Genomic DNA, 112,847 nt, shown 5'->3' with positions numbered 1-112,847 from the left:
TACCGATTGAGCCTTTTACACGTGTAATTTCTACTTCAAGACGTAATTGATCTCCAGGCTTCACTTGTTTTTTAAAACGACATTGATCTATGCCTGCTAGCAATCCCAGTCTTCCCTCATTGCCTTCCTTCGTTAGCATGATGACCGCGCTAACTTGCGCTAATGCTTCCACTATCAGAACACCTGGCATCACAGGATATTGGGGAAAATGACCGTTAAAAAACTCCTCATTGATCGTCACATTTTTAAGACCTACTGCACGTTTTCCTTCCTCCAATTCTTCAATACGATCCACCAAAAGGAATGGATAACGATGTGGTAAAATTTCTTGTATTTGTTGACTAGTTAACATGCGGATACCTCCATTTTTTTAATGATCTCATTCTATCATTAAATACTATTAGTTGGTACTAAAAAATACCCTGAACTATAAAGCGAATCATCCATTCAAGTCGCATATACTATCCGCTTATTATTTTCTGAATATTTTTTCATTCCTTTTTCAATATTTCTTTATCGACAGCTCTATAGTAGCTAGAATATAATATGTCATGCATTCACCCTAGAATGATTAGTTTATTAGAATAGGATGGTAAGCATGTTATCTTTTATCGCAATAGTTCTTTTATTATTTTTAATTCCAGGACCTGCAGTCATTATCACCATTACACAAACGTTAAAAAGTGGTAAAAAGAATGGCATTTATACAGCTTTAGGTATCGGTCTCGGCGACTTAGTCCATACTCTGGCAGCTGTTTTAGGTCTATCTGCTATTTTAATGAAATCTGCCACAGCCTTTGAAGTAGTGAAATATATAGGTGTAGCTTATCTTGTATATTTAGGAATACAAATGCTCGTAACAAAGCCGAAGAAAATTGAACAGCCTACTGTGGAACAAAGCCCAGCAAGTACTTCATTCCGCCAAGGCTTTTTAGCCGAAATATTAAATCCAAAGACGGCATTATTTTTCCTTGCCTTTTTACCTCAATTTATCCAGCATAATGAGACATCTGTTACAGTTCAACTGCTGACACTTGGCATTACATTTGTTGTCATGAGTGCGTTGTATACTATTTTACTAGCTGTTGTAACAAGCTTTATCGGAGAAAAAATGTTTACGAAAACAAGTGGAAGCTCCCGTTGGCTTGAGAAAACGGTTGGCTTTGTCTATATCGGTCTAGGTGTCAGATTAGCCCTACAAACACAAAGCAAATAAATGACGAGAAGAACCCAAATCGGAGTTCTTCTTTTTTTTGGAGGAAAATTGGTGGCAATAGCTAATACATACTAAAAGGAGGTTTTACAATGAATCAGCGACAAGAAAATTTATTTCAACAACTACAGCATTATCGAAGCGAGTTACTACAAATACTAGATCAACTAACAGACGAAACGGCCAATATCATTCCGACTGACTTCCATAATAATATCCGCTGGAATATGGGCCATTTATATCTCGATCAATATTTATGGATAGAGGCTCTAACAAAAGACAAACATAAGGAACTAGACCATTTCACCAACTGGTTTGGATTCGGTACCTCACCTGATCATTTTGATGAAAAAACCCCATCTTTTGAAGCATTAAAAATGTTATTGGCCCAGCAGCCCGAACAGCTAAAGGAACAATATGGTCATCGATTAATGGAAGTATTCCCTCCCATTGAGATGGGCATGCAAACTATAGAACAAGTACTACTGCGAACTATTTTCCATGAGGGCATGCATGTGCAGGCAATCTTAACGATTCATCGGATTCTTAACGAGTCTTAGTCAGAAGCTCTTCAAATTGATCATGAATAAAGCCAATCTTCTACCCATCTTTCATAAAGAAACCATAGGATTTTTATGTAAAATATAACAAGCTTATAGATCAAAATAATCTATAAGCTGTGATGTCTTTTACTGTTTCGGTGTATTCGCTGTTAAAGGATTTGCATTAGCTACTAATTGAACAGGTGTTGTCGTTTGTTGGTAGCTATCCTTCTGTCCTTGGTTTGATTTCCCGTAGCCTTTCATCGCAGCAAACAATGCTGCACCAACTATGCCCCATGTTAAATATTTCACAAAAAAACCTCCTTTCACTCTTAGTATTCGATTTCAAAATCGGTTTATACACTGTAAAAAATTAATAAATAGTAAACTATTATAATCACATTAGAATTTTATGGTAAAATAAGGTCGTGAAAATAAAGGAGGGCAACTACCATGAAAAAAATCTTCACAGGCCTATTATTAACAGCTGTATTATGGACAGCTTCCCCTGCTGACGCAGCAACACTACAACTAAAGATTGACGAGGTTGTCGTGAAAACTGATACAGCACCTGAGGTCAAAAACAATCGAACAATGGTACCTTTGCGTGTAATTAGTGAAAATTTAGGTGCGCAAGTACAATGGAAGGATTCACAAATTATCCTTTCAACGAACCAATCAACCGTTATTTTAACTTTAAACAGTCAGACCGTTATTAAAAACGGTCAAGCGGAACAATTGGATACAACACCATATCTTAAAAATAATCGTACCTTCGTTCCAATCCGTTTTATTGCTGAAACATTCGGCAGTCAAGTCGATTACAAACAAAGTACTGTTAATATTGCGACAAAGCCACTATTCATTAACAATCAAAAAATAAAGGCTCTTCACTATGAATATCACATGACGATGGGTGGAGTTATTCAAGAAGTTAAGGGACATAGCTATCACAACGCTATGTACAAAATTTTTCAGCAAAAAGGAGATAAAGTAGAAGCGCCTAAAGACTATTCTTGGCAATTAAATCTGGACATACCTGGTTCCTATTATAAGCTTGGACAATATGATTTCTTAAACGCTGACAATAAAAGTGTTCAGCAGTTGGATACGTATTCCTTAAACCAAGCATTCCCTGATGAACTATTAAAAGGTTATCCTACGCTTCTTCTCCATGATGTTCATAATGATAGCTGGTATATATTCTCAGATAATAAAATGCAGTCTATTCAACAGCTTATGAATGCCGCAACTAACAACGGATTTAATAAAATTATTAGCAATACCGTTCTTTAAAAAATAACAGTAAACTAAACATATTCTGTATGAAAATGTGCAAAATATTCATATCAACGATTTATGGATGGAGGTTTGCCTCATGCAGAAGTTACTGTCATGTAGTTTGGTATTATTATTACTATTGGCTTTAGCAGCCTGTTCATCGGAAGAAGCGCCGCCAAGCGAAGAAGCTGAAGCTAAAGAACAAACCGTAAATGCACAACCAAAAGAAACCCTAGATTTTTTAGAGAATAACCGAGGTTTAGCCATACATGAATGAATAAATAGAAAAAGCGTGTTTTGAATAGACTCAAAACACGCATTCATCATGAATTATTTTTGGATAATCTGTATAAGGTTGCCACAAGTATCATCCAAGACAGCTATAGTGACGGCCCCCATTTTTGTTGGCGTCATCGTAAATTCTACGCCCTTTTCTAATAATTGCTTGTACTCCTCATGAATATTTGCAACACCAAACATTGTTGCTGGAATACCTTCAGCGAATATTCTCTTTTGATAATCCTTTGCGGCAGGGTGCTCATCCGGCTCTAGTAAAAGCTCAGTTCCACCTTGCTCATCTGGCGATACAAGCGTCAGCCATCTATGCTTTCCTAATGGTTCATCTTCTTTTTTAACAAATCCTAGCTTTTCTGTATAAAATGACAATGCCTTTGCTTGGTCTGTTACAAATATACTGTTCACGATAATGTTCATTTGAATAGCCTCCTCTGTTAGTTGCACAAAATGCTTCACGCCCTATTGTATGATGTTCAAAAAATTACTCTACCCACCCCTTCAATAAATCTTTAAGTGGTTCATTGTTAAACATAACAACTCGATATTTCCCCTTCCGCTTAGATGTGACAAGCCCTGCCCCTTCCAAAACAGCAAGATGTTTAGCAATTGCTTGTCTCGTTATGGAAAGCTCGTACTTCATAAGTAGACGAACCGTTAACTCATATAAGGTCATCTCATTTTGTTCACATAGCTCGTCTATTATAAGCCTCCGAGTCGAGTCTGCAAGTGCTTTAAATATAGCGTCTTTATCCCATTTCATAAATTGATTATAGGCAACTTTTTGGTTGCATGTCAAGTATAAGCAACCTAGTAGTTGCCTATAAGTAAAAACAAAGCAATTTTAAATATATATATTTCTGTAAATATATAATAATAAAAAACACAGCAAGCTTGAGTAGGACACTCACACTTGCTGTGTTTTTATAAGGGTAACACCGTGGAATATTTGATTTCTCGTAAGGATAAATTTGTTTGAATTCTAGAGATACCTAACCTATTTAATTTCCGAATAAATTGATTCAATTCTTGACGATCTCGGATAACGATTTTTAATAAATAATCATAGGCACCTGTTAAACAGTGACATTCCAATATTTCTGTCATCGTTTGTAGGCTTGTTTCCAATTCCTCTATTTCCTTTGCTTGATGGATATCCGTACTCATAAAAACATAGCACAGTAAATCAAATCCTAGTTTTTCCTGATTTAAAATAGCGACTTGCTGATCGATATAGCCTTCGTTTTCCATTCGTTTGACTCTAGTATGAGTCGCTGGTGGCGATAAGCTGACACGTCTCGCCAATTCGGCATTACTAATATGAACCTCTCGCTGTAAAATATCTAAAATTTGAAGATCCGTTCTGTCTAGTTCTTTATTCTTGCTATCCTCCATTGATGTCTCCCCTTTTGATTATTTCCCATGATGTATCCACAGAGCTTCTTTTCCGAACAATATTCCAAAAAAACTCCATATACTTAATTTTATTTCAAATTTAATCAATTTCACAAAATATTATACAGCGAAATCACTGTTAATGCTATGATTCTTAATATACATAAAGTTAAGAGGGGTGTTACGAGCTTTGGTTAAATTGTATATGGGTCTAATGCTTGTCACAAGTTTACTGTGGGGAGGGAATTTTGTAGTTGCCAAGACGCTTGTTGCCCATGCTTCTCCTATGACATTGACAACAGTCAGATGGTTAATTGCCGTCATTGTCCTTGTCCCATTGGTTTGGTGGAAAGAAAAAAAATTAGTTCCCCCCAAACAAGCGATTGTCCCGCTACTTTTAATGGGTGTTACAGGGGTTGCTCTCTTTAATATTTTTCAGTTTCTAGCATTAGAGCTTACGACTTCTACTAATGCAGGGCTTATTTCTACCATGAATACAATATCCATTGCCCTTTTTTCGTTTGTCTTGCTGAAAGAAAAAATAACGAAATGGCAGTTATCGGCAATGGTTTTATCATTGTTTGGGGTAGTTCTCGTTCTTTCAAAAGGAGATTGGCAGCTATTGCTGGATTTTCAATTGAATACAGGCGATTTATGGATGCTGGCAGCTGTGTGCGTTTGGGGTCTATATTCCATATGTAGTAAATGGGCTATGCAAACAGCCTCCCCCTTAATGGCTACTTTGTATGCCGGGGTATTCGGTGTGCTACTGCTCCTACCATTTACGAGTGCAGACTTTACCTTTACGAATGTCAATACATCTTTCATTCTTTCCATGCTATATACCGGCATTATTTCCACCGTTGTTTGTATGGTATTTTGGAATATAGGTGTACAGAAGTTAGGCGCGACCACATCGGGTATTTTTTTAAACTTCAATCCCATTTTCACTGCACTTCTCGCCTATTTATTTATTGGAGAAAATATGTCCTGGCTCCAGGGAATTGGTGGGCTTATCGTCATTATGGGATGCTATCTGTTCACCCATTTTAAAACAAAAGCTCCGCAGGCTATACTATAAAGAAAAGATGCATGGCACACAGACGTGTCATGCATCTTGTTTTACGGGCTTCTTCACAAGAACTACAAAAGAAACAGATGTTCCTTCATGTAGCTTACTCGTAATAGTCAATCCTTGCCTATAATGCTGTTGAAGGCGAAGATGGGTATTCATTAAACCAATGCTTTTGGACGGCTGTTGCGTTGTTTGAAGTAACTGGGACAAACGAAGTTCATCCATGCCAACACCATTGTCCGAAACTGTAATTTCAAGTTGTGATTCACTTTCAAAAATTCGAATATGGATCGTTCCCCCTTCTGTCCGTTTTAAAATACCATGCTGTAGAGCATTTTCAACTAAGGGCTGGATAGTTAATGAGGGGATGAGCACATCGGTAGATGCCTCTAAATCCCATTTAACGTGAATACGATCGCCGAAGCGCTCCTGCTGAATATAAAGATAAGCTTGAATTAATGTAAGTTCATTTTCTAACGGCACAAGTGCTTCAACATTTTGAAAATTATAGGATTCTCTTAAAAAATCGCTGAGTGCCTCTACTAATCTACTTGTTCGTTCACTATCCATTTCACTCAACGTTAAAATGGCATTTAACGTGTTAAAAAGAAAATGAGGCTCAATTTGTGCCTGCAGCCAGGCAGCTTCCATACGATGACGTTCTTGAATGGATCGCTTCACCTTTATTAATGCCGCTACTCGTGAACGTAGCTCTAGTGCATCGACAGGCTTGGTCACATAATCATTCGCACCTGCTAAAAAGCCTTTTTCAAGATCCTGGGGTTGACTACGCGCTGTCAGCAATAATATAGGTAAATCGGTGATGGAGAATTGCTTCCGAATGAGGCGCACTAATTCATACCCTGACATTTTCGGCATCATCACATCTGAAATAACTAAATCCCATTCGTGTGATTGAATACTTACTAGCGCATCTAAGCCACTTGTCACCGTAACAATGTCATATTGTTCATTTGCTAAAATTGTCTCAACTACTCGCAAATTAATAGGCTCATCATCCACTACTAAAATACGTGGATGATTCCACTCCGCACTTTGATCATCCTCCAAGGCTGCTTGTAAACTTGCTGTGCGCTCTGAACTCTTGCTAACGCTCTGTCGTACCTTTTCAAGTGGCACTTGGACATTCGATTCATCTGCTAGGGGCAATGTAAAGGTAAAGGTGGAGCCTTGTCCTACAACGGATTGCACTTCCAATGTTCCTCCATGGAATTCAATGAGCCGCTTACAGATGTTAAGCCCTAGCCCAAACCCTCCCTCTACCATAGTTTTACTGATCGTTCCTTGCTCATATGGTTCAAATATTCGACGCATGGTTTCATCGTCCACACCGATACCTGTATCTGTAATGACGATATTCGCCATCCCATTACGCGTATAACTCGAAATCGTAATCGACCCTTCATTCGTAAATTTCACAGCATTATGCACTAAATTAAAGACTATTTGGATCACACGATTTTCATCAGCTTGCACTCTTTGAAAATCTTCTGGTATTTTCAGGACGAACTGAACAGGCTTTCCCTCAATCATAAAGCGCAGCATATCAAATACACCTACAGCAATAGAATGGATGGATACCATACTTAGTTGTAATTGTTGTGTATCGTCTTTCAAGCGCATGACATCCAGCAAATCATTTAACAACAAAGACATTCGATTCCCTACGGACAGAACAGTTTCTAAATCATTCACACTTTTTGTAGTTAACGTCTTAGCTTCACGATCAAGTACTGCTTTAGACATATTGATAATGCTATGAAGTGGATTACGTAATTCATGAGAGGTAGTTGCCAAAAATTCATCCTTGATTTTATCAATCTCTTGCAGTTTATGAGCAAGCTCCTTCGTATCGGCATGTACCTTTGCATAATCTTTAAACCACAATGTCGCTAAACAGGCAATTGTCACAATCAAATCAAAAGGATAAGAAATGATTTTTATGCCTGTAATCAGCAGTATGACATCCCAAATGATACTATTCACAAAGGCCACTAATCCTAATAAAATAAAAACATTCCTGCGAATATCCTTTATTGATTTTCCAATCATTAAGATTAAAGTAATAACGATCGGAGCTCCTAAAATAACCATATAAAATGCTTGCATGGAAACAAGATAACGTATAGGTAATGTGAAGGCTAATAGGATCGCTACCATGCTGAAAAAAGTGTATACATGTTTATAGAGCTGTAAATGTCGCGGTAGCCAGTGTTCTATACATTGCAGTAATGAATAGCCAATGCCCACCATAGAAAGATGGACTAATATAAAACCCCAATCATAATTTATGGGAAACCAAAATGAAAGAAGTTTATCATCACTTCCTAATAAATAATAAAACATAATACTTACGGTTAAGATCGAAAAGAATAGTAAGCGTTTATCTTTATTTCCAACTAAATAGAGAATAACAGAGTAGATGGCATGCAAGACTAAAACAACTGCCACTAATAGCTGCATTGTGACGGACAATTGTGTCTCCCGATTGATTACATCTTCTTGTCCAAATTTGATAGAACGGACAATTCCCCCATTACGAGGATCTTGAAAGTTGGCTACTTGAATAATCAGTTCGATTTCACTTTCACCATTTGTCTCGAATGAGGCTGTAAACGGTACATTTTTAGCCACCGTTTGCGCTCGATTTTCACCTAGCTCCCCTGATTTCGCAATGAAGCGATCGTTCACATATATTTCTGCGGCACTACGAATACTTGGCACTCTTATACTAAAGGTTTTTGTCTCATCTGGATTAACCAGTATTTTTAGTTGATAAGAGCCATATCCAAATGGGCTTTGCTCCCCTTCCTGAAAAACTTTGTCCCAGCCATCCGGGACTTGTATGTATGTCTGGTTGGAAGAATGATTATCCATCAACCATTGCGATGGATAGAAGGACCATTCGCCATCAAGAGTTAATGCACTTTGTTGAAAATCAAAATTACGGACATCCATCTGCCCTTTCATTGCATATGGTTGATCGGGCTGCGTAAATGATTGAAGCCATAAAATACGAGAACCTGTTAAAAAGACTATAAAGAATATAATGATGACAGCAATTTTTCTATGTTTCATAGTGAATGATCATAACACCTCCTCAATCTAAAAGTAATCCCATAACCTCCTATTCTACCAAGTCTACTTATACAGAATCTGAACAATCTATTTTTCCCCCAAAAAAACAAGACAGTCTAGTGACTATCTTGATTTCCCTTACCTATTATCATTTCTGCGGTGGAATGATGCCTGTAACAAGTAAGATAAAGAATACCAAACCTATTAGTACGAATATAAGTGATGCTATAAAAACAGGACCTGCTTTAAACTGAAATCGGTCTCGCTCCTGGATAATGCCTGTTACGGCTCCAGATTGAGCTGCAAAAAATCTTGACATAGCACCACCACTACTTGTAAAGTAGAGCGTTCCTAATGTAAAGGCAGCCCCTGTGAAAAACATGACTTCTATAAACCTTACAGAAAATACGGAGGCAATCCAATAAGTTAGGGAAAATTCTACAATAAATGCAATAACCATCATTATATAATGTTTTCGGTTCATTCTAAAAACCCCCTTCTTTCTTTATGTACGCATCCATTTGGTAAAAGTTTTATTTTTATAAAAATACTGTATACTTCCATCTCTAACGTGGAACTTCCATTTACATTCAAAGATGATAAGCAAGATTAGGGCGATGAGTGTTATGAGCATCCATATAAAATGCCTTCCTCATCAAGTGGCTTGCCAAACGTGCATGAAGAGGACATGCCTAAAGATGCGTTACATCAACAAGTGTTTGATTATTATGTACCCTCATTAGAAATTACATTATTTAGTAATTGGCGAACTTTGCTTTTCCCAATCAGTGGGTCCCTCATTAGGTTCTATATACTTCCGCCAATACTCCCCGCTTTGCTTATCAAATATAATGATATTACTATCGTTTGGCGAGATTAACTCATACCTGAATTGTTCTTTCTTCGTTTTATCGACTTGTTCGGATGTGAAAGACTGCGATATAAACCATGCACCTAAAAGCAAACAGAATCCTAAAAAAATAATAGAAACAGACAATAAATTTTTATTCATTTGTTCCCCCCATAAGCAATATACACATTTCATTATTTAACAAATTATAACATTAAAGACAATGAAAAGAGTATATACTTTAAAAGACTAAGGAATAAAAGATATATACATTTATGTTCGAGCTCTGATAGGCTCAATGTATATATTCGAAAATGTTATTGTATTGCACAATCTACTATTTCCTTATAAAGAATGTTCCAATTGTGATAATAAGAGGCCATATCATTGGGATTAACAAACATCCGTTGAGCAGATTCATATTTGCCTTCCACATACCCCTCCTCCTGCGCTTCCCGTTTAAAGCAATCTTCTGGGCTTTCTCCAGGTTCAATATGTCCTCCTGGAAAATCCCATCCTCTATGATTGACATCTACCAATAATAATGGATCCTCTTGAAAACAAAAGCCATGTACACTTGTTATTAAATGATCAGGGGGCAGTAAGTTATTTTTTTCCCAAGTTAATTTAACGTTTGATTCTCCCCAATTTACATATGTAGTAGTCAATTTTTCCTCCGAAAATAATCATCTCTCTTACTTATATTTATTTAATAGTTCTTCTGGAATATGACAATAATCATTTGGACATTTTGCTAACCTATCTTGATGTTCTTCTGCACTTCTCACATAATTCGTAAGAGGTAATACTTCAACAACGATCAAATCGTAATCATTTCTTTCCCCAAGAAACGCCTTCGCCTCTAGTAAGTGTTCCGGATTTTCACTATAAACTCCCGTTCTGTATTTCTCGCCAACATCCTGTCCTTGTTTATTCAAACTGTAAGGATCAATAATTTCAAAAAAATACCCCATTAACTCCTGGATGGTTACAACGGAAGGATCAAATCCTGTTTTTACGCATTCGGCATACCCATCATAATCCCCCTCAAGGGTATAACTTGTTCCATTGGCTCTTCCTGCCTCTGTAAACTTAACGCCAGGTAAGTTTTTTATAAAAGCTTGTACTCCCCATAAGCAACCACCTGCAAAATATACTACTTCCATCCTTATTCACCTCTTTGTTTAATGAAACAAATCATACGAACTATCTAATTCCTACGTATATTTTTGTAAGAAATTTCTAAATGTTTATTCCATACTATCATGAAAATCGATGAAATTACAGGCAATCTCTTCTCTAAACACAAAAAGACCAGGATGCTCACCTTACTGGGAGTCCTGGTCTTTTTGTGAAAAGTGAAACTTACTAGTTTGCTTTAGTTTTTGTATCCTACTATTACAGTAGTCGTGTTCACGCTAGAAAAGTTACAGCTAATGTTAAAAATTTTTTATACCTTTTGGATAACCACCTAAACGATTCCTTCAAGGCAAGCGATAAGAATAAATCACAAGACATAGTCAAAAGCATCCAGCATACTTTTAGAATAAGTAGATTCCTACATGCTGCTTGTACATACTCCTCCCCATACATGTATATTTCATAATCCTTTGAATTGCCTATGCAATATGTATAATACCGCTCCATACACCGATACGATTTATCCAGAAAAACAGGGTAAACCTAGGTTCACAAAAACAGGCACTAAAACCCTCCATTTGTCTTGCGTTATATTGTTTGGCCAATGTCATACAGGTAAACGCCACTAATTTTTGGATTGACTTATGAAGTCGCTAATGCTAAATTTACTAAAGCAGTAATTTAGTAAATTACTAAATTCAAATGATAAGGAGTTTTTTTACATGAACATCCCAACACATTTAAAACATAAACCCGTAATTGTTGCCGAAAACTATGCCAATATTGATGGGCGTACAGCTTATCAAACTGATGCTCAAGGGCTTTCTCTCGGTTTAGCACAGTGGAATGACAGAGGAAAGGTGGATATTTCAGCGAAAGTTTGGCGCCATACTGGTGGTAAATGGTCTCGTCAATCAGAAGAACTTCCCCTGCATCGTGTGCTGGACCTTGCTATTTTAGTATGTGAGGCACAACTTCATTTTAAAGATGCCTATCGCTTCGAACATTTATATGATGAAGAAAACCCTGTGATTAAGCGTGTAGGCTTACAGGGAGATGCCATGACTGTGGAAGTTTGCACAGAAAATGAGCAAATCAATGAAGATATTCAACTTTTTCAGCAAGCGTTAAATAATGATGGTGAGCTAATCGGTGAACGACTGCGCACATTGTCACGAATCTTAAAAGAAATGGGTTATTAAAACTCAAGAGGAACCTATTGATGAATGCACAAATGTTACAAGATGATCAACAACTTAAGAAAGCCTTTTTTAATTTTTTAATTCCTGTTATGTTGGCGAATGTCCTGCAATCCGTTGGCCAGGTTTTTGCCATGTTTTTAGTGGGGCGTAATTTAGGTGTCGATGCACTAGCAGCGATTTCAGCCTTTTTCCCATTTTTCTTCTTTTTAATGGCATTTGCCATTGGCATTGGATCAGGTAGCTCCATTTTAGTCGGGCAAACTTTCGGGGCTGGTAATCATGCTAAGATGAAGGAAGTTGTTGGAGTAACGCTCGCCTTCACAACGATTTTATCCATTGTTGTGGCAATCTTTGGCGGCTTTTTTATTGAGTGGATTTTACGTTTTATGCAAACACCAGCTAATATATTAGACATGAGTATTAGCTATGCGCAAATTTTATTCTTCACGTTACCAATTATGTTCTGGTATATGGTGTATACAACCTTTATGCGTGGAGTTGGCGATTCCAAAACACCATTTCTATTTTTAGTTATTAGTGTTGTGTTAAATATCGCCTTCCTTCCCCCATTACTGTTCGGTTGGTTTGGCTTGCCTGCATTTGGCTTAAATGGTGCCGCTTATGCATCCGTTTTATCAAACCTAGTAACAATGATCTTGTTACTGGCATATTTGCATAAAACAAAGCATTTACTGCGTTTAGACAAATCTATTTTACAGCATTTTAAATTGAAGAAAGATATTTTAGCTTCATTGTTAAAGCTAGCGATTCCTTCTAGTATTAGTATGGTCGCTATCTCTGTCGCAGAAATTGCTGTCATTGGCTTTGTCAACGTCTATGGCTCCAATGCGACGGCGGCTTACGGCGTTGTTAATCAGGTCGCTAGCTATGCACAGGTACCTGCGATGAGTATTGCCATTGCTACATCTGTATTTGTCGCACAGGCATTAGGTGCAAATTCTACAGAAATGATTAAAAAAATTCGCCAAATGGGTGTCCGTATCAATTATCTTTTAGGAGGCGCCATTATACTGATCATGTATCTATTTGCTGAGCCAATTTTGGCCTTCTTTATCGATTCACATGATACTGTGCTCATTGCCAAAAATTATTTATATATCGCCTTTTGGAGTTATTTAATTTTTGGGCATACACAAACGGTTTCAGCTACGATGCGTGCAACAGGTGTCGTTTTATGGCCGACAATTTTCTTAGTCATTACGATTTGGGTAGTTGAGGTACCATTAGCGTTCCTACTATCTCACCACACTTCACTAGACTTAAATGGTGTATGGTTAGCCTACCCAATTACCTTCTGTGTACATTTCATTATGCAGTATGCTTACTTCAAGCTAGGCTGGCAAAAACGAACATTAAAAGCTATGCTTAACGATTAAAGAACTGAGGATATGCAAATAACGCATGTCCTTTTTTCGATAAACACAAAATGACCAGGTGCTCGATCGTGAGCCCTGGTCATTTTGTGAAAAGTGAATTTTACTACTTTGCTTCAGTTTTTTTGTATTCTACTAATGGATTAGTCGTATTCCGCTAAAAAAAGTTACATATAAAATAATAAATTTTTTCATTTTCTTCAATTCATTTTCCCTTTGGCTTATAAACAATCAAAACGTATTAAAATACCCTACATTTTTTTATAAAAACACCAGCTTTTGTCCAAGCTACTATTATAAAATAGCTACTTGAGAGTGGAGAAACGATGAAAACAACCTTCAAATTTATAGTAATGATTTTTCTAACAACCCTGCTCGCAGGTTGCTGGGATATTACAGAGCCACAAAGAATGTACTATATCAATGCAGTCGGTGTTGATTACGTTGATGATGAATATGAGGTCTATTTACAAATTATCAATTTTGCTGATGTCGCAAAATCGGTTCAACCTAGTTCAAATGCTGAGCCTGCTGAAATCGGTCGTGCTAAAGGAAGAACCGTAGAAGAGGCTATCTACAAATTGTATCGATCATCTGACCAGCAAATTTTTTGGGGGCATATGAGATATATCATTTTCTCGGAGAGTGCCATGGAAAATGAGCGATTTATCCCCGTTATTGATACGTTTATTCGTTTTCGAGATACAAGGTATCAAATTTGGATGTATTGTACAAAGGATCCAGTGCACGATGTCCTCCTTGTCTCACCAATATTAAAAAATTCACTGTCTTCCTCAAAGCTAAGTAACCCGATTAACCCAACAGAACAGGAAACGTTTGTTGAACCAAAAAATTTACGAGAAATCGTTATTGGATTAAATGAGCCTAACCACGAAGTGACAGTACCTTATGTATCCATTAGGAAAGATTGGCAAACGGACGAGGAAAATGTAGAGGAAACCTATTTTTCAGGTGTCGGCATTTTATCGAAAGACGGCTTAAAAGGATTTGTGAAGGATAATGCTGCCCGAGGTAATCAATGGATGCATAATTACACAAACCGAGGAGAAATCACCTTTAAATTGAGAACAGATGGTAAAGAAGAGTTAACCGTCAGTATTGACAAATTACAAGTCAAAAAAATACCTGTAGTGAACAAAGAGGAAGTTTATTTTGATGTCGAATTAAAACTTCGTGCAACCGTCAATGGCTTTAAAGGAAAAGTTAGCGAAAAAGAACTGAAGAAGCAGATTATTAAGGAAGTGAAAAAGGAAATCCGCGAGACCTATAATGAGGGATTAAAATTAGATGTAGATATTTTTCGATTATCAGAGGTACTTTATCGCGACAAAGTCAAAGTATGGAAAAAGTTGGAGAAAGATGGAAAAATCCCTTTACAAGAGAATACTATTCGCAAAATTTCTATTGATGTTTCGCAAATAAACCCAGGGCGCAAAACGTTTTCTGAAATCATTAAAATTAAAAAAACTGGTTCTTCTGAATAAAAAAACGCTTGGGAGCCAAGCGTTTTTTCTTATAACCGGAATTTTTCTTGGACCATTTTTGCAACATCTTCCGCACTTAAATTTGTGCTCTCTATCTTTATATAATTGGGAAATTGGATTTCGCCATCGACTGAATTCAATCTGTAATTTTCTACAGAGGTTAATAAGTCCTGTTCAGACCAAGTAAGATCCCTTTTTGAAGGTTTATGCTCAAGTCTATTAGATCCTTTATTACGCTGAAGTCTCTCCTCTAAAACAGCCTCAAGTTCTACATAGTACACCATGCCACCTTTGGATTCAAAAAGCTCAGTAACTTGCTTCACATAGTCCCAATCCTCTTGACAATCAAACGCCCAAACATAGGTGAAAATCAATCCATATAAATGACTAGCTGAAACTTCTTCGAATATCTCCTGTCGAAACAAATTGACTAGCCTTTTCCCCTCTTTCGTACCATAGTCAAAAAAATGACTAACCAAATCAATCGTCATATGATTATGAAATAGCTTTAAGCCCGTTATTTTAGCTAATTCCTGCCCGACTGTCATTTTTCCAACAGCTTGAGGACCAAATATAAGAACAAATTTCATTCGTTACCTCCTAGGAAATGCTCCGTCATTTTGAGTATAAAATCATGTTTACAGCTAACAATAGTTGTAAATCATTCTAATCGAGGTGAAAAGTATGGAACATTTCCCACTCATACATACGAACTTTTGGGATGCCGTCATTGCCGTTCCAGTGGTGATGATTCTAACACAGATGATGAAGAGGCTTTGTCATATTAAATCTTTTTGGGTACCCTCCATCGCTTTAGTTATCGGCTTACTCATTTCCATCTTCATCAGCCATCGCCACAATTTGTTAGCGGGTCTATTTATGGGCTGGTTTTATGGCTATGCGGCCATTGGTAGTTATGCTGCGTTGAAAACCTCTTATATTACTTATAAGCAAAAAAAATTAAAAAAACAAAATCGATTTTCCTCTTAATTTTTGTATAAAATACGCACAGTTCAAGTCTCTTAAATTGAAATTAACGCCTCTTCTATTCCTTTCATAATATCAATGGCTCCATTTGATTTATTGGAACAAATCACAACCTTGAAAGAGGATTCTGGATAATATGCTGAGTGGAAGCAGACCCCAGGATCGTACCCCATAACATGATATTTCAGAATAGATGGTTTGCTATTTTTCTTAATCCATACACCATGTCCATAGCCATTATTTCCACTCGTTTCTACATGTACTGTTAGAAGTTGCTGCGTTAAATCTTCATTTAAAAGTTCAAAATTCATCAGGGCACGCCAAAACTTCGCCATATCACCTACTGTGACAAATGCTCCCCCATCAGAACCCCCCTTTACGGGTAATGAGTAAATATTTGTTTTCCATGTACCATCTGGATTGTCGATGTAACCTAAGGCTGTGTTTGACGGCAGAGCATCCAACGAGAAATAGCCTGATTCCGTCATTTTCACTCGATCAAAAATATATTGTTGAATGTAATCTGAAAAAACCAATCCAGATGTTTGCTCGACAATTAATCCTAATAAAATATAGCCAGCATTGTTGTAATGAAATCTATCGCCTACTTTATATTTCATAGGGCGATTTTGAAATAACGGTAAAAAATCACTCAATGTTCGAAGATGATACATTGGATTTTCCACCCATAACTCTTCAAAATCTTCCATTTCTTCCTCATCAAAATAATCTGGTATTCCAGAAGTATGCGTCAATAAATGATGAATCGTTATATCCTGATCAAAATGGTCAAAATGATGGTTAAGATATTCATGTAATCTCGTATCAAACGAAAGTTTCCCTTGTTCTATTAGCTGACAAATAGCTATTGCCGTAAAAATTTTACAACCAGAAGCAATTCCAAATCGAGTTTTTGCCTGGTTTTTGATTTGCTCAGAACGATTAGCATACCCAAAGCTTTGATTGACTAAGACACCCTTCTCTCGATTCTCCACAAGCACGGTCCCTGAAAAATCAACCTTCTGTTGAATGTCCATTATGATGTTATGTAATTTTGTATCCATACAGACTCCCCTGATTTTATTAAATTTTCTAAATAATTACTCTTTCTATTTTAACAATATAGATTGAATGTGTCATGTGAATTTTTTCCAAAATCGAAAGTACTGCCATACAATGGGTACTTCGAGCAATTGTAGCCTTTTTCTTTTTACTCTTTGATTATTTTACAACTAAGACTATTGAACTTTGCCTTAGTCATCTCTTGGTAATATTATTGCCTATCCCCCTTATTTAAAAGAGGAAATCCTATCTGAAAACTTACGTAAAGCTTGATATTTCGGCTGGCTTTTTTATTAACCGAATGAAGGGAAAAATAGAAGAGGTTCAAAATGTTGCGCTTGCTTTATGGGAACCAGACGAATCAATCTCTAGTTTTTTGCATACACAACTCCAAACAACTACGCGTACAGATTTGAACCTAAAATCTCAGCCCTTTTTTCTACCAATTATTCTTATTAAAGAAGGAAAGATTGATTATCATGGGCTACAAAACCTAAACATACGAAAGACTGGTTACATGAACAACTAACGACAACTCATAAAGTAAATATAAAAAATATACTCGTAGCAACCATCGATCAACATGACAATTTGCAGATTTTCCTATATTAAATGAGTCTCATTAAACGACACTAAATAGTGGTCAAAATGATAGTTGCAGAAACGCCATTAGAAAAAGCTCCACCAGTTGTAGTCACTTGCACAGAAAGAAGTGTACAACTATTAATTGAATAGTTCGCATTTGCCTTGGCACAACTATTTGGAGTAGTTATTGAACTTGGTCCTGTCACTGTCGCAATAATCCCCGTTGCAGTTGGGGCAGTGAAACCACCATTCGTGCTTGTAAATACTTGTGCTGAAGCGGTTTGTCCTGCACTAAGTGAATGATCCCGTATATTCAACGTTAAGCTTTGAATAATAGCATTTTCCGGAATTACGATTGAACTTCTCACAAAAGAAGCTGATGAATTGCCTGTTCCTAGAAAATCATTATTACCAACTGATTGATCTGTAGATAAGTATACTTCCATGAGACCCGGACCACTTGGACCCGTAGAGCCAGTAGTGCCCGTTATACCAATAACACCCGTAGTCCCCCTTGCTCCAGTTGCCCCCGTAACGCCTGTGATTCCAGCAATTCCTGTGGCTCCTTGCAGACCTGTCGCTCCCGTGGTTCCTGTTGTACCTTGTAGACCCGTGGCTCCGGTATTTCCTACTAGTCCTTGGAGACCCGTGGCTCCCGTGATTCCTGTTACCCCAGTATTCCCTGTCACTCCTGTGAATCCAGTTGTACCTTGTTGCCCTGTGGCTCCGGTATTTCCTACTGTCCCTTGGAGACCCGTCGCTCCGGTGTTTCCTGTTACTCCAGTATTCCCTGTCACTCCTGTGAATCCAGTTGTACCTTGTTGCCCTGTGGCCCCAGTATTTCCTACTAGTCCTTGAAGTCCCGTGGCTCCGGTGATTCCTGTTACCCCAGTATTCCCTGTCACTCCTGTGAATCCGGTTGTACCTTGTTGCCCTGTGGCTCCGGTATTTCCTATTGTCCCTTGGAGACCCATCGGTCCGGTGATTCCTGTTACTCCAGTATTCCCTGTCACTCCTGTGAATCCAGTTGTACCTTGTTGCCCTGTGGCCCCAGTATTTCCAACTAGTCCTTGAAGTCCCGTGGCTCCGGTATTCCCAACTAGTCCTTGAAGTCCTGTCGCCCCTTTATTTCCTACTAGCCCTTGAGGTCCTGTCACTCCCTGAATGCCTATGGCTCCAGTTTGACCTGTTATCCCTTGAGATCCTGTCGCTCCAGTTGATCCCGTTATCCCTTGTGGTCCCATTGCTCCTGTTATTCCTATTTCTCCTTGGGGTCCTGTTACTCCTGTTATTCCTATTTCTCCTTGGGGTCCTGTCGCTCCTGTTATTCCTTTTTCTCCTTGAGGTCCTGTCGCTCCTGTTATTCCTATTTCTCCTTGGGGTCCCATTGCTCCTGTTATTCCTTTTTCTCCTTGGGGCCCTATTACTCCTGTTATTCCTTTTTCTCCTTGAGGTCCTGTCGCTCCTGTTATTCCTTTTTCTCCTTGAGGTCCTGTCGCTCCTGTTACTCCTGCTAGTCCTTGAGCTCCTGTAGTTCCTGTAGTTCCTGTAGTTCCTGTAGTTCCTGTAGTTCCAGTTCTTCCTGTTGCTCCCTGAGATCCCGTCGCACCGATTAATCCTGCTAGTCCTTGCAGTCCTCTCTCACCAGTTGCTCCTACCAGCCCTTGAGGTCCCATTGCTCCGGTTATTCCTGCCACTCCTTGTGGTCCTGTATCTCCAGTTGCTCCTGCTAGTCCTTGGGCACCTGTCACTCCAGTTGCCCCCGTTATGCCCTGGGGTCCCATTGCCCCTGGCGAACCCTGTGCACCTTGCGGACCTGTTGTACCTGTCGCACCCGTGACACCTGTTGCTCCTGTTACACCTATCGGATCTTGGATGCCAGAAAAATCATATGGATAGCCATTACAACCAAATTCATTACACTTATACTTCATGGGATAGTTACATTTGGAATCACATTTGAAATTATCAAAATTACGGCTGTAACTAAACCTCAAACATTTCACCTCCCATTCTTTTGCATCATATTCGAAAATTTACTATAGGGATAATTAATGCACCTAGTTTATTGACTAATTAGTTAATTAATATACAAATGCTTTTGAATTTGGCCATAACCTAAAAAAACATTGGGCTCTATTGAGAACTCAATGTCTGATTATATTTCAATGTATGTTCGCAAGAAATGGTCCGAGTTTACGCCGGATATACCATTCGATTACGATTAAATTCGGTACCCAACATAACCAAGCAATAACAGCATAATAATACTGAAAATTTTCATCCCCGTATAGGATGGTAAACAGAGGTAACCAGATACGTAAGGTCACTGCCGCAAACGTTAAAGCATAATTTCTTAGCATCCATTTTTGATGAGCTTGAATGTTTCGATGTTTGATTTTTATGAGCGCTTGCAACATTGTCAATAACCAACCTATCGATAATAAACCAAAGCCCAATTGCGAGACCCATCCCCCTGTGGCGTTGAATGCTAAATAAAGACCTGCACTACCGCCGAACAAAATACTGGCACAATATAGTTTCCCCAATATTCGATGACGTTTTACATTGTTCTCTCTTAATTTTGAGGACAAGGTAAAAGGACCAATTATTAACGCTAACACTCCGAAAATAATATGAATATACAGCACGATGAACCACAATGAGTGTAAAGTAGCATTTAGCATAAGCTTTAACTGAACAAAACCTGCTTGCTGTGCATCCAACACAATATATTGAACGATAGAATAGCCCGCTATTAAAAATGCCAAGACACTCATGATCAACCACAATTTCTTCTTAATAGATGCAGCTCCTTTCTTCCCTAATATAGATTATTTATTATTATGTACTAGTTGAAAGCGGTACGCTGCAATGGAGGGCCGGTTAAAAGGCATGCAAATCGCTCCACACCTAGGTATTTTTCTCCTAAACTCGTAATGTGAAATCCTATATTTTTATAAAAAATCACAGCATCTCTATCCGTTTCAGCATAAATGGAAGAAAATGAATGATGATGGTTAATAAATTGTACCATCTCACCCCCAATGCCTTTCCCACGATGCGCTGGTGATACAGCAATATGTTTAATGACACACTGATGTGCATCAACTAATTCAATACCTAGACAGCCAACAAGTTCTTGATCCATGTAATAGCCATATAATTTTCTTGCTGGGGCATGTATATACAAATCATATTCCTGATCCACTTTTGTTTTTGATGTGGCATAGGATAATAAAACTTTCACTGTAGGCTGAATAGGAATAGATTGAATAATTTCCATAGAACTCTTCCTTTCGATTATGGTTATACAGATAGGCCTTGGTTTCATTGTTAAATTACTGACTGGATTTTATTTCTTCAAAACTTTTTTCCACAATACTAAAACGAACATCATTAGAATTAAAATAGTCATTCCAATAAAAATCATTGAAAGTGGATCAACAAGTATAAAATAGCTGTCTCTTATCTGATAGTTGCTACTCATGGAATACCTCTTATTCATAAAGTTAGAAGTTCGTATTTTTGTTTAATCTAAAACCTTCTCAAAACTTAAGATAACTTTATCTTCGTAAATTCTCTCATCAAATTGTATAAAACTAAGCGACGACCAGAAGTTTACTGCATTTTTATTGGTAGAATGAACAGCAATATGAATACATTTTACTTGTTGGCTTCTCATCCGTTCCTCATACAACATGTAAATTTTTTTGGCATATCCTAAACCTTGATATTTTTTGTGTACCGCCAACAAACTTATCCAAGGTTTTTGATGACGAGGGCTTGACATTCCATAATCCAAAATAGCTATAAAGTCATCCCCTTTTTTCACCAAATATCTTTCAATCTGTAATTCTTCTGTTTCTTCATGTATATCTAAAATATCCTCATTCCCAAGAACTTTTTTATCATAGGCAATTAAATTATATTCCTGATTCGAATTCATAATGTCCTTTTCGGTTTCCACAAATTTCATATCATTTTTAAGAAAGGTAAACATTTTTTATTTCTCCTTTTCTTTTGTTAATTTCATAGTACCTCAAATCGGATTTCAATGGCGTTTAATTATGGATTAGAAGTAGACCATTATTATATCGAGGACTCTTTTTTAGCTTACATTAGACGAATACCCCACTCCCTTCAATGACAAATTACATACTATAAATTGAAGAAAGGAGAGGTTTTCATGGGATATTACGGAAACGTAGGAAACGCAGGATATTATGGTAATGTAGGTAATTACGGTTGTTGTTACAGCGGTTATGGGAATGAATATAGCATGGGCTACTGCATGGACCACGGCAAAGGTAATAGTTCAACATTTGTCTTAATCGTTATTCTATTCATTCTACTCATTATCGTTGGCGCAACATTCATGCAAAAAGAAGATTGTTAATTAGTTAGTTGTAAAACAAATAACTATAACTCTTTCTGTCAATAATCCAAGGGTCACACTCAGCTGTGGCCCTTGGTTTTTTAGAAAGAAAAAGAAAAGCAACCGACTAGTATTTAGCAATTAGTCTTGAATAGCTGCCTCTAACGCTACAACCATCATGTCGTTGAATTACTTGTACTTTTTTTAAAGGACAAGATACCTTCATTAATGTTGATTTAATAACATTCTATACTATTCAAAATGCATCTAAAATTGTTTACTTTTTTATTGTGTTAACTAAATATAAGATGTTGGTCGCTTTTTGGTCGCCAAAAGTCGCCTTATTTTTGTTAAAAAACTTAAAGACCATCACGGAGTGGTCTTTGTTGTAATAATTTTTATTTTCCGTTATATTTTAAATCGACATTTCTATTGTGGAATTTCATAATAGTAAAGACTATTATCATCTGTTCGTCCTTTAATAATTGTGCCTGAACTATTATTAATTAAATTTGATACCCAATATCGATATTTTTCACCCTTTTTAAAAATATTTTCAGGCGTCGGGATCAGAAGTTACAACTTACATCTGGTGAAGCTTGGAAACCGATGAAGGATAATGAGGACAACTCGAAAAATCTACTATTCACAAAAACAAACGTCTTTCCCTTACATCCAGATATCAAGAACAACGTGGGCATGTTATCACTCAAGAATCGATTAATATTTATAGCCATTTAACTATGAAAGATAAAGAAAAAGCAACCGACTACTCAACTCCATTTTACAAAAAATGGTCGGTTTTGGTCGATTGCTTTTATTAATGGTATTTAACACACGTTGAAAACGCTGTTATATCAATTAGTCTTGAATAGCTGCCTCTAACGCTACAACCATCATGTCGTTGAAAGTCGTTTGACGTTCTTCTGAAGTTGTTACTTCGCCAGTTAAAATGTGGTCACTTACTGTTAGAACAGAAAGTGCTTTACGCCCGAATTTAGCTGCTAATGTGTACAGAGCTGCTGATTCCATTTCTACGGCTAGTACACCGTATTGTGCTAATTTTTCATTTTGATGCTCATCTGAGTAGAATAAATCTGCTGTGAAGATATTCCCCACTTGTAAGTTAAGTCCAGCATCTTTTCCTGCGTTATACGCTTTTAATAATAGGTCAAAGTCTGCGATTGGTGCGAAGTCGATAGCACCGCCCCAAATGATTTGGTTCATACGTGTATCAGATGTTGCTGCTTGCGCTAAAATCACGTCACGCACTTTCACATCTTTTTGAATTGCACCACAAGTACCTACACGGATTAATTTTTGAACATCATATTCTTGCATTAATTCTGTCGCATAGATTGAAATAGATGGCACACCCATACCAGTTCCTTGTACTGAAATACGTTTGCCTTTATACGTACCTGTATAACCAAACATATTACGTACCTCATTGTAGCAAGTTACATCTTCTAAAAATGTTTCCGCGATGTATTTTGCACGAAGTGGATCTCCTGGAAGTAAAATTGTGTCAGCGATTTCACCTTTTTTTGCATTAATATGAACACTCATACTGCAATCCCTCTTTTCTGTCAGTTATCACTATAAATAATACTGTGTTTCTGTCATTTACGCAATGCTAGACGTCTAGCAACTTAAAAATTATTTATAGTTTTCGTACAATTTATGCCTGTCCCTCATATAACTCCCACAAATGATCAAAAGCTTCAATCGTTAAATTTTCTGTAGCATAAGATTCAATGTAGTTGGATAACTCATTAAAGTCTGCACTTTGCTTTGGAAAATTATGCTCATGAAACATTTCCTCTGCAAACCGTACCTTGGCATCTGACCAGTCGCCGCCTCGAAATGTAAGGACATATAAATAAAAACTTTTTTTCATCACACAATTTCCCCTTTTTTGCATTTACTTTTCGATAGTGTAGCAGAAAAAAAGGTATTCGTCATAATTCCCACTACTAAGATATATTTCCTATTCTCGATTTTAGAACTATTTTCTTGGTCATCCTGACTTTTGTCACAGTTATATCTATCAGAAAAATTTTAATTTTTAGAAAAAATAATAGAAAAATCTAGTAAAATAAGATAAAATTGAAATCGATTACTAAAAAATAGGAAGGTGATGCGATGAAAAAGACTAAAAAAACTCATGATGCAGCAAAAAAACGCCCGACTCTCTTCACTTTTAGCTTTTTTAAAGGAAAGAAAGCTTCAATACAAGAGGAAACCGGGATCAATCCCCCTCCTATGAAAGAAAAACGACAACGTTTTTACCATTTAATTCGGGGCAAAGTGCTTATTATGTTCGCACTTCTTATTGTAATTAACGGTGTTATGGGTATATTGTCTTATGTCAATATACAGAAGCTTCAGCAGGAGATGGAAGATTTCACTAAGAAAAATGTCCTAGAGCAATTAACAGTTAACCAACTTGCGTATGAGATAGCAAGGTTAACGAATTTGGAACAAAGTTACTTAATAACAGGGAATGGCATTTATTCTACCTCCTATCATTTAAAAATTGATACCATTAATAAAAAATTAGCAGTATTAAATGAACAATTTCAGGATCGGCAAGTTGAGCTTGGTCATATGCAGGCCATCGACCAATATTATAAAAATTACCTGGATTATTCAAAAAAAGTAATGACTATGCGTGATGAACTTGGTCTCGAACAGGCTCGTAAGCTCATGATGGGGGCTACTGGAGAAACAATGAAAACGCATATTGATAATAATATTGAATCCATAAATATGGTGATGGATGAGTCGAATAAAGCAAAGTTAGACAAGCTTAATCAGCAAGTCAATCTTTCAATCACTACATTTTTTATTGTATCCATTATCGGCTTTTTAGCGATCGTCATTTTTGGTTTCATGCTCTTTAAATCTTTGAAGCGTAATACACAAGCGATTAATGATTCCATCCTTGATATTGCTCAGGCAGGCGGCGATTTAACAAGACGTGTGAAAGTGCGAAATCGCGATGAATTTTCCACTATTGCCGCTTCTACAAATACATTGATTGAGTCGATTTCCAATTTAATTCGACGTGTAAGCGAACTGGCTGATCATGTATCAAGTAGTAGTCAGGAGCTCATGTCGTTAGCAGATGAAAATGCTCGTACCATTCAAGATATTGCGGATGCAACAGCCGATATTGCAAGCGATAGTGATAATACCATTTCTAGTATGAATAGTGCGCAACAAAAAATGAGCGACCTAGAGCACTCTATGCATCAATTAAATGAACAAGCGAGTGCCGTACATCGTGCCTCTATAGCCATGCAGCAAGCAGCCGATGAAGGAAGCCTTTCTGTGGAGCAATCTTCGCTGGTTATGCAATCAATCGAAGAAACAATGGCTTCCACAACATCAACGGTCGAGGCGTTAGGTCGAAAATCTGCCGACATTACATCGATCATTGGTACCATTACAGCTATTTCCGAGCAAACAAATCTATTAGCTTTAAATGCAGCAATTGAAGCAGCTCGAGCTGGCGAGCATGGTCGGGGCTTTGCCGTGGTAGCGGATGAAGTTCGTAAACTAGCAGAACAATCCCAAAGTGCCGCCAAGGAAGTAACTGCGATAGTGACATCTATTCAGAATGAAGTCACATCGATCATTGCCCAAAACCATGAAGGGGTCACTACTGTCATTCGTGGCGTTGAAGTGACCAATGAAACTAATCAATCCTTGGCCAACATTTTATCGCATACAGAAGAAACTACAACGATTATAGCAGCCATGGTGGATAAAATTGCATCGACACTGGACTTTAGCAACGCAGTAGCAAGCGACTTCATTCACGTCAATGCCTATGCCGAGCAGTCCGCAGCTAACACTGTAACATCCGCCGCCGCTGCCACCCAGGGCTCCGCTTCCATGCAGGAAATCAACGCGGCTGCCACAGAGCTTGCCCAACAAGCAGACAGCCTCCGTAATCTAGTAGGCGCATTTAAAGTTTAAGTTTTATTGCGAATTTCTGAGGAGGATCCTTTCGTTGGAGGATCCCTCTTTTTTTGGCTGGAGGGGGTTCAATTGGGGAGATATGGATTAGCCATAGTCAGGTCGGCTATCCGTCTCTTTGAATTGTCTCCTGCTATGTAGTGTTTTATCCATTCCTCTGAGCGGGCTATCCACCACTTTTCACTTTCTATCCGTCACTTTGAGAGTTTTATCCGTCACTTTGCTATTTTGCACCTTTATATTGGAGAATCCTCTCACTTGATGCGACTTCCCTTCGATTTTAGCATTCTATCCATCGCTCTGAGCGGGCTATCCACCAATTTTCACTTTCTATCCGTCACTTTGAGAGCTTTATCCGTCACTTTGCTATTTTGCACCTTTATATTGGGGAATCCCCTCACTTAATGCGGCTTTCCTTCAACTTTAGAGTCCTATCCATCGCTCTTAGCGGGCTATCCTTCACTTTTCGATGGCTATCCACCACTTTGAGAGTTCTATCCGTCTCTTTTCACTTTCTATCCGTCACTTTGCTATTGCTTGCCATTCATCTGAACTCTCCCTCCCTCTACACCCACCAAAACAAAAAAATCCTAGCAAGATCGCTCTTGCTAGGATTTTTTATTTGAATAATGATAGGAATTGGCCGTAGCCTTCTTTTTCTAGATCTTCTTTTGCTATGAAGCGAAGGGATGCTGAGTTAATGCAGTAGCGTAGGCCTCCTAGTTCGCTTGGGCCGTCTGGGAAGACATGTCCTAAATGGGAGTCTGCTTCTTTACTGCGTACTTCTACTCGGCGCATACCGTGGGTTGTGTCGAAGTGCTCGGTTACTTCTTCTTTTTGGATGGGCTTCGTAAATGCTGGCCATCCACAGCCTGAGTTGTATTTGTCCAATGAGCTGAATAGTGGTTTTCCAGAGACGATATCTACATAGATGCCCTCTTCAAAATGCTCATCGAACTCATTGCGAAACGGTGGTTCTGTGCCATTTTCCTGTGTCACGTAATATTGCATGTCTGTAAGTTCTTTTAAACGTTGTTCTTTATTCATGTTTATTCCCCCAGTGATGCTCTTGATACGCTCGGCGACCGCTTCCAACCGAATAGCGTTCGTAGTGCATTGGATTTTTCTTATAATAATATTGGTGATAGTCCTCAGCCGGGTAAAATGTGCTAGCAGGTAAGATTTTCACCATGATCGGTTTATCAAACTTTCCAGAAGCTTCTAGATCAGCCTTTGAACGCTCTGCTAGTTGACGTTGTTCTTCATTATGATAGTAAATGGCTGTTGTGTAGGATTCGCCGCGATCATAAAACTGTCCACCTGCATCTGTCGGGTCTATTAAGGTCCAATAGATAGACAGTAGTTGCTCATAGCTATAAAGATCATCATCGTATACGATTTGCACGGCTTCGGCATGTCCAGTAGTTTCTGAGCACACTTGCTCATAGGTTGGATTGACAACATGTCCACCTGTATAGCCAGATAGCACCGATTCAATGCCAGGTGTTTCGTCAAATGGCTTGACCATACACCAAAAACAGCCTCCTGCAAATGTTGCATATTGCTTTGCCATTCATTTCACTCCTTATTCACCAGGAACAATAATTTCTAATAAAATTTTGTCATTTGGTAAGTCCAATTCTTTAGCACGGACGCGTGATCCGGATGCTATGTTAATGCGAGATAAATCAATATAGATTTCTGCTTTATTTGGGTTCACGGTAATCCATGAAGGGAATTCCACCGAATCCCGCATAATTTTCATCGTCGTCTCCGGCGGAATATTTAATAGCCCGACATTCATCCCCGTTTGCTTTAAAATAATATTGCCCTTGTCATCTACAATGGGTTCAAAATTCATGGAAATCGGAATTTCCGTGTAAAACACCGTGAGCGTGCTTCGTAATTGAATATCATCGCCGATTGTAAAATCAAGTGGTAAAGGCGAGCCTTTTGCTGCATCCTTTAAATATTTTTTGGAAATCGATTCTAATTCCTTTGTTGTGGTTTGCACCACGAGTACATTTCCTTTGCTTTCACTTTCACCTGCTGAACGCTTGGCAACATCGACTCCATCTACTGGTCTAGTTGCTAAAAAAACGACGAGGAGGATTGCAAAAAGCACTGTGCCTGCTAAGGCGAAAAACGCGACTTTCCATTTATTCATTTTGTCACTCCTCGAAGCCTATTGCCTTGTTAATCTTTTCTTCCATACCACACTGCTCCATTGCCGCTAGTATACGTTCTGTCATTTTTTCATATCCCTTTGCATTGGGGTGGAAAAAATCTGTATGATAGACGAGCTCTTCATTTGAATCAAATAAATCCTCCACCGATACATAGCAAGCATTGGAATCTTCACTCGCTACTTCCTCAATCACATTATTCCATTCTGTGATAATTGTATCGAATTCATTCGCCTCATTGGTCACAATCGAAAACGGATTATAGAAACCAATGAGTAGGATGGGCACTGTCGGATTTTTTGCACGAATGCCTTCAACGATTTTGCTATAGCGCTGCTTATACGTCCGCAATTCTTTATCGAATGCGTCACGCTTTAAATTAAACAAATCCTGTTTAACAACTTTCATGACATCATTGCCACCCATTGTTAAAGAAATGAGCTGCGCTTGTTGCAACTCTTCATCATAATGCCCTTTTTTCACTAATTTTAGTAGCTGATCACTACGTCTACCACGTTTGCCACGATTATCAACATCTACCTCGGAAATCGAGGGCCACGTAAGCAATGAATCTGCTAATCTTCCTACATAACCGTCTTGACTATACTCATCACCGACACCATCTGTTAATGAATCTCCTAGTGCCAGATAATGCAGTTGCTTTGCATTTTCTTCATCAATTTGCGATAAATCCTCTGCTGATGGCTCAAAAAAATGTTCAAAAATTTGCGTCAACATATTCTTGGAGGTTTTTTCCTCTTCTACTGTTTGTTGCTCATCCTGCGTCATATCTTGCTCCGTTTCTGCTTGCTCACCGTCAGGCTCTGCTTGCGGATTCGGCTCATCGATTGATATTGCACAACCACTAAGTACTAAGACGGCCAAACATGACAACATAAATCGCCGAATGTCCATTTGACCACCTTCCATCCCTTTCTGTACCTTCTATTATAGAATAGTTCATACCCTAATGAAAAGTGACTTACTCTCTGTTCTCCATAATTTTGTGTTGTTGCCAAAATTCCTCTTTTCCAAATAGCGAACAAGTATCCAGCTAAAAGGGCCAAAACGAAAAAAGCCACTACATTTACTTATGTAGTAGCTCCTCACTATTATTCTGCAAAATAAATAAATCCGATGGCACCCGATCCAGTATGTGTCGAAATAATTGGAGATGTAAAGGCAATCTCAACGTCATTAAAGCCAGTACCTTCGATTAACTCTTTTAATGGATTCCCCATTGTGATGAGGCCATCTGCATGAGAAATACCGACAGCTTTGACTGTTTTCCCAGCCGTATCAGCTTGGAATTGTTTAAATAAGTAATTCACTACCTGTTTATGGCTACGCACCTTGGAAACGGGATTGTAAACGCCACCCTCTAAATTAGCAATAACTTTGATGTTCAGCAATGAACCGATAAAGCCTGTACCTTTACCAATTCTACCGCCCTTAATTAGATTTTCAAGCGTATCCACAATTACATATAAATGTGTGTTTGCACGTACTTTATCCAGACGAGCTACGATTTCCTCAACTGTTGCTCCAGCATCGCGCATTTTAATAGCCTCACGTAGCTGAATAGCTAAACCGATTGCAATAAAGCGTGAATCAATCACCGTCACATCAGCGTCTGTCATTTGAGCCGCTTGTCGTGCTGACTCTACCGTGCCACTCATACCACCTGTCATATGGATGGAGAGAATTTGATCGCCATCCTTGCCTAGCTCATCATATAATTCCTTAAATTTACCTGGTGCAGGCTGTGAACTTTTCGGCAAATTTTTAGCATTTTTCATCAAGCCTAAAAAGGGTTGTGGCTCTAAATCCACACCATCTATATATGTTTCACCATCAATTTGAATTGTTAATGGCACGATATGTATGCCATGCTGTGCTACTTCTTCTTTTGTTAAATCACAAGTTGAGTCCGTTACTATATGAATTCGTCCCACTTCGACACATCCTTTTACTTCATTAAAATTTATTATATAGACTAATGAATCATTATGTAAACATGACATTTGTCATTAGGCAAAGCCTTGATTTTTTGAAAATGTAAACGCTACCTTTGATACTATAGCGTTTCCTTTATCTCTTGTCTATCAAAGCCCCTAAAAGAATATGACAGCCTTATGACATTTTTGATATGAAATATATGACAAATGTAAATGTTCATGTATAAATTATTGGGGTATAGTAAATACATGAACGAAAGGAGTGTTGTAAATGATTGATTCATTTGACTATAAATCTTGGAAGGAAGAACTGTGGAATGCCATTACACACGGTATTGGTTTTATTGCAAGTATTCCGGCTCTAGTTGTTTTACTGCTTACAGCTGTGCAAACAGGTAATGCTCTACATATTACTACTTTTAGTATTTTTGGCGTCTCTGTCATCATCCTGTTTTTAATGTCCACATTGCTACACAGTATGCCAGAAAAATATAAACACTTTTTCGCTATTTTGGACCATTCGTCCATTTACATTTTAATTGCCGGTACGTATACGCCGTTTTTATTAATTGCGGTGGGTGGCACCCTAGCCATTACTTTATTATGTATTATTTGGTCACTCGCAATATTAGGTGTTCTTTTTAAATGTTTCTTCATTAACCGCTTTGAAGTGCTATCCTTAATTTTTTATATTGGCATGGGCTGGCTCATCATTTTTGCTATTAAGCCTGTTTATTTATACTTAGGATTTTATGGCTTTGCTTTACTACTTGCAGGTGGACTGTTCTATACAATTGGAGCCATCTTTTATGCTTGGCGCTCTCTACCTTATAACCATGCAATCTGGCATCTTTTTGTGCTAGCTGGCTGTGCTTCCATGTACGCTTGTGTGTACTTCTATTTATAAAAAAAGTCGCTCCCTTCATAAGAGGGCACTGAAAAACTTATGTTTTCATAAAAGCGAACCTTTTTCAGATAAAAATAAGGCACTTCTTGTTCAATTTTGAACAGGAAGTGCCTTATTTCTGTCTCACTGGATCTTCTGTTGCCATATCCAAGAAATAGTTGAATGACAGCGCTCTACTAGGTCGACGTCTGATACATCATTAATCGCTTTTAATAAAAAGTACTTAAACATGCGAATTGGAGGAATGGCATTACGTCCATTGTCTAAACAATATTTTGTTTTTAGCTCTTCTAAAATGAATGAAAAATCAACAAGTTCATTGATCTGACGAAGCATATTATCTTTTGGCACAACAATATCGTAGATTGCCATGTATGGACTTAAATTAAGGGTTTCCTGATTTGAAATCATTGGGGCACCACCTACATATTCATTCTTTTATTATAAAGGAAAGTGTGACTAAAATAATAGAATGATACATTGCGTTGTTTGGAGAAGCATCGCTCGACTCCTGCGGGAAAGCGAGACAGACGAGACCCCGCACGAAGCGAAGCGTAGGAGGAGACTCGGCGCTCGCCCGCGGAAAGCGAGCGGAATGCTTCGGAAAACAACAGTAGAGTCACAGTGCCAAATGAAAAAAAAGATATGGACTTTTTCAGTGCCCTTCTTCATAAGGAGCGATTTTTTATGGATTCTCTTAAAAGCTCAATAGCTTCCCTTACTTCTTTTTCATGCTCCTCATTACTCAAATTATTTCTGGCATGAAGTAATACTGGCCTCAAGGATTCAACGGATCGCCCGAATGCATTCATCCATTCATAGCGGGGCACCATCCAAGTATGGAAATGATGAGTCGTATCTTCGTTGTAAAAATAATAAACATATTCAATGCCCAATACTTCCCTTTGAGCTTGTCTAATTATTGTTAAGAGATTGATGTAATCCAGTTTTTCGTCATTATTTAATTCATCGAAGCAATGGATGTGACGCTTTGAAGCTAAAATAACTAATCCCTTGATTGGATAAGCTACATCCTGGTGGGCGTGAAAATAATCCGTTTCAATGATAACACCACCATTGGGCTTGACCTGTCCACTTATGATGGCACAGCTCAAGCAATCAACTTGAGCAATTTCTCCACTCGATAATCGTATGTTGCGCATCAATATCTCCCCTAAATATAGAAATAGCACGGTCTATCAAAACCGTGCTTTTCCCATGTTATTTACGCTCAAAAATTTGATATTGGAAAGTATAGCCTTCTGAAGCTGTTTCGGGCTGTTCAGCAGAAACCTTTACAAACTTCTCCTCATAGCTCGGGAAAAAGGTATCGCCCCGAAATGAATGATTGATTTTTGTAATATATAAGCGATCTGCCATTTCCATTGATAAACGGAAAATTTGCTCACCGCCAATAATCATGATTTCCTCTACATCCCCTGCTATCGCTATTGCTTCTTCTAGGCTCGTCACAGTTTCAGTGCCTTCTGCGTGATAATTTTCATCTCGTGTAATAACAATATTGCGGCGTCCAGGTAGTGGACGACCAATGGATTCAAACGTTTTTCGTCCCATAATCATTGGCTTGCCCATTGTTTTGTTTTTGAAATACTGCAAATCTCCCGGTAAATGCCAAGGCATTCCGTTATTATAACCAATTACATGGTTGTCATCATGTGCCACAATTAAAGAAATCATACTGTCCCTCCAAATACTTTCTTCCCTTTTATTATAAACACAATTCGTTGATTTCACCTCTATTATGAAAGAATTTTCTTTTTCTAAAATTAAATCCTAGTAAAATTATATGAATAGTTTATAATATAAGTAATAAACGTCACGATAAAGGACTGATGAGGATGACTACTTTAAGAAAAGAAGCTGTTCATTATATTCAAGATCAACAAGTTGCTACACCCTACTATCAAGTTACACCACAGGAAGCTCGCGCGATGCGTACGGTTACGCCATGGCAATCACCCCATAAGCCAATATTAGCGGCGATGCAAGATCAACTAATTACCATGCGTGATGGGGCTCAAATTACGCTACGACTTTATATACCTACTCATGATCAACCATTACCTGTTATTGTTTATTATCATGGCGGTGGCTGGGTATATGGTAATTTAGAGTCTGTTGATGCTGGCTGTCAGCTTTTAGCAGACCAAGCGCAAGCAATTGTCGTTTCAGTGGATTATCGTTTGGCTCCTGAATTTCCTTTTCCAACTCCATTGCAGGATGCCTACGATAGCTTAGTATGGGTGCATGACCATATCGAAGCATATGGTGGCGATGCTGCTCGGTTGACCGTGGCTGGGGACAGTGCTGGCGGAAATTTAGCAACGGTCGTGGCCTACTTAGCTGTAACTTCAGGTGGACCATCATTGCAAGCACAAGCACTCATTTATCCTGTTACGAATGTGGATTTTACGACCGTTTCCTATCAGGCTTATGGAGAAAAGTTCGGCCTAGATAAACAGGGCATGCAATGGTTTTCTCAACACTATACAGATGAATCGAACTTTACAAATCCATTGGTGTCTCCCCTACTGCTCGAGGATGTAAGACGTATGCCTAAAACACTCCTCATTGCAGCAGAGGCAGATGTCCTCTTTGATGAAGGTTTAAGTTATGCCCAAAAATTGTCTGACTCTGGAGTACCTGTGGAGCATATAACCATGTCTGGTTTAATTCATAGCTATTTTAGCAAAATGAATTATTTTGAAGAGGCAACAATCGAAACGGTGGCAAAAATTGCTGAATTCCTGAAATAAGTTTGGCTATCCCATCCAAACAGTGCGATAATAAAGCAAAACGTTTTTAAAGGATGACAACATGACACAAATAATTGCACTACAAATAAAACAGCCTTTTGCTGATCAATTAAAAAAAGGCTACCCATTAATTTCAAAAGATGCAGTGGATGCACGACAACTACCTTACGAGCAAGGGACTCTACTTAAGCTGATGGATCACCATAATCGTTTTATTGGTACAGGTTACTACGGTATTCAAAATAAAGGGATTGGCTGGGTCCTGACGACAGATATAAATGAAACCATTGATAAAGCTTTTTTCATTAAAAAATTCAAAAAAGCCATACAGCTACGAGAAGCATTCTTCCAGAATGAACATACAACAGCCTTCCGTGTTTTCAATGGCGAGGGTGATGGTATCGGTGGCCTAACGATCGATTTCTTTAATGGCTACTATATGGTGAGTTGGTATAGCGAGGGTATTTACTCATTGAAAGAAGTCGTTTATGAGGCGCTTGCTGAAACCATCAACTACCAGGCCATTTATGAGAAAAAACGATTCGATAGTAAAGGGCAATATATGGAACAGGATGATTTTGTCATGGGGACTCCTGGCGAATTTCCAATCATGGTTAAGGAAAATGGGATGACCTATGCAGTCCATTTAAATGATGGTGCGATGACTGGGATTTTCCTTGATCAACGGGAAGTACGATTAGCTATTCGTGAGCGCTATGCGAGCACAACAAATATGCTAAATACCTTCTCCTACACAGGGGCATTTTCTGTAGCAGCCTCGCTTGGAGGAGCTACTAAAACAACAAGTGTCGATGTTGCAAAGCGCAGTTTAGCCAAAACGATTGAGCAGTTTAGCGTCAATCAAATTGATTATGAAGCGCAGGATATAAAAGTAATGGACGTTTTTCATTATTTTAAATATGCACAGCGTCACGAATTAAAATTTGACCTTGTTGTATTAGATCCACCAAGCTTTGCCCGCACAAAGCAAATGACGTTCTCAACGGCGAAGGACTATCCAAAATTACTGAAGGATACGATTGCGATTACAGCCAAAAATGGCATTATTGTGGCTTCCACAAACAACGCAAGCTTCGGTATGAAAAAGTTTAAAGGGTTTATCGACCAAGCATTTAAAGAGACTCGTACACGCTATAAAATTGTAGAGGAATACGGTTTACCAAAGGATTTCCGTGTGCCTCGTGAATATCCTGAATTTAATTATTTGAAGGTCGTTTTTATTCAAAAAATGGACTAACTCATCTGGAATCACACTTTGCTGTGGTTCTTTTTTTCTATAAAAAATGGCTTAAGAAGTATGTTCACTTCCTAAGCCACCTCTTTTTTAAAGCTTTTCCACAAACCAATCTCGTATATATTCGAGACGATTAATTCTTAATGTTGGCTTTCCGCTTCTTGACAGTTCATGATTAGCTTCAGGGAACCGGACGAATTTCGTTTCTTTTTTCCGATACTTCAAGGCGATAAATAATTGCTCCGCCTGTTCAATCGGACAACGATAGTCTTTTTCACCATGTAAAATAAGCAATGGTGTTTCAACATTGTCTACATATTTCAATGGTGAATGATGCCATAGCTTCTCTATATTTTCGAGCCCCGCTTGAATTTGCCAGTCTGTAAAGTAATAGCCAATATCACTCACTCCTGCAAAGCTAATCCAGTTTGAAATAGAGCGTTGTGTAACTGCTGCCTTAAAGCGGTTGGTATGCCCAACAATCCAGTTGGTCATAAAGCCACCATAGCTCCCACCTGTTACACCTAGTCGAGTTGGATCAATGAACTCATATTGCTCTAAAGCATAGTCCACTGCAGCCATTAGGTCTTGATAGTCATTGCCACCATAATCACCACGTACTGCATCCACAAACGTTTGTCCGTAGCCATGACTTCCGCGCGGATTTGTATACAGCACCGCAAAGCCTTGAGCAGCCAGGATTTGGAATTCATTAAAATAGGTGTTGCCGTACATCGCATGTGGACCACCATGGATTTCAAGAATAAGAGGATATTTCTTCCCTTTTTCATAGCCCACTGGTTTCATAATCCAGCCATTGACCTTCCAGCCCTCAGCTCCTTCAAACTCAATGCTCTCTGGCACAGCTAACTCTTTCGTCTTTAAAACGTCTTCATTGACTGTCGTCAATCGTTCTTTTTCACCCGTTTTTAAGTTGACGTAATATAAATCGCCCGGATTCGTTGTCGTACTTATCGCGACAACGGCTTGATCATTTTGAGCATCTAATGAAAAACCATAAACGTATTGATCATCGTGAATAGCTGGATAAATTTCACCATCTACATTCCCAAAGTAAATTGCCGCATTGCCGTGATCCGTTACTTGGAAATAGAAACTATGATTATCATTCATCCATTGTACACTTGGTGCTGCTACCCCTTGCAGGAAATCACCGATGACATAGTCACCGACAGGGGCATCAAATTCACTTGTTGCACAGTTTAGCAGATTTTGTTCCATATCATAAATCCATAGCTTCGCTTGTGTGGCATTTTCAAACTCACGTTTTCCTCCAACAAAGGAAAGGAAGCGGCTATTAGGCGACCAGGACGTTTGGTAATAGGAGCCAATCCCCTCTGTTACCTTGCGACTCTGTTTTGTTTCTAAATCGAATAAATAAATATCCGCATTAAACGAAAAATCTAAGTCCTCTGCTTGATCTGCTAAGTACGTAAGATAACTGCCATTTGGCGACCATGTACTCAGATGGAAATCCTCGTTCCCTTCTGTCACTTGCTTTAAGTCACCAGATTTTAAATCGACAATGGCAATGTGAGTATGCTGGTCCATATCTATAAATCCACCCGCATCTGACTTATGTTTCATCTTATCGATTTCGAGTGGCTTGAGTTCTTTTTCTTCTTTCTTGTCATCTTCAGCTTTGTCTAAGATAGTTTCATCTTTACCTAGCAAAACTGAAAAGGCAATTTTCTCTCCACAAGGAGACCAGACAGGCGTTGACGCACCGTTTTTGCAATACGTCACTTGCTTCGCCTCTCCCCCTGTTTTCGACAGTACAAAAATTTGCGGCTTGCCTGATCTTGTCGAAGAAAAAGCAATTTGACTGCCATCTGGCGACCAGACAGGAGAGCTTGTCCGATCGTTACCATATGTCCATTGCTGAGGACGTTTGTCTTTTAAATTTAAATAAAATAAGTTAGATACATAGTCTTTTTTCTTCTCATCAATACGTGTCTCTACATAAACTACCTCAGTCCCATCAGGTGAGAGCTGTGGATCTGCCACTGATTTCAAGTGATAAAGATCTTCTGGTTGAATCCCTTGTTTAGTTGTCATGTTCTTGCTCCTTTGTATTGTCATTTTCTATGCTCTACTACAATATTTCGACACCCTAAGTATTTTTCCTGCTACTCTATTGATTTTTTTACTAGTTCCCAATCAGCATTCATTTTTGTTCTGCGATAAAATTTATAAAAAGGTTCATTGGAACGAGCTTGGTTTTGATAGAGACGAATGATTTGTAGCAAAAAATCCTCAATATGATCAATCCCTACCCTTTTCGCGAAGAGAGTACCCGCCTGTGCCTTCGCCCCCATAGGGATGGCTCCTACATAAACATCAAAGCTCTCATGCTGATAGACTAAACCAATATCATCATATGTAGGATTATAGCAAGCCGATGCACAGCCATTCACATTGACTCGTACTCTTGCAGGCACAGTTATACCGTCCAATGCCTGATAGAGTTGTTCTGTTTGAGGAACTGCCTCCATTTTTTCTCCATCACAAAAATCACATGCCTTCATGGCAATATGAGGTCCTGAGGAAGCAACAAACAGTCCAGCCTCCTGTAAGGCATGGGTCGCTTCTGTCAGTTCACTAGAGGGGATCGATAATAATATGCTATAGGAGGCCGAATATTTAATGGCCCCCTTCTCCCCTACTATTTCAGCTATTTTTTGAAATTGGGCTGGCGTATAATGCTTATTAATAATGCCAGGGCTTACCGCTAATCGTGTATAACCACCTTGCTGATTTAGAGTTTCGAACGTTTTATCTGGTATGTTTTGACGAAATGCATTCATTGTTATCGCTCCTTAAGAAAAAGGAGCTAGCAAAGCGCTAGCTCGAATGTTTTTAAAAGTTGGCTGGGTAGAAGCCCTTGGCTAAAATTTGAATGGCCGCTGCAGCACGTACCCCTTCAGATGCCGCTGAAAGTGGAAGAATGACAAAGCGATCATTTATGACTGCTTCCATTTCCTTCAACGCTGGATCATTTTTTAAGAATTTTATCTTTTGTTCAGCAGTTGTTTCACCATAATCAATGACAACCACCACCTCTGGATTGCGATCTACTGCATCTTCCTTCGATACCGTTGTCCATCCTGACTCCACATCTCCAAAGATATTTTGACCGCCAGCGATTGCTACTAGCTCATTCATAAAGTTTTGACCAGCCGTGAATACGTCTTTATCACCACTGTCAAAGACTAGCACACGTAAATTTTCACTGTCTTTTGGTAATTTTGCTTGAACTTCTTCGACATCTTTTGTCATTTGTTCAATTAATGCTTCACCGCGATCTTCCACTCGGAATATTTCCGCGATATGACGAATATCCGTGAAAATATCCTCTAATGTTGGCTTTGTCATATTGGAAGCCGTATGTAAATACGTATGAATTCCTAATTCCTCAAGCTCCTCTGGTGTTCCAACACCTTTCTCACCAAAGCCACTTTTCCAGCCTGCATACAAGAAATCTGCCTCGGCATCAATGACTTGCTCCTTTGTTGGGTATTGATCTGAAAGAACTGGAACTTTATCGTAGGCTGCTTGAAGCGGCTCGTAGATTTTATCATCTAAATAAGCTGTCCCTACCATGGAATCCTCTAAGCCTAATGCAAGCATAATTTCTGTTACATGCTGATTTAAGCTAATGGCCTTTTTTGGTGCTTCCTTATAGGTTTGGGTAGTTTCATTATTTTCAATGATGACCTCAGTTGTTGTCGCCTCAGACGGTTCAACTTTTTCAGTTTGCTTTGCTGATTCAGGCTTGTCCTTTGCGCCACACGCTCCTAATACAGCGATTAAGGCGATGACCATGACTAGCCATATACTTCTCCATTTTTTCATGTCCTTTTCTCCTTTGTTGTCATAAATATAGAAAGAAATCAGAGACTTCTTTGCTACTAGGATAATTGGAAGGGCATAAAAAAACCCTCTTGTCGCCAAGAGAGTTGCATAGTGAAAAAACGGTATTAGTACCTTTATCACTATCCCCATCCTCGTGGTTCTTAGTTAACATACATATACTGGCAGGTATCCTGGCTTAGGTTCATCATCTATACGCCTTCCCATAGTTAAACTACAGTGGCATGCTGTATAGACTCCCCATTTACAGTTGCGGGACAGCATCGGAATTGCACCGATTTCCCTTTTAAGCAAATGACAAATGCCATTTGCACCAATATGTTCTAATTATGCTATTGATAGACTAGCAGTTCATGCGTTAATTCGCAATCAGTAATAGAATGCAAAAAATATAATCATCATTATATTAGCACTATTTCGACAAAAAGACGAATCATTTTACAAGAAATAATTGTGCTAGTATTCTGATACAATGAGAAGATAGCTACTTATAGAAACGAGGATTTATTATGTACAAGACGATTGGGGTTCTTGCTCATGTTGATGCAGGAAAAACAACCTTTTCTGAGCAAGTGCTTTTTCATACAAATAGTATTCAAGCGCGGGGACGTGTCGATCATCAGGATGCCTATTTAGATAATCATGAGCTTGAGCGCAAACGGGGCATTACGATATTTGCCGAGCAAGGACGCATGACTATTGGCGACGATACATATACGTTGATTGATACACCAGGACATGTCGATTTCTCCCCAGAGATGGAGCGTGCCATCCGTGTCATGGATTATGCCATCATTATTATAAGTGCGGTAGAGGGTATTCAAGGTCATACTGAAACGGTATGGCAGCTTTTACGAAACTATCATGTCCCTACATTCTTTTTTATTAATAAAATAGATCGTGACGGAGCAGATGTAAGGGCTGTGATGACCCAGCTCCATAAAGATTTCTCGGAACATGTATTATTCGTCGATGAACCACTTCAGGAGAATTATGTTTCCAGCACAATCATGGAATGGCTGGCGGAGCGTGATGAAAAGCTCCTGGATGCCTTTTTGAATGAAGCATTGGAGCATGGCCTGTGTATGAAGCACCTACAATCGATGATTAAAAATGAATCCGCCTTCCCCTGCTTTACTGGTTCGGCATTAAAAGATGAAGGCATTCAAGAATTGATTGCTCAACTTCCACTCATAACGGGTACTCACTTCGAGCCGGAAGCACCGTTTCAAGGAGAGGTCTTTAAAATACGACATGATGGCCATCAGCGTTTAACATTCATCAAGGCTTTAACAGGCAAATTACATGTTCGAGATGAATTTACGTTTGGAGACCTTACAGAGAAAGTAACAGAAATTCGTCTTTATAACGGCAGCCGTTTTGAAACTGTTCAGCATGTTGAGGCTGGTGAAATCTTCGCTGTTAAAGGGCTCAGCCAGGCACACATTGGCGATCGCATTGGCAGTAACACGCTATCACAGCCCTATGAGCTTGTCCCTACATTACAGGCAAAAGTTCAATATGAGGGTGAGCAACATATTAAAGAAGTATTAAAGATTTTCCGTCTACTAGAGGCCGAGGAGCCATCATTGCGTGTCGTATGGCAGGAAAAGTTTCAGGAAATCCATGTGCATATAATGGGTGTCATTCAGTTAGAGGTACTGATAGAAGTATTATTGAAGCGCTTTACATTAAACATCTCTTTTGGAGAGCCGCAAATATTATATTTGGAAACAATTGCGACAACCGTTACAGGCTACGGACATTTTGAACCACTTAAGCATTATGCAGAAATTCATTTATTAATGCAGCCAAATGAACGTGGGACTGGCATTACCTTTAGCAATGCCTGCCATGCAGATGATTTATCAGTGGGCAACCAGCGCCTCGTAGAGAAGCATTTGTTTGAACGTGATCATCATGGCTTACTCACAGGCTACGCAGTAACAGATATTCATTTTACGCTTTTAACGGGACGTGGACATAATGAACATACGTCTGGCGGTGATTTCCGAGAAGCCACTTTCCGAGCACTGCGCCAAGGACTGGAACAAGCACAGAACGTCCTGCTTGAGCCGTATTATCGCTTTAAAATGAAGGCTTCCAATGACTTTATTGGCCGTATGATGACCGACATTCAACAGGCTGCTGGCACCTTCGACGACCCTGTACTCACTGAAACAGACGTTGTATTAACAGGACGTGCACCAGTAGCGACCTTCATGAGCTATAGCACGATTTTTGCCGCCTATACAAATGGGAAAGGTGCGCTTACCCTCCAATTTGATGGCTATGATGTGTGTCATCATGCAGAAGAAGTAATATCTCAAATAGGCTATGATAAAAATGCCGACCCTGAATACAGTTCTTCCAGCATTTTTTGTTCAAAAGGTAAAGGCTATTCTGTCCCTTGGCAAGAGGCGCAAGCAGCCATGCATTGTCAGAGCTAAGTTCATGTACTAGCATGGCAAATCTGTTGAACTAGTACTTCAGATGAAGGTAGAATATCCCTACAAAAAATAAAGCAAGCCCTCCGCTTCATGGAGGGCTTGCTTTTATATGGCACCAACAGCTTTCTTTGAAGGCTTGTGCACCGGATAGGCAGGTTCAACCACCACATAACCTTGCGTATTCGTGAAGTCGATAACTACTTTTCCAGGCTGACTTTTTAATATTTGTAGTTGATCAATTAATGTTAATAATAGCTCGTGGCCGTTCCCACGTGGATGCCAATTAAAGTGATAATCATTTAATTCCTGAACGGCTTGAAGAAACTGCGTGTATTCCTGCTGTGCAAATGCAATTAGTTTATCCTGATGAGGAATTTGCTCTAAATCGTTCATATACGTTTCATAAAAACGTATGACAATCGAGCATAGTAAATCATTGACACGTGCAGCGCTTAACACTGGATTGGGCTCCTGTGAAAGACGGTCAAGATTAGGCTTTGCTCGTGTTGAATCAATGCGTGTAATTAAGTGGTACTGCTCCCCATTCACCTCATAAACAATAGGGTTGGTTGGCATATACATCATAAAGCTATTCGTCTTCGTTTTCAGTTGATCCGTTAAATTCGCCTGAGCAAAAAGATGGCCTTCTACCTCCCCATTTTGTATCCAAATAATGTCTTTATTATATAAGATTTGCTCAAAAAAACGATTGTTGCGAATCAGTCTCGTTGCTAATAATTGATCAATTAGTGATTCGACCACCATTCTTGTTTTCGCTTTCTTAGCAATTTCTGTCCGTGACTGCTTACAAATCGTCATATCTACAAAAGGCGTTTCCTGTGTTGTCGTTGCATGAATATTCATCCTATGTGCATCCCCTTTGCGTACATATTTTCAAAACAAAAAGGACTTCCTACTATGTTTGAGGAAATCCTTCGCTTTAATGTGCTTCATCACACAATGCCAAACAAACCCTAAGTAAATGTGAAGGAGTTCTAAAATGAACCCTTTCATGAACTTTGGGCGTATGACGTACTGTGACGAACAGAGCATTCTGTTTTGTCAACATGCCACCTCCTATTCCTCGTAGGTTTATGGTGTGTACTCGTAACTAGGCAGGTATCCTGACTCATGGTCATCGCCACTTTTCCCCTTCCCATCATTTGACAGTGGTTGCTGAAAAGTCGCTCACATTTACAGTTGCGGGACAGTGTCGGATTCACACCGACTTCCCTTTTAAGCAAATTGCACGCAATTTACACCTATTACTACACGCTATTCAGTTGTGGAGGAATGCTGTGTTCTATACATTCCTTACAGACTATTAAAATCAATTGTAAGGTAGTCTATTTCCGATGTCAAATAACATAAAATATTCCAGTTTCTTTATTATTATCTTACGATATTTCAGAATATTCAAACTAATAACTAACTTCACTTAGAAGACTCTAAACAATTATCTACCCGATTGACTGATTCTCCCTACGTATGACAGTGTTGAGTGATGTAACTACAGAGTAATAATTTCACCAGAGTATTGTCTTAATTGTTCAATGGCTAATGTTACGGCTACTTCCTCAGTTTCAATCAAACTCAATCCTATTTTAATAGGACTCCAAAATTCATATCCGCAGTCTTCTTGCCACATATATACTTCTGTTGTAAAAAGACCATCTCTCCGTTTTATAATTTGAACTTTATATTGATTACTTGGAGACATTATTTCCTTTAGCATCTGTTCCATTGTTTCACCATCTTTACAAATATTAATGTGTATATTATAACTATTGTTCTTCAAAAAGAAAAAAAGTTGTGCGTAAGGCCAGAGCAGCATAAAGCACCGATCAGCATAGAGAACTTTTGGGTCACGAACTTTCAACGCAAAAAATCGATCAAGTTTATTTGCTCACTTCTTTCGCTCGCTAAAGTTGCGAGAGAGATTTCAATTAGCGCTTCGATTTCTTTGTAGCTTTGCTTTCTAATAACTACATTGTGTGATTGACTTTCTTCTTAAATAAACTGTTTCAAAAAATTATTTCTACTAGTAAGTAATTAAAAATAATTGTAGAATAATAGCCTATATGTTATTCAAAAGGAGAAATATATTTTGTTAGACATCATCTTCCCACTAATTGGGCTACTCATTTGCACATCTCTCCTAATCTTTTTTATAAAGAATAAACGTAGTCACAAGGATTTTTATGGGGTTATAATTACTGCGTCTTTTTTCAGCGTCCTATGTTTGTTTCTTGTTGTATGGTCAATCGAAGATTTTATTGCTATTCAAACTAAAAATTTTCAAATAGTTACTGGTAAATGTACCGTAAGAAAGTTTGAATCAAACGGAAGAACCGCAATCCACGAACTACTTGTAGACATTAACGGCGAACTTGATTTCACTGGAGATTTTGATAAATTTAGTGATGTTAGACAAGGAACCTACGACTGTACTGTAAAATATATCGAGAAATCTCGCACCTTGTATGACATTCATCCCCTTTCTACTAATGAATAGTTTAATGCCAAATATAAGTAATACGAAAGTTACCATATACTTTTAACTACACCTAACACTATGATTTGTCCTCTAATCACAACAAAAAAAGCCTCGCATATATGCGGGCTTTGGATGTGTTTTGCTTTTGTTTCTATAGGTACCATTAATTCGAGCCTAAAACATACTGCGCTAAAACACTTTGCACTTTATAAATATTGGTCGCCTTATTGAAGTTTTTTTGGATGGGTAATGAACTGCCTGATACCCATATTTTTAGCTCAGCATCTAAATCAAATGTACCAGCCGTTTCTACTGAAAAATGGACAATATTTTTATAGGGAATGGAATGGTATTCCGTTTTCTTGCCAGTCACTCCTTGCTTATCAATGAGGATTAATCGTTTATTCGTAAAAATAAATATGTCTCTAATAATTTTATAGGCATTTTTAATGGTTTCGTTTGGAATTAGTAAATCATTGACCTCCTCCTGTAATTTTTCAAAATTCACCTCGCTTGCATTGCCGATTAATCCATCAAATAAACCCATGCTTTATCCCCTTTCAGCTTTTGTTTGTTTACTATATTATGATGAAAACTGGGCTACGACCCTCGTTTTTGTAATATTTATTCTATAAGGAGGAGGCTCATTGCGAACACACCTATTCATTGTCATGTCCCTATTAGCCATTGTTGTTTTAGGCTGTACGAATGAAGAGCTTGCAGTTGAGAAATTGGCTAAGATCAGCATTTCTAACAGCGTTATATTTGGCTCTGTGCATACTGATTTTATAAAAGGATATGAGGATGAGGATTCTCTCAACCTATTCCATAAAGGAATGACGACAGCAGTGATAAATGAGGGAACTGTCAATATGGCTGCCCCACAATTTGACGTACAAGTAGTGGATACGGTTGGAAACCAATATAGCTTTCATCTTTGGTACATGGATGAACGTAAGGGATACCCATACAATCTATAGCCCCTCTGAGGATTTGACCGCCCCACTCAGATCATTGAAAGAAGAATAAAAAACACTTTCCATTCAGATAAGGAAAGTGTTTTTCGGTTTATTTTCATGTTATTCGTTTTCTAAGGCTTGGAAGAGCATTTGCGCATACTTGTCTGTAAAAGCAAAGCCACCTTCGCATTTACGGCTCTCATCAACAATTTCACCCGATTTCATCACGTAAATGCGATTACACAAATAAGAAACTGCCTTTAAATCATGCGAGATAAATAAAATCGCCATGTTTTTTTCTTTATTTAAAGTCACTAATAAATCGATTATCTCTCGTTGAATCAAGCGGTCTAAGCTCGAAACGATTTCATCACATACTAATAGTTGAGGTTCGACTAAAATCGATCTTAGTATATTAACCCGTTGTCGCTCCCCTCCACTTAGCTCAGAAGGCAGGGCTTCTAAAATATCTGATGGGAGCTTTACCATTTCAAGCATTGTCTGTATTTCGCGGTCCGTGAAGGACTTGTGTGCCACCTGTATGGGCTCGCGTAACAATTCCCTGACGGTCCACACGGGGTTTAAAGCAGCCGTAGCATTTTGAAAAATGATTTGGCAATTTTCATAAAAATACGAGCGATTTTGCTTCGTCATTAATTGCTCTTCAAAAAACAGAGCCCCTTTTTCAGGCTTTTCTAGCTGCATAATTAGTTTGGCCAAAGTACTTTTTCCACTACCGCTTTCTCCCACAAGCCCTACGATTTCACCTTTTCCAACTGTTAGGTTTATATTCTTCAATATTCGCTGTCCTGCTCGATAGCTTTTATTCACCTGATCAACATGAAGCAACAATATCAACGCCTCCTAAAAATGATGAGCGACAAGCCGCTTCGTATATGGATGCTTGGGCTCCTTAAAAATTTCCGATACTTGCCCACTTTCTACAATTTCACCATTTTTCATCACCAGCATGGAATCAGCAATCTTAGCAACCCCTAAATCATGGGTAATGAAGAGAATGGTCGTCCCAAGGCGGGCATGGAGATTTTTTAGCAATTTGATAAATTCTTGTTGATGGAGCATATCTAGAGCAGAGGTCGGTTCGTCTGCCATTAAAACATCGGGTTCATTATAGAAGGCGCAGGCAAGCATGCAGCGTTGTAGCATACCGCCAGAAAGCTCAAATGGATAGCGTTGTAGCACATCCTCCGGTAAGTTTAATTCCTTTAAAATAGCCATGATTTTACTTAAAAATTCCTCTTCCTTATGTCCCACCCTCGAAGCCGTCAACCGATAGAGTTGCGGCTTCATTTTTTGAGTTGGTGAAAAACTATTCGTGGCATCCTGAAAGATGGTAAAGAAATGCTTTTTCCGTAGCTCCACACGCTCCTGTTCAGACATGGCCATGAGGTTTTTTTCATTAAATAAAATCGAGCCTTCCATACTTGCTCGTGCTGGCAGCATCCCAAGCAGAGCTGAAAGGGTCGTACTTTTGCCACTACCACTCTCACCAATGATAGCGGTAATATGCCCTTTAGGCACAGTAAAAGTCAAACCTTGAATAAGGGATTTGCCGGATAAGCGAACAGCTAAATTATCAACCTTAAACATGCGATCGGCTCCCTCCTTGTTTGAAAGTACCTCCAATAACTTGCACACATAAAATCGTTATAAAAATTAACAGCCCAGGGAAAAGTCCCATCCACCAAGCACCTACAAGTAAATCATTTTGAGCTGTGTACAGCATTGTTCCCCATGATGGAGTAGCTGGGGGGACACCAATTCCTAAAAAACTTAAGGAAACTTCGGTAAAAATAGCCCCAGCAAAATTAAAGATGGTCACCACAAATAACGCAGGGATACAATTACGCAATAAATGCCCAAAGAGAATTTTCCACAGCGGCGTGTGGAACATTTTCGCCAACTGCACAAATTCTTGTTCCTTTAACCGGATAAACTCAGAGCGGACGATACGAGCAGTAACAAACCATCCCGTGATCCCCATAATCATCGCCATTCGCCACACACTGCCCTGCATAATTGCCTGTAGAGCTAAGACGATCACTAATGAGGGAATGGTTAAACAGGCCTCGAGAATACGCATCATTACAGCATCAATGACACCGCCGAAATAACCGCTTATGCCCCCATAAATGATGCCAATTATGCTAGATAGCACGACGGACACAGTGGCAATGAGGAGCGTTACCTTTCCTCCGACTAATAAGCGCGAAAGAACATCTCTCCCTAGCTGGTCAGTTCCTAATAAATGAATGGCATTCGGTGCTTGATAAATTTGATTCATATCCATCATATTCGGCTCAAAAGGAGCTAATAATGAAGAAAAAATAGTCGTTGTACAAATGAGAGCTAAAAGCACAAGCCAAAAGATCGGGTACTTCCGCTGTTTTCTCATACAAATCCCCCTCTTCTTAATCGAGGGTTCAAGCCAATCATCAGAATATCAATGACAAATAAACAGATGACCACAACAACGCCGATGATCAATATAGCCCCCATTAAAACGGGAAAATCCTTGAGCATGACGGATTTTACCAAAAGCTGTCCTAATCCTGACCAACCAAATAATGTTTCGACTACAATGGAGCCTCCGAAAAATGATGGGATGGTCACACCGACATAGTTAATATAAGGAATGACAGCATTTCGTAAAATCATAGTTCGAATTTCACGTTCAGATACTCCATTCGCACGTGCCACTTGTACATAGTAGCTATGATTCTCTACTTTTACACTATCCTGCAAAAAACGGGCAAAGATGCCAACATGGGAAATAACGAGGACTGTTAGCGGGAGTGCCATATGATATAAACGATCCACGAACCCTCCATCGCCCCGCACATCATTCATTCCCGAAGACGGAAACCAACCTAATGTTATGGAAAAGACCATAATGAATAATATGCCTAGCCAAAATGGGGGTATCGCGGAGCTAGCAATACTAAAGATAGAAAGTCCACGGTCGAGTAATGAGCCCTCCCTCATGCCAGCCTGTAAGCCAAGCCAAATAGAGGCAATGGTTACAAGGACTAACGTTAAAATAACGAGCTGTAGCGTATTCGGTAAGCGCTCAAGTAAAATCGTCAAGACAGGTCTTCCTTCTTTAGCTGAGTACCCTAAATTACCTTGTAATGCTTCCCCCAACCAAGTCCCATACTGTAAGAATACGGGTTGATCGAGACCAAAGGCTTGTTCAATACGTTCTTTCTCAGCCGTCGTTAATGTTTGGGCATTGCCTCCATAATACGCTGCTGCGGGATTGCCAGGAGCGGTATGCATCATGAAAAAAGAGAGGAAGCTCACGATAATGAGGACAATTGTCCCCATTATCACTCGCTTCCCAAGCCATTTAGCGATCATTCCATTTCCACTCCTCGACATTCCATAAGAAGCCTGCTCCATGGTGACCTAAAATTCGCTCTTTAACACCGCTAATTTGTTTATCGATACCATATACAGCATCCACATAAGCAAAGTAGGCAAACGGTGGGTCTTGAGCTAGCTCCTCCTGCAATGCCATATAGACTCTCTTACGTTGCTCAGGATCGACCGTAGTACGGCCTTCCTCTAGCAATGCGTCTACTTTTGCATTGGCATAGCTGCCGTAATTATAGCCAGCACTCGTGAGACTGGATTCTCCAGAATGGAAAAGGCTGTACGTATGATGGTCCGCATCATATGGACTTCCCCATCCAACCATAAAGGCTTCTGTTTCTTCAATAACAATATTGCTCCAATCCAGTGCAGCCACTTTCACATCTGCCCCAACAGCTTTATAGCCCTCCGCCACATAATTGGCCATATTCACACGCACAGTATCAGTAATGGGCGCGGTAATGGTAAATGTTAATTTTTGGCCATCTTTATAGCGGAAACCGTCATCAGCTAATTGCCAGCCTGCTTGCTCGAGCAGCTCATTTGCTTTTTTTACATCGTAAGTATAATGTTCGATTTTTTCATTCACAAAATTATGTTTTTGTAGTGGCGAATAAGCTTCTGTGCCGTAGCCATGTAAAATACCTTTTACGATGCCAGCACGATCCGTTGCATAGCTAATCGCCTTTCTTAGTGAAACATCCTTCCAAATCGGATACTGCATATTGAATAGAACGCCGCGATAATCGGCGGATTCAACCTCGTACATTTTTAAATGTTCTACTTTTGATAGTTCCTCAACCTGATTTGGATCAAGTAATGCAATATCAACCTCACCAGATTTTAGCTGTAAGGCACGCACATTGCTATCAGGGATAAATTTAAAAATGACTTGTTCAATTGAAGCTTTTGTACCATAAAAAGTAGGAAATGCTTTGAGTGTCAAGCTTGTCCCTTTATCCCATTGTTCAAACATATAAGGACCGGCACCGATTGGTTGTTGATTAAATGGTGCGGTTCTCATTTCCTGTCCTTCGAAGGCATGCTTTGGCAAAATAGGCACAGTTAGTTTGTCTAGCATCGGCGTAAATGGTTCATCTAATTGGAGGGTCATTGTCGTGTCGTCGATTTTTTTCATGCCCGTCACATGGGTAAAATCAGATTTTAAATAGGAGCCGTTTGCATCGTCAAGAATACTTTCAATGGTGAAAATAATATCGTCGACTGTTAAAGCCTGCCCATCATGAAATGTCACATGATCATTCAACACAATTGTATAAGTCATCTGGTCATCTGATATATTAATACTTTTAGCAATATCAAATACAGGTACATTTTGTTCATCAAAACGCATCAAACCTCTAAATAAAAAGGCATCCACATTCGTTTCCTCTAAAAGAGGATTTAAACCTGCAAACTCTGACTCTGAGGCAAAAACAAGCTCATTCGCCTGAGAAGCTGACGAAGCAGTTGACTGTTTCTCCTCGCCTTGACTGGACTCTTTCGAACAGCCTGCAAGACAAAGTATCATTAGAAGTATCCATACTGAAAACTTTTTCAATTCACTATCTCCTTTATCACAGCAGAAATTACAGTAATGCTGTCATATGTTCAAACATACGATTTATTTCCTTGTGAAGTGTTCGTTGCTCTTTGGCGAGCCATCTACAATGAATCGCCTGATCTGTTAGCTTTGTTACGCTTGCCTGAAGAGATTGCTCCTGTTGAATCAAAGCCTGTAAATCTCTCATGTTCATATTTTTCACAAGTGGTGACACAATCCATAAGGAACCGATATAGAGTGCCTTTTCGAGCAAGCCAAGCGCTGCAAAATTCATTTCCTGTGGTTTAAAATGGATGGAATCAAACGCTATAAGTTTATTCTCTACATAAACCTTATATTTAGATTGGTAGTCTTGATAATCAAAGACTTCTCCCCGCATTTCTCGGCCTGGTGCGATAATTTCACCCCAAATTAATGTCGAGCTCTCCTTCATGTGAATAGTTGTATACGCTTGAAACTTGGCTCGTTCAAATGGAATGGTCACTTCAGGAAGCCATTCTAACCGTGCCTCATCAGCAATTTCAACCGTTATAGCCTGGGTACAATGATCACCTGTATGCGAAGGATAGATTTTCAATGCTGATTGTTGCTTAAGTCTTACTCGGCTTTCTGGTGCCAGTTTGACATCGATTTCATTGCGGTCTCCCGCTACCATCCCACCAGAGGATTCCATCAAAAATACTGTGGCAGTTGGATCACTACCTTCATATAATTCACGGCTAGCCTTTAAGGGAGGCTGCTGGTACACATGAACTAGTCGTGTATAGCCCCTCCTAGGCTCAAAGGCCATTTCTAATTTGCCGAAATGATTGATCTTTTGTTGATTAAGCATGGTTGTCAACAGCTTCGGCACCTTCAAGTAGCATATGGTGCTGAATCCATTCAACCACCTTATCTACATTCGTTTGTGAACGAACATCTGCAAAAATATATGGACGGCCACCACGCATTTTTTTCACATCCTGATCCATTATTTCTAGATCAACCCCAACATGAGGCGCCAATGATGTTTTATTGATTAGTAGTAAGTCTGAACGCGTTAGCGCTGGACCGCCTTTACGTGGGATATCCTGTCCTTCTGCCACATCAATTACGTAAATATAGCCATGCACTAGCTCAGGACTAAATGTTGCAGATAAATTATCGCCACCACTTTCAATGAAAATAATATCTAAATCTTGGAAGCGTTTATTTAAATCATCAATCGCTGCAAAATTCATCGATGCATCCTCACGAATAGCTGTATGAGGACAACCACCTGTTTCCACCCCAATAATACGCTCTTCCTCTAAAACACCATTCGTTATTAAATATTGAGCGTCTTCTCTTGTATAAATATCATTTGTGATAACCGCTACATGATAATGCTCATGCATCACACGTGTTAATTGATCTACTAAAGATGTTTTTCCTGACCCAACTGGGCCGCCGATACCAATACGTATTGGTTTCATTGTTATCCTCTCTCTTTCTATGAAATAAATAATCTGGAATATAAAAACTCATGTTTCATGGATGCCAATTCAATCCCTAACGCATTATTCGTTAAATCATCCATCGTTAATGACATCACTGTTTGCGCTGCTTCTTCTACGGAAATCAATAGCTCATTCAATGCTTGGACACCTGTATTCTGACCAAACGGTACTGCACGTACAGCATTTTGTACTAGGCCGCTAATTGATGCATACATAAAGGTCATCACTGCGTGAAAAACATTGACACCTAGCGCCTCGCAATAGATTCCATAAATCACGGCGTAATGTCCCTTCACTTCTTCACGCTCGATTCTCTCCTTCCACTGCGATAAAAAAGGGTATTCCATAAGCGGTGTCACAGTTCGCACAAATTGCTTCCCTACATTGACACTCGCCTCTTTAGATTCCTTAGCAAGCTTCATAGCCCCACAAAGTTCATCGAGCTCTGTAAGACGAGCAATATCTCTGTCTTTTGCTGCATGGAATGCTTCTTGAATAAGAATCGCATCTCCGTGCACTAAATTATGAAATAAATAGCCCTGACAAAATTCGATTAATTGTTCCTTTGTACGAATGAAATCTTCTTGAATATACGTTTCCATACCGTAGGAATGTGTATATGAACCTATTGGGAATGCCGAATCATGAATTTGTAAAAGTTGCAGTATCGATAAATTAGTGAGAGTGTCCACGGTATTTGAATGGCTGCTTGAAACGTCTTTCTGTTGTTTCATAGTGCACCCCTATTTCATCTAATAATGGATTTATCGTATGATCTGCTCGTACGATGATTTCATTGTTTTCAATGAGGCAAGGCGTATGACGATTTCCTAATTCGAAAGCTGATTTTCCCATTTCATGCATGTCTTTGGGCGTAATAACAATGACAGTCTCTAATTTTGTACGAATTGCTATACGAAGGTGATCATCCTCAAATAATAAATCACCATATTTTAATGGTTCATCACCTTCTAGTCGTAAAGCAATGTCTGTACCTTGATCTGTTTCTGTGCGAAGAATTCGTTTGCTTAATTCCTCCCATTCTAGCTCAATCCATTCTGTTGTCTTTTGTTGATGTTCTTCTTCGTGGGCAATATTCCCAATAATTTTTTCGATTAACATATGTTTAGCACCTCATTGTCTTTTTATTGGCTGTTACTCTCACTTTAATTGCTTAGAATAAGAAATATCGTTGAGCCATTGGTAGTACATCTACCGGCTCACATGTTGCTAATTCACCATCAATTTTTACTTCATATGTTTCTGGGTTCACATCAATTTCTGGCGTCTCGTTATTAAGCTTCATATCAGATTTACGAATATTTCGGCAATTCGAAACCGTCCCAATCATTCGTTTTAAGCCTAATTTTTCTGGCAATCCTTCTTCTACCGCAATTTTCGGTAAAAATGTCATACCACAATTTTGAGGACCTTGTCCATAGAAGCCATAAGTCTGCCGCCCTTTCATTGGCTGCGGTGTTGGAATGGATGCATTTGGATCACCTGTAATACCATAAACGGCAATACCAGCTTTGATGACCACTTCTGCCTTTACGCCAAAGAACGCTGGTTCCCATAAAACAATATCGGCTAATTTCCCTTCTTCCAGTGAACCAACTTCATGGCTAATACCATGTGCGATTGCTGGGTTAATATTTAGCTTCGCCATATAGCGCTTGACGCGATAATTATCGTGTTCCTTGCCCTCATCCTGTGGCAAAGGTCCACGTTGCTTTTTCATTTTGTCTGCTGTTTGGAACGTCCGTATCGTCACCTCTCCCACACGACCCATCGCCTGTGAATCCGAAGACATGATGCTCAATATTCCTAAGTCCTGCATAATATCTTCTGCAGCAATCGTTTCAGGTCTGATACGTGAATCTGCGAATGCGACATCTTCTGGCACATCATGCTTTAAGTGATGACATACCATCAGCATATCTAAATGCTCATCAATCGTGTTCGTCGTAAATGGTTTCGTAGGGTTCGTCGAGGCTGGCAAAATATTTGGTAAAGATGCCATTACTAGCTGATCAGGCGCGTGTCCACCACCAGCACCTTCTGTATGGAAAATATGAATAACACGGCCATCGATGGCATTGATTGTATCTTCCACAAATCCTGCTTCATTTAATGTATCGGAGTGCAAGGCTACTTGAATATCGTACTCGTCTGCAACGGTTAAGCTTTGGTCCAGTGCGGAAGGTGTTGCCCCCCAGTCCTCATGAATCTTCAATCCGATGGCACCCGCACGAACTTGCTCGATAATTGGTGCTGGGTCCGAGGCACTACCTTTTGCAAGTAATCCAACATTCATTGGGAAGCCTTCCACAGCCTGTAACATGCGATGTAGATGCCATTCACCAGCAGTTAAGCTTGTCGCCTTTGAACCTGCTGCTGGTCCTGTTCCGCCACCAATAAAAGTTGTTGTGCCTGCTAATAGGGCTGTTTCAACTTGATCGGGACTAATGAAGTGGATATGTGTATCAATGGCACCAGCTGTTGCTATAAGCCCTTCCCCTGCATAAACCTCTGTCCCTACGCCGATAATCATATCCTGATCGACGCCATCCATACTATTCGGATTGCCTGCTTTGCCGATACCAATTATTCGGCCATCTTTAATACCGATATCAGCTTTCACAATACCCGTATAATCGATAATGATGACGTTAGTAATGACTGTATCTAGCACACCTTCATTGCGTGTATTTTTACCATTTTGCCCCATTGAAACACGCAGTGATTTACCACCACCAAAGACACCTTCATCTCCATAGGATGTATAGTCCTTCTCAATTTCGATCCACAAATCCGTATCGGCTAAACGCACTTTGTCGCCAACTGTAGGACCGAACATTTTCGCGTAAGCTTCATGTGTTACCTTCATTTTTCTTCCGCTCCTTTAAAGCCACCTTCAATTGCCTTGTCTAAAATTTCATCTTTATGGTGAGTTGACCCTTCTGTTAGCTTATTTAAGCCAAAGACATGTTGTTTCCCACCAAATTCGACAAGCTCTACTTCTTTTTCTTCCCCAGGTTCAAAGCGAACTGCCGTCCCTGATGGAATATTTAAATGCATACCGATTGCATCTTCACGATTAAATTCTAGAAATCGATTCACTTCGATAAAATGAAAATGTGAACCTACTTGAATTGGACGGTCACCTGTATTGGCTACTAAAACCTTTTTTGTTGCCCTGCCCACATTGATTTCAATCACACCATTTTTTGGTCGAATTTCTCCAGGAATCATCTGCCAACACTCCTTTACTGAATTGGACGGTGAACTGTGACAAGTTTTGTCCCATCTGGGAAGGTACATTCTACCTGTACATCTGAAATCATGTCACCGACACCTTCCATTACGTCCTCTGCTGTCAGAACATGCTTAGCTTCACTCATTAGCTGTGCTACAGTTTTTCCATCTCTAGCACCCTCCATGATGAAACTACTAATAAGGGCAACAGCTTCTGGATAATTTAGCTTTAAACCGCGAGCTTTTCTTTTCAGCGCAAGTTCTCCTGCCACATGGAGGAGTAGTTTTTCTTGTTCTACTGGTGATAGCTTCAAATCAATCTCTCTCTTTCCTATATTCAGAATTATCTTTCAATAATATTTTTCGAAGCATACTTCCTTTCAATTGGATGAGCTTTTTAATACCATTTAGTTTTTTTAGCATTTAATTGTTGTCTTACAAATTATGATTTCGCAAGGGATATGCGAAGAGAAATAGAAATGACTTGTTGACCCGGCGAACGCGGGTTGCAATAGTTGAAGTGAGTAATAGAGGTAACAGCTAGTCCATTATAAGAAACTAAATTAAAAAATTCAACATTTTTATTTATCTGTGAATTTACAAGTTTTATAAATAATTCATAAAAAAAGAGGCTTATTTTACAGAAAATTGGTCAACTGTAAAAAAGCCTCTTATCCTATGGAGTAAAGGAACAATAAAATTATACTAAAAAACTTGTAAATTTATTTGTTTCGAATCATTATTTCAGGGCTATAAACCCTTGAAATTTCCCACGGGCCTCTTAAGCACCGAATTGATTGGTTAATTTTTGTAAACTATCAGCCTGCACACTTAAATCCTGTGTGACGTGATTGACAGCTTGCATGGAGGCAGTTTGCTCATCCATTGACTGCAAAACAGCTTCGGTGTAATTCGATAATCTACCCATTCCATCTGCAATAGTTATGACCGTAGATGCCACTTCATTTGCGCTACTGGAAAGCTGTTCGGCTGTTGCGGAAATGTCTTCAAGCTGGTTATTCATGCGACTTACATGCTGTGTGATCGTCCCGAATGATTTTGTCGCCTCATCAATGACATAAACACCTTGCTGAACATTTTTCAAATCCTCCTCCACCGATGAAGCGACTTGTTTTGTATCATGTTCAATGCCTACTACTAAGTCAACAATTTGCGTAGCAGAATGCTTCGATTGCTCAGCTAATTGTCGGACCTCTTCTGCTACTACTGCAAAGCCTTTACCATGTTCTCCAGCCCGTGCGGCTTCAATGGCAGCATTTAAAGCTAATAGATTGGTTTGATCAGTAATTGCTGTAATCATATCGGTCATCGATTTAATATCTGACATTTTAGTGGATAGTTGCTGCATCAGACTACTTGTTTTGTCAGTTGATGATGAAATAAATTGCATTTGTTCCTTTGCTACATGTAAAATGGCTACCCCGTTTCCGGCAATTTCATTGGCCTCTTTCGCATGACTAAAAACATCCTGTGTAGCAACGGTAATACGTTCAATTCCATCGACAGTTTCTTGCATCGCATGGGCACTTTCACTAGCGGATTGTGCAGCTTGCTTCAAGCCATCTGATGTTTTCTCTATCTGCTGATCTACTTCTTCCACAGCTAGCGTAATTTCACTCGTACTTGCTGATAGTTCTTCAATACTTGTCGATAAATCCGTAGAGCTATTCGCAATTTTTTGTGTCATTGTTCGTAATTGATTTTTCATATCTAAAAAAGATTGTGCTAGCTGAGAGATTTCCCCATTATCATGTACCTCAATGACAACTGTATCCAATTTGCCTGAGGTAATCCCTTGAGCAGCCTCCGTTAACTGTTTAATAGGCTGTATCACTTTAAAATGGACATAGACCGTGTACGAAAGTGTAATGGCAATTCCCAAGATGGTTAAAACGGTTGCAAGCCATTCTAATGTTGTTACATTGGCCAAATCTAAAAATAAAATAATAATCATTAACACATTTAAAGCTGAAAAGCCAAGTAAACTCTTATTTCGTAAACTCATAACAAATTCCCCCAACTAAAATATTACTTCCATACCATTATTATAGTTGAATAATCCTAAAAAACATAAGAAAAAGCCCCTTTTATATGAGTAAAGTTCTAAAAAGCGCATAAAAAAAGACTGTAGACAGCCACAAAGGCATACCTACAGTCCCTATAATTTAATTATTTTAAATTCATGATACTTGAGCCAGCGATACCTGGATGTGTCATTTCATAAGGATCTAAAATTAGGTCCAGTTGTTCTTTTGTTAAAACACCCGCTTCAATACAAAGCTCACGGATTGAACGACCTGTTAGAATCGCTTCACGTGCAAGACGAGCAGCAACTTCATAGCCAATATGAGGGTTCACAGCAGTTAGTACCCCTACACTTTTCTCTACATATTCTTTCATACGTTCTTCATTTGCTTCAATATCTTTTAAGCAGTTTTCTGTAAACGCACGGAAAACATTATTCATAATGCTGATAGATTGAATTAGGTTAAATACTAATACCGGCTCCATAACATTTAACTCTAATTGACCAGCTTCAGAAGCTAATGAAATTGTATGGTCGTTACCAATCACTTGGAAAGCCACTTGATTCAGTACTTCTGGCATCACAGGGTTTACTTTACCTGGCATGATCGAAGAACCTGGTTGGCGAGCTGGTAAAAGGATTTCCCCTAAGCCGGCACGTGGACCAGAAGCCATTAAGCGTAAGTCATTTGCAATTTTCGACATATTGATCATACAAATTTTTAACGCACCAGATACTTCTGTATAAGCATCTGTATTTTGTGTAGCATCAACTAAATGTGTCGCACCCTTTAATGGTAAACCAGAGATTTCTGCAAGATGCTCATCTACAGATTTAATATAATCTGGGAAAGCATTTAAGCCTGTACCTACTGCAGTTGCGCCCATATTTACATCATATAAGTTTGGACGTGTTTGACGAATACGTACAATATCACGGTTGATGACACGGCAATAAGCTTCGAACTCTTGTCCTAAGCGAATTGGCACTGCGTCCTGTAAATGCGTCCGTCCCATTTTAATGACATGTGCAAATTGCTCTGCTTTTTGATGGAAAACGGATTGCATATAGTCCATCGTTTCTAATAATTCATCTATTAAATTTAACACAGCGATATGAATGGCTGTTGGGAAAGCATCGTTTGTTGATTGTGACATATTGACATGACTGTTTGGACTTACTGTATGATAGTCACCTTTTTCTTTCCCTAAAATTTCTAGGGCACGGTTGGCGATGACTTCGTTTGCATTCATATTGATGGATGTACCTGCTCCACCTTGGATTGGGTCTACAAGGAATTCTGCATCCCATTTGCCATCAATTACTTCTTGCGCTGCTCCGACAATTGCCTCACCAATTTCTTTTGATAATAGGTGTACTTCCATATTACTTAACGCAGCTGCTTTCTTCACAATCCCCATAGCCTTAATAAGTGAAGAGTGAATTGTGTAGCCTGTAATCGGGAAGTTTTCCGTTGCACGTAGTGTTTGAATTCCGTAATAAGCCTCTGCTGGTAATACGCGCTCACCTAAAAAATCTTTTTCTATACGTTGTGTTGACATCATTGTCGTCTCCTTTTATGTAATACTCACACTTGATAGTAGCTAATAAAAGTCGTATTGTAAACAGTCATTTTTCTGTAAACGAAAAAAATCCTTCAAAAAAGCAAAGAAATCGCTAAAAACCGAGCACATTTTAATAATGCCCTAGCATTATTAGCGGATAAAGGTTCGATACAAAATAATTAGGCAACTGTATGCGATAGCGTTAAAAATTTCATTGTGAATCAAAAAAACCAATAGAATAAACCGATTAGGTCCATTCTATTGGTTTGTTCATTCTTCTATTATTTATTCGAAGTTACAGTAAAACGGCTATTTTGATGCTGAGGATTTTCAAGCTCATCCAATACTGCCACTGCATAATCTGCGTAGCTTACATAGCTTTCACCAGCTTCATTTACTAATAAATGATCGACTCCTGTTGTATAGTGACCTGTACGTGGACCTTCTGGATCAAAAAATGCAGATGGACTTAAAAATGTCCAATGGATAGCAGATTGTTGTAGGTCTTGTAGATTTTGTCCTTGATTTTGCGCAGTTGCTAGGAACATAGCTGGGAAATCAGGCGTTTCCATTACACGGATTTGTTTTTCAGGGTCTACAAAAAGACTACCTGCCCCTCCCACAACCAATAATTTTGTATCAATGTCTCGGAAAATTTCGATTAAATGACGACCCGCTTTCACATGTAAATCTTCCTGACCAGCTGGTGCGCCAAACGCATTCACTACTGCATCGAAGTCTTTCACGTCATCCTGTGTTAATTGAAACACGTCTTTTTCTATTACGGGGATAGCTGTTGTTACTTTTGCGGCAGAACGAACGATAGCTGTTACCTCATGACCACGTTGCACCGCTTCCTCTACTATTTTTTGTCCTGCTTTACCTGTTGCACCAATGACAGCAATTTTCATTGTATGTTCCTCCTTAATATATAGTTGTAACCATTTTAGTTACAGGTTAGATACAGATAGACCATCTTCGCTTAAGTACGAAGCTGATCTAGCACATCCTGCAAAGTCTGTGCCTGTAGCTGTGCTTCCATTGCCTGCCAAATAGATGTGTACACATCTTCCAAAGTATGTTGGATTTCTCGTCCCACTGCACACGCTGGATTCGGCTCATCATGAATCGCAAAAAGCTGTTCTGGCCCATCGATTGCTTGATAAATTGCTAAAAGTGTTAAATTCTTTGGTTCCACTAAAAGCTCATACCCCGCAACCCCTGAATGTGATAAAAGTAAGCCTGCCTTTTTCAGAACACCAATCATACGTCTTATGACCACTGGATTTGTATTTACACTTCCAGCGATAAAATCGGACGTAAGTAAGCTTTTATCAGATGTTGTAGCAATTAGCGAAAGAATATGGATCGCCACCGAAAATCGACTGTTCACCATATGTATCACCACCTGTTGTAACTATTATAGTTACAGGTAAATAAAAAAGCAAGCACATTGCTTTTCGCTACCTGTTTTTATAGTTCCGTTTCTTGACTTATCTATACATACATTTAGATTTTATTGACATAAATCACTAGTTCCTGCCGTATTTGCCCATTGTCATCATAAAAATCTAAATTATGAAATTCATATTTAAAATGACCTACTGGAAAAGTCACGCTTTCCCCCTGTGCTGCCGCAAGTATACCTGCCACGTCGTGTGATACCATGTGCAATAATTCATCACCCGTGACTGAATCTATAAAGATTACGTTCATAAAAAAACACCTCCTCAGCCATTATAGCTTAGAAGGCGCTTACATTTATAGTCTTTCTTTATAGCCTTTAATACGGATTTCTTCAATCACTTGCATCATGTCGAAAAGTTGTTGCCGGGATAAATTGGAGGTATTAGCGTCCTGCGCTTGTTGCTCGGAAACCTTTTTTCGTTCTAGATGATCGGACTGTTGCTCATTTTCTTCTACTTCCGGAAGGACCATTGTTTTCTTCACAACTTTCACCTCTACCATAAATTTGACCGACTACCCATTCCAAATAATGCTAACAATCCCACAATTACTATAATCAACTTCCTAGCTATCAGTCATCCAACTACTAGCCTATTTAGCAAAACATATAATTTGACCTAGTTATAGTGCCAAAAAAAACAGCAACCAAAATGGCTGCTGTTTATGTTAGACGGCAATCGGAGCCTTAATAGCGGGATGTGGATCATACCCCTCGATTGATAAATCCTCAAGCTCGATATCAAAAATCGATGCTTTATTTGGATTGATGTGTAACGTCGGTAGTTCCTTTGGCTCCCGAGCAAGCTGTTCTTTTACTTGTTCCACATGGTTCGCATAAATATGCGCGTCCCCAATGCTATGAATAAATTCGCCTACCTCTAATCCACACTCATGTGCAATCAAATGTGTTAACAATGCATACGAAGCTATATTAAAAGGACAGCCTAATAAAGTGTCCAAGCTTCTTTGCATGAGCTGACAGCTTAATTTGCCATTAGATACATAAAATTGGAACATGACATGACATGGTGGCAATGCGGCTTTACTGCCCTTCGCACCTGCATTGATAACATCCTCTGGGTTCCACGCATTGACGATAATACGGCGTGAATCTGGATTATGCTTGATTTGATGAATGACATCCTGCAACTGGTCGATACTTTCCCCAGTAGAAGTTGTCCAATGCCGCCATTGCTTGCCATAGACATTGCCAAGCTCTCCGTATTTTTGAGCAAAGTCATCATCTGCTAAGACACGCTCACAAAATGAGGCTAACTCTTGCTGATACAATGTATTAAATGCGTCATCCACTAAACAACGTCGACCAAAATCAGTCATATCTGGTCCTGTATAGTCATCTGATTCAACCCATTTTTTAAATGCCCATTCATCCCAAATATGATTATTATGTTGCAATAGATAACGGATATTCGTATCCCCTTTAATGAACCATAATAATTCGCTCGCGACAAGCTTAAAAGGTACGCGCTTTGTCGTTAAAAGAGGAAATCCTTTACTTAAATCAAAACGCATTTGATAACCAAAGACGCTATATGTACCCGTCCCAGTTCGATCCTCTTTTTTCGTGCCATTTTCTAATATATGTTGTAGTAAATTTAAGTACGCCATTTCTGGATGCGTCATTTTTCTTCAACAGCTCCTTCCAGTTTGCTGTTGACCATTATACCATTTCATCACGTATTTTCGTATGAAGAAATTATTTCATTAGAAGCCAGAATGGGAGGAAGTGTTCTTCAGCTCTCTTGAAATTTCACTCTCTGTTGTGACAAAGAAGGTAGGAAGCAAGATGATATTTAATAAAACAGGTCCAACAATAACTAATAAATCGATGCCAGGACTAAAATAAAGACCGAATGCCGTAATCAAGCCCGAAAGTACAAGGAATACAATTTGTGCAACAATAATCATGATTGGCAATGATTGGTACATATAATTTAGTTTACGGAACTGATGTAAATTGGCTGGATTGTTGATGACTTTCCTTTTTAATCGTCTCGATAAAATAAAACAAGCTAGCAATTGGACTACCATAAAACTAAAATAGATGACCGCGTAAAGGATAAATGGACGTTTCTGAATCGTACCATCAAAATGACCTACTCTTTGGTTCAATAAATCATTCACGGCTCCTTCATAAACATATTGACGTTCACTTAAAAAAGTAAAAGGCTCCATAAAACCGAGCGCTGTCCAATCCTTCGTGTTCACCGTCCAATTCGATAACTTACTCGCTAAAATTTTCAATTGAATCGGATCTTGCTCTCCAAACATCCCTACCAAAATACTATAGGGAATGGCAACTTTTAGCTGCCCATCTTGCTTTTCTTGGAATAAATCCTGAATGTAAAAAGTATAGGAAACATCCGATTTATTCGTATCGTAGCGAGCTTCTTCAATTTCCCAATGACTGGCTAAAGATGCTTGTATGCCATTTCTCATCTCCGTATAGGGTATATCTTTATGTAATCTCTTTGGAATTTTATAAACAAAATGGTTATCGCTACCGATTAGACAAATTTCAACCTCGACTTTATCTTCATGAACCATTTTAGCCTTCGTGGTCAATGGGATCATAATCAAAGCGATTAAGAAAAAAAGAATTAGTGTTAAAACGCCTTTTTTCACGTCACCGTCCCCCTTTTCGTCATAATTATTAAACTTACACTATCATAGCCATGTCCGAAAAAACTATTTCGTCATTCCGAAAACGCAATAGTGGTTTTCCGAAAGCCTCTATTTCGGTATTCCAAATTTATCAATAATTAGCGATAATATATAGGAGTTTATTATCATCTAGCAAACAGAGGTTTCAAAATGAAAAAATGGACATATTGTATTTTTCTTACCTATTTAATGCTCGGCATTTACGTATTAGCGATTGCCATAAAAACACCGTTTATTAGTCTCACCCTTGATACAACAAATGGGCAAGCAGCTATTATGGATAGCTACTACACTTCATGGGCTCATCAAAAAAATATCGAACGGGGTGATATTGTACTAGCTATTGATGGGCAGCCAGCTTTGGAAAATCGCTCTGTGCGATTGTTCTCACTGATTAGAAGTGCTAAACAATTAACTATCCAAAAGACTGATGGGACTATTCAAACAATTGATGTGAAGCATATTGATATGCCAGAAGAATTATATTTGCAAATTCTATTCCCGATCTTTTATTTTCTTTTAGCTTTCGGTGTGGCCATTTATTTATGGCAACGCAATAAAGATAACCCTCCGACATTTTTATTGACTTTATTTTTGTTAACCTGTTCGTTGGCCTATATTAGTACAGGGGCATCGGCAAGGGGCAATCTTATTGGCCAGATTGTGATTGGCCTATGTATTATTTTATGCATGGTGCTATTCATTCATTTTTTACAGCACTTTTTCCGTTACCTTCAAATCAAATGGGCTTATATTGACAGCAAATGGCTTTATTTTTCATCATTGGTCATCCCAGGTTGTTACTTTCTGGAAGGTTTTATACCTTCATTCCGAGAGATTACTCCTCTCCTAAACTTAGGTATATTCGCAATCCTTGTGCTGTACGCTATTTATATTTTATTAACAAGTTATTTGCGCACAAAATTAGCTAAAATTCGGTTGATTGCCATAGCCTTTATCATTCCATTTTTGCCATTCCTGATCTTTTTCGTGACACCTGAAATTTTAGGTAATAAGCCGTTATTACATGCTGATATCGCCGCGTTATTTTTATTATTTATTCCTTTTTCATTTCTGTTCATCCAAGTGAATGAACGATTATTTGATATTGAATACCAATTATCACGATTACGTTATTATTCGACACTGGCGTTTTTCAGTGCCCTTCTACTGACAACAGGTATTGCCCTTTTGTTTATGGGTCAATTATCTGTAGTCCATGTTACAAGTATTTTTTTACTAGTTTTCATGGTGATGATGGCTAGTTTTTATATTAAGGAACGTATTGATTTTAAGTATCGAAAAATTATTTTTTCTTCTACTGGAAATTATGTACATAATTTATATGCCGCCGTGCAACGTATGGGCAAGGCTAAAAATCAACAAGAATTACTGGAACGCTTTAAGTTTGAAATTACTGAAAAATTAGGCACGACAGCCTTTCTTATAAGAACGGTCACAGAGGATACACCAGCTCCCATGCTCGGAAGCTACTACACAAAATTGCTGCTGCATGATGCAGGTGACGAAAAAATAATGTTAGAAATAAAGCATACGCTACAAAAGGAAGAATTATTATGGCTAGAGCTACTCGCACTTTATGTTTCAATGTCTATTAATAATTTACAGCAAATTGAAGATTTAGTACTCGAAGTTCAACATATGAAAAACACCAGTGATACACCGCTTCCTTGGCTTGATAAACTATTATGGAATATTATTGAGAAGGAAAAGAGTATTTTAGCTCAGGAACTACATGATACGATTTTGCAGGAGCAGCTACATTTAGCAAGAGAACTCGATGTCCTTGCTGGCACTCCTATTATTCAAAGGGACACCATTTTGGATATTCGTGAACAGCTCCTGAATGCCACAAAGGATCTACGAGAGTATTGTGAGAATTTAAGTCCACCATTACTCGATACTTTCGGCTTACAAATAGCCCTAAAAAAATTAATACAAAAGGTAAAAATACGGGCTGACTTTTTAGTAAGCTCTCAAATTGAACGAGTGGAATTTCAGGATGCCACGCTCCATCTAGTCGTCTATCGCCTAGTTCAGGAGCTATTAAATAATGCGATTAAACACGCTAATGCTACAGAAGTTTCACTAACTCTACGAGCGATACCTCAAGGCTTTATTCTACAATATGAAGATAATGGAGTAGGCTGTGATATTGAGGATTTAATTCAGTCATCAGCTTCCATGGGCATTAATGGAATTCGTGAGCGTGTCCGTGCCTTTAACGGGGACATCACCATCCAATCTAGACACAATGAAGGTATGCATATTTTTATTCAAATACAAGAGGACGGGGATTCATATGATGAACATACTTATTATAGATGACCATCCTGTCGTTTTAGATGGTACAAAAACATTGTTACAGGATTTAGTCAATGTCCAGATTGAAACAGAGCAGGATAGTGCAGCAGTTTTACTAAGAATGGATACGGAAGCCTTTCAGTTATTTCTCATTGATATTAATATGAAACCGATCAACGGTATCCAACTAGCAGAAATGATCAAGAAAAAACAACCAGAGGCCCTCATTATTCTCTATACAGGCTACGAGCTTGCCGATTATTATGAGCTATTAATTGAGAAAAAGATTGATGGTTTATTATCAAAACTAGCTACAAAAGAGCAAGTCATCCAAACGATTCAAGCAGCTCTACGTGGCGAAATATTACTGGCAGCAGACTTCTTAGATTTTGTCCAGCAACGATCCAATTTGCCGAATACCCAGCAGGAAGTATTACTCAGCGATAAAGAACAGGAAATTTTACAGCTCGTAGCTCAAGGCTGTACAAATAAAGCCATTGCGTCTGCTATCGGTGTGACCCAAAGAACCGTAGAGAATTATTTATCGAAACTATTCGTTAAATTAAACGTTGAATCTCGTGCAGAGGCAGTAATTGTAGCAAAGGAAAAAGCATGGATTAACTAATGCTAGAAGAACATTTCATTACTAATAGATTACAATTGTAAATTTTTTCTTACTAAAAACGGAATTTACTGGATATACAAACAATTCTGTACTATAATAAAGCTAATAATTACATTACTTCATTGCTACGATTAAAAACTTGTATTCAAAGGTAATACAGCTTTTGAATCCGCTTTTTATATGTATTGAAGAAATTGATTGTTGAATTTTTTTGGGAGGGTGTTTACATGACACAAGGGACAGTAAAATGGTTTAACGCAGAAAAAGGTTTTGGCTTCATTGCAGTTGAAGGTGGCAATGATGTATTCGTACATTTCTCAGCTATCCAAACAGATGGCTTCAAAACTTTAGAAGAGGGCCAAAAAGTTGAATTCGGCGTAGAAGAAGGCAACCGCGGACCTCAAGCAACGAATGTAGTGAAAATATAATATTCACCAAACATAGACGAGCAAATGAAAAAAGAGACATCCATTTTGAAGATGTCTCTTTTTTTATGTCCTCGCAGCAAGACTTATGATGGCAATATACAACGGATATCCCCAAAGCATGACCAACAGAATAAGCCCTTGCACAGGTACTGGCATATCTCCTCGATCGGAAATGGGAAACAGGTAGGTAAAAACCATTGTGAAAATCCAGTATACGGTAACCATAGAATCATTGTTGCATAAATCCAGCGGCGATGCCCAAGCCACGTAACGGTGAGCTTATATATAAATATCGTCGCTACGCTAAGGCCTACTAATTGAACAATAAGCAAGAAAAGATCCAAATTGTCAGCTGTCCAGCCTGTAAGTCGTAGTAATCGATAATAATTGAGTTGTAATGTCATACATATAAAGAAAATCCAACCGTACAGCAGACTAACAATATTCAATTTTAGAAAAAAGGACATGGTCATCGATTTTTCCCTTTCATTATATGGCTTCGCTTGAATAAGTTGAAGGCGTCCTTTCTATCTAAATGCGTTGCTCCTTCGGCATCAAATGGCAAATGGTCCCTACGCATAAGAATGCAAGCCTGCAATCACTAGATTAACAAACACCTGATTAAACACGATGATACTGAAGCCAATGATGGCAAGCCAGGCTGTTTTCTCCCCTTCCCAGCCTTTGGATAAGCGGAAATGGAGAAAGGCTGCATAGAATAAAAAAGTAATTAGCGCCCAAACCTCTTTAGGGTCCCATCCCCAATACCGGCTCCAAGCTATTTGTGCCCAAATCATGGCAAATAACAGCCCACCTAATGCAAATAGTGGGAAGCCAATGACAACTGCTCGATAGGAGATTTCATCCATTAATTGTGGCTGAACCCGACTTGTCCATGGCTTTAATGTAGCACTCACCGATTTTCTTGTAGCCAGACGAATGGCAACATATAAGACCGTACCAATCATAAATGCCCAGACAATCGAATTTAACTTTTTAGCATCTATTTTATTTGTTATTTCGATTAAACCAGCAGAATCACCATTTTCTGTGACTGCTCCTTTATTCACGATTAAGGGTTTCATGGAATAGACTGCTTTTTCTGATTGACCTTGAACATTCTCGAATTGTACTTGTAGGTCATCCGCTGTTAGGCTGAAAAAAGTCGAAATGCCGATAAATCCAATTACGACAACTAAGCAATACAAGACAAATTCTAACGAATATGTATGGATGGATCTTTTGGAAACATCCAATGTGCTTAATAAAAATATTAATCCAGTGGCAAAGGATACCGATAGAATCGCACTGGAAAAAGCGACGGTCATCACATGTATCGTTAACCAGTGACTCTGCAAGGAAGGTACGAGTGGTGACACTTCTTTCGCAAAAACGCTTCCATAGCCAAGAATGATTAATGACACAGGAATTGTAAATAAGCCCACAACAAGCTGCTTGTATAAAAAATGGATGATGAGATAACTCCCTGTGAGCATGATGCCAAAGAACGTCATAAATTCATACATATTGCTGACGGGTGCATGCTCTACAGCTACCCATCTCACCACGAAATAAACGAGTTGCAGGACAAAGGCTGCATAAGTAAGAAGTATACCTAGCTTGCCAAACATCTTCCCTTTCGATTTGACGGCAAGCCCTAATGGCACAATCGCAATCAGTAGTAGAATGAAGGCAATAAATAAGGAATTGCTACTAAAGGATAATAAGGTTTCTTGATTCAACTAAATCCCTCCAACGTCTTTTAATACGGAATTTGCTTCCAAATAATAAGAACGCTACAGATGACAAGAAGTGCCATATTTTCCTTTTAATTTTTTTAATTTTTAAAAATTGTTACATTTTTATGGCAATAAAGGAAGAGGAACAAGATAATCGTAAGACATTTGACGATCTCTTGGTTATCTGGAGAAACGGTCATACTCTGACTAACCCCTAAGTAAAAGACATTCATCATTCTATGAAATAGCAACAGGCACAATGGATTGACCTACTTCTCGAATGATTGAAAGCACGATGGATAACACAAAAAGGAGCAACAAATACGCAGGTATTCCAACAGCTGGCATCATATAGGGCTTATATAGTACAACTATAGGTAGATGCCATAAAGACCACCCTACTCCAGTAAGGGTAGCGGTCGACCAAAAGCTATAGCGTTGCCGCAAATATACATGAAAGTTGCCTCGCCAGACGACTACTTCTAGTAAAGCCAAGCCTGTACTAATGGTGAGCCCTATTAGTAATAACATACTCAGTTGAGATGGGGTGATGATGAGAAAAGATGGATGATGCGTCAAGTAAAAATAACTATGTACTAGGAGACCTAACAAAAAAGGGATGAAAATACTGGCTAGGAGCCATGACCATTTAGGCTTTGTGAAGGAAAAAGTTGATAGGATGGGTAGCTTGGTGAAAATCTTTTGAACAATAATCACTGATAGTAGTGGGATGATCATGGTAACAAAAAATGCTCTTCCATGCTCTAGGAAAGTCAGAAAATAATGGGTCAAAACTGTGAGGCTATATATACAAAACATCGTCCTGAGTAGAACATAATTTTTCATTAGTTTCCTCCTCAAAAAACAAACCATATATTTGTTAATATATGGAATTTAATCGTTATTAAATGATGGCATGCCTCTATCTACATCTTACAAAAAATTGGATTATAAGTCTATTTCTTTTTCGTCTCGCATGGGAAAATAAGAGTGCGCACAAATGACATAACGTTATGTTTCACAAGCTGGAGGTTATAATGAAACAAAATATTTATGACAACCCTGAATTTTTCCATCAATACAAGGCATTACGGCAAAGACCATCTAATTATAATCGCTTATTAGAGCAGCCTACCATGAAATCATTACTGCCCTCTTTAACGAATTTAGAAATGCTCGATATTGGCTGTGGCATGGGTGACTTCGCCCAATACTGTATCCAACACCACGCCAAGCATGTGACTGCTTTGGACGTTTCAAGTAATATGCTGTCCATCGCTCAGTCAGAAAATGCACATCCACAAATTGATTATCAGCTTCAAGCAATTGAGGATTATGAAGCATCCGCCAATCGTTTTGATTGTATAACAAGCTCACTTTCGCTTCATTATGTTAAAAATTTTGAGGCAGTCATTAGACAAATTGCCCAAATGCTACGTCCAGACGGCGTTTTTATTTTCTCCGTGGAGCATCCGATTGCTACTGCTCGCCGAACGAAGGAGGGTAATTGGATTTACGATGAACAAGGTAAACGGCTACACTATGCAACGGATAATTACCAAGAAGAAGGCATAAGACAGCAAACATGGCTGGTAGACGGAGTGGTCAAATATCATCGCACTATTGCTACAATCATCAATACATTAATCGACCATGGCTTATCGATCGACAAAATGGTTGAACCTCAGCCAAGCGAGGAAGCTATTCAACGGCTTCCTTCTATTGAAAAGGAACTTCGCCGACCATCCTTTTTATTTGTAAAAGCAAAAAAATAAAGGCAAGCCTCACCCTACTACAGTGGTGAGGCTATTTTTACATAAATAATTTCTGGGTCACCGTCATCCAGATTATTAATAACCCCGCTTTTAACAAACCCTAAGGCTTGAAATACATGTTGCATACTTGTGTTAGATTGATTCGTGGAGGAAAAAACCTTTAACGTTTTGCTTGTTTTTACATATGCATTTATTAAGGCAGAGGCGATTCCCTTTCTTCGAGCTGATGGCTTAACAATGACTAAGGAAATAAAGTCATAGCCAAAAAAGTCCTCAGTAGAAATTAAGAATCCTGTAATATCATCAGCAAAATGGTGAAGAAGACAACGTTCCTCCTCGATGGCTTGCTGAATTTCATCACTTCTGGATGCGTTTCCAATCACCTCTTGATCGATTGCACATAGTGTCTGCAAATGCTCCAACCCTGCCACTTTTATATTGCTCAAATTTCCACATCCTTTATATAATAACTCATTACCTTTAGTTCTTCGCCAAAGCCTGTCGCCTGTTTCCCCTCATCTACAAACCCACATTTTATATAGAGTGCCTGTGCTGATACATTTGGGATATTTACGCCTAGTACTAGCTCATTCATCAATGGAAAATGCTGATGAACAAAGTCTGGTAACATTTGGAGAGCTGCCTTTGCATAGCCTTTGCCCTGCTCATGAAAATCGGTCGAAAATGAGCGAATTAGTAACGCCCGTTCATTCGAGGAATAAGGCTTCACCCCTTCTTTTTCATGTAACACAAAAAAGGTTACTAGCTTGTCTCCATCGAAAGCTAAAACAGCATGTCTACTGTCATCCTCCTTAGCAAGTTCAATGCTATCCTTTGGCGACTTTGTATAGCGAAGCTGCTCCTCTGTAATGGTATATTGCTCTACTAACAATTGAGCCTTGTCCTCATAAAACTTCAATGTCAGAGCCATCAAAACTCCTCCTCGTAGAGAGCTGTAAACTCATATTCCCCCTCAACAAGCTGTTGTAAATATTCATCAAATGAAGAAGCGATGACCTCAAAGCTATCGGGATCATGGACATATCGAACCACTTGCCCCATTTTTCCGCCTTCAGCTGGCGAAAAATCAAGATACAAACAGGATGTTCCTCCATTATTCATGCAATCTGCAAAGCATAATCGTTCGTTTAACGGTACATGCATATTTATCCTTTTATCTATGTCCACATACTCTAAAAAGTCCTGATAACGCTCAAAAATCGTTTCACGCTGATTTTGAGCATCTGCTAGTATTTGCTCAACTGCCTTTAAATAGTACGGATAATCCCCCAAATCGGAACCTAGTACAAGCACACTAATGTTTTCTTGTCCATGCTTACAATGGTAAGTACCGTTGACATCCTGTAGTAGTTCAATGAAGGATTGCGGACTTTGTGGAAATATTTCTAGTAAGCTTTCAATTTGTGCATCTGTGGCACCATTTGCTTTCTGTAATTGTTGTTGCTCCTCTTGCGGTAAATATTGTAGTAAATTCTTAAAATAGGCTGTATGCACGGCTATTCCTTCCTCTCTTGAAAAATATTCCCCTAAATTGGTAGACATGGTACAATTTAAGCACTCAAACTAAAGGAGTTGTGCCTATGAGTGCGAAAATGGCAGTAGACGTTAAAGCTTTGCTATCAATCTAGGGGTTGTAACGATACTTGCAGCCCTTATTAAAGGGAGAATCATAGATGGATCATTATTTAAAAACATTTTTAACCGGTCAATCCATTACATTACAGCAAATGGCCCCCGCTGACTTAGAATCATTTGTAGCCATTGAAAGTGAAACAAAAACTTTACTCCTAGCTAATGATGAAATTCCCTTCCCTCAAACGATGGAGGACCATTCCGCATTCTTTCATTCTATCAGTGGAAAAAAAGATGAATTTTTCTTTGGTATTTATGAAAAAGCGACTCAGCAACTGATTGGTTCCTGTGGTGTTTTTGCTGTTAACTGGCAAAATAGCACTTGCTCTGTGGGCATTTCAATTGGACAGCAATGGCAAGGAAAAGGCTATGGCACGGATGCTATGAAAACACTCATTGAATTCATTTTCCAATACATGGCCATTCAAAAAATCAAACTGCAAGTATTCAGCTTTAATCCTGCAGCTATTCGCTCCTATGAAAAATGCGGCTTCACGAAGGAAGGGCATTTACGAAATGAAATATTCCGCTTCGGCACCTTCCATGACCTCATAGTATTTGGCTTATTACGTTCTGAATGGAACCAAGTCAAATAGTAAATGTCCCCAGGGGAGATACATAAATCGTGTCTTCTTTGGGGTTCTTTCTTTACATCAACTCGACTGGGTTTTAACGAATCCATTCACGTAGCTATCCAACTGCCTCAATCATCGTCCTTTACATGGACCCTCCCATAAGACCATCACTAGCTGTCTATCAGCCCTTTTGCCATACTCGCTCCACTTCTAATAAAGTCAGCTCACGGAAAGATAATCGGTAGATATCAGGCATAGACAGCGTTTGCCAAAATACATAATCATACTGTGAATCAAAGGATTGCATCATCAGCACCATTATATTGCCATGTGTACCAATAACAATGCTGTCATGGGGGTGAGAAAGAATGATAGTTTGTAAGCTCTGTACAGCCCGTGCCATTGCCTGCTGATTGGACTCTCCACCAGCCCATGCAAAACTAGGCTCTTCCCAAACTCGTTGTAGTGCTTCCTGAAAATTTTCTATCGCTCCATTGGCAAGCTGTCGTTCCTTTAGTGCATCCACAATTTGAATTGGTACATCATGATACCTAGCAATACCCTGTACTGTTTGAATGGCTCTTTTATAAGGACTCGAATAGATTGCATCGATGCGTTGATCGTTAAATAAAGATGTCACTCGTTCTACATCCCTAATTCCTTTTAATGATAGTGGACGATGATATTCATCCTCGGAATAATCGGCATGTGCATGTCTCACAAAATATAATTCTGTCATTCTTGTCTCCTCCACTCATCATTCGCTGAATCAAGGTAAATGAAATTACCATGCAAAAATCGCCTGCTATCCACAGTAATTTCCAAATAAACATGCATATCAGAATTGCGCGTTTTATTAAAGCTATTCGTCATTACATCAAACAAGCCAATTCACTTCAAGTTGTTGCTCAAACAATTCTTTTATTGCGTATTCGTGATTACTATATGTAATGGCCTATAATGCATCCAGCGAGACAGCATTTACTCAATTATTTTCAACGTAGTAATAATATTAATTTAAGAAAAGCTGATACGTTTCATATTTTAGTAAAGGTATTCCAACGGATGGTTCCCATGTGAGAGCTCCTCCACTTCACATGCTGCTCGTTTATTTGGAAAAGTAGCGACAACAAAGTTACTCTTTCATACCCCTTCTATTATTCCATTAATTTCAAAAATTCTCAATAATTCTCCACACTCAATGAAATGTCCCCATTTCTAAACAACATTAAAGCTTATTTGATAAAATGTGACAAGATACGAATAACGCCATAAATTGTTGGAAAATTCAATATCAAACAACAACTTTTTTCATAGTATAAATGGTTTAAGCCCACTCTTTTTCTCACTTAATTTTTTCTAAATTGAAACACGAAAACAACCCTAACAGCTCAACAGTTAGGGTTAATATACTTAATTTTTATGAAATAAATGGATATTATAATAAATCCTTTTAACTAAACAGTGAAAAATGTTTGTTTTTCGCATAACAGGATGAAGGTCCCTATCTGTGACTAAATTACGAATTTGAGTTACGATACACAATATGACATTTTTTTTAATATAAGTGATATACAATGAAAAAGTTGAATCGAGGTCATAAGAAATTAATTTTATGAATAAGGATAAAAAATTAGGAGGAAAATATCTTGGTAAACTTATTGCTTAAACAATTCTTGAAGGCGGAAATTGAGATCAAACGTAGAATTATGTATAAAAAAGCAAAGGATCTTGGTTTCACTCATCCGGCTGTAGTAGATTACAGTCAAGAATTGGACGTCCTACTAAATAGATATTTAAAACAAGCACAAGCTTCCTAATCATAACGAGGCATATAATAGAAGAAAGTATAGATATGGGTAAAGCCAGACCTGAATTCTGGCTGGTTTTATCTTTGCATTCGGCTAGCCAACCTCTACATGTATAGATCCCAAAAAAGTAGGCGATGTTTTTGATAAGAAGACATCTGGAGGTTGAATAATGCATGTATTCATCTTAACTTTTATGGTTGTTTCCAAAATATTATTGCCACCCCAACATTCAGTAGACCATACGGCACCCACACTTTGCACACCAACTGAAATAAATACACTATATCAATATCCAAACAACCAATTTCAATCGTTTCGTGATGAGGACGAATTTTATCAGCAGCTTAATCGTACAATTTACGAGGAATATCCCCATGCGTCATGGAATATTCGGCAAAAAATGGCCTTTAGAGATATAGCAGAGGCGACAGAAAATTTTTATTTACAAACCAATAGTAAACAAGAAATAATAGACCTCTCTCAACATACTTTTGTTCATCCCAATCGACAAGTTTATTTTTTAGCATCTTTTCAGCACAATACCGATGAGACCTATCGAAAATTTCTAGTCATCGACGCTGAAACACAAACAGTATTACTTGGTCAATCCCAATTCCAAGAGAGGACCAAGGACCTTTAATTCATTGTATGCATCGCAACTAGATTCTAGTAGTCATTTCAAAAAAATAGAAATTTTTTTAAAAAGCTTGCATTGAATAGTAGATCTATTCAAAGCAAGCTTTCTTTTATAAGCTCTTTAGTTTGATGGCTTCTGTCATTTCCTCTATTAATTGTGATATGGAATATTCAACAGTGGCTTGTTGTCCATGTCTACGGACAGACACATTTTGATGGGCAGTCTCTCGATCCCCGATAACAAGGATATACGGTATTTTATGCAATTGTGCCTCCCGAATCTTTTTACCGAGCTTTTCCTGACGATCGTCAAGTTGCACCCGAATTTGTTCATGTTGTAGGGCTTTTACTACTTGCTTAGCATAGTCTTGATGTGCATCCGCCACTGCAATGACTTGCACTTGTTGCGGTGCAAGCCAAATCGGGAACGCCCCTCCAAAATGCTCAATGAGAATACCTAGGAAACGATCAATGGAACCAAACACCGCACGATGGATGACAACAGGTCGAACTTTTTCATTGTGTTCATTAATGTATGTTAAATCGAATTTCTCAGGTAGCTGGAAATCGAGTTGTACTGTGGCACACTGATGACTTCGTTGGATGGCATCTTTAATATGAATGTCGATTTTCGGCCCGTAAAAAGCCCCATCCCCCTCATTAATCGTATAGTCGATTCCTAAATTTGTCAGCACATTTTCAAGCGCCTCTTCTGCCTGATCCCATAACGACAATTCTCCCATATAGTCATCTGGACGTGTCGATAGTTCTACCGAATATTGGAAACCAAATACATTGTACACCTCATCTATTATTTTTAGAGCCAATGCAATTTCATTTTCAATTTGCTGCGGTGTTGCAAAAATATGTGCATCATCCTGACAAAATGACCTAACGCGTAACAATCCATTCAGCGCACCGCTAAATTCATGGCGATGCACTTGCCCGAATTCTGCCATTCGTATTGGTAAATCTCTGTAAGAATGTAGGCTATTTTTGAAGATGAGCATATGTCCTGGACAGTTCATTGGCTTTAAGGCAAAGCTTTGATCATCCACCTGTGTAAAGTACATATTGTCTTTATAGTGATCCCAATGACCTGACTGTTCCCATAAACGCTGATTCATCATTAGAGGTGTCCGTACTTCTCGATAGTCATATTTTGCTTGTAAATTTCGCAAATAGGATTCCAGCTCATTCCGTAAAATTTGACCATTTGCTAAATAAAAGGGCATTCCCGGCGCTTCCTCTGAAAACATAAACAACGAAAGTTCCTTGCCTAGTTTACGGTGATTTCGCTTTTCTGCTTCGTCTAAAAACACGAAGTATTGTTGAAGTTCTTCTTTTGTTGCAAAGGCAACCCCATAAATACGTTGTAGCATTTGATTGTCGCTATCGCCTCGCCAATACGCACCCGATACATGCATTAATTGGAAGTGTTGTAATTTCCCCGTAGACGGAACATGGGAACCTCGACATAAATCATAAAATTCACCCTGCTCATAAATCGTCACGGTTTCATCAGCGGGAATAGACTCCAACAGTTCCAGCTTTAACGCATCATGAGCAAAAAGCTCCTTAGCTTCATTCCTCGAAACCTCTCGTCGCTTGATTTGTACATTTTCCCGCACAATTTGTTTCATCGTTTTTTCAATTTGTTGTAAATCACTTAGTGCCAGTGTATCCGCAATGTCTATATCATAATAAAAGCCGTTTTCAATCACGGGTCCTACCCCAAACTGTGCATGGGGGTATAGACGTTTGACAGCCTGTGCTAATAAATGGGCCGTTGAATGACGAATAACTTCAATTCCTTCCTTAGAGCTAGCATCATACAATGTAATTTGAGCATCTTCCATAATCGGGCGCGTCAAATCAACGATGGTTCCATTGACACTCCCCGCTACTGCCTTTTTGCGAAGCTCAGGACGAATCGCTTGGGCAATTTCGGTTAGTGTCACGCCTTTTGTAAATGCTTGCTGTTGACCATCTGGAAATTGAATGTGAATAACTTGATTTGACATGTTCTCGACTCCTTTAATTTTTATCAATTTTGCTATGGTGTGTCATAGAAGTCCTAATTGTGACTACAATTTGAAAAACTATGGACCTGCCAAAGACTTGATCCTCATTCAGCTTTTAGAATGGGGACCAAAATAAAAAAACACATATCCGCCCCTACATAGGGACGAGTATGTGTTCATTACCCGTGGTTCCACCCAAATTCCCACTAGTAAATAGACTAGTGGCTCATTGATTTTGCCGTAACGTTGCAAAAGACGGTGCAAGTTTCCAAGCACAGCTCCAAGGTAGTAAGAAGGGATCACAACATTAGGAAGCTTGCAGCGAAGGCCTCCCTCTCTGAAAATGGTTGATCGAATCTCTTGTCCTTATCATGGCTCATTTCATTTTTGCATGAAATTGTTAATTACTATAACGAATTCTGTTTTTTTTGTCAAACCTTGAAATAAAAAAATCGTCCGTTTCAATGACCACGGTTGTTCTGGTCAAAATTCGTAACGCTTACATTTATTTCAACTTACATACATAACGCGTCATACACGATATCCCTATAACATATGAAACAATGAGCCCAAAAGTTCTGTATCGAATTATTATTATCCATTAATGATTCTTTATTTCTAAAGACTCATTTTCAGATAGCCATTGCATATGAATAATTGGCTTAGCATTCCGTTTAAAAAACTTCTCACTTTCTTTTTTCGTAAATGAATAATACCCCTCTTTATTTAACTGCACATCCATTATATTTTGGGATTCCTTTTCCCCTTCAATGGTGATTTGTAAGGGCCCTAAATCATCCTTCTCATCAAGATAATATAAGCGTAATCCTTGATCAGAATTACTATGGTAGATCGCTTTCCAATGCTCACTCTTAGCGATATAATGCACTTCCTGCTCAGGACTCTGACAGGCTGTTAACAGAAGTAGTAAAACAATTGGCACTATCCATTTCTTCATATTTTATTCCCCCTAACAATGCATGGTGACAGTCAATCCTGTTGGTTTTTCTTCAAACACATCTTTGTATTCTGTAAAAATAAAGCTGAGTCCTTGTATGTCATCTGGTAATGGTGGCGTCACTACATATCTATTACTTTCATATCCATCTGAACCACATGCTCCTGTATGGCGGCATTCATAATTCTGGTCTATAAATAACCCTAAATAATGGCGATTTGATCTTTGATGAATATCTTGATAGGAATCTTCCTCATAATCCCAGTCAATCAAAAGCTGTACAACACTTGTATTTTCGTATTGGCGAACATAAGAAATCGTATAGATTCGATCTCCCACTCCCTGCGATTGTAATACCGCAATATATTGACGAAATCCGACTGGCTCGACACGTGATTGATAGTATTTTTCTGATTTAATCACACTGAAAATCATGGTTTAAAATTTGTCATCGAAACCATATTTTTGCGCCCATTCCTTCATCATTTCATCTGTTGGGCTATCTTTTGTATGAGCAGAGAGCTCTTTCCGTTGAAATAAGAGTGCACTTATTTGCTCATCTATTGCCAATCGTTTTTGGTGTATGCTTGGCATTTCGTTCATCTACATCCTCCTCCATCCTACAAGTCCCTCTTCTTTCTATACGTTATTCCCCTCATTTAGTTCCATAATCAGCCTAATTTTACTTTTTAGCACTAATAAAAAAAGCTACCCTATTTGGATAGCTTTTTTCGAGTTAATTGATAACAACTTCATTATGCCAGCTAGTGGAATCTGATAATTGATATGTAATCATATTGGCTGTGACGGCAAGGATGACACCTGCTCTAGATGATCTATGGGAAATATCGGGATTTTCCAATACAAGAACAGCGTACCCTTCACCTCGCCCTTGATCATCGATTGCATTGGGTGCATGAATCTCAAAGGTTGAGTAGGACTGATTTTTTGTTGCATAAAGTAATCGCTCCTCACGATACACACCATTTTCCTTTAGATTATAGCTAACAGGCATCCACCCATCAGACCATTCAACACTGCCAAGGATTTGACGTTTCCTACTAGCAAGTTTGCCGATAGAATACGTAAAATATATTTTCATTATCGCTTGATCTAATTCATTTTTTCCTTCTGAGGTGGCTGTTACTTCAAGCATAATTTCATTCTTCGATAACTTTTTCATTAACACTAAAGCCACAGTGATAACACAGATAAATAGTACTATACCCATTATGATAATTGCCATTAGGTCCCTCCTAGTATCACGATTGCTATTACTATAATATTACCATGATTTAGGAGAAATTAGTGCTTTTCAGCAAACAATCTTAAGAAATGACACAGGCATAAATGATAAGACAAAATTAGCGTATCGTCTGTCTATTGACCTTGTTGAAGTTCCGCAGTTAGGGTAAAAGGTATGCGTAAATATTCATATTGAATCTTCACCTTTTTGATGTCGGCTGCTTTGACTTGAACCGCGTAATGCTGTGGCTGCTTGCCAATTGCTTGTTGATCTATGTATGAACGAGGTAAAACTTTAACTTGCGTTAATTTATGAAATGACATATTGGTATTTCCCTCTAGTTTTGTTTCGACCTCAAATGGTTCAGACTTACTAATGACAAGCTCAGCACTGTCAGGAAGTTTTTCATTAACAAGTAGTTGCGTAAGCTTAATTTCACGTAATCCTTTGTTTTCAATCGCAATGATCTTGACCGCTTCATTGCCCTGCTTACTTGTGTAACTTTGAATGACAAGCGGTGGATTACTCTTAAGATAAATCATAAATGCGGCGCCCACCACAAGCACACTTAGTAATAAGGCAAATACTATTTTTTTCATATGTTCCCTCTCTTTCCACTTTCTCAGTATAACAAAAAACAACCTGACTTTTTAGAAGTCAAGCTGTTTTTGTAGTCGTAATTCATCTCGTATCGCAATGCCATCATTGCCGATAAATGGGATGGAAGGCTTATAGGCTCTTGCCTTTTCCACCGCATTAGGCAAGATTTCGATGAAGTAATATCCCCTTTTTTGATAAAACTTTAGGGCATGTAAATTATCATTCGTTGTAATAAGAGTAATGCTTGTACAACCGTTATCAAAAGCTATTTGTTCTACTGCTTGTACAAGCGCTGAACCGATACCTTTGCCTTCTTGAAGACTATCGAGAGAAATGATTTCACAGTCTTGCTTACGAATAATGTAAGTAACAAGCCCTATCATCTCTTGACGGTCATTGACAAAAGCGAAGCCCTCTAATTGACTACAGTCATAAACGCCACTTGAAATGACCATTTCTGTAGTTCCCCAATGCTCCTTAAAAAAATGAAGCACATTTTGTTGTGGTAATTGTTGAATTTCAATGATTGTCATGTCTGAACTCCTCGTTACATGGATAGATGAAAAACACCAGCAATGGCCTTTTGAATGCCTAAGAAAACTGCCCAGGAAAGAATACCTAGACCAATAGCAAAGACAATATGAATAGAGGATTTCATCGCCATGTAAATAACAAACAGCATGCACATGGTTGCCGGTAAACCTACAATGACACCAACTGTAAAGCGTTGAATATGCTCGCTCGATTCACTTTGCACCGTCAGCCAAATGATACTTAAAATACTCACTAAAGGTAATGCCGCAATAATTCCGCCATAGGAAGGAAATCTTCGTGCCACTTCTGTGACGACACCAATAATTGCTGCCGAGCTAAGAATTTTAAACAATGTATACATTATTTCGCCACCTCACTTAGACGTCGGAATGCCTGTAGGATGGTCTGTTGTTCCTGTTCTGTTAGCTTATTAAGTGCATGCTTGAGCTTCTCTTCATCTAATTCTGAGTTTTTCTTCAGTATTTGTAAGCCCTCTACTGTCAAATGAAGAATAACCTTACGTTGATCGTCACTCGCACGTTCTTTTGTCACCCAGGCATGTCGCTCTAGTTTTTTCACATGCTCTGACGCTGTATTAGGAGAAATATTTAATAACCCTGCAATATCGCGTACTGTTACCTCTTCTTCCTTTTGAATCATCTGTAAAATCCGCACACTTTGGTGAGAAATCACATCTTCATGTGTTGTATGTAGATGATAAAATATCGTAGTAAAATACTCATTTATATTTGTAATCATGTTGGTACCCCTTTTATATATCGTTGAATACGATTATATCGTAAATTACGATACATTTAAAGTACTCCCCATAAAGTTTATATTTTCAGATAGTTTACTAAAGCAAAAATGGCAATTGGAGGCTATGAGAAGAACCAACTTAGAAAGTTTGATGATTCACGTTAACAAAAATATGCTATTTCATTTTCATAAAAATTTAATTTTTTGCGCATCTTGCTAAATATCATCGATTGCTACTTGTAGACATGGATGTTCTACAGTATTATTACTCTATTCTGAATTTAATTGAGGGCAATCTATGTTATACTTTCTGTATTTTTTAGTAGGCGGCACCATCATGGTGTTAGCGCTGTTACTAAGCCCATCCAACTAATTATTTCTCTCAGGTGTCATTACGGCCCTGCCGATTTTGACATTGATTAACATGGGCATGCAAATGAAAAATATGAAAGCATCTACCTTTCATACAGTCCTACAAAACACCGTGCTCGGAGCGATCGGCATGCTGTTATTTACTGTACTGGTCTTCCTCTTAACGAACTGGTTTAAGCCTGGTACTTCGGTAATGAGTGCGCTAGCTGTTTATGCTTTCTGGCAAATATATTTTATCGATGTTCGCCTAACAAGCAAAAGGAGCTATCTTTTGACAGCTCCTTCGCATTATTTACATTAGCCCTATCTGTCATAGACTAACTTTTGATGATTCTCACATAAATACCCTTCTTATTTTTTTAAATCGCATGGGTATTTATTTCTTTTACATTGACGATATACCAAACAGCCAGCTCCTGCTTGATGAATTCCGTTTAATCGTTGAACAGGCGATGACTGAATAAGTTCCTCTAGCACATCATCTATTTCGAATTCTCCATATAAAACGTCTTGATTGAGCATTTATCTATCTACCTCAGTACAATTCGATATTACAAAAACACCACCACAATGCGAGATTGGGTAAAATTGTAGCTGACAACGATCCTGCAGGCTAATTTTTAGCTCCTCATGGACAAAATAAAACTCATCATCATCCCAATAGCCTTTGCTAGCCTGACGGCATTGTTCTAGCTGCCCTCTTGTTTGAAAGGCAACATCGCCTATTAAAATTTTACCATCGGGTGTTAGTTGCTGTAATAATTGTTTGATATACGTAACCTTCTGCTCATCAGTAAAATGATGTAGGGCATACGTACTAACAATCGCATTATATTGATTGTTCATCAGTGTTGTAGGTAGACCATTCGATAAATCCCATTCGAGTAAGTTAGCCTGTGGCATTTTTGCCTGTGCAATAGCCATCATCTTCGAAGAAAAATCAAAGCCATCGATCTTGTGCCCATGCTCATAAAGTTTAGCTGTTAAAACACCTGTCCCAAAGCCAATATCTAATACAGTCGATGCCGGAACTTGCATGACCTCATTAAAAATTTTATTTAAAATGTCTTTATAGCCCGCAAATGGGTATTGCTGATTTTCTTCACTAAGTTGAACGGTTTGGTCATAGCCATCCGCCCAGAGATCAAAACCTTGTTGATTTAATAGCATAGTGCCTCCTAAATTGAATAAATTCTCCAAGCATTGTTTCGTTGACTATTCATTTTCTGTGTCATCACAATTCCTCCTTTATGAACCAATTCATTCAATTATAGCAATCTTTTATCTATCGAACAATTCAGAAAATACATAGGGCAATAAGCAAATATTATACTTTTGTTGAATTTCTCTAAGCTCTTGTTCAGCTGTAGATACTTCTTCCTGTGCTACTAGCTCATGCACATTAACACTCTGTCCGAATACAAAACTTCATACTGAAAATGAAGCTACTGCTACTAATAGTGGTTTTCTCGTAATGTAAACCATTAATAATTTACAAAATATTACATTTTTTCTTTTTTATGATACAATAATTATATTGGGTAGTTAAAAAGGAGGTGGCTAATGCAAGTTACAAATAAAAAGGGGTTATTATGGATTAGCATTATCATGACTTTATTGTCCGTTTTCTTTGTATCTTATGGAACCAACAAATTTGGAGCCCCTTTTCAATTTATAAGTTACATCGGTGAGAATGAGTTATCATCTACATTTTCTTTATTTACCAAAAATGGTATTACATCAATTCAATTTAATATACTTTATTTTTTTATAGATGTTACACTTATTTACTTTCTTCTTTTTTATGTTAGAAAAATAATTGGTTTATTAAAAATAAGCAAACAATCCTAATTTTTCTCTTAAGAAGCTCTGAATTTCAATACCAATGGGCTGTTATATAGATTTATGAGTATAATAAAATTTACATTAATAAACAATTGTACTTTGATGTGAAAACTAAAACATTCTCATTCAGTCTTCCAAAAAATAAAAAATCGCGCATTATCTTCGTGCCTGAATTATTTAAGGTATATTCGATCTCAACTATATAAATTTACATGGTCTTAGATATAACTTCGCTCCATATGCCATCGTTAATGAAGTATGTTTCAAAGGCAATTGAGTCATATGCATGTTTAAATACTTATCACCACTTCACCGGTCATTTGACTATTGAAAAACAAGCGTAACATTTGATAAAATTAAAAAATCAAGATAATTCACTTTTTAGACTAAAAATAAAAAACTTATATAAATCAACAATCCTTAAGGGAGGGATCGAAATGTCCGCATTCACTTGTAATGCATGCTCTAGAACGGCTTCTGAGGTCAAAGAGGTCTAAATTAAGTTATATCCATAACAGAAATTGAATGATCTCTTAGGCCAAATGCTTTTAAAATTAGCCTATAAAACAGGAGAGATTTCAAATGGAAAAACAAACTATTCAGCCGTTCTTAACGGTCGCAAACTATCACTTACTGGAACAGCAATTAAGTAAAATTTTACATGCCCTTACCACAACGCAGGACAAAAGTGTCATTCTTGCAGTACGTGGGCTTGTCGAAACGGAAATTACTACCAAATTAGAGTTATCCACTGAGGAAACACAACTTGTTGAACAGCTTTTCACCGTCACAGATCGTGCGCAGGGCGATGCCTTGTTAGAGCAGTTAAAGCCTTATGTCATACCGTTTAAGCCAGTAACAGCTAGCACCCTCAAATCATTGTTTAAAAAGGAGAAAAAGCTGAAGCTACCTAATTTAGATGAACTTGATTTTCAACAAATTTGTTACCTAGCATGGGATGATGTTGGGACACATCGAAAATACGTTGTCCTCGAACAAGACGACAAACTCCAGGGGATTAAAGGGGTATTTTCCAACAATACTGTTCGCGGTATTTGCGCCATCTGCAATCGTCATTCAGATGTTGGCTTATTTACGACTTCCATTAAAGGGCAAGTCGTTGGTACATTTACTAACCATAGTAATTATATTTGTGCAGATAGCCAAACATGTAATGAGCATGTATCAGATATGAATAGAACGCGCGACTTTTTCCAACGAATAACCCAAAAATAAATGAAATAAGGGCAGAAATGTTGTGTAGGCAACATTTCTGCCTTTTTAATGGCTAGCGCAATTTGACTTTTGTAGTGGCATAGCTTGAGTGAAAAATGACACTATCCCCTTCTCTCCATCCCAGATGTTCAACACCCAAAACAGATAAATGGTATTGCTGAAGATTTCTTTCATGAGTAATAATCGTTACTGTATATTTGATTACCTTTTTGATGACACTATTCCCCTCCCACTGTTTGGAAAAACTTCAGAAATAATTTCAGACACAAAAAATCACCTCCTCTATAAAGGAACTATAGGAGGAAGGTGATTTCAAATCAAACTCATATAAAATTATTAATACTTTAGGTCACATAAAGCTTTATGAAATATCGACACTACGTTTAACGTGACTCTTTTGGTGGCTGGCATACATCACATTTTCGTTGATGTTTATTTTTAAATTTAGTAAATGTTTTTTCAAAGTTACTACCACATGCACATTTAAATAGTAACTTTTGAGAAAACCCGTGATATTCCGTTGATAGCAACTTACTTTCCGAATTGTTCTCAACAAATTCTTTAATTTTACCAATCGTCCAACGTTTATTCATTTTCTTACACCTCCATACTTTCTCGTTCTGCGGAGGCTTTTCTTGGCATCCGTTCAAGGTCTTAATTAACTTAAGCTCCTCATTATAACATGAGCTAGCATACAAAAAAATAGATGGAAGCTATCTTATTCAATGTTCGTATTCGTCAATGTGTTCTTTTTTGGACTAGCTAAAATGATTTAAGTTAGATGGAGTGATGGAAGATACTAAAAGAATTAACGGATTCGAGCCTTACGGAATCCATCAAATATATTGATGGCTACAGATAAAATAAATATGATGATTCCCCCGCTAACTACCCATATTTCAAATTGCTTCGTTGTTGTGGTAAATAATTTACTCATGTGAGTTATAAATTCTTGGTTCATTACATTCGGATTACTTATTATCACAATAAAGACAATCGTTGATAAGAGCTCAAGAATAGCATGAAAGATGGCTATTTTTTTGTCCATTGTCTTTTGAATAATTTGTAATCCGATTGCTGAGGGTTAAAAGCATGAAAGCTGCATGATAATCTCTCAGGTAACCCTTTTAAAATTTTAACATAAATATCCAATTTATTCTGATGTTATTCTATTAAATGGACCTATTCATGAAGAAAGACGCTCGTCATTAAAGAAAAGCGCCCGATTGTTGAAGATCGTTATTGAACTAAAGCCCCCGTTAGTTCAATAAGAAAAAAATATCTATAATTATTAAAGTGGCCCACCTTCAAAACCAATAGGCCATCCATCCTCTTTAAATTTTACTTTATACTGAAACTCAAAGTGACCATCAAAAATAAAAGCTAAACTAAACCCTGAAAATATATAATCGTCAAAATTAACCATCTTTCCAAAATATATTGTGGATAGATAGTAGTTCTTCATTTCTTGATTAGGGAAGAATTTCTGTAAATATTTTAATGCTCGGCTTATATGTAGATGGAGTTCATCGAATATTTTTTCTGCCATTTCGATAATTTCCACATCGGGATTTTCATTATTCCCTTGAATAAAAATCTCCACATCTTCCCATTCTCCGATATTAATACTATAAAACCACCGTTCTTGAATGAGATACTTCTCATTTTGGTATACAGTGGGATTAACTAGGTTTATTTTTTTTACCTCATCTTTAGTTAACGGTTTATCAAGTATAAGCTTTTTATGCAAAATGTTTTTGATATTAGAGACAATATATTTAGATTTGTTTAATTCTAAAGAGTCCATTTTCCACCTCATAAATTATAAAATAAAGTAAATTCCCCCTTAATTATATCATCATCCTTATTCAACTATCCTGCCCCGTTAGCTTAAGTACACTGTTTCACAAACTCAAATCAAGATTAACATAAAATCGTATTTTTAATTTAGAAGCGTTATTCAATTAAGTGGCCCATTTGTTGAACAAAAAAATCCTGCATATCAACACAGGATGTTTAATCATACTTTATTGTAAATGATCAATTTTTGTTTTAAATGAACAAACATTTTTATAAAACTACAATACTATATTATCCGTTACATAAATCCTTATTGTCTGAAAGAAAGATACTTTTGCACAAAAAAGAGGATAGTTAAGGCGAATTTCTTCATGCTCTTCTATCCTTTTTCTTTGTATAAATAAAACGTGGTATATTATAACATCTAACGGTTCTGGTCTTTGTTATTCTGATCATGGTAACGTTTTAGCATGGTCGCCATTTGCTCACGCGTTAAGGTGCCTTTAGGATTCAGGTTTTTGCCATCTCCTTTAATAATCCCCTCTTCAATGACCCATGCCCAATCTTCCTTATGGATTGTGGCTACAGCCATAGTTGAAATCAATTCTGCTTTTCCAGCTAATAATCTTTTGATGTCGGCCAGTTCCTGTTTTAATTGATTATTTTCATTTTTTAATTCTTCATATTGTGTAAATTTTAGTTCCTTTTTATGGTCATTAGCAGCAGTAAACCATGATAATGGTTTATGACCATTTAGGAAATTGAGATCCACACTCCCTTTAATGCCTTGTACTACCCCTTTATCCGTGTATTGCCATACATCACATGCAAAATTGGGCTTTTTCCCTGGACCACTTGCGCCACTGTATCGTGGTATCCATAGAAAATCATAATTTTTAATCGTATCCATCCGATAAGGCTTGTAAAAATGGTGTCCCGTATATAATCCAACTTTTACACCCTTATTTTTTATATAATCAATAAACGCCTGTGTACCTTGCACAATGTTTTCAATACTAGCGCATAAGCTTCTGCTGCATTTTTATAGGTTACATATATATAAACGCCAAAGGGTATTTTGTACTTGGTACTACCTTCAATATTTAGAAGGTATTTTCGATCAATCGTGCTAGTCCCATATTGAATGCGAATGATAGCCAAATCAACATCATTACACGCTTGAGACCAGTCAATATCACCTTGATGGTGCGAGATATCTATTATTTTGCTCATATCAAATCTCCTAACCTTTTTTATTGCCTAAAGGACGTCCTTGAATATATCTCAAAAATCATTCTTAACACTTATTACTACTGTCTCATCGTAATTTTGAAACTACAATTTATCAAGAACATTTGATCAAGGTAAAGAACTTTTAACCATACTGGATATCCTTAGACAATTGCATAAAATTAGCCCTCCACCTTTGATTGTGGAAGACCTTTTTATTTACGATAAAAACGATTAGCTAGTACTATTCACGTGCTTTTCGAACTTTACTTATATGGTCAAAGCATACTCAACTGTTCTAATTCTACAAATATACGATACAGCCTCTTGCCTCTAATTCATCTAACCAGCTCGGGATTTTTAATTCATGATTCCACCTTAAATCTAGTCGATCTAAGCTTTCCATTGCCAATAATGATTCCGGTAATTCCTTTAAATCATTACTTCGTAGATCTAATTCTAGTAGATTTTTCAAATGACCCATCGATGCTGGCAATGTTTTCAATTTATTTTGTCTGAGATTTAACCGCCTTAATTTTATACATGTATGTAATGAATCAGGTACTTCCTGTAATTGATTGTCTTCTAACTCTAAAACCCGTAATAATGCTAGTTCTCCGATTTTTTCAGGCAGACTAGTCATGCTATTTTTTTTCAAATGTAATTCTCTTAAATTCGTTAATCTACACAAACTTTCTGGTAACTCCGTTAATCGATTATTCATTATTCGCAGTTCTACCAGTTTATTTAAATTCCCTATTTCCTCTGGTAGTCCACTCAACAAATTATCACTTAAGTTTAAATATCTTACTTTTGTAAGCTGGCCGATTTCGGGAGGAATCGATTGCAATTGATTATGATGAAAATACAAATAGTCCTCCATATTCACTAAATGACCAATTTCAGGAGGAATGAGGTCAATATGATTATGCCCTGCATCTAACATTCTCAGATTCTTTAAGTTCGTGATTTCTGCTGGCAAATTGTTAATTTTATTGACTGAAATATTCAGTATTTCTATACTCGTCATTTGAAAGATTTCTGTAGGTATTTCCCTCAAATCGTTATCAAATAGATTCAAATCCTTTATTCCCTTTATTTGGGATACATTAAAATCAGGTAAAGTTTTTAAATTCATCTGTGCTAAGTTAATTTTCATGTTCATCTTCTCCATAATTTAATTTTGAAGCTAATGTAAAGAGAGTTTTGGACGATAATAGGATATGTATGGTAAAAACTAAAAAAATTAGGAAGGTGGAAACTTTTTATGATAACATCGAGAAACTCATCAACTATGCAATATTTAATGACTCGTCGATCTTATAAACAAGGTCTCACACAACAAAAACAAAACAACCAAAACAGTAACGACATTAACCGTACTTCTAAAGAGAAACAACAGAGAATCGATAATGTGAATAAAATTATTGAAAGCAGCAAAACCTCTAAACTCACAACTAAACAAATTGACACACTTAAAAATGCGGCTAAGGATGGTTTGTTGGGCTCTAATAGTAATAAATTAGGACCATTAGCGCAACATAATCTCCAAAATATTTTATCAAAATCTAAGTACTTCACCACACAAAAAGCTTATCGAAATTCCATCTAATCGCATAACCATACAAATACCCACCCTCTAAATCTTTTAGAGGGTGTTTTTACATTGGGAAATACTTATATAAAGTGTTGCACAATAGTCCCTTTACTGTTATATGATTCTAATTCTGCATATGCTCCGTTTATAAAAGTGATTTGTGGTGGCACATGCCCACAATCAATGTCATAGATAATAGGAATTTGTAGCTCCTCAGAAAGTTCTTGATATACATCTTCAATTGTATAGTTTCCAACGGATGTATTCGCAGCACTTCTACCAAATAGAATACCTGAACAATTATTAAACCATCCAGCTAATTTCATTTGTACAAGGGATCTGCGTAGATCAGTCGTGGATAATTCGCAGTTTTCCAAGTACCATATAATAGATTCTCCTTGAATATGCGTTTCTTGAAAGCTTTGAACATCACCGAATTTCGTTCCAATCAAATGTCTGATAGTATCTATACATCCACCAAGTAAACGCCCTTGAATTTTCACCCTCTCCACTGATGTAGATTGCCATTTCGTTTTTTCCGTAAAATTAAAAACATAAGGCGAGGGGCTATCGAACTGCCATTCTTTTTGATAGTGGTCTGACGAATGCTGTACGATGGACTCGCCCTTTTTTAAGGATAAAACTGATTGCCACATGGCGGTTGTATCATCAAAATACTCTCCTCTTAAATCTACTAAGTTCGTTCCATGTGCAGTAGCGATACCCGTTGTTAATGTAATTGCCAACAATAATAGACTAACATCTGAGTACCCTAATACCCATTTTGGCTGAATATTGGAGAAATCAATATATTCAAGTATTTCAATAAGGAGCTCTCCACCCCATGGAGGAATAATAATATCGATATCATCATTAGCCATCATGTGATGAAATTCTTCGGCACGCTTAATAGCAGAGGCAGATTTTGCCTTATCCTGAGTCCAAGCAGTTTCTCCACAAATGACTCTAAACCCCTTATTTTCCATACGAATACATGCTGTTTTCAATAAATCATGAAGTTCAACGGGTACACCAGAGGAAGGTGCTGTAACTCCAATGGTCATGTCATCTTTTAAAAATGGATAGTTGATCAAATGAATCACCCCTTAATTTTTTATCATTTTAACACAAATTGTATCCTGTTTTTAAAACATAATTCATATCTTTAGAGCCGTGAGCTGACCTTTTACCGTATAATTACATGTCCACCTACTACCACTCTTGGATTATGTTTATTTATTAAGCCGACTGGCCTCCATCAAACTTCGCATTTGTAAAAGCAGCCATTATATAATAGATCACGTTTATTTCCGCTTTTTTAAATGTTCTCTATATGCTAGCAATCATTTCACTACCAAATGACGCTCCCTGTACAGCCTTATTTCCTCGGTAATCCGTTCATCCGCTGTTATTTCATATGCTGCCATGATTTATATTTCCCTAATCAATTGGGTTACTCGCCTAGGAAATAAGAAAAAAATTTCCCGGGTAAGCGCAGGAACTGACATTATCGATTCATATTACAGCACTAAGCGACTGATTTCAGCAATCTTCTATTTGCATGAAATAAATAGGACCTTTCTTTTGAAAAATTCATATTAAATTTTTCAAAAGAAAGGTTTGATTAGATGAATAGCATCTCTCCTATCTATAACTTTACATATTCTAGATGATAGAAAGGAGGGATTTATAATGGGTACAAACTATGACAAACACGATAATTTATCATTCGCACTAATCGTTGTCCTATTCATACTTTTAATTATTGTCGGCACTAGGCGCTAGCTTTGTTCAACATAAATGTCGGGCAATAATTAATAGTCTCCAAATAGCCTTCCTTCTTCGAGGTAAAATAATCATAACAGCCTTTTTTATGTTTACCATAAAAGGGTCGCCCCGAAAATTGACCCTTTTTTTAATTTTCATTTCTCTTTTTCCTCAGTCCAACAACAATAGGATTTCATACTTCACGCTAGGTTTATGGAAATGAAGTACGGCAAAATTAGAGAATAAAAAAAGACCAGGACTCTAAAAACGAGCCCTGATCCTGTTGCCACTAAGTTCTCAAGTTTATTGTATGATGGTTGGTAGTATGAATAGTAATAGAGAGCAAGCCATTAATACAAGAGTTACTTTTTTGGGTAATGTTTTTTGATTGGGGCCTTCATAAAAGCCTGAGAATTGTAACTTATTACGATACAGAATGAATAAAATTATGTATATTGCTATCCCTGGGAACCAGCCAATATCATGATCCATATTTGTTTGTAAAGTGGAATAAATGAGTTGTACCGCTCCCCACATAAGACATCCAAAAACTATAAAAATAACAATCATTCTTATTAATTCTAAGAATACGCTTCTTGTATACGACCTTTTCCGACTAACATTAATCTCCCTCTATATGCCTTTTCGAATAGTCGAACAAAATGCCGTTGTAGGAATGCAAATTTTAGCCCATTTGTATATACAACGCCCACTACACCAGAATCTTTCATTTCATAAAGAGCTAGTTATATACTAATCAAACTTTATCTACGATCAAATACAAGATTAGCAGCAAGACATGTCAAAACACTTGCCATGAACCATCGTTGAACTTTTAACCACGTAGGACGTGTGCCCAATAATTTAGCAACTCTACTAGCTACCAAAACAATAATGAGATTGACTATAAAACTCACGATGATTTGTGTTAGGCCCAATATTCCTCCCTGAATCAGTAAAGAACCCTTTGCTGGATCTTCAAATTGAGGTAATAGTGATACATACAAAATGGCAATCTTGGGATTTAGCAAATTCGTCATAAGTCCCATTAAAAATAGTTTCCTTGGTGGTTCTATAGAAACTGTCCGAGGTTCAAGTATAGATGTTGCGCCAGGTTTTATCGAATTCCAAGCGAGCCATAATAAATACACGGCTCCTGACCATTTCACCAATTCATATAAAAATGGAACCGTAATGAACAGCACTGTAAGTCCAAACATTGTGGCAATAATGTAAATGATGAAACCTAGCATTATACCTAATAATGATATGAATCCTGCCATCCGTCCTTGTGTAATAGAACGAGAAATGAGATACATCATATTCGGTCCTGGCGAGCAAACCATCCCAAGTGAAACAAGTGCAAAAGCTATCAAAGTACCAAAAGTTACCATACCTATTTTTCTACCTCTCTGATCTAGAAAAAACTTACTGAATGAATTAATTTTAATAACCCAATTTCTTTATCCATAAAATTATTGCCTAAAAGAACTAATGGTATTGTACCCTTTTAATCTACGAAATGAATAAGGAGAAATATCATGGACCGCTAAATTCTTTTCTCGATTGAAATAAGTTAACGAATTATTTTTGCTTTTCCTAAAAGGTACAGATTACTTTTCATTCATCTCTTTTCGCCATATACTTAAATCACTAAAAGGAGGTTAGAAAATGAATCATCGTCCTTTACACCAATGGCAAAAAGAACATCATCATCGAGTAAAAAATTTCCATAAAAATCACGCGTTAGCTTTAGAAAATGGCGAGAATGGTAATGGGCTGTTAGCTAAGTGGGAAAGATTTGTATACAAAAAAGGAAAAGCACTTTTTAAATCTGCTAAATAATTTTACTAGTTACTAGCTGTTCTATTATAGGACAACTCATTTTTCATTTTTAATCTTCTCTTTCTTCAATTTCATCAAAAGGCAGAAACGTTCCTAACACCTCGTTTCTGCCTTTTGTTTTAGTCATTTCTGTTTTTCTTCATTGCCTCAGCTACTGCAGAAGCATATGGATCGTCTTCTTGATAAAGCTCTTTAATAATATTGGCGTAATCCGTACTATTCCGATTTTGACTTAATTTATAGGCAGCCTGAACCTCTTCTACTTTTATTTTAAATCCTTTTATTCCTTTTATTTCTTTTTGTAACATTTCAGGAGATAGCTTTTCCCACAGGACAGGGTTTTCTCGGAATTTCTCATATTTTTCTAGTAATTTTGATAAATCCTGTTCTAATTCCGTACCTTCCATAATACTTGCTTTCCCATAAATATGAACGGCTTGATAATTCCAAGTGGGTACATTTTCTTGTTCATACCAAGAAGAAGAAATATAAGCATGTGGACCATTAAATATAGTTAATAGTTGATCCGTCTCCTCAAAAGTTTTCCATAACGGATTGCCGTAAGCTAAGTGACCTGTTAGGTAATAGTCATCCTGATCTTGATTAAGCAGTAATGGAATATGGGACGCTATGGGCCTCCCCTTACTTATCGCAACAATTGTCGCAAATGAATTCATTTTAATAAATTCTTGTATTTCTTTCATATCTGTTATTTTATAATACTTTGGAATAAACATATAAACCCCTCCTCTTTACAATCATTGTGAAATAAAAAATAACGATCTTCTTAATTTGTTTACAGTTTCCCTTTCACCATGTAATTTGATTATAAAAGGTTGATTGCACCTATTAAAAGAGCCAAATATGTAATTTTGGAAGGAGCCAGTGAAACGTATGATTGAAATTAGCCTCCTATTAAACAATGAAGCGTGTCTAACTTTTAGGGGTCACTTCAAGGATGTTAATTATTCGTATTGCGTTTGAGTTGGTTTTCAATACCAGCTCGATCAATTTGTATCCAGTATTCTACTATTTTTTCATTTTCTATTCTATAAATCGCGCTAGCTATTTCAATAACCGGAAGATTAGTTGGCTGATATCCATCAACCTCTCCAACATGTGTACCAGCTTGTTTCCAACGTACATATACTTTCTGATCTTGTACTATGAATTCTTGTATTTCTAATGAAAAATCGCCATATGCGTCTATCATTTCTTTTACATGTTCAGCATAATCCTTTGGCGTTCTTACAACCGTTATTTCTTCTTCTGAAATAACTTGGTGTGCCAATACTTGGTCTGCCATTAATTCAGTTGCATAATCTGGATTTTTTCCTGAACGTACTTCTTCAAAAAATTTCTTAACAATATGCTCTGGTGTCATTTAAACCCTCCATTGTTATCCATGATGGCGAGGAAACCTACATCCCCCATACATTATCATAATGCAAGAATTACCGAATTGGAATATTATTCTACCAATCCCACTCATAACCACACCAAACTCTCCACTCTCAATCTGTTGCATGTTGGCTGTTTGATGTCGTTATCAAAGCAAAAGAAAATGCCTCCACCCAAAGGTGAAAGCTTAAAAAATGGAGGTAACTTTATACCTCCTGTTTATTAAAAGATACTAGTAATGGACACAAATACTAAAAATAAAAATACCCCAATATAGAGCCAGCCATTAATTTTTCTCTCTTTTTGAAATTCTTTCAATCCTAAAATTAAAAGCAAAACACCTAAGAACAATATCATTAAGAACTTTAACCGATAATCACCTGTGATAATTCCGTAAGTTGAAAATGAGACTACTAGGATTGAAAAAACAATTTGTAAGATTGTTAGCAAAATGACCATCACCTTTTAAATAGTGTACTTTTATTATACAATACAAAAGATGATATGGATATAATTACCACTTATAAACCCTTTAATATTAATTAAGACCTTTACCTCTTTGCAAGCTTCATTGAAAGCTTAAACTATCTCAAGTTTCAAGGTATTTCGATCGACTATGATATATTCACCTGTTGTTTTGTTCATCACTTGAGAGACTTCCTTGGTATGCGATATCTCTAACCAATCATTTTGTATATCCACCAATATTTTTATTTCCACATCACTTTTTCCATATTTCAAACCATTATAGGAAATTTTCGTCATCATACTCACCCCATTTCTATACATTTGACCACTGACTGCTGGTCTGCAGTTGTTCGTTATTGTAATATATATTGCTAGAAACTCGCCCATTATAAAATACTGATAAATCAATATTTAAAAGGGAGTTTAATTCGCTTGCGAACTGATCTCTCTTTAATTTTACTTTTTTACATTTCGCAATCAACAACAGAACCCGTTATTATAAAATACAGACAAGACAAGAAGGTTTGTTTTGGAGAAAAACTTAATATTAGTAGACATTCTATCTCCAAATGGGAACGTGGAGAAAGTTATCCTAGTATTGAATTGTTAATTAAGTTAAGTGACATTTTTGATATTACGCTTGATGAATTAGTAAAGGAGGATCATTCTTAGAAAGAGAAACTCATCAAAGATAGCCAAAAATTAGTCTATCCAAGATGGAAGTTATTTTTTGATATTCTTTTAATCATTGGATTCTTATTCATACTAGCTAAGATATTCATTGTCATAGGAAATAAGTTATTTGATTTAAATATTGTGTTCCTAAAGGATTCTCTATTCTTTCAAATTGCACCATTTTTTATGACGATCATTGGAGCAATTGGTAGCGAATCTCTAGCTAAAAAATACAAATAACTATTTTAGTACTATCGTCATACACAAATCGTATAGGAGAGTCCCTTCAAACTATCTGAAGGGGCTTTATCCAGTATATATCCTCTTCAAATTTGCTCCAGTAGTTTCTGAAATGCTTTAACTATTTTCATGATTAGTTATCACATTTATTAATAGTAAGGTAAAGCTAACCTGATCACACATACCCTAATTAAATCTAATGATCGCTCCTATCCCTAATGGCTTTTTTTATTGTCTCGTCTAACAAAAATATACTTTATGTAGCCCTATAATTGATAGGTTAACACCCCAATCCTTGTCTACCGCTAACATACTATGTATTGTAGAAAGGAGGGATATATTATGGGATACTGTGGAAATGTAGGCGGCATAGAAAATGGTGGCTATTATGGCGGCGGATCTAATAATGGCTCAACATTTGCCCTAATTGTTGTTCTATTTATTCTTTTGATCATTGTCGGCGCAACTTTCTTAAAAAGAGAAAAAGACTGTTAATACAACCAACGAGCTGTAGCGTGTGTACCGCTACAGCTCTTATTTCTAGAACGTCTATCTGAGTTGAACGCTTCTATCACAAAACTTTTGATACATAAATAACACTTAGAACATCCTATTCCCAGATACTAGGCTCTCCTAATTTTTTCTTTCATCTTGACCACTCCCTAAATTAGAAGGTGGTCCTGTAAATTTACAATACAATGGAGACCATATAATTTTTATTTAAAGACAATTAACTAAAAAACACAGAAAAAAAATCATATAAATAATAGTGTTAAGCCATATGGTTTAGCTTCGCGTATCCCATTTTGTACCCTTATTCTAATTGCCCATTATGCCATTTCCTATTATGGAAATGGCTCAATTTTTTAATTTACTTCCCTCCCAAAATCAATTGACCATATCTTGCAATGTGTAGGATGCTTCTATGGAATATTAGAAAATGAAGTTCAGTAGTTGTATCTTTTCACTATTAATATAAGAATAAAATGAAAATCACTCATTATTTTTCAAATGAGTGATTTTGTGTGTATTAATTCTTATCTTCTATCTATTTCATGGCATAAAATAAGAATGTTATCATGTGGGCAGTGGTTTACATGTATACTCAGAATACCCATCCGATTGTATTAGAACTAGTTCAACGTGATTGTAAACTCCGAGTTCGGTGCACCCGCAAATACTACCGTTCCGTTCTTCGGCAGCTTTACTTTGTTATTGCCGCTCACAACAGTAAAATTGACGTATAGTCCTTCCTCATCATACACTGCGAACGAACTTTTTGCTGGTAATGACACTGTCATCGTTTTCCCTGCTGCCGCTTGCGGGATCGTAAACCATTTTGCATGCCCACTTGCTTGTAACTTCACTTTGGATGTTTGATCTGCATCAAGTGATTTTACGTTGGACCCACTTACGTATAACAATCCGCCCATCTCCATATATTCATTACCACCTTCTGTATAGAAACGAGCTTCCGACGTATCACGACCTGCCGATACAGGGATCTGAAGCTGATGCGCAGCCGTGTTTGGACCTGTAATTTTTCTGCCATTCCAATAGCCATCTAGATCTTCATTACGATTAATTTGTGTTGTCAGCATCATTGGTAAGAGATATAGCGCAGAACTATATTTTTCGTTTACGAGATAATACTTAACCCCTTCCCTTTGTGCCCATGCGACAGTCGTTTCCTTCGATAGCATATTGTCTTCTAGTTTCTCGGCTAAATATTGAGTAACCGCTACTTGCCCTAAACCCGGTAACGAAATAAATGAGCTCTCCACTAAATATGTTCGGTCATTCTTTTCTTTAATGAAGTAGAGCTTGGAAGTGCCTGTCTCATGAATGAAGCTTCCATCTGCAGTATAGACATATTTTTCTTCTGAATTACCGGGTAAGAGTAGTTCTCCATTCTTCGTAATTTCTATGTTGAAATGACTGAAACTATTGCCGTAAAAACCCGCTTTCTTTGCTATATCTTCAGGCATCTTGGCCTTGACCGGCTTGCCAAAGGATTTGTTCGGCTTGATATCCTTTATTACGCCTTTTTCTTTAAGCGCAGCGAGCAGTATTTCTGTCGCCATCAGTTGATTTGTAGAGCTACTACCGCCAGATGACAACACAGCCACTGCCATCTTCTGCTCAGGAAGTACGACCAATGAAGCATGTTGTAGTCCTGTATCTCCACCTTTAGCCAAGCCCTTTATCCCGTATTCACTGAATGGATATAGTTTCACACTATCCCAGCCAAGACCATAGTTGATAATATTATCTCCATCTCCTGGCCACATTCCTTTTTTATATTCCTCTTGCTCCATTGCCTTGACTGCCTTATCAGAGAGAATTCCTTTTTCATGTCCCATAAATATTTGTGAAAAACGCACCATATCTTCTGCTGTGGATGAGATTCCTCCCGTTCCAATCACATTCACCGATTCAGCAGGAAGCTGCCCTTCGTATGTTGGAAAATAAAGTCCAGCAAACTTGTCATTTTTCCCTGTGTTCTGCGGTGTTTTCGTATGATTGAGCTTTAAGGGTTCCGTAAACTGCTGATGTATAAATTCGGTAAAGCTCATTCCACTTACTTTTTCCACCATAATCTCAGCCAGTGTAAAGCCGTCGTTGCAGTATACCGAGAATGCACCAGGGTCCGCTTTTAAGCTCTGGTTGGACAATTGTCGCAACAAATTATCATGGGCATACGTATCATTATCATCAAATAAAAAGCTATTACCGTACCCAGTACCTTGCAAGCCGGAGGAGTGGTTCAGCAGCATACGTGGCGTAATGCGTTTGTAACGCTCGTCTTTCATCTGAAAATCAGGAACATAATGAACGACTGGAACATCTAAATCAACTTTTCCTTCGTCGACCAATTTCATCACAGCCGCCGTTGTATAGATTTTACTAACTGAACCAATCCCGTAAAGGGTATTTTTAGTCAGCGGCTGTTTTCCTTCCATATCGTTCTTGCCTGCTTGACCCGACAAAATAACTTTACCATTATCAATTAGCGCATACTGCACACTAGTCGTCTCATAGGACTGCGTGAGTATATTTGCCTTCTCTGCTGCAATTTTTTTCAGTTTATGGTTAGCAACTTCTTGGCTCACTACAACCGTAGTCTGATTGTCAGAAACTGCCATAGCCCCTGTTGGTAGGCTTATCGTTAACGCTAAAGTAGCAGCTAACACCCCGGATAATTTATTTTTCATGAAAAAAATTTCCTCCTTAGTGAAGTAATAGATTTTAAGAAAATATTTCTTAGAAAAAAAGAAATATTTTCTATAAATAGAATATCGTAGTATACTATGTTCGTAAATACAATGATAGACTTATCCCCTTTCAGGCTTAAGACCTATAATTAACGACGTAACTTAAAATGACCAGCATGACTAAATTAGCTTTGCTGGTCATTTCTATTAAGCTATCTACAATATTTATGAGTTGCGCTATTTAAATTATTACTTTGTTTCACCCTCTACTAGCCAAGCTGCTGATTAGGTCGAAACCTTTAAACGTATAAGCTTTAGAAAAAAACGGATATAAATACACCTTCTGTACACACTAATTACAGGAGGTGATTTATAATGGCGAACAACAATCAAAACTTTAACTCAAAAACTCCAAATGCCATGAGCCAGGAATTTGGAAATGAAACTGATGTAAATCAAATTAAACAACAAATCCAACAAGCTGAAGCTAAGAAAATGCAAGCTTCTGGTTCAACGAATTCGATGAGCCAAGAATTCGGAAATGAGACGGATGTTAATGAAATCAGACAGCAAATTCAACAAGCTGAAACTAACAAAAAATTTGCGTCAGGTCGATTTTCAAACGAAAACAATACAAAGTAAATTTACTCATCATCCACAACCGGCAGCCTTTGCCGGTTGTATTTATATTCTTTTTTATAAAGTCCTCCCTCAAAGTTATTGTTCAGTAAGCTTTTTGAAGTATAAAATGAACTCCATATTGTTTTTCTCTACTAAAGAAGCTGAAGAGATTTAAAGTGGCTTTTGTTTTTTATTATGACAAGTTCATTTCTTCTTAATTCCTTTCTTTTAAAACATCTCATCCTAGCTAAAATGATTAAAAGTAATAAGTAACATTCCATTGCATACATTGATATTGGTGCCTCGCACGCACTTTTTATTAGCTGTGGCGTTTATTAAAAGCCGCAGCTTTTTTATCTTTGTAAGACGAAGAACTAGCTAATCCAAATATGCGAAGCAACAAGCAAAACCCGTTAATGGTACATATTAGTAATTATTTTTTATAGAATAAAAATAGGCAAATGTCCCAAGTTAAAGGGTGATCTTGCTCTGTTTGAAACGCTTGTTTTGGATTTACCAGATAAACGGAATTAACTTTTTTGTTTTCAATTTATATACTGTAAATTGTTCTCCATACTTGCTCTGTAAATAATCGTCGGATTTAGGAATATATCCAAATACAAATACTAAAATTAGACCAAGTGGTATAAGTAAACTATAAATATTGTTAGAGATGAGCGCTAAACCTAATACCCAGAGGCAATCCCCTAGATAATTAATATGAATTGCATATTTAAATAATCCTCCAGTATATAGCATTCCTTGATTATCAGGATTGTCTTTAAAAGGCTTTCTTAACAACTCTGAAACGGTGTTTAGCATACTTCCTCCTACAAATAATACCCAACCTAAAATAAGGACAACTACATTTGGATCTTGATTACTAGTAATCATTAAGATTGGGAAGCCTAAATAATAGATCCCAAAAGCCATACTGTTCATAATAGCTTCTTGCCATGCTATGCCTCTAGTCAACCAAATAAACATCATAGCCGTTAATCGTAAAGCTGTAATAATCAAAGCAATAAAAAGCCCTAGTGCAATGCCTGATTTGTCATAAGTAATGAAAAGTAAATAATATGCAATGACCAGATAGATCATTTCAGCAACTACAATCAAGATTTTTTCTTTTATCGTTGGCTGGTTAATGCCATACATTGTATTACACTCCTTCAACTTCTTATTGGATAGGAAAATATACTTCTACAATATTATTTTCCTCCGATGTACTATATGGATTCGTTTGATAAACTTCAAACGGCGCACCATTCAGATTATAGTGATTATCTTTAATCCACATATGTAGCTTTGTATGAATAGACGGTAATTCATCATAAGAGCCAGTAAGCGTTGCCATTGCGCAAAGACCGGGGTTAAACACTTTTGTTTCATGTGTGGCCTCTGCCAAGGGAATTGCTATTTCTACATCATATTTTTCTGGTACATATTCTGCGCTATGAAAAATGGCAAGTGGTTTCGCAATAGGTGCTAAATTTGCAAACAAAGCTCTACTCAATAATTCATTAAAGTGTAATAGAAAATCAGCGGTATTCATTTGTTTTCGTTGAGATAATATATGAAAGGTCAAGTGATTCATAAGTTTAATCTCTATTTTATCTAAGTAACCCATGATATGTTCCGCTTTATTTAAGCGTTGAATATCAAGCTCTAATTTCTTTAATAGCGAACAATAATCAGTTATATGTTTTGTTAATTTTTCTTGCTTGGTTTGCATTTTAGCGTTTAAAAAGTCCGTATCTTCCAAATTTGCTAAAATATCTTTGATTGCTTCAAGCGAAAATAAATAGTTTTTTAATCGCGTAATCAATAGAGCCGTTTTTAATTGGGAAAGATGATAGTAGCGATAGTTATTTTGACTGTCTATGGAAGCAGGCTTTAAAAGCTCAATTTCATCATAGTATCGAAGTGTCTTCAACGTAAGATGTGATATTTTCGAGAATTCACCAATTGAAAGCATAATCATCACCTCCTTTAATCAATTACTTTAAATATAATGTTTCCTGTAAGGGGAAGGTCAATAAAAATAGCTATATTTTATTACTTTCGTAGCTAGCCTTCGATTGTTTTTTTACTGGCTGCTGCGTGAGCTTCAAAAAAATAACCAGGTACTCCATTGAGTGACTGGTTACTTTTGTTTAGAATTTTTGTATAAATAAGCTTCCATCAGATTGAATCTCAGCATAAAATACTTCATCTATCTCTTTTATATGGGCCCTGCTTAATTCATTTTTTAACCAATCTCTACTTTTACCAACTTCTAATAAATTTTTAGGTAATAATTTTCCATCCGTAATTATTTCAATCGGTAAATAAGTGGGTGGCGAAGGATATATGTTTAAGTCACTTTTTTGTGTCCCTTGATATTCAGGCTTTTTGAGAATACTAAGTCTACCATCGGGTTCTAGTATGGCGAAATCAATTTCTGTTATTGAAAAGATTTGATTTTGCCTAATCAGCATCGTTAGGTCATCGATATTCACACCTGTTCTTTTTAATGCTTTTCTGTCTATCTTTCCATGTTTTATAATAATTGTAGGTTGACCATCAAGGATTACTCTAATTTTCCCTGACTTAAGACTTATATAACTAATAATTATAGTAAGTAAACACCAAATTACTAGGCTAAGTAAATCCTTTGTGTAATCTTTTGTACTAAGAATAACCATATTTGCAGCCATGGACCCTATTGTTATTCCTGTTACATAATTAAAAAAAGTTAAATGACTTAATTGTTTTTTTCCTAAAAGACGTGTAAGAGCCAGAAGGACAAAAAAAGTTATAATTGTTTCAATAGCTATTTGTAAGTAGCCTATATCGTTCATTGTTTCACTCCTATCCATAATAGAATGGTCAACTTTTTAAGAAAATACACAAATAGCCCAGGCTCAAAATTAATGCAGTGCCTGGGCTTTAATAATTTTCTACTTGTGCTTGAAGAGCAATATTAACATAGCGTAGTACCACGTCATTTTCTGCTGTAGATAAAAATCTTGATACGCCTTTGTAACACTGCGTCGTCATTAGCCATGTCCATCCTTTTTAGATAGGTGAATTGTTTTATAATGGAACTTATACTCTTTGTAAGCGTATTTAAGTAAATAGATGTAAAATGGAAAATCCCGCTTCCGAAGTTAAAAGAAGGCTTATCTTTCAACCATCGGTGCAGAATAGTTCAACAATCGTATTAATGGTGTGTTTGTTTATGAAGGAGGGCGTCATATGGATAGGTTTTTCATAATACTTATGGTCTTGTTTATCATTATTGCGAATATGATTGCGTTTATAGCGTACAGAAAAAAGAATAATCTTTATGTTTCCGCGTTCATACTATTACTACTAGCAGTCTTCTTTGGTGCAATTGGTGGGACTTTAGCGATAATGGTTATTCGCGATCCTTTTGCGTTGTTTTATGGCATGCAAATAGGGTACTTTTTATTGATCAATAGTGTCATCGTTTTGATGCTCGCCATTTTAGCAACTGTCATTAAAAAATTTAATAGCAATAAAATGTGATTTTACGCTTATTGGACTGTACATTTAAAAAGCCCATTACCAATTGATAACAGGCTTTAGCATCTTTATCGCCATTAGAAACACTCGTGGATGATATCATAACTTCGAATTCAAAGATTGATCTTTATTAAGAATTTAATTAGAGAGTTTGGTTCATTTTCTATCAATGTTGTTCAACAACCTCGCCCGTTTGTTGAAGACTGGGAAGGAGGATTCTTCTGTCGGAAAATGATAAACACAAGTAGCCTCGAATACTTTAAAAGCATTCGAGACTTTAGACTTTACTTTAATTTGATATTTTAAAGGGCAGTAGTAAATCTTCATCTGTATAAGTAGTGAGGTATTCCCCTCCCATGTGCATCTTCGAACAAGTAGCATCCTCACATGTAAAAATAAATGTTTTTTTAGTGGTTTTAACCTCAATCTCCATATTGAATGGAAAATGTCCACCTGTACTTTTGTTTATATAAGGTGCAAGGGCAATGACGTTCGAATATTTCGCTATATGTTGGTAATCCTCGCTCTCAACTGTTAACTGAGCCATTTGATTTAAAAAAATTTGTTCTTCCTCAGTTGGCTCGTACCATAGATCCAAAAAAAGCCATTTCCCGAACATATAAAAATTTACCGATAAACTAACAACAAATATACCTAAAACAATCGTCTTCTTCATCATCCCACTCCATTTATCTTATGTTTTATTGTAAATATACATAAGTTGTATTAAAGTGTAATTTTACACTTTTGATATACTTTGTAAAGTGAGTTTTTAAAAAAGCTCGTTCTTATAGGTAATAGAAGTAATCTATACGAATAGTTTAATGCTGCATTTAATGACTTTAGACTGCGTTCCTCCACAATTTGGCACTAAAAAAACGCGTTCCTAAATAAACGCACCCGATTGTTGAATAAGCTATATATGAACTCGAAATGTATAGTAAATATTTGAATGACACAGTTAAAGATATCTAATTTTAGAAGGAGTATAATTTTAATAGCTCATGGTTTGGAAAACTAGTACTAGCGTCTATTTTAACAAAATATGGTGATTGCCATTTTTTAGTTGCTATTGCTTGTTTGCTAGTAGGAGTATCCCAACTAGGATAAACTCTAATAGCCATTTTTCCCTTTGAATTAACGTTTTTAAGGATCTTTTGTTTTAAAAGAACTTCTTTTGGAAAAACAAATTGGCCAAAATCACCACTATTATTAAAAGTGTTTATTACTAGTAAATCAGTGGCATTATCATATGAGAATGCTTGGTTTTTATTAGCTTCATCCTTTTCCCAAAAGGAAACAAATTGGCCTACCTTGGTAGGTGTTATTTTTGCGACTCTAAATCTAACAGATTTAGAATTCAACTGAAATATCCCAGCCCCGTACTCAGAATTTTGAGTTTCCTCTCGGATGTTTTTTATAATTAATTGATTAGGTTCATAAAGTAATTCATTTACATATGTTAATATTTCATTAAATTCATTCATAGTTTTACTCCTTATCTAATACTACGAATACCAATTTATCACCTGCCTACTTGTTACCGCTATTGCAAAGCTTTATATTAGTCTCTTCATTTTGATTCACTGCACAATTAGTTTCAAGTAAGTAAACCATATCACTACTTATATCTTTCTCTACATTACCAACGCATAAGAGTTATGTCTATTTCTATCAAGATAACGGCTGAGGAAGTCATACTTAAATCCGTTAAAGGAACTGCAGAGATTTCACTTGCTGTGACTTTTTTTGATAAAGTAACCGCCTATCATAGTCAGCTTTGGATACATAATATAAATCTAGGTATTGTTGCTCCTAACATTTACTTAATTACTTGATCACTTTCTGTATAGAAGTTGGTCCTTTTTAGTTCATTTTATTACCTCAAACCCTTAAATATTTTATTAAAAATTGAATGGTAATTATTATTTCATCCATACTAACCTTGCTTTTAATGGCGAAAAACAAGAAAAGGAAGTGTTATTATGGGTATTCTTGGTGGAAATCCAAAAGATGAACCATTGCATTATGGTGAAGTATTTAGTGTCTGGTTAAGTTTAATTGCAGACTATGGTATGATTTCGGGCTATCAAACGTTTTATAATCACGCTGGGGATGAAGATCTTAAAAAAATTATTGAAGATATCATCGAAACATGTAGGGATGAAGTAAAACAATTAGAAAAAATTCTAAAAACGAATGGTGTTGCTTTACCACCTGCTTCACCTGAACGACCTGTAGCAAGAATGGAAGATATCCCTCCTGGTGCTAAATTTAATGATCCAGAAATTAGTGCTGCACTGTCAGTAGACCTAGCTGCTGGATTAGTTGCATGTAGTCAGGCAATGGGCACTTCCACTCGAGAGGATATTGCTTTAATGTATGGCCAATTCCATACTGCAAAAGCTCTTATCGGTGCTAAACTACTGCGTCTCAACAAAAATAAAGGTTGGCTTGTACCACCACCATTGCATGTAGATTACCCTGAAAAATAAAGTCAATTTCCCCGAATCGAGGAATTAAAATGTATGATTACAAAGAAGAATTAATTAACATTATTAAACCTGACATACCAGATCCACAAGCAGCACGTGTCATGCAAGAAATACTAGGTGGTCATTATGGGGAAATGAGAACCATGATGCAATACTTTTTCCAAAGCTCTAATTTTAGAGGCAAAGAAACGCATTAGATCCAACTCGTATCGGTGAAATATTCCAAGGACAAACTCCAAGTAGAAATGGTGGAGATCTAAATGTGACTCCTCCACCTGAAGGATTCCCAGTACCAGTTATGCCAAATGAACACAGCATAGGCCTTAAAGATATGAATAATTAACATCTATATCTAAGCTGTAACGTGCGAGGACGTTGCAGCTTTTTCTCATCTCCGAACATTACTTTGAATCAAAGGCATGTTTTAGATTCCAAACATGAACATTATCTAATGTTTAAAATGCGAAAAATCTTAGCCCTTTTATAAATTAATTTTAACCTTGCAACCAATCCTTTTAAATAAAACATCAATAATGACGATTAAATTTAGTCGATTGTTAGCCTACTCTGCCCTTCACTCTATTTATCACACGAATAAAATACTGCCAATGGAGGTGAAAAACAAAGGCAGTCACAATGTCTTATTTAAAACCCTCAAGCACAATTTTCCCAATAGTTTTTCCATTCTCAAGAATAGCGTGAGCTTTTCTTAAATTATCTGCATTAATTGGATATAGAATTTCAGATATTGTGGTTTTTAAAATATTACTATCAACTAAAATAGCTATTCTATTTAATAATTTATGTTGTTCATTCATATCTTCAGTCTGATACATAGATCGTGTAAACATAAACTCCCACACAAATGTTACGCTTTTATTTTTAAGTAATGTCAAATTAATTGGCTCATCTGTTTCTACAATAGAACAAATTGTTCCTTGTGGAGCGATAGCCTCGGCCATATTGGCCCAATATTCTTGTGTCGAATTCAAACATAGAATATAATCAACTGCTTCAAAACCTATTATTTTAAGCTGCGGAATAAATTCCTCATAGTGATTTATGATATAGTCTGCACCTAGGTCAGTAGCCCAAACACGTGACTCTTGTCTAGAAGCTGTACCTATAACCGTTAGCCCAGCCCATTTAGCTAGTTGGATTGCAATAGAACCTACCCCACCAGCTGCACCAATAATTAAAATTGTTTTATTTTTATTTTCATTTGATAAACTACTAACTTTCATTCTATCAAATATGGCCTCATACGCAGTAATTGAAGTCAATGGTAATGCGGCAGATTCTGCAAAATTTAATGACTTTGGCTTATGACCTACAATCCTCTCATCGACAAGATGAAATTCACTATTACAACCTTGACGTGTTATATCGCCTGCATAATATACCTCATCACCTGGTTTAAACAATGTACATAATGGACCAGACTCTACAACAATGCCTGCCACATCCCACCCTAAAATTTTAGGAGTGTCCTCAAACTTTTCTTTCGGAGTTCTTACTTTATAATCTACTGGATTCACTGAAACTGCCTTTACTTTAATTAATAAATCTCTATCTTTAACACTTGGCTTTGCAATTTGTAAATCTAATAAACTCTCTGGTTGATCAACAGGTAAGTATTGATGTAAACCTACAGCTTTCATTTTTTCCATAATTAAAATTGCTCCTTTTTCCTTCATTTTTTATTTCCTTATGTCAGCTATAATAATACGATGATATATTTAATGTAAGTACGCACATTTTTGTTGTATAGTATCAATTTTTATACTAATTAATCTGGAGGTATTTTAATGACAGATAGTAATCAAATCAACCCTTATTCAGCTTGTCCTGATGCCTATGGATGTCCTGTTGAAGCAACACTTGCGGTAATTGGTGGTAAATGGAAAGGTGTTATTTTATATCACCTTATGTCAGGAACGAAGCGTTTCAATGAATTTAGACGTTTGATGCCCGATATTACTCAAAGAATGTTAACGTTACAACTCCGTGAATTAGAGAAGGATGGTATAATCCATAGAGAAATCTTTAAAGAAGTACCACCCAAAGTAGAATATTCGCTAACTGAATTCGGTCGTACACTTGAACCAATAATAAAACTTATGAGAGATTGGGGAGAGCAGTATAATTTGAAAAAATAATATTTTCTTTGAGTAAAATAAATATGTAAATATATAAAACAACCAGGTCACATCAGACCTGGTTGTTTTATATATTATTATTTAACGTATTGTGTTTTTTTAATAACCGAAATTAATGCTACCCCTACTACACATATAAATCCAATAAATAACAATAAAAATCCTATTGGAATAAGAAAGAATGGTTCTTCTAATGTACCATCAGGTGCTACATTACTCCCTTTCATCATAAAGATTAAAAAACTAAGTACTCCTAATATAATTGGTGTTGATGCAAAAATATATTTTTTCATAACTTTTTTCCTCCATTCTAAATATTTTAATGTAAAAAGTTTTGATTCTTCCACTGCTTCTTCCTACAACTTGCTGTAACAATTATAAACCCGAAATATATTCTAAATCAATCTTTTTTTATTGATAAACAATAAATTTTTATTTCTATTCAACTTATTTTAAATTGACATTTTAATATTCTACCTATAAAATGACCATAACCTCATTGTTAATTTGGAAGGGTGATTTTTTTGTACTATGAAGATTTAATGCAATGGAAAGGTTATTTGTTTTTAGATAATATAGTAGAGCCAGGGACAAACTCTTTAAGAATTTCTATTAATAGAGCTTCCATTAGTTCAAAAGGCGAGGATGTAAGTTTTGATGAAAATACATTTAATGATGTCCATCCTATTGAAATTGATAAGACATTGCCGGTCATACATTTAGAATTCGATACATATGTAGCCTACTCTGTTTTTGACGAATCTTTTCATTTTGTAAATCAAGAAGATAATTTCTTGGGTAACTCAGTACGTCTTTTTACAAAATCAACTTATTTAGATTTCATAAGTAAAGGGACTATAGCTCTCGATATATATTCCTACAAGGAGCTATTCCATTATCAGATTGTGTGTTTAGACCATATAATTGATATTGTTTCATTTGATAAACCTACTATTTTAAGCAGCTAAAGTTTTTAAAACAGTCAACGAGTTTTGTTGACTGCTTTTTTATTTCTATCAAAAAATAAATACATAATTCTATTAAACTCTTCCTCTCTTCATTAAATCTAGTATAAACTCACTATCTATTGCATATTCTATTAAATAGAAAACTAAAGGAGGACATTGTAGTGAGCAATTCAGAAATCGATAATCTCTTAAAAAATAAAACCATTACGTCACTTTCTACATCTCTCCCGAAAAATATCAAAACTATTAAAAACTCAATCGGTAACAGCAATGATATTATTATCCGTGAATTTTTGATTGGTAAACCTATAGAAGTACCAATAGCTATTATTTATACAGATGGTCTTGCTGATAATACCTCGATTACTGACTTTATATTAGAATCTATTATCTCTGATTTTGAGGTAACATCAGATACTACTTCACAAGAAATTGTAGATCGATTAAAAACATATTGCTTAACTGTAGGGAGTATAAAAAATGTTTCAGATTTCCCTTCATTGTTTAACGCTATTTTAAGTGGAGAAACCGTTTTATTATTAGAGGGACTTGCTATAGGCATCTCTACAAGTACAAAAAGCTCTAAAGATAGATCTATCACAGAACCGGTAACAGAAGCTGTTATTAGAGGGCCCAGAGAATCATTTACCGAGACATTACGAACCAATACAGCTTTAATTAGACGCAAAATAAAAAGTCCTAATCTTTGGATAAAAACAAGAGTTATTGGTGAAGTTACCCAAACGGAAATAGCCATTATGTATATAAATGGTATTGCAAATGAAAAAATAGTGAAGGAAGTGCTCAAAAGATTAGATAGAATTGACATAGATGGCATTCTGGAGAGTGGTTATATTGAACAATTAATTCAAGATTCAAAGTTTACTATATTTCCTACTGTTTATAATTCCGAGCGTCCAGATGTTATAGCTGGAGAATTGCTTGAAGGTAAAATTGCTATTTTAGTAGATGGTACACCTTTTGTTTTAATCGTACCTGCTTTATTCACTTCTTTTTTACAATCTGCAGAAGATTATTATCAAAGCGCTTTTGTCAGTTCATTTATTCGACTTATTCGGTTTTTAGGTATCAGCCTTGCCTTGGTTGCCCCTTCTCTCTATATTTCTCTAACGACTTTTCATCAAGAAATGATTCCAACACGCCTACTTATCAGTATATATGCACAGCGAGAAGGTGTTCCTTTCCCTGCATTTGTAGAGGCTTTAATTATGGAAATTGCATTTGAAGTGTTAAGGGAAGCAGGATTAAGGATGCCTAGAATGATTGGATCCGCAATCTCTATAGTCGGAACACTAATCATTGGCCAAGCAGCCGTTGAGGCAGGTATTGTATCAGCAGCAATGGTTATTATTGTTGCTTTGACAGCCATTTGTAGTTTTCTTTTCCCAGCCTATGGTCTATCCAATTCTATCCGTATTTTACGTTTCCCATTAATGGTGTTAGCAGCTATGTTTGGACTGTTTGGAGTTTTTGTAGGAATTATGCTTTTGATTATCCATCTATGTAGTTTGCGTTCTTTTGGTGTTCCATACATGAGCCCATTTGCACCTTTAATACCAAAAGATCAAAAAGATGCGCTCATTATTTTTCCACGACGTTCCTTACTCACACGTCCACGATTGATCAGTCAAATTAATAATGTTAGAGGGCGTAAAAATTAGTAATAATTAACTGTTAAATGAGGTTACATTATGAAGAAAAACTTAATCGTTCTTTCATTGATTTTTCTAATTTTAATTCTTAGTGGTTGTTGGAGTAAACGTGAATTAAATGATTTAGCTCTTGTCGCTGCGCTAGGTATAGACTTTATTGATGGTGAATATGCCATTTCGGTACAAGTAATTGATCCTAGTCAAGTCTCTTTAAAATCGGCTAATGGACAAGCACCAGTAGTTACTTATCATGCCGAAGGAAAAACTGTATTTGAAGCAGTTAGAAAAATATTAGCTTTATCTCCAAGAAAATTATATTTTGCCCATTTACAGCTAGTTGTTGTTGGAGAAGAATTAGCAGACAAAGGTATACGAGATTCTGTTGATTTTCTAGCAAGAGATCAGGAGATTCGAAATGACTTTACTATAATTGTCTCTCAGCAAGCAACTGCAAAGGATGTCTTAAATGTATTAACTCCCATAGAAAAAATACCTGCAAGTAGGATGTTAAATTCTCTTAAAATCACGCAAGATGCATGGGGCTCTACTTTAGAAGTCGATGTTGAAGATTTAGTGACAGATTTAGGAGTAAATGATCAGTATTTTGTTTTATCAGCAATTGAAGTTCTAGGGGATAAAACTTTAGGAATTGACCAAACAAATGTTGAAAGAATTGAAACGCCAGTAAAACTTAAGTTTACGGGCCTCGCCATTTTTAAAGAGGATAAATTATTAGGCTACATCGATGAATATAACAGTAAAAGTTTTAGTTATTTAAACGACAATATTAAATCAACAATTGAAATTATCTCCTGTCCTTCAGATGGAGAGCTAACAACCGAAATTACTCAATCTAAAACGAAAACAAAAGGAATTTTTAAGGACGGCCAACCGACTATAAACATTAACATTGATATTGTTCAAAATGTTGCTGAGGTGAAATGTGATATTGATTTAACAGACATAAAAACGATCGATTGGATTAATAATCAAACTGAAAAACACATTAAAAAAAATACTAATCAAGTGCTGAATATATTTCAAGAAAATTATCAGGCAGATGTACTTGGCTTTGGAGAAGCGATTCATCGTGCTAATCCTACAGAATGGAGAAAAATTAAAGACGACTGGCAAACCATTTATCCTGAGGTAGAAGTAAATGTTAAGGTTAATGTCTATACACGGGGGTTAGGAACTTTGCAAAACTCAAAATTAAAGGAGTAAAATTGACTATGTTTATCACCTTAGGCATATTAATAATTTCAATTGTTATTGTTGTTATTGAACTTCCAAAATTAAAAAAAGGTGGCACTAAATTAATTTGGACATTCTCTATTTTGTTATTCATGGGGACATTCTTAAATATTGCTGTAGTTTTTAATGCTCTAATTATCAGCCCATTGGAGCCTATCATGTATATTTTCCAACCAATCAGTAACTTGCTAAAAGAAACATTGTTAAATAAAAATAACTTATAAGAGGCATTTATATGGAAAAACAGTTGATAAGTTCACGTCAATTCACAATACTTGTTATTTTCTTCACAGTTGGGACAGGAATATTAATTATTCCCGCAAGCCTAGCGCTGGAAGTAAAGCAGGATGCTTGGATTGTAGCCACCATAGGTACAATATTAAGCTTACTTTTAATAAAGCTTTATATCACTTTATCCAATAAAATGATGAATCTTTCTCTTACAGAAGTAACTGAAAAATTTTTGGGGAGCTTTATAGGAAAAATTATATCTTTAGCATTCGTGCTGTTAACACTTCTGTCATCAGGTGAGCTACTATACTTTATTGGGAATTTTTTACAAACAGAAGTGATGCCGGAAACGCCGCCGGTTGTATTTTCTATACTTTTTAGTTTTATTATTCTATTTGCAGCATATCAAGGTATAGAAGTTTTTGCGCGTACTTTAGAAATACTGTTTCCGATTTTCTTGTTTGTTTTTATTATTTTCCTGTTCTTTGTTTCTCCCCAAATAGATATTAAAAATGTACAACCAGTTTTTGAAGTATCCATTCCGCCATTAATATATAGTGTGTTACATTTCATGGGCTTGTTTTCATTTCCATTAATTGTTCTATTAATGATTTTTCCTTCTGCTATTAATAATCTTGAATCTGGGAAAAAGGGCTTTTACATTGGAATAATAGTTGGAGGATTTATTATAACAGCTTTTATAGCTTTATCTATATTAGTATTAGGTGTAACTAATACTACTTTAAGAACATTTCCGAGTTATACATTAGCGCAAAGAGTTTCTGTAGGAAACTTTTTACAACGCGTTGAAATTATTATGGCTTTTATATGGATGGTTACAATATTTGTAAGAGCTTTTATGTATTTTTATGCTTCTTTAATTGGATTAAGTCACATACTTAAACTAAAGGAGCATAGACCGTTAATTCTTCCACTTGGATTGATTTCCATAGCTCTTTCTCAAATTGTTCATGCGAATATCATTCATTCTGATCAATACAACCAGCAGACTTGGCCACTAGCTATAGCCGTTTTTGCTATTTTATTACCATTATTACTGCTATTCGTAGCTAAGTTCAGAAGATTAAAAAACAAAGACGTAGATAGCGATATTAAAAACGTTTAATAACATGATATAGACGATAAGGTAAAATGCATAAAAAAAACCTCTATACAATTGGAGGCTTTTAATAATGATTTTATTTATAGTAATTAATATATCATACTTAAAATGAATCATAATAATGTCCCATCCACTGTCTTTTCTTATAGGAAAATCAGTGGATGGTCAATATCATAAGAGGTTAGCCCCTTCTTGTTATTAAACTACTCATAATTTCATTTATTTTTTAACATAAGTTTTAAAATATTTTTTGCAAACTCTTCAAATGAAGTATTCTTTCCACGCTGGTTATACCACTTTCGAATCGTTTCTACTAACCAAAACGGCACAGAATTTCCATCTATTAAATGATAGTATTGCTCATATCCTTTTTTTAAATGCTCCCATCGATGATCATTACCTTGTAGTGTGTATTCAGAGACATCAATTATTTTTGCCCTTCCATTTTGTAGTAAAATATTTTTCAAATGAATATCACGAGGGTTAAGTCCCTTCTTCCGAACATATTCTCTTGCTTCCTCCACCTCATTTATAACCTGTTTTGGAATGTGAATACCCTGAAGAATGCAGTCAAAGAGCGTTTTTCCTTCTTCGTAGCTTAAAACCAGGTATTCGTTGTATGCAGCAAAACATGTTGAAAAGTAAGGTGATTCTTCTAATACTTGATAAACCGTTGCTTCAACTTTTACTTTGTGTACTTTGTCTTTGGCATATATTTTAAATGCATAAGCCGGCACAGAAAGAGACTGAAAAACAGCTGCATCTGTACCAACACCTATACATTTCAAATCATTAGCTTCACCACATATGGTTACCGGCTCGTTATTTGGATTTGAAAAAACTTTTATTTTAGAAAGAGAACCTATAGCTTTGTCCCAGTCGTTTTCCATATCATTTCTCCCATCATTTGCATTGAAGAAAACTACGCTATCTAATTACTCAATACCGCTTTTAACAATATTCAGTCTACACATTGATCTTTAACTAACACCCGTTAAAGATTAGGCGGTACTATCTTCCTACTTTTTCACCACATTCTAAATATCACACTTAAATCTCAAGTACCTACACTTTCTCTTTA

131 protein-coding genes, 2 pseudogenes and 2 riboswitches (1 of these 135 only partly in view) are annotated in these 112,847 nt (G+C 37.2%); of the genes and pseudogenes, 43 read left to right on the top strand and 90 right to left on the bottom strand.

The annotated features are described in order from the left end of the window. Positions 1-352, bottom strand: the 5' portion of a protein-coding gene (gene fabZ / locus MKY80_RS10745; RefSeq protein WP_008174760.1) for a 3-hydroxyacyl-ACP dehydratase FabZ. The gene continues 74 nt to the left of window position 1, outside the view; the window shows 352 of its 426 coding nt (coding positions 1-352); it begins with the start codon at positions 350-352; its stop codon lies off the left edge, out of view. Positions 353-598: 246 nt separating this feature from the next. Here fabZ and MKY80_RS10740 point away from each other — a divergent pair, with 246 nt between their 5' ends. Both MKY80_RS10740 and MKY80_RS10735 read left to right on the top strand, forming a co-directional pair. After that, the gene (locus MKY80_RS10740; RefSeq protein WP_025115411.1) at positions 599-1,216 is read left to right on the top strand and encodes a LysE family translocator; all 618 of its coding nucleotides are present in this window, start codon (positions 599-601) and stop codon (positions 1,214-1,216) included. A gap of 89 nt (positions 1,217-1,305) precedes the next feature. Further along, positions 1,306-1,773, top strand: coding sequence for a DinB family protein (locus MKY80_RS10735; protein WP_089984412.1), 468 nt, complete (start codon positions 1,306-1,308; stop codon positions 1,771-1,773). Positions 1,774-1,902: 129 nt separating this feature from the next. Here MKY80_RS10735 and MKY80_RS10730 read toward each other — a convergent pair whose 3' ends face one another. Next, complete coding sequence (locus MKY80_RS10730; protein WP_164908711.1) at positions 1,903-2,067, bottom strand: hypothetical protein; 165 nt, start codon at positions 2,065-2,067, stop codon at positions 1,903-1,905. 141 nt (positions 2,068-2,208) lie between these two features. On the opposite strand from MKY80_RS10730, the gene MKY80_RS10725 reads away from it, so the two are divergent. Then, on the top strand, positions 2,209-3,051 hold the full coding sequence (locus MKY80_RS10725; RefSeq protein ID WP_008174766.1) for a copper amine oxidase N-terminal domain-containing protein: 843 nt from the start codon (positions 2,209-2,211) through the stop codon (positions 3,049-3,051). 82 nt (positions 3,052-3,133) lie between these two features. Further along, entirely contained in the window at positions 3,134-3,313 is a 180-nt protein-coding gene (locus MKY80_RS10720; protein ID WP_342532908.1) for a hypothetical protein, read from the top strand. Between the two features lie 53 nt (positions 3,314-3,366). Here MKY80_RS10720 and MKY80_RS10715 read toward each other — a convergent pair whose 3' ends face one another. From MKY80_RS10715 to MKY80_RS10705, 3 genes are all read right to left on the bottom strand, one after another. Then, complete coding sequence (locus MKY80_RS10715; RefSeq protein ID WP_043989828.1) at positions 3,367-3,750, bottom strand: VOC family protein; 384 nt, start codon at positions 3,748-3,750, stop codon at positions 3,367-3,369. Positions 3,751-3,814: 64 nt separating this feature from the next. Beyond that, complete coding sequence (locus MKY80_RS10710; RefSeq protein WP_008174769.1) at positions 3,815-4,093, bottom strand: metalloregulator ArsR/SmtB family transcription factor; 279 nt, start codon at positions 4,091-4,093, stop codon at positions 3,815-3,817. 161 nt (positions 4,094-4,254) lie between these two features. Then, positions 4,255-4,725 (bottom strand): Lrp/AsnC family transcriptional regulator, encoded by a 471-nt coding sequence (locus tag MKY80_RS10705; RefSeq protein WP_008174770.1) that lies wholly within the window; start codon positions 4,723-4,725, stop codon positions 4,255-4,257. A 205-nt stretch (positions 4,726-4,930) separates the two neighbouring features. Between MKY80_RS10705 and MKY80_RS10700 the strand changes: the two genes are divergently transcribed. Further along, entirely contained in the window at positions 4,931-5,806 is an 876-nt protein-coding gene (locus tag MKY80_RS10700) for a DMT family transporter (protein ID WP_237068836.1), read from the top strand. A 27-nt stretch (positions 5,807-5,833) separates the two neighbouring features. Here MKY80_RS10700 and MKY80_RS10695 read toward each other — a convergent pair whose 3' ends face one another. The 5 genes from MKY80_RS10695 to MKY80_RS10675 all read right to left on the bottom strand — a co-directional run bounded on the left by MKY80_RS10695 (position 5,834) and on the right by MKY80_RS10675 (position 10,915). Then, positions 5,834-8,899: an ATP-binding protein gene (locus MKY80_RS10695; protein WP_342532905.1), complete on the bottom strand. Its 3,066-nt coding sequence runs from the start codon at positions 8,897-8,899 to the stop codon at positions 5,834-5,836. 148 nt (positions 8,900-9,047) lie between these two features. Then, entirely contained in the window at positions 9,048-9,383 is a 336-nt protein-coding gene (locus MKY80_RS10690) for a hypothetical protein (protein ID WP_008174773.1), read from the bottom strand. Between the two features lie 267 nt (positions 9,384-9,650). Continuing rightward, positions 9,651-9,911 (bottom strand): hypothetical protein, encoded by a 261-nt coding sequence (locus MKY80_RS10685; RefSeq protein ID WP_237068823.1) that lies wholly within the window; start codon positions 9,909-9,911, stop codon positions 9,651-9,653. A 155-nt stretch (positions 9,912-10,066) separates the two neighbouring features. Beyond that, positions 10,067-10,417: an NUDIX domain-containing protein gene (locus MKY80_RS10680; protein ID WP_090001577.1), complete on the bottom strand. Its 351-nt coding sequence runs from the start codon at positions 10,415-10,417 to the stop codon at positions 10,067-10,069. Between the two features lie 27 nt (positions 10,418-10,444). After that, complete coding sequence (locus MKY80_RS10675; protein ID WP_008174776.1) at positions 10,445-10,915, bottom strand: peptide-methionine (S)-S-oxide reductase; 471 nt, start codon at positions 10,913-10,915, stop codon at positions 10,445-10,447. 696 nt (positions 10,916-11,611) lie between these two features. Between MKY80_RS10675 and MKY80_RS10670 the strand changes: the two genes are divergently transcribed. The 3 genes from MKY80_RS10670 (at position 11,612) to MKY80_RS10660 (ending at position 14,990) form a co-directional block, all read left to right on the top strand. Beyond that, positions 11,612-12,091 carry a DUF6530 family protein gene (locus MKY80_RS10670; protein ID WP_008174777.1) on the top strand — a complete coding sequence of 160 codons (480 nt, stop codon included), beginning with the start codon at positions 11,612-11,614 and terminating at the stop codon, positions 12,089-12,091. Between the two features lie 20 nt (positions 12,092-12,111). After that, complete coding sequence (locus tag MKY80_RS10665) at positions 12,112-13,488, top strand: MATE family efflux transporter (protein ID WP_008174778.1); 1,377 nt, start codon at positions 12,112-12,114, stop codon at positions 13,486-13,488. A gap of 323 nt (positions 13,489-13,811) precedes the next feature. Further along, complete coding sequence (locus MKY80_RS10660; RefSeq protein ID WP_089984430.1) at positions 13,812-14,990, top strand: Ger(x)C family spore germination protein; 1,179 nt, start codon at positions 13,812-13,814, stop codon at positions 14,988-14,990. 29 nt (positions 14,991-15,019) lie between these two features. On the opposite strand, the gene MKY80_RS10655 is transcribed toward MKY80_RS10660, so the two are convergent. Next, complete coding sequence (locus MKY80_RS10655) at positions 15,020-15,580, bottom strand: AAA family ATPase (protein ID WP_342532900.1); 561 nt, start codon at positions 15,578-15,580, stop codon at positions 15,020-15,022. A 94-nt stretch (positions 15,581-15,674) separates the two neighbouring features. Here MKY80_RS10655 and MKY80_RS10650 point away from each other — a divergent pair, with 94 nt between their 5' ends. Then, the gene (locus tag MKY80_RS10650) at positions 15,675-15,980 is read left to right on the top strand and encodes a hypothetical protein (protein WP_107922217.1); all 306 of its coding nucleotides are present in this window, start codon (positions 15,675-15,677) and stop codon (positions 15,978-15,980) included. A gap of 32 nt (positions 15,981-16,012) precedes the next feature. Here the strand turns inward: MKY80_RS10650 and MKY80_RS10645 are convergent, their stop codons facing one another. Then, positions 16,013-17,041, bottom strand: coding sequence for a serine hydrolase (locus tag MKY80_RS10645; protein WP_239354520.1), 1,029 nt, complete (start codon positions 17,039-17,041; stop codon positions 16,013-16,015). A gap of 299 nt (positions 17,042-17,340) precedes the next feature. Between MKY80_RS10645 and MKY80_RS10640 the strand changes: the two genes are divergently transcribed. Beyond that, the gene (locus tag MKY80_RS10640; RefSeq protein WP_008174788.1) at positions 17,341-17,568 is read left to right on the top strand and encodes a YetF domain-containing protein; all 228 of its coding nucleotides are present in this window, start codon (positions 17,341-17,343) and stop codon (positions 17,566-17,568) included. A 103-nt stretch (positions 17,569-17,671) separates the two neighbouring features. On the opposite strand, the gene MKY80_RS10635 is transcribed toward MKY80_RS10640, so the two are convergent. The 4 genes from MKY80_RS10635 to MKY80_RS10620 form a co-directional block, all read right to left on the bottom strand. Then, complete coding sequence (locus tag MKY80_RS10635; protein WP_342532898.1) at positions 17,672-19,558, bottom strand: exosporium protein; 1,887 nt, start codon at positions 19,556-19,558, stop codon at positions 17,672-17,674. Positions 19,559-19,789: 231 nt separating this feature from the next. Then, complete coding sequence (locus tag MKY80_RS10630; RefSeq protein WP_043989830.1) at positions 19,790-20,428, bottom strand: DUF2306 domain-containing protein; 639 nt, start codon at positions 20,426-20,428, stop codon at positions 19,790-19,792. 47 nt (positions 20,429-20,475) lie between these two features. Continuing rightward, entirely contained in the window at positions 20,476-20,910 is a 435-nt protein-coding gene (locus MKY80_RS10625; protein WP_008174792.1) for a GNAT family N-acetyltransferase, read from the bottom strand. 246 nt (positions 20,911-21,156) lie between these two features. Next, positions 21,157-21,627 carry a GNAT family N-acetyltransferase gene (locus MKY80_RS10620; RefSeq protein ID WP_107922216.1) on the bottom strand — a complete coding sequence of 157 codons (471 nt, stop codon included), beginning with the start codon at positions 21,625-21,627 and terminating at the stop codon, positions 21,157-21,159. 186 nt (positions 21,628-21,813) lie between these two features. Here MKY80_RS10620 and MKY80_RS10615 point away from each other — a divergent pair, with 186 nt between their 5' ends. After that, positions 21,814-22,023, top strand: coding sequence for a YjcZ family sporulation protein (locus MKY80_RS10615; RefSeq protein WP_025117240.1), 210 nt, complete (start codon positions 21,814-21,816; stop codon positions 22,021-22,023). An 840-nt stretch (positions 22,024-22,863) separates the two neighbouring features. On the opposite strand, the gene deoD is transcribed toward MKY80_RS10615, so the two are convergent. Together deoD and MKY80_RS10605 are read right to left on the bottom strand one after the other, a co-directional pair. After that, positions 22,864-23,571, bottom strand: coding sequence for a purine-nucleoside phosphorylase (gene deoD, locus MKY80_RS10610; protein WP_008174795.1), 708 nt, complete (start codon positions 23,569-23,571; stop codon positions 22,864-22,866). A 112-nt stretch (positions 23,572-23,683) separates the two neighbouring features. Next, on the bottom strand, positions 23,684-23,902 hold the full coding sequence (locus MKY80_RS10605; protein WP_036224643.1) for a YozE family protein: 219 nt from the start codon (positions 23,900-23,902) through the stop codon (positions 23,684-23,686). A 245-nt stretch (positions 23,903-24,147) separates the two neighbouring features. On the opposite strand from MKY80_RS10605, the gene MKY80_RS10600 reads away from it, so the two are divergent. Further along, on the top strand, positions 24,148-25,989 hold the full coding sequence (locus MKY80_RS10600) for a methyl-accepting chemotaxis protein (RefSeq protein WP_342532893.1): 1,842 nt from the start codon (positions 24,148-24,150) through the stop codon (positions 25,987-25,989). 618 nt (positions 25,990-26,607) lie between these two features. On the opposite strand, the gene msrB is transcribed toward MKY80_RS10600, so the two are convergent. From msrB to MKY80_RS10575, 5 genes are all read right to left on the bottom strand, one after another. Continuing rightward, on the bottom strand, positions 26,608-27,036 hold the full coding sequence (msrB, locus tag MKY80_RS10595) for a peptide-methionine (R)-S-oxide reductase MsrB (RefSeq protein ID WP_008174799.1): 429 nt from the start codon (positions 27,034-27,036) through the stop codon (positions 26,608-26,610). Next, on the bottom strand, positions 27,029-27,562 hold the full coding sequence (msrA, locus tag MKY80_RS10590) for a peptide-methionine (S)-S-oxide reductase MsrA (protein ID WP_008174800.1): 534 nt from the start codon (positions 27,560-27,562) through the stop codon (positions 27,029-27,031). Before msrA ends, msrB begins: the two co-directional genes overlap by 8 nt. A gap of 12 nt (positions 27,563-27,574) precedes the next feature. Continuing rightward, on the bottom strand, positions 27,575-28,156 hold the full coding sequence (locus MKY80_RS10585; RefSeq protein WP_008174801.1) for a YpmS family protein: 582 nt from the start codon (positions 28,154-28,156) through the stop codon (positions 27,575-27,577). A gap of 4 nt (positions 28,157-28,160) precedes the next feature. Further along, on the bottom strand, positions 28,161-29,072 hold the full coding sequence (locus MKY80_RS10580; protein WP_258954890.1) for a GDSL-type esterase/lipase family protein: 912 nt from the start codon (positions 29,070-29,072) through the stop codon (positions 28,161-28,163). Between the two features lie 215 nt (positions 29,073-29,287). Beyond that, on the bottom strand, positions 29,288-30,130 hold the full coding sequence (locus MKY80_RS10575) for a DegV family protein (protein WP_342532888.1): 843 nt from the start codon (positions 30,128-30,130) through the stop codon (positions 29,288-29,290). 274 nt (positions 30,131-30,404) lie between these two features. Here MKY80_RS10575 and MKY80_RS10570 point away from each other — a divergent pair, with 274 nt between their 5' ends. Continuing rightward, the gene (locus MKY80_RS10570) at positions 30,405-31,040 is read left to right on the top strand and encodes a hemolysin III family protein (RefSeq protein WP_008174804.1); all 636 of its coding nucleotides are present in this window, start codon (positions 30,405-30,407) and stop codon (positions 31,038-31,040) included. Positions 31,041-31,164: 124 nt separating this feature from the next. Here the strand turns inward: MKY80_RS10570 and MKY80_RS10565 are convergent. From MKY80_RS10565 to MKY80_RS10555, 3 genes and pseudogenes are all read right to left on the bottom strand, one after another. Next, positions 31,165-31,451: pseudogene (locus MKY80_RS10565) on the bottom strand (transposase); the annotation flags it as partial. Between the two features lie 257 nt (positions 31,452-31,708). Beyond that, entirely contained in the window at positions 31,709-32,203 is a 495-nt protein-coding gene (locus MKY80_RS10560; protein ID WP_008174807.1) for a hypothetical protein, read from the bottom strand. A gap of 58 nt (positions 32,204-32,261) precedes the next feature. Then, the gene (locus MKY80_RS10555) at positions 32,262-32,738 is read right to left on the bottom strand and encodes a dihydrofolate reductase (RefSeq protein WP_239355099.1); all 477 of its coding nucleotides are present in this window, start codon (positions 32,736-32,738) and stop codon (positions 32,262-32,264) included. 161 nt (positions 32,739-32,899) lie between these two features. Between MKY80_RS10555 and MKY80_RS10550 the strand changes: the two genes are divergently transcribed. Beyond that, positions 32,900-33,817: an alpha/beta hydrolase gene (locus MKY80_RS10550; RefSeq protein ID WP_008174811.1), complete on the top strand. Its 918-nt coding sequence runs from the start codon at positions 32,900-32,902 to the stop codon at positions 33,815-33,817. A gap of 61 nt (positions 33,818-33,878) precedes the next feature. Further along, the gene (locus tag MKY80_RS10545) at positions 33,879-35,075 is read left to right on the top strand and encodes a class I SAM-dependent rRNA methyltransferase (RefSeq protein ID WP_171364811.1); all 1,197 of its coding nucleotides are present in this window, start codon (positions 33,879-33,881) and stop codon (positions 35,073-35,075) included. 87 nt (positions 35,076-35,162) lie between these two features. Here MKY80_RS10545 and MKY80_RS10540 read toward each other — a convergent pair whose 3' ends face one another. The 3 genes from MKY80_RS10540 to MKY80_RS10530 form a co-directional block, all read right to left on the bottom strand. Then, entirely contained in the window at positions 35,163-37,151 is a 1,989-nt protein-coding gene (locus MKY80_RS10540) for a S9 family peptidase (protein WP_239355096.1), read from the bottom strand. Between the two features lie 71 nt (positions 37,152-37,222). Continuing rightward, positions 37,223-37,900 (bottom strand): precorrin-3B methylase, encoded by a 678-nt coding sequence (locus tag MKY80_RS10535; RefSeq protein ID WP_008174816.1) that lies wholly within the window; start codon positions 37,898-37,900, stop codon positions 37,223-37,225. Positions 37,901-37,952: 52 nt separating this feature from the next. Then, a complete protein-coding gene (locus MKY80_RS10530) occupies positions 37,953-38,948 on the bottom strand; it encodes an ABC transporter substrate-binding protein (RefSeq protein ID WP_239355095.1) in 996 nt (331 codons plus the stop codon). A 163-nt stretch (positions 38,949-39,111) separates the two neighbouring features. Continuing rightward, positions 39,112-39,299, bottom strand: a riboswitch (cobalamin riboswitch). A gap of 176 nt (positions 39,300-39,475) precedes the next feature. On the opposite strand from MKY80_RS10530, the gene MKY80_RS10525 reads away from it, so the two are divergent. Continuing rightward, positions 39,476-41,416 carry a TetM/TetW/TetO/TetS family tetracycline resistance ribosomal protection protein gene (locus MKY80_RS10525; protein WP_089984469.1) on the top strand — a complete coding sequence of 647 codons (1,941 nt, stop codon included), beginning with the start codon at positions 39,476-39,478 and terminating at the stop codon, positions 41,414-41,416. Positions 41,417-41,521: 105 nt separating this feature from the next. Here MKY80_RS10525 and MKY80_RS10520 read toward each other — a convergent pair whose 3' ends face one another. Together MKY80_RS10520 and MKY80_RS10515 are read right to left on the bottom strand one after the other, a co-directional pair. Beyond that, positions 41,522-42,280, bottom strand: coding sequence for a hypothetical protein (locus MKY80_RS10520; RefSeq protein WP_342532883.1), 759 nt, complete (start codon positions 42,278-42,280; stop codon positions 41,522-41,524). Between the two features lie 232 nt (positions 42,281-42,512). Then, positions 42,513-42,697, bottom strand: a riboswitch (cobalamin riboswitch). 229 nt (positions 42,698-42,926) lie between these two features. Beyond that, complete coding sequence (locus MKY80_RS10515; RefSeq protein WP_171364808.1) at positions 42,927-43,160, bottom strand: hypothetical protein; 234 nt, start codon at positions 43,158-43,160, stop codon at positions 42,927-42,929. Positions 43,161-43,523: 363 nt separating this feature from the next. Here MKY80_RS10515 and MKY80_RS10510 point away from each other — a divergent pair, with 363 nt between their 5' ends. Continuing rightward, a complete protein-coding gene (locus MKY80_RS10510) occupies positions 43,524-43,931 on the top strand; it encodes a hypothetical protein (protein WP_089984530.1) in 408 nt (135 codons plus the stop codon). Between the two features lie 145 nt (positions 43,932-44,076). On the opposite strand, the gene MKY80_RS10505 is transcribed toward MKY80_RS10510, so the two are convergent. Further along, positions 44,077-44,460, bottom strand: coding sequence for a PH domain-containing protein (locus MKY80_RS10505; RefSeq protein ID WP_008174827.1), 384 nt, complete (start codon positions 44,458-44,460; stop codon positions 44,077-44,079). 100 nt (positions 44,461-44,560) lie between these two features. Here MKY80_RS10505 and MKY80_RS10500 point away from each other — a divergent pair, with 100 nt between their 5' ends. Continuing rightward, positions 44,561-44,893: a hypothetical protein gene (locus tag MKY80_RS10500; protein WP_239355093.1), complete on the top strand. Its 333-nt coding sequence runs from the start codon at positions 44,561-44,563 to the stop codon at positions 44,891-44,893. A gap of 99 nt (positions 44,894-44,992) precedes the next feature. On the opposite strand, the gene MKY80_RS10495 is transcribed toward MKY80_RS10500, so the two are convergent. The 20 genes from MKY80_RS10495 to MKY80_RS10400 form a co-directional block, all read right to left on the bottom strand. Then, positions 44,993-45,703, bottom strand: a complete 711-nt coding sequence (locus MKY80_RS10495) for a dipeptide/oligopeptide/nickel ABC transporter ATP-binding protein (RefSeq protein WP_342532882.1) — start codon at positions 45,701-45,703, stop codon at positions 44,993-44,995. A gap of 33 nt (positions 45,704-45,736) precedes the next feature. After that, on the bottom strand, positions 45,737-46,483 hold the full coding sequence (locus MKY80_RS10490; protein WP_008174832.1) for an ABC transporter ATP-binding protein: 747 nt from the start codon (positions 46,481-46,483) through the stop codon (positions 45,737-45,739). Then, positions 46,476-47,288 (bottom strand): ABC transporter permease, encoded by an 813-nt coding sequence (locus MKY80_RS10485; RefSeq protein WP_342532878.1) that lies wholly within the window; start codon positions 47,286-47,288, stop codon positions 46,476-46,478. The genes MKY80_RS10490 and MKY80_RS10485 overlap by 8 nt, the downstream gene beginning before the upstream one ends. Next, positions 47,285-48,253 (bottom strand): ABC transporter permease, encoded by a 969-nt coding sequence (locus MKY80_RS10480; protein ID WP_089984537.1) that lies wholly within the window; start codon positions 48,251-48,253, stop codon positions 47,285-47,287. The genes MKY80_RS10485 and MKY80_RS10480 overlap by 4 nt, the downstream gene beginning before the upstream one ends. Next, positions 48,243-49,829: an ABC transporter substrate-binding protein gene (locus MKY80_RS10475; protein WP_237068821.1), complete on the bottom strand. Its 1,587-nt coding sequence runs from the start codon at positions 49,827-49,829 to the stop codon at positions 48,243-48,245. The genes MKY80_RS10480 and MKY80_RS10475 overlap by 11 nt, the downstream gene beginning before the upstream one ends. 28 nt (positions 49,830-49,857) lie before the next feature. Continuing rightward, positions 49,858-50,664, bottom strand: coding sequence for an urease accessory protein UreD (locus tag MKY80_RS10470; protein ID WP_008174841.1), 807 nt, complete (start codon positions 50,662-50,664; stop codon positions 49,858-49,860). Beyond that, positions 50,657-51,286 carry an urease accessory protein UreG gene (ureG, locus tag MKY80_RS10465; RefSeq protein WP_008174842.1) on the bottom strand — a complete coding sequence of 210 codons (630 nt, stop codon included), beginning with the start codon at positions 51,284-51,286 and terminating at the stop codon, positions 50,657-50,659. The genes MKY80_RS10470 and ureG overlap by 8 nt, the downstream gene beginning before the upstream one ends. A gap of 17 nt (positions 51,287-51,303) precedes the next feature. After that, positions 51,304-52,044: an urease accessory protein UreF gene (locus MKY80_RS10460; RefSeq protein WP_237068820.1), complete on the bottom strand. Its 741-nt coding sequence runs from the start codon at positions 52,042-52,044 to the stop codon at positions 51,304-51,306. Continuing rightward, entirely contained in the window at positions 51,986-52,432 is a 447-nt protein-coding gene (locus tag MKY80_RS10455) for an urease accessory protein UreE (RefSeq protein ID WP_090001608.1), read from the bottom strand. Before MKY80_RS10455 ends, MKY80_RS10460 begins: the two co-directional genes overlap by 59 nt. Positions 52,433-52,484: 52 nt before the next feature. Continuing rightward, positions 52,485-54,200, bottom strand: coding sequence for an urease subunit alpha (gene ureC / locus MKY80_RS10450; protein ID WP_008174846.1), 1,716 nt, complete (start codon positions 54,198-54,200; stop codon positions 52,485-52,487). After that, positions 54,197-54,565, bottom strand: coding sequence for an urease subunit beta (locus MKY80_RS10445; protein ID WP_008174848.1), 369 nt, complete (start codon positions 54,563-54,565; stop codon positions 54,197-54,199). Before MKY80_RS10445 ends, ureC begins: the two co-directional genes overlap by 4 nt. Before the next feature lie 14 nt (positions 54,566-54,579). Continuing rightward, the gene (gene ureA, locus MKY80_RS10440; RefSeq protein ID WP_012294325.1) at positions 54,580-54,882 is read right to left on the bottom strand and encodes an urease subunit gamma; all 303 of its coding nucleotides are present in this window, start codon (positions 54,880-54,882) and stop codon (positions 54,580-54,582) included. Positions 54,883-55,349: 467 nt separating this feature from the next. Further along, complete coding sequence (locus MKY80_RS10435; RefSeq protein WP_171364805.1) at positions 55,350-56,594, bottom strand: HAMP domain-containing methyl-accepting chemotaxis protein; 1,245 nt, start codon at positions 56,592-56,594, stop codon at positions 55,350-55,352. A 164-nt stretch (positions 56,595-56,758) separates the two neighbouring features. Then, positions 56,759-58,180: an aspartate ammonia-lyase gene (gene aspA / locus MKY80_RS10430; RefSeq protein ID WP_342532870.1), complete on the bottom strand. Its 1,422-nt coding sequence runs from the start codon at positions 58,178-58,180 to the stop codon at positions 56,759-56,761. Positions 58,181-58,461: 281 nt separating this feature from the next. Further along, positions 58,462-59,091, bottom strand: a complete 630-nt coding sequence (locus tag MKY80_RS10425) for an NAD(P)-dependent oxidoreductase (RefSeq protein WP_008174856.1) — start codon at positions 59,089-59,091, stop codon at positions 58,462-58,464. A gap of 71 nt (positions 59,092-59,162) precedes the next feature. Continuing rightward, complete coding sequence (locus MKY80_RS10420) at positions 59,163-59,576, bottom strand: Rrf2 family transcriptional regulator (protein WP_089984547.1); 414 nt, start codon at positions 59,574-59,576, stop codon at positions 59,163-59,165. A gap of 113 nt (positions 59,577-59,689) precedes the next feature. Then, the gene (locus MKY80_RS10415) at positions 59,690-59,896 is read right to left on the bottom strand and encodes a thymidylate synthase (RefSeq protein WP_089984550.1); all 207 of its coding nucleotides are present in this window, start codon (positions 59,894-59,896) and stop codon (positions 59,690-59,692) included. Positions 59,897-59,941: 45 nt separating this feature from the next. Then, positions 59,942-60,130 (bottom strand): hypothetical protein, encoded by a 189-nt coding sequence (locus MKY80_RS10410; protein WP_164908709.1) that lies wholly within the window; start codon positions 60,128-60,130, stop codon positions 59,942-59,944. A 183-nt stretch (positions 60,131-60,313) separates the two neighbouring features. Then, positions 60,314-61,291 (bottom strand): thymidylate synthase, encoded by a 978-nt coding sequence (locus MKY80_RS10405; RefSeq protein ID WP_008174863.1) that lies wholly within the window; start codon positions 61,289-61,291, stop codon positions 60,314-60,316. Positions 61,292-61,372: 81 nt separating this feature from the next. Next, on the bottom strand, positions 61,373-62,293 hold the full coding sequence (locus tag MKY80_RS10400; RefSeq protein ID WP_089984555.1) for a hypothetical protein: 921 nt from the start codon (positions 62,291-62,293) through the stop codon (positions 61,373-61,375). Between the two features lie 189 nt (positions 62,294-62,482). Here MKY80_RS10400 and MKY80_RS10395 point away from each other — a divergent pair, with 189 nt between their 5' ends. From MKY80_RS10395 to MKY80_RS10385, 3 genes are all read left to right on the top strand, one after another. Next, the gene (locus MKY80_RS10395; RefSeq protein ID WP_089984557.1) at positions 62,483-64,681 is read left to right on the top strand and encodes an ATP-binding protein; all 2,199 of its coding nucleotides are present in this window, start codon (positions 62,483-62,485) and stop codon (positions 64,679-64,681) included. Next, a complete protein-coding gene (locus MKY80_RS10390; protein ID WP_008174867.1) occupies positions 64,656-65,282 on the top strand; it encodes a response regulator transcription factor in 627 nt (208 codons plus the stop codon). Before MKY80_RS10395 ends, MKY80_RS10390 begins: the two co-directional genes overlap by 26 nt. 227 nt (positions 65,283-65,509) lie before the next feature. Continuing rightward, on the top strand, positions 65,510-65,710 hold the full coding sequence (locus MKY80_RS10385; protein WP_008174868.1) for a cold-shock protein: 201 nt from the start codon (positions 65,510-65,512) through the stop codon (positions 65,708-65,710). 572 nt (positions 65,711-66,282) lie between these two features. Here the strand turns inward: MKY80_RS10385 and ccsB are convergent. Both ccsB and MKY80_RS10375 read right to left on the bottom strand, forming a co-directional pair. Continuing rightward, entirely contained in the window at positions 66,283-67,452 is a 1,170-nt protein-coding gene (gene ccsB / locus MKY80_RS10380; RefSeq protein ID WP_342532863.1) for a c-type cytochrome biogenesis protein CcsB, read from the bottom strand. Between the two features lie 234 nt (positions 67,453-67,686). After that, the gene (locus MKY80_RS10375; protein WP_342533032.1) at positions 67,687-67,980 is read right to left on the bottom strand and encodes a CPBP family glutamic-type intramembrane protease; all 294 of its coding nucleotides are present in this window, start codon (positions 67,978-67,980) and stop codon (positions 67,687-67,689) included. 506 nt (positions 67,981-68,486) lie between these two features. Between MKY80_RS10375 and MKY80_RS10370 the strand changes: the two genes are divergently transcribed. Next, positions 68,487-69,224 (top strand): class I SAM-dependent methyltransferase, encoded by a 738-nt coding sequence (locus tag MKY80_RS10370; protein WP_342532861.1) that lies wholly within the window; start codon positions 68,487-68,489, stop codon positions 69,222-69,224. 17 nt (positions 69,225-69,241) lie between these two features. Here MKY80_RS10370 and MKY80_RS10365 read toward each other — a convergent pair whose 3' ends face one another. The 3 genes from MKY80_RS10365 to MKY80_RS10355 are packed head-to-tail and all read right to left on the bottom strand — an operon-like array spanning position 69,242 to position 70,739. After that, entirely contained in the window at positions 69,242-69,670 is a 429-nt protein-coding gene (locus tag MKY80_RS10365; RefSeq protein WP_107922201.1) for a GNAT family N-acetyltransferase, read from the bottom strand. Further along, the gene (locus tag MKY80_RS10360; protein WP_342532859.1) at positions 69,667-70,155 is read right to left on the bottom strand and encodes a GNAT family protein; all 489 of its coding nucleotides are present in this window, start codon (positions 70,153-70,155) and stop codon (positions 69,667-69,669) included. Before MKY80_RS10360 ends, MKY80_RS10365 begins: the two co-directional genes overlap by 4 nt. Continuing rightward, on the bottom strand, positions 70,155-70,739 hold the full coding sequence (locus tag MKY80_RS10355; protein WP_239355087.1) for an SMI1/KNR4 family protein: 585 nt from the start codon (positions 70,737-70,739) through the stop codon (positions 70,155-70,157). Before MKY80_RS10355 ends, MKY80_RS10360 begins: the two co-directional genes overlap by 1 nt. Before the next feature lie 179 nt (positions 70,740-70,918). Between MKY80_RS10355 and MKY80_RS10350 the strand changes: the two genes are divergently transcribed. Beyond that, a complete protein-coding gene (locus MKY80_RS10350) occupies positions 70,919-71,473 on the top strand; it encodes a GNAT family protein (RefSeq protein ID WP_342532856.1) in 555 nt (184 codons plus the stop codon). A gap of 160 nt (positions 71,474-71,633) precedes the next feature. Here the strand turns inward: MKY80_RS10350 and MKY80_RS10345 are convergent, their stop codons facing one another. Further along, a complete protein-coding gene (locus MKY80_RS10345) occupies positions 71,634-72,191 on the bottom strand; it encodes a histidine phosphatase family protein (RefSeq protein WP_089984574.1) in 558 nt (185 codons plus the stop codon). A gap of 910 nt (positions 72,192-73,101) precedes the next feature. Between MKY80_RS10345 and MKY80_RS10340 the strand changes: the two genes are divergently transcribed. Both MKY80_RS10340 and MKY80_RS10335 read left to right on the top strand, forming a co-directional pair. Beyond that, positions 73,102-73,272 (top strand): aspartyl-phosphate phosphatase Spo0E family protein, encoded by a 171-nt coding sequence (locus tag MKY80_RS10340; protein ID WP_025117185.1) that lies wholly within the window; start codon positions 73,102-73,104, stop codon positions 73,270-73,272. Between the two features lie 160 nt (positions 73,273-73,432). Next, entirely contained in the window at positions 73,433-73,903 is a 471-nt protein-coding gene (locus MKY80_RS10335; protein WP_043989840.1) for a hypothetical protein, read from the top strand. A 106-nt stretch (positions 73,904-74,009) separates the two neighbouring features. Here the strand turns inward: MKY80_RS10335 and thrS are convergent, their stop codons facing one another. The 9 genes from thrS to MKY80_RS10290 all read right to left on the bottom strand — a co-directional run bounded on the left by thrS (position 74,010) and on the right by MKY80_RS10290 (position 80,020). Continuing rightward, the gene (thrS, locus tag MKY80_RS10330) at positions 74,010-75,923 is read right to left on the bottom strand and encodes a threonine--tRNA ligase (RefSeq protein ID WP_008174893.1); all 1,914 of its coding nucleotides are present in this window, start codon (positions 75,921-75,923) and stop codon (positions 74,010-74,012) included. A 601-nt stretch (positions 75,924-76,524) separates the two neighbouring features. Continuing rightward, the gene (locus MKY80_RS10325; protein ID WP_008174895.1) at positions 76,525-76,881 is read right to left on the bottom strand and encodes a lipoprotein; all 357 of its coding nucleotides are present in this window, start codon (positions 76,879-76,881) and stop codon (positions 76,525-76,527) included. A 12-nt stretch (positions 76,882-76,893) separates the two neighbouring features. Then, positions 76,894-77,316, bottom strand: a complete 423-nt coding sequence (locus MKY80_RS10320) for a hypothetical protein (RefSeq protein WP_342532851.1) — start codon at positions 77,314-77,316, stop codon at positions 76,894-76,896. A 3-nt stretch (positions 77,317-77,319) separates the two neighbouring features. Next, a complete protein-coding gene (locus tag MKY80_RS10315; RefSeq protein WP_342532850.1) occupies positions 77,320-77,484 on the bottom strand; it encodes a hypothetical protein in 165 nt (54 codons plus the stop codon). Between the two features lie 133 nt (positions 77,485-77,617). Continuing rightward, positions 77,618-78,127 (bottom strand): hypothetical protein, encoded by a 510-nt coding sequence (locus tag MKY80_RS10310; protein WP_008174898.1) that lies wholly within the window; start codon positions 78,125-78,127, stop codon positions 77,618-77,620. A 134-nt stretch (positions 78,128-78,261) separates the two neighbouring features. Then, on the bottom strand, positions 78,262-78,726 hold the full coding sequence (locus MKY80_RS10305) for a hypothetical protein (protein ID WP_043989841.1): 465 nt from the start codon (positions 78,724-78,726) through the stop codon (positions 78,262-78,264). Positions 78,727-78,777: 51 nt separating this feature from the next. Beyond that, positions 78,778-79,260, bottom strand: coding sequence for a GNAT family N-acetyltransferase (locus MKY80_RS10300; RefSeq protein ID WP_008174901.1), 483 nt, complete (start codon positions 79,258-79,260; stop codon positions 78,778-78,780). 14 nt (positions 79,261-79,274) lie between these two features. Next, positions 79,275-79,622 carry a DUF3147 family protein gene (locus tag MKY80_RS10295; protein WP_008174903.1) on the bottom strand — a complete coding sequence of 116 codons (348 nt, stop codon included), beginning with the start codon at positions 79,620-79,622 and terminating at the stop codon, positions 79,275-79,277. Continuing rightward, a complete protein-coding gene (locus tag MKY80_RS10290) occupies positions 79,622-80,020 on the bottom strand; it encodes a MarR family transcriptional regulator (protein WP_089984578.1) in 399 nt (132 codons plus the stop codon). Before MKY80_RS10290 ends, MKY80_RS10295 begins: the two co-directional genes overlap by 1 nt. Positions 80,021-80,429: 409 nt before the next feature. Here MKY80_RS10290 and MKY80_RS10285 point away from each other — a divergent pair, with 409 nt between their 5' ends. Beyond that, positions 80,430-80,693, top strand: coding sequence for a hypothetical protein (locus MKY80_RS10285; protein ID WP_181950584.1), 264 nt, complete (start codon positions 80,430-80,432; stop codon positions 80,691-80,693). A gap of 50 nt (positions 80,694-80,743) precedes the next feature. Here MKY80_RS10285 and MKY80_RS10280 read toward each other — a convergent pair whose 3' ends face one another. Next, a complete protein-coding gene (locus MKY80_RS10280) occupies positions 80,744-80,914 on the bottom strand; it encodes a hypothetical protein (RefSeq protein ID WP_342533108.1) in 171 nt (56 codons plus the stop codon). Further along, on the bottom strand, positions 80,915-81,562 hold the full coding sequence (locus MKY80_RS10275; RefSeq protein WP_043989843.1) for a class I SAM-dependent methyltransferase: 648 nt from the start codon (positions 81,560-81,562) through the stop codon (positions 80,915-80,917). A 393-nt stretch (positions 81,563-81,955) separates the two neighbouring features. Between MKY80_RS10275 and MKY80_RS10270 the strand changes: the two genes are divergently transcribed. Further along, positions 81,956-82,243 (top strand): hypothetical protein, encoded by a 288-nt coding sequence (locus tag MKY80_RS10270; RefSeq protein WP_089984584.1) that lies wholly within the window; start codon positions 81,956-81,958, stop codon positions 82,241-82,243. Positions 82,244-82,819: 576 nt separating this feature from the next. Next, entirely contained in the window at positions 82,820-83,473 is a 654-nt protein-coding gene (locus MKY80_RS10265; protein WP_089984587.1) for a FusB/FusC family EF-G-binding protein, read from the top strand. Between the two features lie 383 nt (positions 83,474-83,856). Here MKY80_RS10265 and MKY80_RS10260 read toward each other — a convergent pair whose 3' ends face one another. From MKY80_RS10260 to MKY80_RS10235, 6 genes are all read right to left on the bottom strand, one after another. After that, the gene (locus tag MKY80_RS10260) at positions 83,857-84,066 is read right to left on the bottom strand and encodes a hypothetical protein (protein ID WP_025117169.1); all 210 of its coding nucleotides are present in this window, start codon (positions 84,064-84,066) and stop codon (positions 83,857-83,859) included. A gap of 215 nt (positions 84,067-84,281) precedes the next feature. After that, complete coding sequence (locus MKY80_RS10255; protein ID WP_342532843.1) at positions 84,282-84,521, bottom strand: hypothetical protein; 240 nt, start codon at positions 84,519-84,521, stop codon at positions 84,282-84,284. A 243-nt stretch (positions 84,522-84,764) separates the two neighbouring features. Beyond that, positions 84,765-85,280: a hypothetical protein gene (locus MKY80_RS10250; RefSeq protein ID WP_342532842.1), complete on the bottom strand. Its 516-nt coding sequence runs from the start codon at positions 85,278-85,280 to the stop codon at positions 84,765-84,767. 417 nt (positions 85,281-85,697) lie between these two features. Then, entirely contained in the window at positions 85,698-86,276 is a 579-nt protein-coding gene (locus tag MKY80_RS10245) for a GH25 family lysozyme (protein ID WP_342532841.1), read from the bottom strand. Beyond that, positions 86,243-86,506, bottom strand: coding sequence for a GH25 family lysozyme (locus tag MKY80_RS10240; protein WP_342532839.1), 264 nt, complete (start codon positions 86,504-86,506; stop codon positions 86,243-86,245). The genes MKY80_RS10245 and MKY80_RS10240 overlap by 34 nt, the downstream gene beginning before the upstream one ends. Before the next feature lie 301 nt (positions 86,507-86,807). Continuing rightward, positions 86,808-87,662, bottom strand: a complete 855-nt coding sequence (locus MKY80_RS10235) for a hypothetical protein (RefSeq protein ID WP_237068817.1) — start codon at positions 87,660-87,662, stop codon at positions 86,808-86,810. A gap of 108 nt (positions 87,663-87,770) precedes the next feature. On the opposite strand from MKY80_RS10235, the gene MKY80_RS10230 reads away from it, so the two are divergent. Further along, positions 87,771-88,115 carry a hypothetical protein gene (locus MKY80_RS10230; protein ID WP_089984596.1) on the top strand — a complete coding sequence of 115 codons (345 nt, stop codon included), beginning with the start codon at positions 87,771-87,773 and terminating at the stop codon, positions 88,113-88,115. Between the two features lie 65 nt (positions 88,116-88,180). Here MKY80_RS10230 and MKY80_RS10225 read toward each other — a convergent pair whose 3' ends face one another. After that, complete coding sequence (locus tag MKY80_RS10225) at positions 88,181-89,194, bottom strand: S66 peptidase family protein (RefSeq protein ID WP_089984599.1); 1,014 nt, start codon at positions 89,192-89,194, stop codon at positions 88,181-88,183. 598 nt (positions 89,195-89,792) lie between these two features. Here MKY80_RS10225 and MKY80_RS10220 point away from each other — a divergent pair. Further along, positions 89,793-89,885 carry a YjcZ family sporulation protein gene (locus tag MKY80_RS10220; protein ID WP_080709335.1) on the top strand — a complete coding sequence of 31 codons (93 nt, stop codon included), beginning with the start codon at positions 89,793-89,795 and terminating at the stop codon, positions 89,883-89,885. 746 nt (positions 89,886-90,631) lie between these two features. Here MKY80_RS10220 and MKY80_RS10215 read toward each other — a convergent pair. Then, the gene (locus tag MKY80_RS10215) at positions 90,632-91,261 is read right to left on the bottom strand and encodes a LysE family translocator (RefSeq protein ID WP_342532837.1); all 630 of its coding nucleotides are present in this window, start codon (positions 91,259-91,261) and stop codon (positions 90,632-90,634) included. Positions 91,262-91,538: 277 nt separating this feature from the next. Between MKY80_RS10215 and MKY80_RS10210 the strand changes: the two genes are divergently transcribed. Continuing rightward, on the top strand, positions 91,539-91,712 hold the full coding sequence (locus MKY80_RS10210; protein WP_239355074.1) for a hypothetical protein: 174 nt from the start codon (positions 91,539-91,541) through the stop codon (positions 91,710-91,712). 119 nt (positions 91,713-91,831) lie between these two features. Here MKY80_RS10210 and MKY80_RS10205 read toward each other — a convergent pair whose 3' ends face one another. The 4 genes from MKY80_RS10205 to MKY80_RS10190 form a co-directional block, all read right to left on the bottom strand. Continuing rightward, positions 91,832-92,449 carry an FMN-binding negative transcriptional regulator gene (locus MKY80_RS10205; protein WP_008174932.1) on the bottom strand — a complete coding sequence of 206 codons (618 nt, stop codon included), beginning with the start codon at positions 92,447-92,449 and terminating at the stop codon, positions 91,832-91,834. 224 nt (positions 92,450-92,673) lie between these two features. Beyond that, positions 92,674-93,096: an ester cyclase gene (locus MKY80_RS10200; RefSeq protein ID WP_008174933.1), complete on the bottom strand. Its 423-nt coding sequence runs from the start codon at positions 93,094-93,096 to the stop codon at positions 92,674-92,676. A 239-nt stretch (positions 93,097-93,335) separates the two neighbouring features. Beyond that, positions 93,336-93,572: a DUF3953 domain-containing protein gene (locus MKY80_RS10195; protein ID WP_089984604.1), complete on the bottom strand. Its 237-nt coding sequence runs from the start codon at positions 93,570-93,572 to the stop codon at positions 93,336-93,338. 120 nt (positions 93,573-93,692) lie between these two features. Next, the gene (locus MKY80_RS10190) at positions 93,693-93,878 is read right to left on the bottom strand and encodes a hypothetical protein (protein WP_342533030.1); all 186 of its coding nucleotides are present in this window, start codon (positions 93,876-93,878) and stop codon (positions 93,693-93,695) included. Between the two features lie 135 nt (positions 93,879-94,013). Here MKY80_RS10190 and MKY80_RS10185 point away from each other — a divergent pair, with 135 nt between their 5' ends. Then, entirely contained in the window at positions 94,014-94,253 is a 240-nt protein-coding gene (locus tag MKY80_RS10185) for a helix-turn-helix transcriptional regulator (RefSeq protein WP_342532834.1), read from the top strand. A 585-nt stretch (positions 94,254-94,838) separates the two neighbouring features. After that, a complete protein-coding gene (locus MKY80_RS10180; protein WP_008174939.1) occupies positions 94,839-94,991 on the top strand; it encodes a YjcZ family sporulation protein in 153 nt (50 codons plus the stop codon). Positions 94,992-95,629: 638 nt separating this feature from the next. Here the strand turns inward: MKY80_RS10180 and MKY80_RS10175 are convergent. Then, positions 95,630-97,711: a serine hydrolase domain-containing protein gene (locus MKY80_RS10175; RefSeq protein WP_342532832.1), complete on the bottom strand. Its 2,082-nt coding sequence runs from the start codon at positions 97,709-97,711 to the stop codon at positions 95,630-95,632. Between the two features lie 375 nt (positions 97,712-98,086). Between MKY80_RS10175 and MKY80_RS10170 the strand changes: the two genes are divergently transcribed. Next, positions 98,087-98,353, top strand: a complete 267-nt coding sequence (locus MKY80_RS10170) for a gamma-type small acid-soluble spore protein (RefSeq protein WP_008174944.1) — start codon at positions 98,087-98,089, stop codon at positions 98,351-98,353. Positions 98,354-98,845: 492 nt separating this feature from the next. Here MKY80_RS10170 and MKY80_RS10165 read toward each other — a convergent pair whose 3' ends face one another. The 3 genes from MKY80_RS10165 to MKY80_RS10155 all read right to left on the bottom strand — a co-directional run bounded on the left by MKY80_RS10165 (position 98,846) and on the right by MKY80_RS10155 (position 101,175). Next, complete coding sequence (locus MKY80_RS10165; protein ID WP_089984610.1) at positions 98,846-99,490, bottom strand: DUF1295 domain-containing protein; 645 nt, start codon at positions 99,488-99,490, stop codon at positions 98,846-98,848. A 22-nt stretch (positions 99,491-99,512) separates the two neighbouring features. Continuing rightward, complete coding sequence (locus MKY80_RS10160) at positions 99,513-100,310, bottom strand: MerR family transcriptional regulator (RefSeq protein ID WP_090001640.1); 798 nt, start codon at positions 100,308-100,310, stop codon at positions 99,513-99,515. Between the two features lie 178 nt (positions 100,311-100,488). Beyond that, positions 100,489-101,175: a DUF421 domain-containing protein gene (locus MKY80_RS10155; protein WP_090001642.1), complete on the bottom strand. Its 687-nt coding sequence runs from the start codon at positions 101,173-101,175 to the stop codon at positions 100,489-100,491. A gap of 397 nt (positions 101,176-101,572) precedes the next feature. On the opposite strand from MKY80_RS10155, the gene MKY80_RS10150 reads away from it, so the two are divergent. Beyond that, entirely contained in the window at positions 101,573-101,866 is a 294-nt protein-coding gene (locus MKY80_RS10150; protein ID WP_043989851.1) for a hypothetical protein, read from the top strand. A 286-nt stretch (positions 101,867-102,152) separates the two neighbouring features. On the opposite strand, the gene MKY80_RS10145 is transcribed toward MKY80_RS10150, so the two are convergent. After that, complete coding sequence (locus tag MKY80_RS10145; protein ID WP_008174955.1) at positions 102,153-102,542, bottom strand: hypothetical protein; 390 nt, start codon at positions 102,540-102,542, stop codon at positions 102,153-102,155. 298 nt (positions 102,543-102,840) lie between these two features. Further along, a complete protein-coding gene (locus MKY80_RS10140) occupies positions 102,841-103,350 on the bottom strand; it encodes a mep operon protein MepB (protein ID WP_008174957.1) in 510 nt (169 codons plus the stop codon). Between the two features lie 498 nt (positions 103,351-103,848). On the opposite strand from MKY80_RS10140, the gene MKY80_RS10135 reads away from it, so the two are divergent. Both MKY80_RS10135 and MKY80_RS10130 read left to right on the top strand, forming a co-directional pair. Further along, positions 103,849-104,358 carry a DUF3231 family protein gene (locus MKY80_RS10135; RefSeq protein WP_008174960.1) on the top strand — a complete coding sequence of 170 codons (510 nt, stop codon included), beginning with the start codon at positions 103,849-103,851 and terminating at the stop codon, positions 104,356-104,358. A 29-nt stretch (positions 104,359-104,387) separates the two neighbouring features. After that, positions 104,388-104,701, top strand: a pseudogene (locus MKY80_RS10130) (manganese catalase family protein). Positions 104,702-104,999: 298 nt separating this feature from the next. Here MKY80_RS10130 and MKY80_RS10125 read toward each other — a convergent pair. Continuing rightward, entirely contained in the window at positions 105,000-106,055 is a 1,056-nt protein-coding gene (locus MKY80_RS10125) for a zinc-binding alcohol dehydrogenase family protein (RefSeq protein ID WP_089984621.1), read from the bottom strand. A 111-nt stretch (positions 106,056-106,166) separates the two neighbouring features. Here MKY80_RS10125 and MKY80_RS10120 point away from each other — a divergent pair, with 111 nt between their 5' ends. Further along, a complete protein-coding gene (locus MKY80_RS10120) occupies positions 106,167-106,517 on the top strand; it encodes a helix-turn-helix domain-containing protein (protein ID WP_008174966.1) in 351 nt (116 codons plus the stop codon). Between the two features lie 77 nt (positions 106,518-106,594). Here the strand turns inward: MKY80_RS10120 and MKY80_RS10115 are convergent, their stop codons facing one another. Continuing rightward, on the bottom strand, positions 106,595-106,810 hold the full coding sequence (locus MKY80_RS10115) for a DUF3955 domain-containing protein (RefSeq protein WP_008174967.1): 216 nt from the start codon (positions 106,808-106,810) through the stop codon (positions 106,595-106,597). A gap of 249 nt (positions 106,811-107,059) precedes the next feature. On the opposite strand from MKY80_RS10115, the gene MKY80_RS10110 reads away from it, so the two are divergent. The 5 genes from MKY80_RS10110 to MKY80_RS10090 all read left to right on the top strand — a co-directional run bounded on the left by MKY80_RS10110 (position 107,060) and on the right by MKY80_RS10090 (position 111,769). After that, entirely contained in the window at positions 107,060-107,485 is a 426-nt protein-coding gene (locus MKY80_RS10110) for a hypothetical protein (protein ID WP_258955253.1), read from the top strand. 161 nt (positions 107,486-107,646) lie between these two features. Then, on the top strand, positions 107,647-109,167 hold the full coding sequence (locus tag MKY80_RS10105; RefSeq protein WP_090001647.1) for a spore germination protein: 1,521 nt from the start codon (positions 107,647-107,649) through the stop codon (positions 109,165-109,167). Between the two features lie 30 nt (positions 109,168-109,197). Further along, complete coding sequence (locus tag MKY80_RS10100) at positions 109,198-110,382, top strand: Ger(x)C family spore germination protein (RefSeq protein WP_089984628.1); 1,185 nt, start codon at positions 109,198-109,200, stop codon at positions 110,380-110,382. Between the two features lie 8 nt (positions 110,383-110,390). Continuing rightward, entirely contained in the window at positions 110,391-110,636 is a 246-nt protein-coding gene (locus tag MKY80_RS10095; RefSeq protein ID WP_089984630.1) for a hypothetical protein, read from the top strand. Positions 110,637-110,647: 11 nt separating this feature from the next. Further along, positions 110,648-111,769 (top strand): endospore germination permease, encoded by a 1,122-nt coding sequence (locus tag MKY80_RS10090; protein WP_239355069.1) that lies wholly within the window; start codon positions 110,648-110,650, stop codon positions 111,767-111,769. Positions 111,770-111,981: 212 nt separating this feature from the next. Here the strand turns inward: MKY80_RS10090 and MKY80_RS10085 are convergent, their stop codons facing one another. Beyond that, positions 111,982-112,656 (bottom strand): serine/threonine protein kinase, encoded by a 675-nt coding sequence (locus MKY80_RS10085; RefSeq protein WP_008175015.1) that lies wholly within the window; start codon positions 112,654-112,656, stop codon positions 111,982-111,984. Between the last annotated feature and the right edge of the window lie 191 nt (positions 112,657-112,847).

The organism is Lysinibacillus sp. FSL R5-0849, assembly GCF_038595075.1.
GTDB classification, from domain to species: Bacteria; Bacillota; Bacilli; order Bacillales_A; family Planococcaceae; genus Lysinibacillus; species Lysinibacillus fusiformis.
Note: the sequence above shows the minus strand (reverse complement) of the source record. Positions and strands in the feature narration are given on the sequence as shown.

Coding starts and splice junctions, on each gene's coding strand:
- MKY80_RS10740 (WP_025115411.1), top strand. CDS start 599: ATGTTATCTTTTATCGCAATAGTTCTTTTATTATTTTTAATTCCAGGA.
- MKY80_RS10735 (WP_089984412.1), top strand. CDS start 1,306: ATGAATCAGCGACAAGAAAATTTATTTCAACAACTACAGCATTATCGA.
- MKY80_RS10725 (WP_008174766.1), top strand. CDS start 2,209: ATGAAAAAAATCTTCACAGGCCTATTATTAACAGCTGTATTATGGACA.
- MKY80_RS10720 (WP_342532908.1), top strand. CDS start 3,134: ATGCAGAAGTTACTGTCATGTAGTTTGGTATTATTATTACTATTGGCT.
- MKY80_RS10715 (WP_043989828.1), bottom strand. CDS start 3,750: ATGAACATTATCGTGAACAGTATATTTGTAACAGACCAAGCAAAGGCA.
- MKY80_RS10710 (WP_008174769.1), bottom strand. CDS start 4,093: ATGAAATGGGATAAAGACGCTATATTTAAAGCACTTGCAGACTCGACT.
- MKY80_RS10705 (WP_008174770.1), bottom strand. CDS start 4,725: ATGGAGGATAGCAAGAATAAAGAACTAGACAGAACGGATCTTCAAATT.
- MKY80_RS10700 (WP_237068836.1), top strand. CDS start 4,931: ATGGGTCTAATGCTTGTCACAAGTTTACTGTGGGGAGGGAATTTTGTA.
- MKY80_RS10695 (WP_342532905.1), bottom strand. CDS start 8,899: ATGAAACATAGAAAAATTGCTGTCATCATTATATTCTTTATAGTCTTT.
- MKY80_RS10690 (WP_008174773.1), bottom strand. CDS start 9,383: ATGAACCGAAAACATTATATAATGATGGTTATTGCATTTATTGTAGAA.
- MKY80_RS10685 (WP_237068823.1), bottom strand. CDS start 9,911: ATGAATAAAAATTTATTGTCTGTTTCTATTATTTTTTTAGGATTCTGT.
- MKY80_RS10675 (WP_008174776.1), bottom strand. CDS start 10,915: ATGGAAGTAGTATATTTTGCAGGTGGTTGCTTATGGGGAGTACAAGCT.
- MKY80_RS10670 (WP_008174777.1), top strand. CDS start 11,612: ATGAACATCCCAACACATTTAAAACATAAACCCGTAATTGTTGCCGAA.
- MKY80_RS10665 (WP_008174778.1), top strand. CDS start 12,112: ATGAATGCACAAATGTTACAAGATGATCAACAACTTAAGAAAGCCTTT.
- MKY80_RS10660 (WP_089984430.1), top strand. CDS start 13,812: ATGAAAACAACCTTCAAATTTATAGTAATGATTTTTCTAACAACCCTG.
- MKY80_RS10655 (WP_342532900.1), bottom strand. CDS start 15,580: ATGAAATTTGTTCTTATATTTGGTCCTCAAGCTGTTGGAAAAATGACA.
- MKY80_RS10650 (WP_107922217.1), top strand. CDS start 15,675: ATGGAACATTTCCCACTCATACATACGAACTTTTGGGATGCCGTCATT.
- MKY80_RS10645 (WP_239354520.1), bottom strand. CDS start 17,041: ATGGATACAAAATTACATAACATCATAATGGACATTCAACAGAAGGTT.
- MKY80_RS10640 (WP_008174788.1), top strand. CDS start 17,341: ATGAAGGGAAAAATAGAAGAGGTTCAAAATGTTGCGCTTGCTTTATGG.
- MKY80_RS10635 (WP_342532898.1), bottom strand. CDS start 19,558: ATGAAGTATAAGTGTAATGAATTTGGTTGTAATGGCTATCCATATGAT.
- MKY80_RS10625 (WP_008174792.1), bottom strand. CDS start 20,910: ATGGAAATTATTCAATCTATTCCTATTCAGCCTACAGTGAAAGTTTTA.
- MKY80_RS10620 (WP_107922216.1), bottom strand. CDS start 21,627: ATGTTTACCTTTCTTAAAAATGATATGAAATTTGTGGAAACCGAAAAG.
- MKY80_RS10615 (WP_025117240.1), top strand. CDS start 21,814: ATGGGATATTACGGAAACGTAGGAAACGCAGGATATTATGGTAATGTA.
- deoD (WP_008174795.1), bottom strand. CDS start 23,571: ATGAGTGTTCATATTAATGCAAAAAAAGGTGAAATCGCTGACACAATT.
- MKY80_RS10605 (WP_036224643.1), bottom strand. CDS start 23,902: ATGAAAAAAAGTTTTTATTTATATGTCCTTACATTTCGAGGCGGCGAC.
- MKY80_RS10600 (WP_342532893.1), top strand. CDS start 24,148: ATGAAAAAGACTAAAAAAACTCATGATGCAGCAAAAAAACGCCCGACT.
- msrB (WP_008174799.1), bottom strand. CDS start 27,036: ATGAATAAAGAACAACGTTTAAAAGAACTTACAGACATGCAATATTAC.
- msrA (WP_008174800.1), bottom strand. CDS start 27,562: ATGGCAAAGCAATATGCAACATTTGCAGGAGGCTGTTTTTGGTGTATG.
- MKY80_RS10585 (WP_008174801.1), bottom strand. CDS start 28,156: ATGAATAAATGGAAAGTCGCGTTTTTCGCCTTAGCAGGCACAGTGCTT.
- MKY80_RS10580 (WP_258954890.1), bottom strand. CDS start 29,072: ATGTTGTCATGTTTGGCCGTCTTAGTACTTAGTGGTTGTGCAATATCA.
- MKY80_RS10570 (WP_008174804.1), top strand. CDS start 30,405: ATGATTGATTCATTTGACTATAAATCTTGGAAGGAAGAACTGTGGAAT.
- MKY80_RS10560 (WP_008174807.1), bottom strand. CDS start 32,203: ATGCGCAACATACGATTATCGAGTGGAGAAATTGCTCAAGTTGATTGC.
- MKY80_RS10555 (WP_239355099.1), bottom strand. CDS start 32,738: ATGATTTCTTTAATTGTGGCACATGATGACAACCATGTAATTGGTTAT.
- MKY80_RS10550 (WP_008174811.1), top strand. CDS start 32,900: ATGACTACTTTAAGAAAAGAAGCTGTTCATTATATTCAAGATCAACAA.
- MKY80_RS10545 (WP_171364811.1), top strand. CDS start 33,879: ATGACACAAATAATTGCACTACAAATAAAACAGCCTTTTGCTGATCAA.
- MKY80_RS10540 (WP_239355096.1), bottom strand. CDS start 37,151: ATGACAACTAAACAAGGGATTCAACCAGAAGATCTTTATCACTTGAAA.
- MKY80_RS10535 (WP_008174816.1), bottom strand. CDS start 37,900: ATGAATGCATTTCGTCAAAACATACCAGATAAAACGTTCGAAACTCTA.
- MKY80_RS10530 (WP_239355095.1), bottom strand. CDS start 38,948: ATGAAAAAATGGAGAAGTATATGGCTAGTCATGGTCATCGCCTTAATC.
- MKY80_RS10525 (WP_089984469.1), top strand. CDS start 39,476: ATGTACAAGACGATTGGGGTTCTTGCTCATGTTGATGCAGGAAAAACA.
- MKY80_RS10520 (WP_342532883.1), bottom strand. CDS start 42,280: ATGAATATTCATGCAACGACAACACAGGAAACGCCTTTTGTAGATATG.
- MKY80_RS10515 (WP_171364808.1), bottom strand. CDS start 43,160: ATGGAACAGATGCTAAAGGAAATAATGTCTCCAAGTAATCAATATAAA.
- MKY80_RS10505 (WP_008174827.1), bottom strand. CDS start 44,460: ATGGGTTTATTTGATGGATTAATCGGCAATGCAAGCGAGGTGAATTTT.
- MKY80_RS10490 (WP_008174832.1), bottom strand. CDS start 46,483: ATGTTTAAGGTTGATAATTTAGCTGTTCGCTTATCCGGCAAATCCCTT.
- MKY80_RS10485 (WP_342532878.1), bottom strand. CDS start 47,288: ATGAGAAAACAGCGGAAGTACCCGATCTTTTGGCTTGTGCTTTTAGCT.
- MKY80_RS10480 (WP_089984537.1), bottom strand. CDS start 48,253: ATGATCGCTAAATGGCTTGGGAAGCGAGTGATAATGGGGACAATTGTC.
- MKY80_RS10470 (WP_008174841.1), bottom strand. CDS start 50,664: ATGCTTAATCAACAAAAGATCAATCATTTCGGCAAATTAGAAATGGCC.
- ureG (WP_008174842.1), bottom strand. CDS start 51,286: ATGAAACCAATACGTATTGGTATCGGCGGCCCAGTTGGGTCAGGAAAA.
- MKY80_RS10460 (WP_237068820.1), bottom strand. CDS start 52,044: ATGAAACAACAGAAAGACGTTTCAAGCAGCCATTCAAATACCGTGGAC.
- MKY80_RS10455 (WP_090001608.1), bottom strand. CDS start 52,432: ATGTTAATCGAAAAAATTATTGGGAATATTGCCCACGAAGAAGAACAT.
- ureC (WP_008174846.1), bottom strand. CDS start 54,200: ATGAAGGTAACACATGAAGCTTACGCGAAAATGTTCGGTCCTACAGTT.
- MKY80_RS10445 (WP_008174848.1), bottom strand. CDS start 54,565: ATGATTCCTGGAGAAATTCGACCAAAAAATGGTGTGATTGAAATCAAT.
- MKY80_RS10435 (WP_171364805.1), bottom strand. CDS start 56,594: ATGAGTTTACGAAATAAGAGTTTACTTGGCTTTTCAGCTTTAAATGTG.
- aspA (WP_342532870.1), bottom strand. CDS start 58,180: ATGATGTCAACACAACGTATAGAAAAAGATTTTTTAGGTGAGCGCGTA.
- MKY80_RS10425 (WP_008174856.1), bottom strand. CDS start 59,091: ATGAAAATTGCTGTCATTGGTGCAACAGGTAAAGCAGGACAAAAAATA.
- MKY80_RS10420 (WP_089984547.1), bottom strand. CDS start 59,576: ATGGTGAACAGTCGATTTTCGGTGGCGATCCATATTCTTTCGCTAATT.
- MKY80_RS10415 (WP_089984550.1), bottom strand. CDS start 59,896: ATGAACGTAATCTTTATAGATTCAGTCACGGGTGATGAATTATTGCAC.
- MKY80_RS10405 (WP_008174863.1), bottom strand. CDS start 61,291: ATGACGCATCCAGAAATGGCGTACTTAAATTTACTACAACATATATTA.
- MKY80_RS10395 (WP_089984557.1), top strand. CDS start 62,483: ATGAAAAAATGGACATATTGTATTTTTCTTACCTATTTAATGCTCGGC.
- MKY80_RS10390 (WP_008174867.1), top strand. CDS start 64,656: ATGATGAACATACTTATTATAGATGACCATCCTGTCGTTTTAGATGGT.
- MKY80_RS10385 (WP_008174868.1), top strand. CDS start 65,510: ATGACACAAGGGACAGTAAAATGGTTTAACGCAGAAAAAGGTTTTGGC.
- MKY80_RS10375 (WP_342533032.1), bottom strand. CDS start 67,980: ATGTTATTACTAATAGGGCTCACCATTAGTACAGGCTTGGCTTTACTA.
- MKY80_RS10370 (WP_342532861.1), top strand. CDS start 68,487: ATGAAACAAAATATTTATGACAACCCTGAATTTTTCCATCAATACAAG.
- MKY80_RS10360 (WP_342532859.1), bottom strand. CDS start 70,155: ATGGCTCTGACATTGAAGTTTTATGAGGACAAGGCTCAATTGTTAGTA.
- MKY80_RS10350 (WP_342532856.1), top strand. CDS start 70,919: ATGGATCATTATTTAAAAACATTTTTAACCGGTCAATCCATTACATTA.
- MKY80_RS10345 (WP_089984574.1), bottom strand. CDS start 72,191: ATGACAGAATTATATTTTGTGAGACATGCACATGCCGATTATTCCGAG.
- MKY80_RS10335 (WP_043989840.1), top strand. CDS start 73,433: ATGCATGTATTCATCTTAACTTTTATGGTTGTTTCCAAAATATTATTG.
- thrS (WP_008174893.1), bottom strand. CDS start 75,923: ATGTCAAATCAAGTTATTCACATTCAATTTCCAGATGGTCAACAGCAA.
- MKY80_RS10325 (WP_008174895.1), bottom strand. CDS start 76,881: ATGAAGAAATGGATAGTGCCAATTGTTTTACTACTTCTGTTAACAGCC.
- MKY80_RS10320 (WP_342532851.1), bottom strand. CDS start 77,316: ATGATTTTCAGTGTGATTAAATCAGAAAAATACTATCAATCACGTGTC.
- MKY80_RS10315 (WP_342532850.1), bottom strand. CDS start 77,484: ATGAACGAAATGCCAAGCATACACCAAAAACGATTGGCAATAGATGAG.
- MKY80_RS10310 (WP_008174898.1), bottom strand. CDS start 78,127: ATGGCAATTATCATAATGGGTATAGTACTATTTATCTGTGTTATCACT.
- MKY80_RS10305 (WP_043989841.1), bottom strand. CDS start 78,726: ATGAAAAAAATAGTATTTGCCTTATTACTAAGTGTGCTTGTGGTGGGC.
- MKY80_RS10300 (WP_008174901.1), bottom strand. CDS start 79,260: ATGACAATCATTGAAATTCAACAATTACCACAACAAAATGTGCTTCAT.
- MKY80_RS10295 (WP_008174903.1), bottom strand. CDS start 79,622: ATGTATACATTGTTTAAAATTCTTAGCTCGGCAGCAATTATTGGTGTC.
- MKY80_RS10290 (WP_089984578.1), bottom strand. CDS start 80,020: ATGATTACAAATATAAATGAGTATTTTACTACGATATTTTATCATCTA.
- MKY80_RS10280 (WP_342533108.1), bottom strand. CDS start 80,914: ATGCTCAATCAAGACGTTTTATATGGAGAATTCGAAATAGATGATGTG.
- MKY80_RS10275 (WP_043989843.1), bottom strand. CDS start 81,562: ATGCTATTAAATCAACAAGGTTTTGATCTCTGGGCGGATGGCTATGAC.
- MKY80_RS10270 (WP_089984584.1), top strand. CDS start 81,956: ATGCAAGTTACAAATAAAAAGGGGTTATTATGGATTAGCATTATCATG.
- MKY80_RS10265 (WP_089984587.1), top strand. CDS start 82,820: ATGGAAAAACAAACTATTCAGCCGTTCTTAACGGTCGCAAACTATCAC.
- MKY80_RS10260 (WP_025117169.1), bottom strand. CDS start 84,066: ATGAATAAACGTTGGACGATTGGTAAAATTAAAGAATTTGTTGAGAAC.
- MKY80_RS10255 (WP_342532843.1), bottom strand. CDS start 84,521: ATGGACAAAAAAATAGCCATCTTTCATGCTATTCTTGAGCTCTTATCA.
- MKY80_RS10250 (WP_342532842.1), bottom strand. CDS start 85,280: ATGGACTCTTTAGAATTAAACAAATCTAAATATATTGTCTCTAATATC.
- MKY80_RS10240 (WP_342532839.1), bottom strand. CDS start 86,506: ATGAGCAAAATAATAGATATCTCGCACCATCAAGGTGATATTGACTGG.
- MKY80_RS10235 (WP_237068817.1), bottom strand. CDS start 87,662: ATGAAAATTAACTTAGCACAGATGAATTTAAAAACTTTACCTGATTTT.
- MKY80_RS10230 (WP_089984596.1), top strand. CDS start 87,771: ATGATAACATCGAGAAACTCATCAACTATGCAATATTTAATGACTCGT.
- MKY80_RS10220 (WP_080709335.1), top strand. CDS start 89,793: ATGGGTACAAACTATGACAAACACGATAATTTATCATTCGCACTAATC.
- MKY80_RS10215 (WP_342532837.1), bottom strand. CDS start 91,261: ATGGTAACTTTTGGTACTTTGATAGCTTTTGCACTTGTTTCACTTGGG.
- MKY80_RS10210 (WP_239355074.1), top strand. CDS start 91,539: ATGAATCATCGTCCTTTACACCAATGGCAAAAAGAACATCATCATCGA.
- MKY80_RS10205 (WP_008174932.1), bottom strand. CDS start 92,449: ATGTTTATTCCAAAGTATTATAAAATAACAGATATGAAAGAAATACAA.
- MKY80_RS10200 (WP_008174933.1), bottom strand. CDS start 93,096: ATGACACCAGAGCATATTGTTAAGAAATTTTTTGAAGAAGTACGTTCA.
- MKY80_RS10195 (WP_089984604.1), bottom strand. CDS start 93,572: ATGGTCATTTTGCTAACAATCTTACAAATTGTTTTTTCAATCCTAGTA.
- MKY80_RS10190 (WP_342533030.1), bottom strand. CDS start 93,878: ATGACGAAAATTTCCTATAATGGTTTGAAATATGGAAAAAGTGATGTG.
- MKY80_RS10180 (WP_008174939.1), top strand. CDS start 94,839: ATGGGATACTGTGGAAATGTAGGCGGCATAGAAAATGGTGGCTATTAT.
- MKY80_RS10175 (WP_342532832.1), bottom strand. CDS start 97,711: ATGAAAAATAAATTATCCGGGGTGTTAGCTGCTACTTTAGCGTTAACG.
- MKY80_RS10170 (WP_008174944.1), top strand. CDS start 98,087: ATGGCGAACAACAATCAAAACTTTAACTCAAAAACTCCAAATGCCATG.
- MKY80_RS10165 (WP_089984610.1), bottom strand. CDS start 99,490: ATGTATGGCATTAACCAGCCAACGATAAAAGAAAAAATCTTGATTGTA.
- MKY80_RS10160 (WP_090001640.1), bottom strand. CDS start 100,310: ATGCTTTCAATTGGTGAATTCTCGAAAATATCACATCTTACGTTGAAG.
- MKY80_RS10155 (WP_090001642.1), bottom strand. CDS start 101,175: ATGAACGATATAGGCTACTTACAAATAGCTATTGAAACAATTATAACT.
- MKY80_RS10150 (WP_043989851.1), top strand. CDS start 101,573: ATGGATAGGTTTTTCATAATACTTATGGTCTTGTTTATCATTATTGCG.
- MKY80_RS10145 (WP_008174955.1), bottom strand. CDS start 102,542: ATGATGAAGAAGACGATTGTTTTAGGTATATTTGTTGTTAGTTTATCG.
- MKY80_RS10140 (WP_008174957.1), bottom strand. CDS start 103,350: ATGAATGAATTTAATGAAATATTAACATATGTAAATGAATTACTTTAT.
- MKY80_RS10135 (WP_008174960.1), top strand. CDS start 103,849: ATGGGTATTCTTGGTGGAAATCCAAAAGATGAACCATTGCATTATGGT.
- MKY80_RS10125 (WP_089984621.1), bottom strand. CDS start 106,055: ATGAAGGAAAAAGGAGCAATTTTAATTATGGAAAAAATGAAAGCTGTA.
- MKY80_RS10120 (WP_008174966.1), top strand. CDS start 106,167: ATGACAGATAGTAATCAAATCAACCCTTATTCAGCTTGTCCTGATGCC.
- MKY80_RS10115 (WP_008174967.1), bottom strand. CDS start 106,810: ATGAAAAAATATATTTTTGCATCAACACCAATTATATTAGGAGTACTT.
- MKY80_RS10110 (WP_258955253.1), top strand. CDS start 107,060: ATGCAATGGAAAGGTTATTTGTTTTTAGATAATATAGTAGAGCCAGGG.
- MKY80_RS10100 (WP_089984628.1), top strand. CDS start 109,198: ATGAAGAAAAACTTAATCGTTCTTTCATTGATTTTTCTAATTTTAATT.
- MKY80_RS10095 (WP_089984630.1), top strand. CDS start 110,391: ATGTTTATCACCTTAGGCATATTAATAATTTCAATTGTTATTGTTGTT.
- MKY80_RS10090 (WP_239355069.1), top strand. CDS start 110,648: ATGGAAAAACAGTTGATAAGTTCACGTCAATTCACAATACTTGTTATT.
- MKY80_RS10085 (WP_008175015.1), bottom strand. CDS start 112,656: ATGGAAAACGACTGGGACAAAGCTATAGGTTCTCTTTCTAAAATAAAA.